This window comes from Paraburkholderia rhynchosiae (assembly GCF_002879865.1).
GTDB classification, from domain to species: Bacteria; Pseudomonadota; Gammaproteobacteria; order Burkholderiales; family Burkholderiaceae; genus Paraburkholderia; species Paraburkholderia rhynchosiae.
Window position 1 is genome coordinate 1 of the sequence record NZ_PNXY01000028.1, and the last position, 81619, is coordinate 81619.

An 81619-nucleotide genomic window follows, 5' to 3' on the forward strand; every position below is an offset into this window, starting at 1 on the left:
CCCCAGGCAGTACCGCAACAAGTCATGCCTGATGACCATAGCGAGTCGGTCCCACCCCTTCCCATCCCGAACAGGACCGTGAAACGACTCTACGCCGATGATAGTGCGGATTACCCGTGTGAAAGTACGTCATCGTCAGGCTCCCCTGCAGCACCAGAAACCCCACCCCGAAAAAGGTGGGGTTTCTGCGTTTACGGCGCGATAACACCGCGCAGACAACTAAGCCCTTTTCCGCGCCGGAAGTTGATACGGCAACCCTGCCGTAAAGCGGTCCAGTCGTTCGCTGGCTTCGGTGACAGCCCAAAGCGGAGCGCGGTGCAATTGCTGGTCGTAGTTGGTTGCAATTTGCGCGAACAGCGTGAATGCAGCACTGTCTAGCGCCCATCTTCCGGCATCCCGTCCGATGTCGAACACCTTGGCTATCTCGCGTTCCGCCGCACTGAGTTGCTCGCCGGTTGCAGCGCCGAAGCCCGATTCAGCCAAAAATCCGGTCAATAACATGACTTGTGTCAGTGTCTGAGCATCGCCCATTCCGCCGTTGCCCCGACGTAATGCATCTAGCGCCAGATGTGCGCGTAGCGCGAGGTCGTCAGCCGTCTGTCGGGCGATAGGCAGCAACATCACCTTGGCGTGCCGTGCCCGCGCAGCGCCAGTGTTACGGGAAAAGGGAATAGCTTGTGCCATGAAGGTCCAATGATTGTGCCTATGCAGATGCAATAACGGCGCGCGCGGCAAAAGGTTGAGCCGTTCCCGCCGATGCCCGCCTACGCCAGATGGCACAGCTGGCTCAATAGGCAGGGAACGTGAGCAAGATTCCGTCCGCAGGCAATAGCAGCTGCGCCCGGACCGCAGGTCAACCACAGCCAAGCATAGCCAAGCATATGCCGTCGACCGCATCATTCGCAGTCAGCCGCCACCACCCGTTGCCAACAGCATCATTCCCGTCGGCGCTCCGCCACCCCTCTTGGACGGCCTCATTTCCTCAGCGGCTTCCATCCACCCCCGATTGCATCTATTCCCCGCCAGCGGCAACCGCCGTCGCTGACCGCATCATTCCCGTCGCGGCTACCACCACGGCGACCGCAGCGTCCCGCCGTCAGCGCCCACCACTCCCCGGCCGACCGCATCCTTCGCCATCAGCGCCCACCTCCCGCTAACCGCATCATTCCCCCTCGACCACACGACCCGCATCCTCCACCGGAGCAACACTACGCGCCCGCACGCGACGCCGGATCTCCGAATCAAGAATCAATCGTCCGCGCAGCTTCCCTTTCATCCGCTTCACATACCGCGGCGCTTCAGTCATATGGACCGTCATCAGCTCGCGCACCTTTTCGACGTCGCGCTCGCGCGCCGCCTTCGTGATCGCCTTATGAATCTTGACGTTGGCCTGACCGAACCGCTCATGCTCGGCCTGCGGCGTATCGTTGCGAAACTCGATCAGTTGCCGGATCATCTCGTTGATCAACTCGCAGCTGAAACGCAGAAACGGATTGGGATTCGCGGCCGCAAGAATGTCGTGGAAGTTCACATCTTCCTGACGTTGCCGCACGATATCCTGGCCGCCGTGCGACGAAGCCGGCCGATCGCAACATGCAATGCTGGCCTCCAGCGCCTCGAAATCCTGTTCGGTCAGATGCGGCACCGCGCCGGCCGCAAGCTCCGGCTCGAGTAACTTGCGCACGGTATAAATGTCGTCGATGGACACGTCCTTGAAGAACAGATAGTTCTGCAAAAGCTGCAGCGTTCGATCCAGCGGCACCTCCACCACCATGCCGCCGCCGCTCGGGCCGGTCGTTACCTTGATAAGCCCTTGCACCTCGAGCGACTTCAGCGCCTCGCGGATCGTGCTCTTGCTCACGGAAAAGAGTTGCTGCAACTCGACCTCGCGTGGCAGGCGGTCGCCCGGCTTCAGGTCCTTCTCTGTGATCAGCCGCTTGATTTCCTCCGCGACCAGATCGCCGCGCTTTTGCTGCTTGATCTCAATCGCGGCGCCTGCCTTGGCTCGATCCGTGGCCATTTTCAATGCTCCTAATTTTGTGTGCTGCACCATCGGTGTTCGGCCGCGCAACGCCAAGCGCAAGCATATCCGCCTCGTTGCTCCAGGAATTTTGCCTTATTGACACTGGAATTTATTATACCTACGATCAAGTCAAACCTATTTATCATGATAAATAGGACAAAGCCAAGTGATCAAACTTCACGGGCGGCCAGCAAGTTTTCGCAGTCGTTCAGTGCGTGTCTCTTCCAAGGAGCGTCATTTTGAATCGCCGAGATATGTTGAAGCTGGCCGCGCTGTCGGCCGTTCCAGGTACGCTGGGCTCGCTCGTCGCGCGCAGCGCCTTCGCTCAGGCCGGGGGCGTGCAATTCGCCTGCCCCGTGCCGATGTCAGGCGCGTTCGCTGCCAACGGCAAGTACGCCGACCTCGGTATGAAGCTGGCCATCGAACAGTATGGCAAGGTGCTGGGCGAACCGCTCGCGTACTCGGTGCTCGACACCGAAGGCAAGCCTGCAACGGCGGTGCGCCGCGTGCAGGAAATCGCACAGCAAAAGAACGCGCGCTTCTTTGCGGGCGGTATTTTGTCATCCGAAGCATTGGCGATGGGCAAGGAAGTGCAGAAAGCCGGCGGCGTTTTCATCACCACGGCCGGCGCGGACGAAATCACCGGAAAGGACTGCAACGATGCAACTTTCCGCTGGTCGGTGCCTACGTATGGCGCGATCGAGCAGACGGTCCGTCCGTTGATCCAGATGATGCCGAAAGCCAGGCGCTGGTACACGATCACGCCGCAGTACGTATTCGGCGACGGCTTGCTGTCTGCTGCGAAAGCCGTCTTCAAGGACAAGGGCATCGAGCATGTGGGCAACAGTTATCACTCGCTCAATGAGAAGGAGTTCAGCGGCTATCTGACGAACGCGGTCGCTGCGAAGCCGGACGTCTTGCTGATCCTCAACTTCGGTTCACAATCTTCCGACACGCTTCGCCAGGCCGTGAGCTTCGGCATGAAAAACAACTGCACGATTCTGATCGCGTGGGCGTCCGGTCTCGAGCAATTCGAGTCGCTGGGTGCCGACTTGTGCGACGGCGTCTATTTCGGCGCGCAGTATTGGCACGCAATCGATTCGCCGCTCAATCGCGATCTCGTCAAACGCACGCAAGCGGCGTTCAAGACGAATCCCAACTACAGCCTGGCGGGCTCATATATCTGCACGAAGATTTTGCTGGACGGAATCGTGAAGGCCGGCAATGTCGATCCGAAGAAAGTGGTGGCCACGCTCGAGGGCATGAAATACGACGGACTGACAGGCCCCGAAGAAGTCCGCAAGGGCGATCATCAGGTGCTGAAGAACTACTACCTGTTAAAGGGTAAGGCGAAGAACAAGATGAAAAACGCCGATGATTACGCGGATATCGTCAGTTCGGGCCAATCGTTCCTGCCTCTCGACAAGACCGGTTGCAAGCTGGCCTGATGCGTGCCGTGCGTGGCAGTGCCGGGAACACCGCGGCTCGCACAAAAGCGGTGACGTTTCGCTAATCTTCACACAGACGCCATGAACGTTTATCTTCTTCAGATCGTCAACGGTATCGGAGTGGGGATGCTGTATTTCCTGCTCGCGGTCGGTTTGTCGATCGTGTTCGGCCTGCTGCGCTTCGTGAATTTCGCGCATGGCGCCTTCTATCTGCTCGGCGCTTACTTCTGCTATCAGGCGATGCAGTGGTCGATGAACTTCTGGACAGCACTGATCGTCGTGCCGATTGTTGTCGGCGCATTGGCGTGGGTCATCGAAAAGCTGATCTTGCGGCACGTCTACGCTCAGCAGCATGAGTTTCATATTCTTGTGACAGTAGGGCTCGCGCTCGTCGTGCAGGAATGCGCGATTCTCGTGTGGGGTCCGCTCGGCGACAACGTGCCTGTTCCCGACATGCTGAACGGCGTGGTGATCTGGGGCAGCTTTGTCTATCCGAAGTATCGCCTGTTCGTGATCGGCTTTACGGCCGTGCTCGCCGCGTTGCTCTGGTGGGTGCTGGAGGGTACGCGTCTTGGCAGTGCTGTGCGTGCGGGCAGTGAATCGACAGAGATGGTTTCGCTGCTAGGCATCAACGTGTTGCGCGTGTTCAGCCTCGTGTTCGCGCTCGGCGCCGCAACGGCCGCGCTCGCCGGCGTGCTCGCCGCGCCGATTCGCGGTGTCGATCCCTTCATGGGCATCGAGGCGCTCGGCGTCGCGTTCGTCGTCGTGGTGGTGGGCGGCATGGGCAACTTTCTCGGCGCGCTGGTGGGCGGCCTGTTAGTGGGTATCGTGCAAAGTGTGATGAGCACGCTGTGGCCCGAGGGCGCGCGATTGATGATCTATGTCGCGATGGCCGCTGTTCTTTTGCTGCGGCCGAATGGCTTACTCGGGAGAGCCGCGTGATCGATACTTCAAAGTCTGCCGTCACGAAAGCTGCTCCGCGCATGTCGGCACGCGCCTCGGGACGCGCATTGCATCGTTATCGTTTCCTGTTGCTGGCGCTGCTGGTCGTGTGCATTTTGCCGTTGACGCTGCGCTCGGGCTCGCTCGCCACGGAAGTACTCGTGTTCGCGCTTGCCGCATTGGGCTGCAATCTTCTGCTTGGCCACACAGGGCTGCTTTCGTTCGGGCAGGGTATCTTCTTCGGACTCGGCAGCTATAGCGCGGGCCTGGTGCTCACCAAAGCCGCTTTGCCCGTGCCCATTGCGCTCTTCGCGGCAATCGCCGTCGGTGCGATAGCCGCCGCGCTCGTCGGATGGTTTTCGATCAGACAGCGCGGCACATACTTCGTGATGCTGACGCTCGCGTTTGGACAACTGTTCTACTTCCTCGCTTACACCACGCCGGATCTGACCGGGGGCGACAATGGCCTGCTCGACATTCCGCGCCCCGCGCTCGGGTTCTTGGGCAAAACACTCGTTCCGCTCAGCTCGCCGTGGCAGTACTACGGGTTCGTCGCGGTGCTTTTCCTCGTCGTGTTCTGGTTGTTGATGCGCGTCTCGCACTCTGTGTTCGGCCGCACGCTGCTTGCGATCCGCGACAACGAAGCGCGTGCCGCCGCTGTCGGCTACGACGTCAAGCGCTTCAAGCTGATGGCGTTCGTCATCTCCGGCGGCGTAACAGGTCTTGCGGGCGCACTGCATGCGTTGATGACCGGTATTGCGCCGCTCTCCAACATCGACTACCACACGAGCGAGATGATTCTCGTGATGACGGTGATCGGCGGCACCGGCAATCTGTTTGCTTCCGTGCTGGGCGCCGCGTTCTATGTGCTGTTCGCCGACTGGCTCTCGACGTTGTGGCCGCGCTGGCTACTTCTACTTGGCATCGTGCTGATGGCGGTGAGCCTCTACATGCAACGCGGTCTATGGGGACTGGGCGAACGTATCTGGCAGGCACTACGGGGCCGTTCAGAAGCCGAAGCAGCCGATGCAGGCGACGACGCCGCAAGGGAGCGCATATGAGCGAGGCAATTCTTGAAGCAAGCGGCGTGGTGAAGCGCTATGGCAAATTCACGGCGCTCTCCGAGGTCACCTTGCGCATCATGCCGCGCACCGTGCATTCGGTAATCGGTCCGAATGGCGCGGGCAAGACTACGCTCTTTCATGTGCTGACCGGCACCGTGCCGATCACCGCGGGGACCATTGTTTTCGACGGACACAACGTCACGCATGAGCCAGATTACAAGCGTGTGCGTCGCGGCGTCGCGAGATCGTTTCAGGTGACGAGTCTGTTTGCCAATCTGAGCGTGCGCGAAAACCTGCGACTCGCCGCGCAAGGCGTCGACGCCATACGCGCGCTCAATGCATGGACGCCACCGCACGGTTCACTGGCGCATAAGGATACCGTCGACGGCGTACTCGAGCGCCTCGCGTTGCAGCGTTTCAGCAAGGTGCCGGCGGGCGCGCTCTCGCACGGCCAGCAGCGACGGCTGGAAGTCGGCATGGCGCTCGCCGCGCGGCCCAAGGCGATCTTTCTCGACGAGCCGACGTCGGGCATGGGTATCGACGATCTCGACGATATGAAGCGCCTGATTCGCGGCCTGCGCGACGACTACACCGTCGTGCTGATCGAGCACAACATGGGCATCGTGATGGACATCTCGGACACGATCACTGTGATGCAGCAAGGGCGCGTACTGGTGGAAGGGCGACCCGACGAAATTCGCGGCGACGAGCGCGTGCGCAGCGCCTATCTCGGCAACATGATCACCGGAGGCCGCGCATGATTCTCGACGTGCAGCAGATTCACGGCTTCTACGGGAAAAGTCACATCCTGCAAGGCGTTTCCTTGCAGATCGGCGAAGGCGAAACGGTCACGCTGCTGGGCCGCAACGGCACGGGAAAATCGACCACACTCAAGGCGATTGCCGGCGTCGTCGCGCCGAAGAACGGCAGCGTGATGTTCAACGGCGCAGCGATAAGCGGCTTGCCGGCGCACAAGATTGCGTCACGCGGCGTATGCTTCGTGCCCGAACATCGTGGCATTTTTCGTCTGCTCACTGTCGAAGAAAACTTGCGGCTTGGCGCGCGCAAAGACTCGCCGTGGCAACTCGACGACATCTACCGCATTTTTCCGCGGCTGAAAGAGCGGCGCACGAATGGCGGCGGACAGCTGTCCGGCGGCGAACAGCAGATGCTCGCGATCGGCCGCGCGCTGATGAATCATCCGCGCCTGCTGATGCTCGATGAACCGGTGGAGGGTCTCGCGCCGGTGATCGTCGAAGAGATCGTGGCGCAACTGAAGCTTATTCGCGAAGCGGGCGTGGCGATTCTGCTCGTCGAGCAGAACCTCGAAGTCTGTACGCAACTCGCGGACCGTCATTACATCATCGAACAGGGCGTGATCGTTTATTCGGGCGACAACTCGTCGTTCGCTGCCGACGACTCGATCAAGGACCGCTATCTGGGCGTCGGCGTCGTCTGAGCCCACGCCGACTTCACTATGAGGAAGCATTGATGCAAGTTCATGAATCACAGGGCACGCACACGCCTGATCGTTTGCGCGTCGATGGGGAACGGCTTTGGAACAGTCTCATGCAACTCGCGCAGATCGGCGCGACGGAAAAGGGCGGCGTTTGCCGGTTGGCGTTGACCGAACTGGACCGCATCGCGCGAGATCAGTTCGTTAGTTGGGCGAAGCAAATTGGCTGCACGGTGCGAGTCGATGCCATCGGCAATATCTTCGCGCGCCGCGCGGGATTGCGCGACGACCTCCCGCCTGTGATGACAGGCAGTCACATCGACACACAGCCGACCGGTGGCAAATTCGACGGCAACTATGGCGTGCTCGCCGGTCTCGAAGTGCTGCGCACGCTGGCCGATGCAAACGTCAGAACTCTTGCGCCGCTGGAAGTCGCGGTCTGGACGAACGAAGAGGGCTCGCGCTTCGTTCCGGTGATGATGGGCTCAGGCGTGTTCGCCGGCGCGTTCACGCTGGAACATGCGCTCGAGCAGCGCGATCGCGATGGCATCTCCGTGCGCGACGCGTTGGCGGCCATCGGCTATGTTGGCGAAAACACGAGACCGCATACCGTTGGTGCATATTTCGAAGCGCACATCGAACAGGGCCCGGTGCTGGAAGCGCACGACAAGACTGTCGGCATCGTGCAAGGCGCGCTAGGTCAACGCTGGTACGACGTGACAGTGCATGGCATGGAAGCGCACGCAGGCCCCACGCCGATGGAATTGCGCCGCGACGCGTTGCTCGTTGCCGCGGATCTGATCCACGCGGTCAACCGCATCGCGCTCGATCACGCGCCGCATGGCCGCGGCACGGTGGGCTGGGTCGACGTGCATCCGAACTCGCGCAACGTGATTCCAGGGCGCGTGAAGCTGACGGCCGATCTGCGCGCCGCCGACGACGCCACGCTCACCGCGATGGATAGCGCGCTGCGTGAAGCGTGCTCGGCCGCGAGCGCGAACGCGGGCATTACGGTGGACATCGAGCCGGTCGTCTACTTCGCGCCGCAACCGTTCGCCGCGGAGCTGGTGGCCGCCGTCAAGAAAGGCGCGGACATGCTGGGCTTTTCGTCGATGGACGTGATCAGCGGCGCCGGGCACGACGCGGTGTATCTCGCGCGCGTTGCTCCCGCCGCGATGATCTTCGTGCCATGCAAGGACGGCATCAGCCACAACGAGATCGAGGACGCGCGCGCAGATCACCTGGAAGCGGGCTGCAATGTGTTGTTGCACGCCATGTTGAAAGCGGCGCAAACTGTGCGGACAACGCCAGTGTCAGAGGCCTCCAGCATATGAAAATCCTCATCGCGCGGATGAATCACGAGACCAACACGTTCTCGCCGGTGGCTACGCCGTTGTCCGCCTTCGGCCAGAACGGTACGAGCAATGGCCCGAGTTTCGGCGAGGACGCGTTCAACGACAACAAGGGCATGCAGACCGCCATGGCCGCGTTCATCGACGCAGCCGAGCGCGAAGGCGCGCAGATCGTGACGCCTGTGTCGGCGGCGGCGAATCCGAGCGGCCCCGTCGAAGCCGCCGCATATGACGCGATCTGCGACGCGATTCTTGCAGCCGCTCCCGGCTGCGATGCCGTGATGCTCGATCTGCATGGCGCGATGGTCGCGGAGAATTCGAACGACGGGGAAGGCGATCTGCTCGAACGCGTGCGCGCCGCGTTGCCTCACGCACCGCTTGCCGTCGCATTGGATCTGCACGGCAACGTCACACAGAAAATGATCGACAACGCCGACGTGATCGTCAGCTTCAAGACTTACCCGCACGTCGATATGTATGAAACCGGCGCCCATGCCGCGCGTCTGATGTTCGCGCTCATGCATGGCGAAGCGAAGCCGGTGATCGCATGGCGTCAGCCGCCGCTGCTCACTCACACGCTGCGTAGTGCGACCGCCGAGGGCGCGATGAAGCGTGCCGTCGATGCCGCGCGCGCGGCCGAGGCAGACGGCATGCTCGCGGTCTCGGTGCTGTCCGGCTTTTCGCTCGCGGATATCGAGGCGCCGTGTATCAGCGTCGTAGTCGTCGGCAATGGCGAGCGCGAGCAAGCGGAAGCGGTGGCCGAGCGCATCGCGCAGCAAATCTGGAATGAACGTGAGGATTTCGTCTATCGCAGCGCGCCGCTCGCGGAGTCGGTTGCGCAAGCCGCGGCGCTCGCGAAAGACGCCGACAAGCCGGTGCTGCTGCTGGATCATGGCGACAACTGCATGTCGGGCGGCACGTGCGACACAATGGACCTGCTCGAAGAAGCGCTACGGCAGAATCTCGAAGGCATCGTCACCGGGCCGCTGTGCGATCCGCAAGCGGTGGCCGCGCTGATGGCCGCGGGCGTCGGTAGCAACGTGACCGTCACGATCGGCAACAAGGTCGCAAGCAGCGCGGTCACGCCGCGTCCGCCGGTCGCGCTGACCGGCGTCGTGCGTGCACTGACCGATGGCGAGTACGTGATCAGCGGCCCGACCTACACCGGGCAGCGCGCCCACATGGGACGCGCGGCGGTGCTCGACACCGGCACGGTCAAGCTCGTCGTGACCGAGCACACGCATGAACCGTGGGACCTTGGTGTGTTCGAAAGCGTCGGCATCGACCCGCGTCGCGCGCGCTTTCTGCTGCTTAAATCGCGCATGTACTGCCGTCCGGTTTTCGTGCCGATTTCTGCCGGCCTCGTGGAATGCGATAGCCGCGGCGTGACGAGCTCCGATTATCGACTGTTCGCTTTCAGGAACGTGAAGCGTCCGGTCTTTCCACTCGATGCACATGCCGACCGGAACGCGGCGCATTGAACGAGGCGAGCGGCGATAACATGAACGCCGTTTGGCTCTTGTGCAGTTTGGAGAGACTCTCTATAATTCGCGCCTCTACAGGCTCGTAGCTCAGTTGGTTAGAGCACCACCTTGACATGGTGGGGGTCGTTGGTTCGAATCCAATCGAGCCTACCAACGCATCAGTGATGTAGGCGAAAGCGGCTCCGCTTTCGTCTACTGTCCTGTCCAGGCAGTGACTTCACATCGTCGCTTTCCATCCGCATTCAACTCACATCGCGCGTTGCAAAACGCGCCGTTGCGGATGAATCGTGCGCGACTGGTTCGACGTCGAATCCATAGAACGACAGCGCCGTCGTACGCAGAATCGCGTCGAGTGCGGCCGCGTCAAGACCGGCGCCGAGCAGCGTCGACAACGATTCGCCATACCCCATCACCGCTTCGAATTGCGTATGCGGCCAGTCGCTGCCCCACATCAATCGTTCGGAGCCGAACTGCTCGATCAGTTGCGCCATCGCATCGAGGACGAATGTCGAGGCCGGCGTTGCGCAGCGATACGCGCCCGACACCTTCACCCACACGCGGCCCGTTTTGCCGTAACCGAGCAGCGCTTTGAAACCGCGGTCCTGGGTGCCCAATGCCGGATCGGGCCGGCCAAAATGATCGACGACGACTCGCACGCTGCGATCGAGAAGCCGGTCGATGATCGGCGCGAGATCGACTGCGTTTCTGTGTAGCTCGACATGCCAGCCCAGTCGCGCAACGTTGTCGAATAGCGACGTCCACGGCTGCGCGCCAAGCTCCGGCAGCGCCTGTTCCATCAGGTTCAGGCGAATCCCCGTCACGCCACGCCGTTGCAGGTCCGCGAGTTCATCTTCGGTAACGCTGGGCGCAACCACCGCGACGCCGCGCAGACGCTCGGCGTGGACGGACAACGCCTGCAACAGGTAGCGGTTGTCCGTGCCGAGAAAGCTCGGCTGCACGAGGACCGCATGCGTCATTCCGTGCGCGTTCAGGAGCGGTAGATAGTCGCTGAGCGTTGCGCCATAGGCGGGCGCGTAGCGCCGCTCGCCGCTCAAGGGCAAGCCGCGCTCGAAAACATGCGCGTGCGTGTCGACGCCACCTTGCGCAAACGGGAGTGATGATGCGGATGCGTTCATATTCAACTACGCGGAGGGTTCAGGGTGAGACGGGCTGCGTCGGCCGAGTCGGACGAGGCACCGGCGGACGGTTCCTGCGCCGCGCCACGCAGACGCTTGCCGCGCGTTTCGGGAAGCAGCAGCACGGCGATCATGGCGAGGCCGTATGCGACGGCCGCGTCAATGCCGATGGCCGCGCCGAGCGACATCGAATGGCTCATGTAGCCGACCAGCACCGGAAAACCCGCCGATGCAATGCGTCCGAAGTTGTAGCAGAAGCCGACGCCGGTGCCGCGCATGTCGGCGGGATACAGTTCGTTGAAGAGCGGGCCGAGGCTCGCCGGAATGCCAGCGGCAAACAGGCCCAGCGGAAAGCCGAGCACGAGCATCTGCATATTCGTCAACGGCAGCATGACGTACGCAAGCACAGTGACGATGCAGCAGAAAGCGAACAGCGCGATGTTGCGGCGCCGGCCGATGCGATCGAGCAGATAGGCGCTCAGCATGCAACCGCACCAGAACGCGACGATCACGACCGCGAGGTAGCCGCCGGTATTCAGCACCGACAGGTGCCGCTCCTTCGCGAGGAACGTGGGCAGCCACGTCATGATCGCGTAGTAGCCGCCGTGAGCGCCGGTGCCGAGCAGCGCACCGATGAGGGTCGTTCGCAGCACGCGCGGCTGGAACACCTGCAGGATCTGAGCGAGCGCGGACACTTTGGGGCCGGCGCTGACGCCGACCGGAGCGACGCGCACGGGCTCTTTCAGATTGCGCCGTACGAACAGCACGAGTCCGGCGGGCAACAGGCCGACTGCGAACATTGCGCGCCAGGCCGTGTCGGCGGGTAGCCATGAAAACGCGGCGGCGTAGACCAGAACCGCTGCGCCCCAGCCGACGGCCCACGCGCTCTGCACCGCGCCCATCGCCTTGCCGCGATGCTCGGTGCGGATCGTCTCGGCCATCAGCACTGCACCTGCGGCCCATTCGCCGCCGAATCCGAAACCCTGTAGCGCTTTGAGCAGCAACAGTTGCGGGAAATTTTGTGCGAACGCGCAGAGGAAGGTGAAACCGGCGAACCAGAGAATCGTCATCTGCAAGGTTCGCACGCGGCCGAAGCGGTCCGATAGCGCGCCGGCAATCCAGCCGCCGAGCGCCGATGAGATCAGCGTGACGCTGCTGATCGCGCCCGCCTGCGTGTGGTCGATGCCATACGCCGCGATAATCGCGGGAATGGCGAGCGTGAACATCTGGACGTCCAGCGCGTCCAGTCCCCAGCCGGCGAAACATCCCCAGAAGGTATTGCGCTCGACTGGCGTGCTCTGCTTGTACCACGTGAACATAGCCATCTCCGTCCGTTCTTCCTGCTGTCGATTCATGTATTCATATATATGACTGTATGAATTCTGCGCCCGATCCGGCGGCAAGTCATTGCGTAATAACCCTTGCTCGTCCGAAACCAGGCGGATGCGGTACAGTAGTTACTCCTCTGTATAACTGTATGAATCCATGAATACGGCGTCTTTCGCGTCAAAGCCGGACGACCGGCTGCCCCGTTACCAGCAATTGCGCGACGACCTCGTCAGCCGCATTGCCGCCGGCGAATGGGCGCCCGAAAAGGCCATCGCCACCGAGGCCGAACTGGGCCAGTTCTACAACGTATCGACCGGCACCGTGCGCAAGGCGATCGACTTGCTGGTGAGCGACGGTGTGCTCACGCGCACTCAGGGCAAGGGCACGTTCGTGCGGCGGCCGCGTTTCGACTCGTCGCTTTTCCGTTTTTTTCGCTTCGTGTCGCGCGACGGCCAGCCGGTGCGCCCCACGGCGCGCGTGCTCAAACGCGAGGTCGTCAAGCCCAGTGAAGAGATCCGCATTGCCTTGCAGATGAAGGCGTCGGAGAAGGCGATTCATCTGTCGCGCGTGCGGCTGATCGAAGGGCGCACGGTTTTGTCAGAGGAAATCTGGCTGCCGCGCGCGCGTTTCGACGTGCTCGCCACGTTGCCGCTCGATCAGTTCGAAGACCTGCTGTACCCGCTTTACGAGCGACTCTGCAAGCAGGTGGTGGCCTCGGCGACGGAAATACTCCGCGTTGAACAGGCTACCGCCGAAACGGCATCCCTGCTCGGCATCAAAACAGGCAGCCCGGTGATTGTGGTTCACCGGGTTGCGTCCGACTTCGCCGGCGCGCCGTTCGAATGGCGCAGCACGCGCGGCGCCGCCGATACATTCCAGTATCAGGTCGAAATCCGCTAGGCGATTTTGCCGGCATTTCCTCTAACGCTAAAAGCTCCGACCCGACGCGCGACGACCCGCGCTATGCGGGTATCACCCCATGGCGTCCGCGCGCAATTCATACAAACATATATATGACTGTATCAATTTAAGCCGATTCGACCGGTTCGCAAGGATACGCGGCGAGCGGAGCAACAGCGGAGAAACCATGTCCACACCCGTAGCATTCGAGCAGCAGGTCATGAAAAAGATGGCGTGGCGGTTAATGCCACTGCTCATCGCGACTTGCCGATCGAATGCTGGCTCGCGGCGACGAACGCGCGGTTGTAATACGGGAACCACTTCACATAGAAGAGTCCGACGACGGCGATCGCGAGAAACACGATCCAGCCAAGCGCGACGCGGGGCTGACGAAGGGTTGATTGCATATTGGTCTTAACGTTGGTGTTGAATCAGACGACAGCGAGCGAATGCTTATCCAGTTGTGCGAGCAGCGCTCTGGCCTGATCGACGACGTCGGCGTCGTTTGGCCGGAACTGGATTGGCAGCGCTTGTGGCAATTGCTCGAAATGCTGATGGCTGCTGCGCGCGTACGCGGGATCGTAGTGCTGCTCGATCAGCTCGTTCGCGAGTTCGGCGCGACGGTTTTCGTCGACGAGTTGTTGCCAGCCGGTAACGCGCTCGCGGCTATGCAAGCCGATCAAACGTTGCAGTTGCGCCTTCAGCGATTCGGGATCGTCGAACAGGTGCGCGTAGTCTTTAAGCAGGAACGTCGAGCGATCTTCGCGGCTCGTCGCCACTTCCACGCAGGCGCCGCGATGAAACGTTTCGAGCAGCGCGAGCGGCAACGCGACTGAGCCGATGCGGCGGCTCTCGGCTTCGACGAACACAGGGCGCGCGGGATCGAAGCCCCGCAGCGCGCTCACCAGCAAGGTGTCGAAGCCCTTCTGCGACGGCTGCGCGATGCCCGCCCACGCGCCGAGCAGCGAGCCGCGATGCGCGGCCAGCGCTTCGAGGTCCAGCGTCTGCGCGCCCGCTTCGTGGAGCGCGGCGAGCAGCCGCGTCTTGCCGCTGCCGGTCGGGCCGACCAGCGCGACATAGCGGAAATTTCTCGGCAAGGTGGTGAGCGCCTCGACAGTCGCCCGCCGATAGGTCTTGTAGCCGCCGTCGAGTTGACGCGCGGGCCAGCCGATCATGTTAAAGAGCGATGTGACCGAGCCCGAGCGTTTGCCGCCGCGCCAGCAATAGATCAGGGGGCGCCAGTTGCGCGGCCGGTCCGCAAACGTGGTTTCCAGATGAAGCGCGATGTTGCGCGCCACCAGCGCCGCGCCCACTTTGGTGGCTTCGAACGGCGACACCTGCTTGTACATGGTGCCGACCAGCACCCGTTCCTCGTTGCTCAGCACCGGCGCGTTCATCGCGCCCGGAATGTGGTCCTCGGCAAACTCGAGAGGCGTGCGTACATCGATGATTTCATCGAAATCACCTGCTTGATCGAGGCTGACGAGTAGGTTTTTCAAGGGGTTACAGACCGAAAGGCGCCGGGAAGAGCGAAATTATCGCATGTGCCGCGCGTGGCGGCAGCGCACCCCTTTCCGGCCCGTCCCGCTCGCCCGCTCGCGAAGCGCTCAGATCACTTCGACGCGCCCCGCGCCGCTGACCATTTCCCCGATCACGCGAGCGTCGCCAAAACCATCGGCGTGGAAGAGGGCGAGGACGTCGTTCACGGCGTCGGGCGAACACGAAACCAGCAGGCCGCCAGAGGTTTGCGGATCGGTCAGCAAGGTGCGCGCGGTTGCGGCAAGCGTTGCCGGCAACGTGATGTCCTTGCCGTAAGCGTCCCAGTTGCGCCCCGACGCACCCGTGAAAATGCCGGCTTGCGCCAGCTCGACGACGCCCGGCAGCCACGGCAGATCGGCGTAGCGCACGCGCGCGGTCAGGTTCGAGCCGCGCGCGAGTTCCAGCGTATGGCCGAGCAGGCCGAAGCCGGTGATGTCGGTGAGCGCATGCACGCCGTCGAGCGCGGCCAGGTCGGCGCCCGGCCGGTTGAGTTTGGTCGTCGCGCCGATCATCGCGGCATAGCCGTTGGCATCGAGCCGGTCTTTCTTGAGCGCCGCCGACAGCACGCCGACGCCGAGCGGCTTGCCGAGTATCAGCACGTCGCCGGCTTGCGCGCCCGCGTTGCGCTTCACGCGCCGCGGATTGACCACGCCGATGGCCACCAGACCGTAGATGGGTTCAACAGAGTCGATCGAATGGCCGCCCGCGAGCGGAATGCCGGCGTCGGCACAAACCGATTCGCCGCCCTTGAGCACCGCCGCGATCACGTCGTGCGGCAACACGTTGATCGGCATCCCGACGATGGCCAGCGCCATCAGCGGTTTGCCGCCCATTGCATAGACGTCGGAGAGCGCGTTGGTGGCGGCGATCCGGCCGAACTCGAACGGATCGTCGACAATCGGCATGAAGAAGTCGGTGGTCGCGACAATCGCCTGCTCGTCGTTGAGCTTGTAGACGGCGGCGTCGTCGGCGGTATCGTTGCCGACCAGCAGGTCGGGGAAGAACGGCAGCGGCGCACTGCGCTTAAGCAGGTCCGCGAGCAGGCCCGGCGCGATCTTGCAACCGCAGCCGCCGCCGTGCGACAGGCTGGTCAGGCGGGGCGATGAACTTGCGTTGGTGTGGGCGTCGATCATGATGGTGCGAATTTATGGCTTTGAATGCTCGCATTATGAGGGTTGTCGATGCGGCGCGCTGTGGCCTTGGCCTGACATGCGGTGCGTCGAGCCGTGCCGGATGGCGGATGCGATTGCGTTTCCCAATCTCGTCGCCACGCGCGCCTGGCGAAAACGCTATCCCGCCTCGCCGGTACGCCCTTTGCTGGAACACATTCGGGTCGATGCGGGCAACGCTGCACGCAACCAGGCAGACCCGCGACCGCTGGCGGCAACGGCATGGAGGCGTGGCATGGGATGTGGCGCGAAAGGTGTCATGACGCTCGGGCAGGAGAAAGATATTGCCGGCGAGGAAATGCTCAATATGCAGCATCTCGAAGCGAGTCCGGACGGCAACTTCGTTTTGCTTGTCGAAACCGAGCGCTCGGAATGGGGCGTGCAGCAGCAGACCAGTTATCGAATGCCGGCAAAGCGCCTCATCGAGTTGATCAAAAGGGAAGGCGAACGCGTTGACGGCTAACGTCTGCAACAGAGAATAGTGCATACAGTGACGCATATTCGCGTCAGTTGAGCGTATGCGCCGGCGCTCGCCGGCTATGACGCGCCAATGTGTCCCGATAGATGCCCGGCACCAGAGCCAGTTGCGCGGGCGTGCCTTCCTGCACGACACGGCCGCGATTCATCACGATGATGCGATCGAACGATTGCAACGTCGAAAGCCGATGCGCAATTGCAATCACGGTGCGATTTTTCATGAGACGTTCGAGCGCGGCCTGGATCGCAATTTCCGAGGCGGTGTCGAGCGCGGAGGTCGCTTCGTCGAGCAGCAGTATCGGCGAGTCCTTCAGGATCGCGCGGGCAATCGCTATGCGCTGACGTTGCCCGCCCGACAGCTTGGTGCCGCGGTCACCGGCAATCGCGTTCAAACCGTCCGGCAATGCCGCGATAAAGTCCATGCAGCTCGCGTCTTCGCATGCGCGCTTCACCTCGGCTTCGCTTGCCTCGGGACAGCCATAGCGGATGTTGTCGAGCAACGAGCGATGAAACAGCGCGACGTCTTGCGGCACCACCGACATCGCGGCCTGCAGGCTTTCCAACGTCACTTGCGAAATGTCCTGACCGGAAATGCGCACGCATCCGCTGCCCGCTTCGTAGAAATGCTGAAGCAGCGCAAGCACGGTCGATTTGCCGGCGCCGGACGGTCCGACCAGTCCGACGCGTTCGCCTGCCTGGATATGCAGCGTCAGGTCGTTCAGTACAGTTCTGCGTCCCGGATAAGCGAACGATACGTTGTGGAAATCGACAGTCGCTTCACGCACGATAAGCGGCATGGCCTTGGGCGCTTCCGGCATCGAATAAGACGTGAGCAAAGTTTGTGAGGCTTCCGCGAGACGCGCCACGTGCTGCGTCAAATCGACGAACGCGACAGCGACATCGCGCGAGCCATGCAGGATCGCAAAACCCAATGAACCGACGAGGACGACATCGCCGGTGGTCGCTCTGCCTTGCGTCCACAGCCAAACGGTCCACCCGAGCACGCCCGCCGACAGCAACGTCGTCACGAGCGCGTGCAGCAGGCGCAATTTTTCCAGGTAGAGCAGGCTGTTTTTGCGCGCTTCGGCCTCGGCATTCAGGTGGCCGTCGAAGCGCCGCAGCTCTGCGTTCACTGCACTGAACGCGCGCACCAGTCCCATATTGCCGATCACGTCGACGAGCTCGCCGTCCACCGAAGCCGCCTTGTTCGCGAACGCCTCATGCCGCGAAGTGCCTTTGCGCGCGAGCCAGAATAGACACGCGGTGAGCAGCGCGGAAATAGCGACGAGCGCAACGCTCATCGGAAGGCTCACGGTTGCGACCATGAAGATCGCGCCGATGACGGTCAGCGTCGGGGGCAAGGCGGTCCAGGCAACCGTGTTTTCGATCACGTACACCGCGTTGGCCGTGGCCGACACGCGGCTCGATAGCACGCCCGGTTGCTTGTCAGCGAAAAACGATGGCGCGTGTCCCAGCAAATAGTCGAACATGTCCTGGCGGATGTCGCCCGTGACTCTCACGAATGCGCGCGCCGAAACCCAGCCGGCCACGCGCCACAACAGGTTATCCGCCAGGATCAGGCCGACGAGCACGGCAAACGCATACGCGACCGTCTCCGGATGAGCGCGTCCGTGAGGCAGCGCGTCGATCAGATTGCGGATGCCATATTGCGAGGCAAGCGCAAAGCCGACTGCGCTGATCACGCTGATGAGCACAACGGCATGCGCCACCTTGTGACGCGCGACATAGCGCCAGATAAGACGAATGGGCCGGCCCGCGTAACGGGAGAGAACACGCGAACGCCGCCGCTCGCGCACGCGGCTCGCGCGGCTCCGATCGCTCTGCTCGACGAGTTCCATGGTGCCCTTCCCGAACTTGCGCGCCGGTGGGCGACAGGTTTGCCTTCCGAGAAGGGAGGTGTTCCATGTGACCGGCGAAACAACTGGATCGCAAGCACCATGCCTTGCGCCGCCGCCGCGCGCTGCCAGCAACTACGTTGGTATCCTGAGCGCATCGCGGCGACACTGCGTCGAACGGGAAACATCCTGTTCCGCGAAGTCAAACCGCAGTCGTAATGGTTACAAGAATGCGTTGAAAGAAGTGACGCGCGCCCCGCCCGCCGTGAACGGCTTTCGCTCACGACATGAATATCCACAGATAGGCGGCGCATAATGTTCAATTGTTGACCCTTGGCAGGAAGAGGGTTGTATGCGCTGCACAAACTGCGGGTTTGAGAATCTCACCGGGGCTCGATTCTGCGAAGCATGCTGGGCCACGCTGGCGCGCTCGTGTCCGCGTTGCGGACACGAGGCGGGGCCAGCCGCCCGATTCTGCAGCGAGTGCGGAGCGCCGCTGAGCGAGGCGTCGGCAACACCATCCCTGCATTCCCCGTCCGCTTCCGAGCCGCCGCCGGCGCCCATCCATTACACGCCGCATCACCTTGCCGAGCGCATCCGCGCCGAACGCGCGGCCATGGAAGCTCGGGGCGAAACTGCGGGCGAACGTAAGACCGTCACGGCGCTGTTCGCGGACATGGCCGGCTCCACGGCTTTGATCCATAACCTCGATCCGGAAGTGGCGCATCGCCTCATCAGACCCGTCGTCGCGCTGATGATGGAAGCCGTCCACTACTACGAAGGCTACGTGGCGAAGTCGCTCGGCGACGGCATCCTCGCGCTGTTCGGCGCGCCGATCGCCCATGAAGACCATCCGCAGCGCGCGCTCTTCGCGGCGTTGCGGATGCAGCAGGCGATGCGCCGGCATGGCGACCGGATTCGTCTGGAGGAAGGCATTCCTTTGCAGATCCGTGTGGGTGTTCACACCGGCGAAGTCGTCGTGCGCTCGATCCGGACCGACGATCTGCACACCGATTACGATCCGGTTGGGCACACGATCCACATCGCGTCGCGGATCGAGGGAATCGCCACGCCCACGTCGATCCTCGTCAGCGAGTCCACTCACAAGCTGGCCGAAGGCTATTTCGAGTTCAAGGCGCTTGGGGCGACCCAACTTAAAGGCATTCCCGCGCCGCTGTCCGTGTACGAGGTGCTGGGCCCCGGTGCATTGCGCACGCGCCTGCAACTGGCGGCGCATCGCGGCCTCGCCCGTTTCGTCGGGCGCACGGCCGAAATCGAGCACCTCAACCGGGCACTTGAAGCGATCAGGGCGGGGCATGGGCAGGTCGTCGGTGTGGTCGGCGAAGCGGGTGTCGGCAAGTCGAGACTCTTCCACGAATTCAAGGAGCGTTCGCGCCGCGGCTGTCTGGTGCTGGAGACGTTCTCGGTATCGCACGGCAAGGCGTTTGCCAATTTGCCGCTGATCGAGCTTCTGAAGAACTATTTCCGCATCACCGCGCAGGACGACGAGCGGCGCTGCCGGGAAAAGGTCATCGGCAAAGCGCTGGCACTCGAGCGCAGTTTCGAAGATCTCGTGCCCTACGTGCTCTATCTGCTTGGCATCGGCGAACCCGGTTCGGCGCTCGCCGAGATGGATCCGCGGATACGGCGCGAGCGGACCTTCGACGCAATCATGCAACTTCTCGCGCGCGAGAGCCGCAATCAGCCGATCGAGCTGTTGTTCGAGGACCTGCAATGGCTGGACCGCGAGACCGAAGCCTTCCTCGCGTACCTGATCGAACACGTGCCGGGCGCCCGGGTTCTGCTTCTTGTGAACTATCGGCCGGAGTATCAGCCTGCGTGGGAGCGCGCGAGCCATTGCAGCCAGCTTCGGCTCGAACCGCTTGGCCCGGCCGAAGCCCAGGGACTGCTCACGGCGCTGCTCGGCGACGATCCCACCCTCGCGCCTCTCAAGCAGCTCATCCTCGAGAAGACGGAGGGCAATCCATTCTTCATGGAGGAAGTGGTCCAGACGCTCGCCGAGGAGAAATCGCTGCTTGGCGATGTCGGCCGTTACCGGATCGAGCAGACTCCGGCGACACTGCATATTCCGACCACCGTGCAAGGCGTGCTGGCCGCCCGTATCGACCGGCTTCCCATTGAGGAGAAGGAGTTGCTGCAGACTCTCGCAGTGATCGGCCACGAGTTTCCGTTCAGCTTGATCCGGCGCATCTGCGGCGATCAGGCGGCGCACGACGACGATCTGCGCCGCCTGCTGGCTCACCTCGAAGCCGCGGAGTTCATCTACGAGCGACCCGCGTTCCCGGAAGTGGATTATTCGTTCAAGCACGCGCTGACCCAGGAAGTGGCCGGGCACTCGCTGCTCACGGAACGGCGCAGCGCGCTGCACGAGCGCACTGCGCAGGCGATCGAGGCGCTGTTCCCTACGCGCATTGCGGATTACTGCAGCGAACTGGCGCATCACTACAGCCTGAGCGGCAACCTTCCGAAAGCGGTGGAGTACCTGCATCGTGCGGCCCAACAGGCGCTGCGCCACGCTGCCCATCCGGATGCGATGCATCATCTCGGCGCAGCGCTGACGTTGCTCAAGCGTTTGCCCGACACCCCTGCACGCGCGCAACGGGAACTGGCGCTGCTGCTCACGCTGGGGCCGGCCTTGATGGATGTGCGCGGCTACGGTGCGCCGGAAGTCGCGGCGACCTATACGCGCGCGCTGGCATTGTGCGAGCGGACCGGCGAGACGTCGCAGCGCTTTGCGGCGCAACTGGGATTGCGGATCCATCATCTGGTGCGCGCGGAGTACGCGACCGCGTATGAACTGGGCAAGCAGATGCTCGTCACGGCGCGCCGCGCAAAGGATCCCAGCCTGCTCATGGAGGCGCATGGCGCGTTGGGCTCGTGCTCTTTCCTGCAAGGCAATCTCGACGCTGCTCGCACTCACGTGGAGCAAGCACTTGCCATCTACGACCCCGAGCAGCATCAGGCCCACGTCTTCGCGCACGGCGTGGACCCGGGCATCCGGGCTCTGAACTTCCTCGTTCTGACCTTATGGTTTCAGGGATACCCCGATCAGGCGCGCAAGCGCAGCCTGGAGGCACTTGCCCTCGCACAGAAGCTTGCCTATGGCCCGACTCTGGCGTTCAGCCTCACTTACGCGGCCCAGTTGCATCAACTGCGGCGCGAGTCGTCGCTTGCTCATGAGCATGCCGAAGCGATCATTACGCTCTCGACCGAGCAGGGACTGCCGTACTGGCTCGCATGGGGAATGCTTCTGCGCGGCTGGGCGATAAGCGAGCAGGGAAGCATTCCGGAGGGAATCGCCCAGATGCGCCGGGGACTCGATGCGCAGCGGGCCGCCGGTGGCGAAGACCAGCGTCCGTATTTTCTGGCTCTGCTTGCCGACAGCTATTGGCGCGCGGGGGACAGGGAGGCGGGTCTCGGAATGCTCGAAGAGGCCATGTCGATCGTGGAGAAATCCGGCGAGCATTGTTATGAGGCCGAGTTGTACCGGCTCAAGGGCAGCATGTTGCCGGTCGGGTTGAACAACGAAGCCGCGGGCTGTTTTCACCAGGCGATTGCGCTGGCTCGCCAGCAGGGTGCCAGATCGCTGGAATTGCGCGCGGTGTCGGGCCTCGCCCGGCTGTGGCAACGGCAAGGGAAGACGGCCGACGCACGTCAGGCGCTGTCGAATGTGTACGAGCGCTTCACAGAAGGCTTCGACACAGCCGATATGCGCGACGCGAAAGCATTGCTGGACGCGCTGGCCTTGAGCGATGGATAAACGAATCGCGGCATACGGCAGCCAACGGCGAGCCGGCGTGCTGCCTGGTGCTTGACACCGGTCCGCGGAGACCGAGGAGACGGGCATGACGACCACGCACACAAGACGTCGCGGCGATGAAGCGCCCAGGCAGATCGCGCTGGCTTTGCAGGGCGGCGGGATGCACGGCGCGTTCACGTGGGGCGTTCTCGACCGGCTGCTCGAGGACGGCAGACTCACGATCGAAGGCGTCAGCGCGACCAGCGCCGGCGCGATGAACGCCGCGGTGCTCGCATACGGGCTGATGAAGGGCGGCGAGGGCGGCGCGCAGCAGGCGTTGCATGACTTCTGGCAAGCGGTCGCGCAATCCGCCGAGCGCTACAACCCGTTGCGCTGGACGCCGTGGCTGAAAGGGACGCACAGCTTCGGGCTCGATCATTCGCCGCTCTATGCATTCGCCGACATGGTGCTGCGCGTCTTCTCGCCGTACCAGTTCAATCCGCACAACCTGAATCCGTTGCGCGAGGTGCTTGAGAGCCACGTCGACTTTGCCGCGCTGCGCAAGCAGTGTCCGATCCGGCTGTACCTGTGCGCGACCAACGTCGAAACGGGAAAAATACGTATCTTCACGGGCGACGATGTCTGCGCGGACGCGGTGCTCGCATCGGCATGCGTGCCGACGCTGTTCCAGGCGGTCATGATCGACGGCGAACACTACTGGGACGGCGGCTACATGGGCAATCCGGCCATCTATCCGCTGATCTACAACTGCAAGACCCGCGACGTCGTGATCGTGCACATCAATCCGCTCGTGCGCCGCGGCGTGCCGATCACGACGGCGGAGATCCTCAACCGCATCAACGAGATCAGCTTCAACTCGTCGCTGATGCGCGAGATGCGTGCGATCGCGTTCGTCACCGAACTGATCCAGCAAGGCAAGATCGATCGCGGCGAGATGAGGGAAATGCTGATTCATTCGATTCGTGCCGACGACGCGATGTGCGCGCTCAGCGTGTCCAGCAAGTACAACGCCGATTGGGGATTCCTGTGCGAGCTGCGGGACAACGGCAGGCGCGAAGCCGATGCGTGGCTCGCGCATCACCACGGCAACATCGGGCATCGATCGACTATCGACATTCGCAGGGAGTTTCTCTGAACACCACGATCACGGCGGTGTAGGCAGTCGTGCGAAAGGAGCCGGGATGAATCTGACGCAAGCGCGCTTCGTCTCGTTGTGGTCGCGCAGCGGCGGCGCGCGCGCCGAGGATGTCTATGTCGATCTTGCGCGATGCTATGCGGAGCCGGCCCGTCATTACCATACGCTGCGGCATGTGCGCTGCTGCCTGCGCGAGCTCGATCTGGCGGACGGCGCGATTCCCGATCCCGATGCCGTCGAACTCGCGCTGTGGTGCCACGACGTGATCTACGTGCCTGGCGCGGCGGACAACGAGCAGCGCAGCGCGGACTGGTTACGGCGCCGGACCGACGGCCGCGTCCCCGTGTGCGAGCGCGTCTGCGCAATGATTCTGGCGACAAGGCACGCGCGGGTGCCGGCCGGACTGGACGGCCGTTTCGCGTGCGACATCGATCTCGCGATGCTCGGTGCTCCCCGCAGCCGGTTTCGCGAGGACGGCGTGCGCCTCAGAGCGGAGCGCCCCGACCTCGACGACTGCGCGTACGACTTGCACGAACGGACGATTCTCGGCGGTCTGCTGGCGCGTCCGCGCATCTACTACACGGACTTTTTCCATGCGCGATGCGAGATGCGCGCGCGCAGTAATCTGACATGGCGACTCGGCCTGCCGATGCCCAAATAACACTGACACAGTGGCGCTGAATCACTCACACCTGATCATGAGCTTAGACCAGCGAATCGGGCTGAAGCTGACCGGATGACAAAGCGGCTGACGGGCGCCCGGGAAGCCTTTCTTGTACATCTTGCACGCACTTACTGCACCAACCTCGGCGGAGTGTAGGCACCATAATTCGGTCCCACTCCTCCCGAGTTGGGTGTCTTGCAATGACTCATGTCGTTGGACATCTGCACGAGAACGTACGGCTGAGAGCCCTTCTGAGCATCCAGAATGTGCAGACAAGCGAACGCCACGACGGGCTGAAACCCGCTGGTGTTCGGGTCGGCCACCACAGCAACAGTCGCCCACGCGCATTGCCCATTGCCCGCGGCACTACAGGCGGCCGCGCCATCAAAGAGTGTGTTCTCCGTACCGGTCTGGATCCACGTACCCGGTGAAGCTCCGATGGAGAAAGTGGTACTGTTGCCGCTCGCCAACAAGCCCCTCGCATAGCTGGCACTGTTGTTATTGACATCAAACGTCGTCCACTGCCCCGAATAACACGAGCCGTAATGGTAGCTCGATCCGATCTGGAAAAAGTAGGGTTGACCCTTTTGTTGTGAAACGGTTGTTCCGGGCAGCGTACTGCTATCCGGTGACAACTTCGGGGAACTGGTGCTCGAATTCCAGTAGTTGTCGTATAAGCACTTGGACATTGCCAACGGAAACAACCCGCCTGGACCCACATTACCTGGCGTGGAAAGCACCGCGGTGGCCACCGCACTGGCTTTCAGAATCTGGACGCCAAGCACACTGCCCAGAAACACTGGGACCGCCCCGTTCGCGTTCGACCCGTCTTTGTGGATAGTCACCTGAACCGCCGGCAAATCGGACGCTCCGGGTGTGAACGGCAGCGACTCCAGACCGTATGGCGTGCCTGTGGCGTTCCAGTACCCGGTCGCTACCGTACTGGCCTTCACATAGGCAGCTTGTACCTGGTTTGTCGCGGTGGACGTCGAGAAGGTCGACGCTTTTGCGGCTGCTGTCGTCCAATCCGGCTGGGTGGCGGTGGTGTTGCCGCATTCGGTGCGCCGCATCAGGCATCCGGCGCCCGCCATCGCCGCGGCGTCGGCCGCATTCTGAAGCTGGCTGCGTGCGACCAGCAGATTGCCGATGTCAATGGCAAGAGCTGCAATCCCCAACAGGAATATCATGCCAAGCGCGACAGTAACGGCCACTGCCCCTTCCTGTTTCCTTCTGCTTTCTCCCGTGCGCATGACAGTCTCCTTATTCGTTGTTCATGACCGTGGTGGCGGACAGCGTGATCGGCCCCGTCAAAGCGGACAGCATCGCGCCCAGTCCTAACCCGGCGTACTGATAGGAAACCGTCACCGAGAGTGGGGTACCGAACGTGCCGCCCTGACCTGTCTGGGTAACCGTCGGCGTGCTGGCCGTTCCGAACGTGACCAGATAGGAGGACGTGTAGCTCTGCACGACGTTTTTAATGTCCGTGCTGGTGGGCTTCGGGCTCTTGAGCACAATCCCCGCACGGGCTCCTTCCCGACTGGCATTGGTAATCACTGCCTTGTCGTAAAGGGCAATCCCAAGCTCCACGGTTCCAAATATGACTAGCAACAGCAGCGGCAGGATTAATGCGAATTCCACCGCGGCCACGCCTGCCTGACGGCGCGATCCACACCGGCGTGAGGCGAGCAACGCAGAAGCATGGTGTGATTCAGCCGGGCTCTTTTGCCGGCGCCCCGTATTTTTCGACCCGGCATGCCCGGTGAACTGTCTCGTTTTCTGGCTCATTTCTGTTCCCCTTTGAGCGCTATTCGTTCGGGTTGTCCGATTGGTGAGCGCCGCGTCCTGTCCTTGCCCAAACTGTCTTTTTGCTGCCCGGTGCATCCTTTGGCTCTGCTACTTCATCACGCTCCGGCCAGACCGAAGGCATACAGCAGGGAATCAGTTCCCCAGCGTCGGCAACAGCACGCGGTAAATGTGGATGAAGGCGGGCCCCATCAGCACTGTCATCAGTGCTGGGAAGATGCAGAAAATCAGCGGAAACAACAGCTTCAATGCGATCTTCGCGGCGCGTTCCTCGGCGCGCATTCTGCGGCGCGTGCGCAGCGTTTCCGACATGACCCGCAGCGAAGCGCCGATGCTCGTGCCGAAGCGTTCCGCCTGAACCAGCATCGACGCGAATGTATCGATGTCCTCGACGCCCGTGCGCAACGCGAAGTTGCGCAGCGCCTTTTCCCTGGTGAAGCCGGAGCGCAGTTCGAGCAGCATCAATTGCAGTTCGTTCGCGACTTCAGGACTGGCGAGCGTCATTTCGTTGGCCACTCGCATTAGCGCGGCGTCCATGCCGAGGCCCGCTTCGACGCAGACGGTGAGCAAATCGAGCGCATCCGGAAAGCCCTCGACGATCGCGCGCTGGCGTTGCGCGCGGCAACGCGTCAACACGGCGTTCGGCAGGTAGTAGCCGATGGCGGCGAGCAGCGCGAGAATCGTCGCGCACGCCGCGTACTGTTCGTTGATAAGCGGCGTACGCATCAATGCGACGAGACCTAGCAACGGCAGCAGCAGCGCGAGCGCGGTTTTGGCGGCGAAATAAAGCGAGGCCGCCGTCGATGAGCGCCAGCCCGCGTTCATCAGCCGCAGCCGCAGAGGCGAGTCTTCCCAGCCTTCCTTCGGAATGGAGAGTTGCGAGATCGGGCGCGAGATGTCCGCGATTTTTTCGGCCCATCCCGAACCGATCGAAGACGGTGCATCGGGCGACAAAGACACGCCGCCCGCCTGTTCGATGCGGCGCTGCATGTCTTTGGGCGTCATCCACCACATGAGCGCAACCACGCCGCCGAATGCGACCATGAACGCGCCACCGAGCAGCAGCACATTCCCTGAATCGAGCGTTTCCATCATGGTTCTCCAGTTTGGGTTCTCTTGATGCGCGCCGGCGGCGTCACACGCGAATTCGTACGATTCGCCGCATCCACAGCACGCCCATTACCATTGAGACAAGCATCATTTCAACGACCTGGAGCCCGGCCGGATCCTCCCACAGCACGGCAAAAAAGGTCGGGTTCACCACCTGCATTGCGCCGGCGGTGACGAATGGCAACAGTGCCAGGATCCACCCGGATAAACGCCCCTCGGCGGACAGCACCCGCACCTTGTCGAACAACTGCAGGCGTGCGCGAACCAGCGACGCGATGTTGTCGAGAATCTCGGCGAGATTGCCGCCGGTTTCGCGCTGGATCAGCACGGCGATCACGAAGTAGCGCAAGTCGCGCACCGGCACGCGGGTCGCAAGATTCATCAGCGCCTCGTTCAGCGTGACGCCGTAATTGATCTCATCGAAGACGATGCGGAATTCGCCGGCAGTCGGCTCCGCGAACTCATCGCCGAGCATGCCGAGCGCGCTCGAGAACGAATGTCCCGCCCGCAACGCGCGGCTGATCATGTCGGTGGCCTCGGGCAACTGTCGTTCCAGAATGCGCAGACGCTTGCTGCGACAGCGCAACATCCGCAGTGTCGGAAAGACGAAGGCCACGACGCCAGCGAGCGCCGTCACGAGGGTCGGCACATGCACCGGCGCAAGGCCGGCCGCCAGCAGGACGACCGTGACCGCCACCACGCTGTGGGTCACGAGGCGTCCCACAGTGAGATTCAATCCGGACTGCAGGATCGTCCGATCGATCGTCTGGATGCGTGGTATCCGCATCATCAGCGCATGGATCGGCGCCGAGCCGCTCAGCATGCGCTCCTTCAGAATGGACAGGCGTTCGGCCTGCACATTCGCGCCTGCCGACAGGGCCCGGATACGCTGGTCCAGGCGCCGCGCGGCGGGACCGTGGTGGCTGTTCCACCACTGATACAGCCCCTCTATCCCGAGGACCACGGCGATGAACAGCAGGAACGCGAAGGCGTAGAAGATCGGATTCATGGATGCCTCACAAAGATGAGCCGTGAGCGCCGCGTGCCGCCGGCGCTGTCCGTCATGCGGTATCGAAGTGCCGGTTCGGATCGTAAAGCTGGTCGGGCAGCACGATGCCGAACGCCTGCAGCCGCTCGGTGAACTTCGGCCTCACGCCGGTCGCACAGAAGTGGCCGCGCACCATACCGTTCTGATCGACGCCCGTTCGCTTGAACGTGAAGATCTCCTGCATGTTGACGATTTCGCCTTCCATGCCCGTCAATTCCTGAATGCTGACGACCTTGCGTCGGCCGTCGGTCAAACGGGCCACCTGCACCACCACCGAGATCGCCGACGAAATCTGCTGACGCAGGTTCTTCGGCGGCAACGCGAGGCCGGCCAGGCTGATCATGTTTTCGAGGCGCGTCAGGGCGTCGCGTGGCGTGTTCGCGTGGATCGTCGCGAGCGATCCTTCATGGCCGGTGTTCATCGCATTGAGCATGTCGAGCGCTTCCGCGCCACGTACTTCGCCGAGGATGATGCGATCGGGCCGCATCCGCAGCGCGTTGCGAACCAGTGTGCGTTGCGTGATTTCGCCGCGTCCTTCGACATTCGGCGGCCGCGTTTCTAGGCGCAGCACATGTTGCTGACGCAGTTGCAGTTCGGCCGCGTCTTCGATGGTCACCACGCGCTCGCCTTCGGGAATGAAGCCCGACAGGATGTTCAGGAGCGTGGTCTTGCCGCTGCCCGTGCCGCCTGACACCAGCACGTTGACCTTCGCGCGCGTGAGCGCGTCGAGCAGTTCGGCCATCGGCGGCGTGAGGCTTTGCGATGCGACCAGGTCGGACATTTGCAGCGGATTCACCGCGAAACGCCGGATCGACATCAGCGGCCCATCCACGGCCGAGGGCGGAATGATCGCGTTGACGCGCGAGCCGTCCGGCAGGCGCGCGTCGACCATTGGGCTCGACTCGTCGATGCGCCGCCCGACCCGCGAGACGATCTTCTCGATCACCTTCATCAGGTGCGCGTCGTCGTAGAAGGTGATGTCCGTCAGTTCCAGACGGCCCTTACGTTCCACATAGGTCGTGCGGTGCGTGTTGACGAGAATGTCCGACACGGTCGGATCGCGCAGCAGCGCCTCGAGCGGACCGAAGCCGAACATTTCATCGTGAATGTCGATCATCAACTGCTTGCGTTCGAGATCGTTGACCGGCGCTTTGTCTTCTTCGAGGATGCGCGAGATCAGTCCGCCGATTTCCTGGCGAACCTGTTCGGCCGGCAGTCGCGCGAGACGTTCCAGCTCGACGCGATCGAGCACGGCTTCGTGAACCTTGCGTTTGAGCGTCTGATAGGCGGCGCGCGCGAGGCCGAGCGGCGCGCGCATGCCCACCTGGCGTTCCGGCAGCGCATGGGGCGTCTGGGACGACATCTGGTCGCGTAGTGACATGAGATTCTCCTGGCTGACGTTATGACGCCGTTGACTGCCGCTGTGTGGCCGAGCGGCCGAACAACCGGGCCAGCAGCGGCTCATTGCGTTTCTTCTGCGGGACGACGCCTGTTGACTGATTGACGATGCTTTGCGCAAGCGCTTGCACGCCGCGCGCGAGCGCGCTATTGCGTGCCGTCTTCAAGACGGGCTCGCCGAGGTTGACGGCGTCGCTTGCCGCTTGCGGGTCGTCGGCGATCAGATGCGAAGGGCGCCGGCCGAGCACCTGTTCGAGCGCGCTCGCAGCGCGTTCGTCGTGACGGCGGTGCCGGTTCAGAAGCAGGCGCAGCCGGTCCGGCGAATAGGCGAGCGACACGAGGATTTCCTGCAGACGGCGAGCCGCCCGCACATACGGCATGCTTGCCTGAAGCACCATATGGATCTCGGCGCTGCGATCCAGGGCGACGATGGTGAGCGCATTGATGCTCTGGCCCAGATCGAACAGCACGACGTCGTAACGCGGCGCGGCAACACCCAGGATCCATTCGAGCTGCTCTTCGTGGATCTGCAGCGCCTTCAACGGATCACCCGCGCCGGCAAGCACATGAAAGCCGGGAGTCACATGGGTGAGCGACGCGTCGAGGAACGCGCCGTCCATGCGATCGATCTGCGCGCACATCTGCGGCAGCGACGAAGGCGGCTCCTGGTCGCTCACGAGGAAGGCGGCATCGGCGAACATCTGGTTCAGGTCGACCAGCAGCACGCGCTTGCCATGCAACGTCGCGATCGCGTGACCGACGTTCGCCGCGATCAGGCTCGTGCCCGCGCCGCCCTTGCAAGAAATGAACGACACCATATGCGTTTCGTGCCGCGCATCCCCGGCGTGCGGGGCGATGGCGCGCTGCACGGCGTCGCCGAGCGCGCGCGCATCGAGCGGCCAGCTCAGCACGTCGCGGATACCGGCGCGCATCGCGGCGATCAACGTGTCGGGCGAAGTCTGCGGCAACAGCAGCAGACACGTGAGGCGCGGATAGCGGTGCACCAGCACGTTGACCGAATCCAGTTCGGCGCGCTCGGGCGACGACGCGTCGATGATCAGCACGTCGAACGCATCGAGACTGTCGCCGCGTTCCAGCAACGTGGACGGCGCGCCTTGCATGCGTGTGGTCGTGCAATTGCCGCAGTCCGTGACGAGGCGAACGATCTCGGACATTCGGCCCGTATGCTCGGAGTTGATGAGGATATTGATCATGATGTTGTCATCCACGGAATCGTTGCCCGGTCGGCCTTGCGGCTCACATTGCTACTCGCCGTTCGCCGGCGCGGCCATGGGCGCGCCCGAACCGCCGGCTGCGCTGCCACCCACGCCGATCACGAATGCATTACCGGACGTCGACGGCGCCTTGAGCGACGCGTGGTAGTTCGACATCGCCGCGACCGCGGCCTTGCCGTCGACGCCGAGCGTAGAAGGATGCTTCGAGGCGGCGTCCGGATCGATGATCTGCGCCTCCGCGTAGCCCCTCACCGATTCGCCGAAGTGCCGGTCGACGCCGGGCGTCGTCGAAAGGCAGCCGTTCAGTGCGATGCACGCTGGCACGAGTAACGCAACCCAGCGCGAGATGGAAGTAGTGCGGTTGGTCATGATGTTCTCCTAGGCGATGCATTAGTTTTGAGCGCGGGCGGACGGCAAGCGCGGTTTGTCGCGTGACGGTGCGTCGCGCGCCGCGATCTGTGCGGCTCGTGCTTCGATCTGGGCGGCGCGCGCGGCGGAGTCGTCGGCGTGGCTGGCCGGACTGCTGTGATGCGCCGGCGTGTCGGCCTGCGGCCCGGGCAGCGGCGTCGCGACCGCGGCGGGGGTCGGCACCATGGCGGACACAGCCGGCTCCACTGCGGGCGGCATGGCGGGAGCCTGCTGTTGCGACGGTGCGGGAGCCATTGCGGGCGCCGGTGCCGGGGCCGGCATCGGCGGGGCGGGCTTCCTGTGGCCGGCCGGGTCGCGGCCTTCCATGTTGCCCAGCAGATAGACGTCGGCTTCGTTAGGCGTCTTCAAATGATCGGTGGGCAGCGGGAGGTTCGCCACCGTCTGCAGCGGCTTGACGAGGTGCGGCGTGATGATGAACACGAGTTCGGTCCGGTCCTGCTGGTACGACGTGCTTCTGAAGAGCGCGCCGAGCACCGGCACTTCGCCGACACCCGGTATCGCTTTCAGCGTGCCCGCTGCATTGCTCTTGATCAGGCCGCCAATCGCGAAGGTCTCGCCGTCGTTCATCTGCACCGTGGTGGACGCGCGGCGCGTGGTGATCAGCGGCAGAACCGTGAGGTTGTTCGTATTCGTCGCGCCGACGGTCACTCCGGTGGACGACAGCTCCGAGACCTCGGGCGCAACCTTCAGGTTGATACGGCCGCCCGCGAGCACGGTTGGCGTGAACTTGAGGCCGACACCGAATTCCTCTTCCTGCAGGATGATGGTCGTAACGCCGTTGTTGGTGCTCTGCGGAATCGGAATGAAGACCTTGCCGCCCGCGAGGAACGTTGCTTCCTGTCCGCTTAGCGTGACGAGATTCGGCTCGGCCAGGATTTTCACGAGATTGTCGCCGTGCTGCGCGTCGATCGCGACGTTGAACGGCCGGTTGTTGGCCTTGTTCACGTCGACGATGCTCGTCACGCCCGCGAGCAGACTGCTGAGCAGCGCGCCGCTCCACGAGCCGAAGCCGCCCTGGATGTTCATCGCGGCGCCCAGCTGATTAAGCACTGTCTTCGAGACTTCGGCGACCTTCACTTCGAGCATCACCTGTTGTGGCGAGTCGACGCTCATCATGTTCAGCACCGTCGCGACCTTGCTGCCGCCATTGCCGCCGCCGTTGCCGTTGCCTGCGCCGTTGCCGTTCGCGGGCAGCGAACTACGTGCATACGCCTTGGCGATTTCCTGCGCCTGGCTTGCGGCCTGCGCGCTCGATACGCGACCCGCGAGCACGAGGTCGCCCGCTACCGTCGAGACGCGGATGTTCGGTTCATCGGGCATCAGTTGGGATAACGAAGTTTGCAAGCCGCCTGAATCGGCGTTGACCACCACGTTGATCACTTCACACGCGCCGCTCTTGCCTTGCACGATCATGTTGGTGGTGCCCACGGCCATGCCGACCACATAGAGCGTTTGCGGCGACACCATCGTCGCCTGCGCGACCTGCGGATTGCCGAGCGTGCGATTGCGCACCGGTTCGGCAGTGTGCATCAGCGTGGACTTGCCGACTGGCACGATGATCGTGCTCTGTTCGTTCTGCGTGCGGGTGCAGGCCGGCCCGCGCGCGGCGGCGTTTTGCATCGCGTTCGAAGGCTGAGCGGGTGCGGGATTCATGCTGATGGTCATTTGCACCGGTCCGTGCGACATCGGCATGGCGGCAGCTCTACCGTTTTCGACCGCCTCCTGGGCATGCACGCCGTGCGCGCCGATCAGCGACGCGCATACCGTCGTGGTCAGCAAGGCGGTGCGCATCGCGCTGCCGTTCATGACTTTCCGTTGACTCGATTTCATTTCGTTATCTCCCCGTAGCCCGCTGCGAGCGATCCGTCGTGCGTGAGACGCCGCGGTATCGCGTGATCGCATCTGTGATTAAAAGCATTCCTGACTGCCTTGCGCTCCCGACAGCACGCCGACACAGTCGCGCCTGGGCATCGGGCGCGCCGTGTATTTGACGCGCGCCGGCGCGGCGACAACAACGGGCGCGGATGCGGCCACGGGCCGGCCCAGCAGCGTGACCTTGGTGGCACCGCCGGTGGGCAATGCGCGGTCGTCGATCTGATTGCGCAACACCAGCGACAGACTGCCGACGCTGCGCGCGAGATCGAGCTTCTCCGCCTGGTCCGGCGTGACTTCGAGCGTCACCGCATTGACGACCTTCGGCTGCGTGTCGTCGCGGCTAACCTGCTGGGCGACGGCGAGCACCAGAATCTTTTCGAGGACGATCTTGGAGATGCTCTGCTGAGTATCGGTGGCTTTCGCTTCGGGTTCCTGAGTGTTGACGATCACGTCGACGTAGTTGCCCGGCAGCGCAAAGCCCGCGACGCCGACGACATCATTTACGCGCACCGTGATAGCCCGCTTGCCTTCGCCGATCACCGCCGACAGTCCACCCTTCGTGCCTTGCGGTGCGAGCTTCGACTCGATGACCGGCTCGCCGGGTTCGAGGCTCGTGCGCACGACTCGTCCGTCGAGAGCTTTCGGATCCTTGAACGCGCCGGGCGGGACGCTCGCCGTAGGCCAGTTCACCGTGCGGATCATGCTCGAATTGAGCGGCTGGCCGAGGCCTACTTCGGCGGTGGCGACCGCAACCGGCGTCACGGCCGACGACGACGTCTGCAACAGCCATCGAGATGCGAATCCGACGGCGGCAATACCCGCCAGCAGGGCCATCCCTAACATCACAACTGCGCGACTGGTTTTCATGGTGATACTCCTTTCATGAATTGCTATGGCACGTCGGGATCAAGCGCCGGCATACCGTTTGTCGGACTGCCCGGTGTGGGAGGGAATCGTCTGTTCATGCTCCGGCGCGTCGCCGAAGTAGCTGTGCCATGCATGAGTCAGGCGGTATTCGGTGACGACCGGCACGTCGCCGTGATAGAGCGCGAATGAACGCAATACGGCGAGCAGATCGGCGGGATAGCAGGCGAGAAACGGTGTGCGGCTCCGCAGATGCAACTGGTGCAGCAGATACTCGAATGCGCCGGGCTCTACTTCGATGTTCAGCGCGGCGCATTGAGCGTCGAACAGGCGGCGATAGTCCTCGACGGGAAGCGCGCCGACATGGAGCTTTGAGCCGAGCCGGCGCAGGAAGGCGTTATCGTTCAGCTCCGCGGGCGTCAGGTTGGTCGAGAATACGGCCCAGACGTCGAACGGACTCACGAAGCGCGCGCCCGATTGCAGCGAGAACTGATCGACGCCGCGGTCGAGCGGCGTGATCCAGCGATTGAGCAATTCCGCAGGCGCGACACGTTGACGGCCGAGATCGTCGACGACATACACGCCCATGTTCGCCTTCATATGCGGCGGCGCCTGATAGATGCCGCTGCTGGCGTTGTACTGAAGATCGAGCATCGCGAGAGTCAGCTCGCCGCCTGACATCACCACTGGTCGTTCGCAAACGCGCCAGCGACGGTCGGTCAGGCCCGGCAGATCGTCGGCGCAAGCGTCGCGATGAATCAGCGGGTCATGCAACTGGATGACGTCGCCGGCTACATAAATCGCATACGGAATCGGCACCGCGCCTTGCAGCAACGTTCCGAGGCGTTCGGCGAGGTAGGTCTTGCCGCTGCCTGCCGGGCCATAGAACATCACCGGACGTCCGCCATTCAACGCGGCAACCGCTGAATCGAGCAACGGCATCTCGGCGACGAAGTCCGCGAAAGCCGCGCGCACATCGGACCTGGCAATGTGGATGCGCTTCACCGAATATGCGCTCACCGCGCTCACATAAGCTTCGAGCGAAACCGGTGCGGGGCCGCAATAGGTGGAGCGGCTTGCTTCGTGGGCGGCGAGATCGCGTCCGGCATCGGTGAGGCGCAGATGGACATCGACAGCGCTCGCGCCGCGATGCGCGATCTCCACGAGATGTTCGCGCACGAGGAAGCCGATGGTTTCCTCGAGTACAGCAGCCGTCAGACAGTGCCGCACAATCAGGTCGCCGAGCGACGATTTGCCGTTCTGCAAGATCGATTTCAGCACCAGGTGCGCGATGAACAGTGCAGGCAAGCCGGTGTCCGCTGCATTGCGCGGCGCGCGCAATGCAGCGGCGGCGCTGGCGCGTGCGTGGCCGGCGTCTATCGCAGGCGTTGCGCCGGAATGCGCGGCGCCGTCTGCGTGAATCGCGCCCGTACTGTGCTCGTTCATCTCTCACTCCCCGATGCCACACGCCGGTTGGCGCGCTGCGTTTGTCTGGTGTGCCTGGGCGGATCGCCGTCCGGCTTGCCGTTCATGATCTGGTTACGCCGCTGCCGTCAGCAGCACGCCTACTGTTCCCGCCGCGATCGCCACACCGTACGGCACCGATCCCACCGATTCGATGGAAGCCACGCCGCCGCCGCGCAACGCCGGATGAACGAGGCTGACAATGTTCCTCACCACCTTCTTGAACTGCCTGCGGCGCGCGGTCAGTGCCAGCATCCACACGCCGCCGATCACACATGTCGCCAATGCGGCGTGAAAAACCAGCAGCGGTCCAATCCATGCGCCTACCATCGCGAGCAGCTTGACGTCGCCGGCAGCCATCCCGCGCAGCAAATAGAACGGCAGAAACAGTGTGAGCCCGACGGCGGCGCCCGTGAGCCATGCCACGGCGCCGGCACCGATTCCGTTCAGCCAGCACTGCACGAGCAGCGCGCCTAGCAAACCAGCCGCGACCAGAACATTTGGAATGCGCCGGCATTGGATGTCCGTGCTTGCGGCAGCGATTACCAACGCAATGACGCAGGGCGCAATCGGTGCTGGCGGTGCATACGCGGGAATGAACATGACAAGGCCTCGTTGATATGCGCAGTGGTCGGTGAAAAGCGGTGATGCGACGGGCGAACCGGAATATGCGGTTCGTCCGCCGCCTCTTTCAGGTTCCCGACGTCACATGCCCCGCGATATCGGTGAACTTGGCGCTGACTGCATTGGCGAGGGGTCCGAACCCCGCGATGATTGCCGTTGCGATCAGAGCGGCCAGCAGGCCATACTCGATGGCGGTCACGCCGTTGTCGTCGCGAATGAATGCCCTGGTACTGTTGATAATCGATTGCATGATTGACTCTCCATTCAACACGCCACAGCCTGATCGGCGTACGCCGCAGGCTGCGAAAAGGGGAATACAACGGACGAATCGGCACACGCGGCTCGTCCGCTGTCTCTCGCAGGATTACTTCAGTTGCGTCGCGATCGCGCCGAACTTGGTCTGAACCGCCGTGGCGAGGGGGCCGAACCCCGCGATGATTGCCGTTGCGATCAGGGCGGCCATCAGGCCATACTCGATGGCGGTGACGCCGTCTTCGTCGCGAACAAATGCTTTAGCGCTGTTGATGAACGATTTCATGGTTTATCTCCCTTAGGATGGCTAACTTAAGTGTCATCGGATAACTACGGTTTGTGTACAACGTACTGCATTGCTACGGGTGCTACAGGAAAGAGCGTTCGGACGCTGCGTGAGAGAGCGGCCGAACGGGAGCCGCGAGCGGTTCGCTACTATTTATCTGCTGGGGATCGTGCTGGGTGACGCGCTGCGTGAGCGGCAGGCGAAAATCCAGACCCGGCGGCGGCGCATTGAAAATGACAGCCAGACGCGGTACCGAGAGGCGGCGTGCGATGCGCGCGGCGCACCGAACCCCCCTTCGAATCAGAGTGAATAACCGCATCTTCTACTACTCCTTGTATTCTTCTTTGGCAGCCGGTTCGTTCTTCTCGCCGCTCTTAGTCGAGCGCATCTGAGAGAGAACCCCCGTCGACATGGATAAGGTCGTTGGCCATGTCGCCGGCTGCGTGAAAACATAAAGGCAAGGAGTGGGCCAGCTTGATCCGATCCACGAACGCATGGGGCTTGCAGCCGTCCAGTCGCGTTCGGGCAAAGGCAGCCACGGGGAAAACTGACCGACTTGCTTCAAATCTGCATCATCGGGACAGCAGTGGGGGCACACCTTAATATCGCGCTCTTCGGCCATGGTCTTGCCGTACAGCCCAAGCTTAGGGATTTAACCGAGGCGCATCAGAAATCAGTTTTGCCGCTAGATTAGGGCCGCTTTTTGGCTCCGCGTCGGACCGATCCGTTTCAGCTTTGAAACGTGGGTAGTCCAGGCATGTATTTACGGCGGACGTGTGGCGCTTATTTGCGAGTACTGGAGCACTCACATACAAGCTGCAAGGCGAGCGGCGCGCCTAGTCGGCGGGATGCGTTCAATGAAGTCGTCGAAGAACGATGTCGATGAAGCTCAATATGCACTGCGGCTCTTCATGTGCAAGCACTTCCAAAGTGAGGCCGTCCATCGAGTTTCAATACGCGAAACCTGCCGAATGGATCAGCGGGTCACGGTCAGCAAGCGTCACCATTGCGTCATACAGCTCACTCAATATTGCGGGTGGCCATCCCTCGGCCACCGAGCTGCGCGCGGGCCGTTCGTCCGACGTTCCAGATATCCACGCGGCAAGCGCATGGGTGACGCCTCGCGCCAGACACGTCCACAAAAAGCGTTCCATACAAGGAAGACATCGTGTCTCGTTCAAGACTGTTTGCGCTGTCGGCGATCGCCTCGTCGCTTCTCTTTGCGACGGCCGCACATGCCGCGGTCGATCTCATCGCGGTCGGCCAGCTTGGCGGCCTCACCGGCGATCTGTCGAAGGAAACGGCCGCGCCGCTGGAGAACGGCGTAGCGGGCAATCTGCTCGGCGGCCTCGGTTCAGGCATTGCATACGCAGGATGTCATACGTTCGTCGCGGTGCCCGATCGCGGCCCGAATGCGGTGTCGTATAACGCGGCCATCGACGACACCTCGTCGTACATCAACCGCTTCCAGACCTTGCGTTTGCGCTTGCAGCCGAGCGCAGCGGGCGCCGCGCTGCCATATTCGCTGACGCCGAAACTGATCGCTACGACGCTGCTGCATACCTCGGACAAACTTGTCTACGGAACGGGCGCCGCCGCCGGCGTGCCCGATGGCGCTCCCGCGCTCAACGGCCGCAATCACACGTACTACTTCACAGGTCGCTCGGACAACTTCGACCCGGCGCATCTGTCGACCAATGATCGCAATGCGCGCTTCGATCCCGAAAGCGTTCGCGTGAGCAACGACGGCGAAAGCGTGTTCATCTCGGATGAGTATGGTCCGTACGTCTATCGTTTCGATCGACGCAGCGGCCGCCGCATCGACACGTACAGGCTCCCCGACACGTTTGCGGTGTCCACGCTCAGTTCCAGCGGCAACAATGAAATCGCGCAGAACACAGCGGGTCGCGTCGCCAACAAGGGAATGGAAGGTCTCGCGATTTCGCCTGACGGCAAGACGCTTTTCGGCGCGATGCAAAGCCCGCTGATCCAGGATGGCGGCACCGACGGCGCATACACACGTATCGTGAAGATCGACGTGCGCACCGGCAAGACCACGCAGTTCGCGTATCGGCTTACCAACATCGGCACGACAGCCAAGCCGAAGTACCCGACCATCAGCGACGTGCTTGCCGTGAACGATCACGAACTGCTGGTGGACGAGCGTGACGGCAAAGGCCTCGGCGACAATTCGACGGCTGTGTTCAAGAAGGTCTTCCATATCGATCTGACGGGCGCACAGGACGTGAGCAACGCCAGCAGTCAAGCGGGCCTCGCACCTTATGCCGTGCAGAAAGCGCTGTTCCTCGACACGGTCGCGCAACTCACCTCGCACGGCTACAGCGCAAACGACATTCCGGCGAAGCTTGAAGGCCTTGCATTTGGGCCGGACGTCGTGGTCGGCGGCGTGAAGAAGCACACGCTGTTCATCGCGAACGACAACGACTTCATTGGCACCGTCACCGATACGAATCATCCTGCGGGCATCGCCAATCCGAATCAGTTCTTCGTGTTCGCGTGGGACGCGAGCGAACTGCCGGCCTATGTCGCGCAAAAACTCGTGGGCGTGGGCAAGGGGCGTGGTCAGGACGAGCACGTCTGCGCACCGGATTACGACGACGATCATTGACGCGTCCGTTCATCGAGCCACGAGGGCGCGGTTCGTTCGCGCCTGTGATCTCGTAGCGTCCTCCAACGCGGCGTGCTGCGCGTCGACGCCACAGTGCGCTTATAGATAACCTTATGGGAATCGATTCATTCCCATGCCTCGCACTGCCCGGTACGCTGACGCATCAACCGAACGCGAGGATTTATGGCTGTTTCTGCTCCGACATCTTTTTCAACGCGACGGCGCACGCTGAAGCTGCTGAGCGCCGTGCCCGCGCTTGCCGCGACCGGCGCTTTTCATTCGCAGCGAGCGCACGCCGCTGAACTTGCATCGACCACGCTCGTACTCGGCGATCAGGCGGGCGGCACACGCGCGCTTGTGGAAGCGGCCAAGGTGCTTGAGGGTGCGCCTTACGCTTTTCGCTGGGCCAACTTCCAGGGCGCGGCGCCGCTCTTCGAGGCGCAACGCGCGGGCGCCGTCGATCTCGCGCCAGCAGGCGATTTGCCGGTGCTCGCGGCGGCAGTCGGCGATCCGACTTTGAAGATCGTTGCGACGCGGGTGGGCTCGGGCGCCCAACTCGGCATCCTGGTCGCGCCGAATTCGACGATACGCAATGTTGCCGAGCTAAAAGGGCGCACGGTGTTCGTCTCATCGGCGCGCGGCAGCATTTCGCAATTCCAGTTGTATGGCGCGCTTGCCGAAGCGGGACTTTCAAAAGAAGACGTGACGGTGCGCTTTATCTTGCCCGTCGATGCGTTCGCCGCCTTCGCTTCGGGATCGATTGAAGTGTGGGCGACGTTCGATCCTTACTACGGCATTGCTGTACAACGCGGCGCTCGCATTCTGCGCGACGGCACGGGCATCAATAGTGGCTTGGGTTTTATCACGGCGTCGGGTGCGTCGCTTGCGAACCCAGGCAAGCGCGCGGCAATCGCGGACGTTCTGCTAAGGCTGCAACGCGCCGGCGACTGGGCGCTCGCGAACCCGGATGCCTATGCACAGATCTACGCCACACTGACGCGTTCTCCACTCGACGCCGCAAAAACCATCACGCGGCGCGCGGCGCTGAAACAGCACTTTATCAACGAGGCCGACATTGCCGTGCTTCAGAAAGTGGCCGACAGTGCGAACCGCGACGCGATTTTGCCGCGTCGTATCGATGTTCGCGCGATCTGCGAGACGCATGTTGCTCAACACGTGAGCGGTTAGCATGCCTCACTGCGGCAAGTGCACGTCCTCGATTAATTCCGCTTTCACTGCACGAACCCTGCGATCGACCGGCGAGAATCACGAAGCATTGTAGAGCCCTAAGATTCATGGCGATTCTGTTTGTCGTCGGTACGCGCGGGTTAACCTACACTGTGCCTTTGATCCGCGAAAAACAGAGGAGAGTGCAATGCGATTGACTGACTTCGACACGCTGACGTTCGACTGCTACGGCACGCTGATCGACTGGGAAACGGGCATCTTCGAAGGCTTGCGGCCGCTTCTCGAACGCGTCGGGCAAACGCTCACGCGTGACGAGGTGCTCGAGGCGCATGCACGGCACGAGTCGTCGCAACAGAACTACACGCCTTATCGGCGATATCAGGAGTTATTGCCGATCGTCTATAAGCGTCTGGCAGAAGAGTGGCATGTGCCGTACACGCTCGCCGGCTGTGCGGCCTACGGCAAATCCATTCAGAACTGGCCTGCATTCGACGATTCAGCCGCGGCGTTGCAGTACCTGAAGCAGCACTACAAGCTGGTTATTCTTTCGAATGTGGACAATGAAAGTTTCAGCTATAGCAATGCAAAATTGCAGGTGGAATTCGACGCGATCTTCACTGCGGAAGATATCGGTTCCTATAAGCCGTCGCCGCGCAATTTCGAGTACATGCTTGAGAAGCTGGGCGAACGCGGCATTGGCAAGGAAAAGATTCTGCACACGGCAGAAAGTCTCTTTCACGATCACAAGCCCGCGAATGAGTTCGGGCTTGCGTCGTGCTGGATTTATCGCCGGCACGCCAGGCAGGGCTTCGGCGCGACGATGGACCCGGGCTCCCAGCCGAAGATCGACTTTCGCTTTAACAGCATGGCCGAACTGGTGGAAGCCCATCGCAACGCTTTGGCGTAACGCGAGCCTGACGGCTTATTGATCGAAGCCGCCCTGGCACAGGTATTTGATCGACAGATAATCGTCGAGCCCGTACTTCGAGCCTTCGCGGCCGTAGCCCGATTCCTTTACGCCGCCGAACGGCGCCGCTTCGCTCGACACCGCGCCCTCGTTGATACCGATCACACCTGCTTCGAGCTGGCTGGCGACCCGATCGATACGCCGCACGTCCTGCGTATAGAAGTATGCGGCGAGGCCAAACGGCGTGTCGTTCGCGAGACGCAGCGCTTCTGCTTCGTCGTTAAAGCGAAACAGCGGCGCGACCGGTCCAAACGTTTCTTCGCAACACACGAGCATGTTGTCTTGGGCGTCGGTCAGCACGGTCGGCGCGTAGTAGTTCGGGCCGAGTTCCGTTAGACGTTTTCCGCCAGTCAGCACTTTTGCCCCTTGTTTTACGGCGTCTTCTACGTGACGCGCGATTTTATCGATCGCGCGCTCGTTGATCATCGGGCCGATCTGCGCGTCGGGGTCCGTTGCAGGCGCCACCTTCAATGCCGCCACGCGTTTTGCGAGCAGATCGGCGAAACGCGCATAGACGCCGGCTTGCACATACACGCGATTCGGGCACACACAGGTCTGCCCGCCGTTGCGGAACTTCGCTGCGATCAGACCTGTGACGGCGGCGTCGAGATCGGCGTCGTCGAATACGATAAACGGCGCGTTGCCGCCCAGTTCCAGCGAGAGTTTTTTCAACGTGGCCGCAGATTCACGCGCGAGATGCTTGCCGACCGGCGTCGAACCGGTGAACGTGATCTTGCGCACGCGTGCATCGGCGAGCCAATCGGCCACCGCTTCAATGCCTTGTTCGCGCGAAGCCGACAGCATGTTCAGCACGCCATCGGGCAAGCCGGCTTCCTGCGCCAACGCGGCGAGTGCGAGCGCGGTCAGCGGCGTATCTTCCGCGGGCTTGGCGATCACCGTGCAACCGGCCGCGAGTGCTGGCGCGATCTTGCGCGCGATCATCGCGAGCGGGAAATTCCACGGCGTAATCGCGGCCACGATGCCGATGGGCTCCTTCACCGCGCTCATGCGCTTGCCGCGCTGCTGCTGCGGAATGATGTCGCCATAGATGCGGGTCGCTTCGTCAGCGAACCACGCAACGTACGACGCGCCATACGCAACTTCACCGCGGCTTTCCGCAAGCGGCTTGCCTTGTTCCGTCGACATCAGCTTCGCGAGGTCTTCGGTATTCGCGACGATCAGTGCGTGCCAGCGGCGCAGGATCTCAGCGCGCTCGCGCGGCAGCCTGGCGCGCCACGCAGGCAGCGCGCGGGACGCGGCGTCGGTGGCGGCGCGCGCGTCGGCTGCGCTGCTGTTCGCGACTTCGACGATCGTGTCGCCGGTCGCGGGATTGATGACGGCGAAGCGCGCGCCGTTCGCGGCGGCGATCCATTGGCCGTCGATGAAATTGAGCGGCCGGATCAGTTCATTGCGCGTCAATGCGAGAGACATTGCGTTGCTCCTTGGGTTGCCTTTTGACGAGGTCAGGCGTGCGGTGTCGTTCAGTAAACCGATGCTACGCGTGTCGCGCAGTCAATGAATCGCCTCAAAATGCGGCCCGCGATGTGCGTATGGTTTTTTTCGGCCCGCCACAGCATATTCTGCTAAATGCGCCGCGAAGTTAGCGTCAGCGTCTGCGGCACGGTCCCGTCGATGCGCGCACGACGAGCTGAGGCGGCGGGCCGATCACCATTGAGGGTTGCCGCTCGGGCGCCTGAATCAGGCGAATGAGACTCTCGATCGACAACTCGGCAATCTCCGCGGTTTGAATCGCGACGGTGGTCAGCGCGGGGTGCACCTGGTGCGCGAGTTGAATGTCGGTGATGCCGATAACGGATACGTCATCGGGCACCGCGCGGCCCAGCGTGATCAAGGCCTGGGCCGCGCCGATTGCGAGCAGATCGTTGGTCGCGAAGATCGCGGTGACGAATGGCCGTACCGCCATGAGCTGCATGCACGCGGCGTAGCCGGCGTCGATCGAGTCGCGAATCTGCAGCACCGCAGCAGTATCCGCTTCCACGCCGGCGGCGCGCATCGTCGCACGGAAACCATTGGAGCGCGCGTCCTGCAAACCGCCGCAGCCATCGCCGATCAGAAGACCCACCTCGCGATGGCCGAGCTCGAGCAGATGCTGCGCGGCAAGCTCGCCGGCGCGTGCGAAGTCCACGGCGATGCATGGCAGTTCAGGCGGCGTCTCAGGGTGTTCCCACATGGCCAGCAGAATCGGCGCGCTATGCGTGGCCGACGCGCACAGGTCGTTGATCGCGATGTCCGTATTCATCACGAGCACGCCGTCGGCCAACGTGCCCGCGATCTGGTTCAGATACGCGCGGCCGATCTCGGCGTCGTCGTCGGTATTGCAGACCATCAGGAAGTAGCCGGCTTTACGCGCCGCGCGTTCGGCGGCCAGCACGAACTCGGGATAGAACGGGTTCGATATGTTCGACAGCATCAACGCCAGTGTCGACGAGCGGCCCTCGGCCAACGCGCGCGCGTTCAGATTCGGCCGGTAGCCGAGATCGGCAATCGCCTTCAACACACGTTCCGCTGTTTCTGGGCGGACTTTCTCGCGATTGCGCAGCACGTTCGAGACAGTGGCGGCGGTAACGTGCGCGCGTTTCGCCACTTCGGACAATGTGACCATTCTTCTTTATCCCAAATTCAGGGAGCGCGCTTCAAATGTTGCAAGACGCGGGCGACGTTGATAACTTGCTGAAAACACATCCGGAGACACTCATCATGACTTTTGTCACCGACCTCGAATTTAAGCGATTAAATGCCTGCTGCACAAGAGCCGGGCGTTTATTTTTCTGCGCAATTTAAGCGGTTAAATCGCTAGGGAGGCGAGGATGGCGACGATTCGTCTAACAAACGTGCAGAAGTCATACGGCGATCACCCGCCAGTGGTCCGGCGCGTGAATCTCGAAGTCGCGCAGCACGAGTTCTGCGTGTTTCTCGGACCTTCGGGCTGCGGCAAATCCACATTGCTGCGCATGATCGCCGGCCTGGAGGATTTGACCGAAGGCGAATTGCACATCGGCGGGCGGCTCATGAACGATGTGCCCGCGGCCGGGCGCGGTGTGGCGATGGTGTTCCAGAGCTATGCGCTGTTTCCGCACATGACGGTGTTCGACAACATGGCGTTCGGTCTGAAGCTCGCGAAGCAGCCGAAGGGCGTGATCGAGAGCAAGGTGCGCGAAGCCGCGCGCATTCTGCAACTGGACGGCTTTCTCGATCGCTATCCGAAAGCGCTGTCGGGCGGCCAGCGTCAGCGTGTCGCGATTGGGCGGGCGATTGTGCGCGAGCCGGGCGTGTTCCTGTTCGACGAACCGCTGTCGAACCTCGACGCCGCGTTGCGCGGCCAGACACGGGTTGAAATTGCGCGCCTGCATCAGCGGTTTGCCAATGCGAGCGTGGTGTACGTCACGCACGATCAGGTCGAAGCAATGACGCTCGCGGACAGAATCGTGCTGCTGCACGCGGGCGCCGACGCCGAGCGCTTCGGCAGCATCGCGCAAACCGGTGCGCCACTCGAGTTGTATCACCATCCGAAGTCACGCTTCGTGGCAGGCTTCATCGGCTCACCGCGCATGAACTTTATGGATGCCATGATCGATGCAATCGAGCCGGGCAAAGTGTCGGTCACGCTCGCAAAAGGCGGCGAACGGCTGACCGCTTACGTGGATGGCCAACGCTTGCAACGTGGGCAGTCCGTCACGCTAGGCGTGCGTCCCGAGCATTTGCGTCTGGATGGCGACGAGCAGTCCATTCAGTGCGCGACCGTGCTGTCGGAACGGCTCGGCGAGCATAGCTACATTCACGCCGATCATGCGGCGGGCTCGCTCGTCGCCAAGGCGCCGGGCGATACGTCGATCGAATCAGGCGAGCGTATTCGCATTCACGTACCGCCTCACGCATGTCATCTGTTCGACGCGGAAGGTATTGCGCTGCGCCGTAGCACGTTCGATCCCGAGCGCGTTGCGGCGTGACTGCGCGTTGTTTCAGGCATTAATTGATGCATTAGTCGATTCATCCAGCCGGATTCCGCCACAGAGCGGTTCACAAAGTTGGCAGCGATTCGCTGCCAGCCAACAAGGTAGTCAAGGAGACAAAAGATGATTGCTCTTCGCTTTCGCCGTCTTGCGCGCGTGTCGATTGCAGCCGCCCTGGTTGCCGGCTCGCTCGGCTATGTCGCAGCCGACGCCGCCACGCTCACCGTCAACGTGTCCGCGCGCGGCAACCAGCGCTCGACATGGCAGGACGCTTTCGACAAGTTCAAGAAAGCCAATCCCGATGTCGATCTCAAGGTGACCTACATCACCGAAGAAGCCTATAAGGTGCAGATGGGCGGCTGGCTCGCGACCGATCCGCCCGACGTCGTGTCGTGGCATGACGGCGAACGCATGGCGTATTACGCGCAACGCGGCCTGCTTGAAGACCTCACGCCGGACTGGAACAAGAATGGCTGGTCGCAGCAATATGCGTCGGTCAAGGAAGCATCGACGTATAAGGGCAAGCAGTACGCAGCGCCGCTCGGCTACGACGCATACGGTTTTTTCTATCGCAAGGATCTGTTCGAGAAAGCGGGCATCAAGAGCGAGCCGAAGACATGGGATGAATTCCTCGACGCCTGCAAGAAACTCAAGGCAAGCGGCGTTGCGCCGATCGCGGTTGCCGCTCGCGATAGCTGGACACTGGCCGCATGGTTCGACTATCTGGACCTGCGTATCAACGGCAACGAGTTCCATCAGAAGTTGATGGCGGGGGAGGTTCCGTACACGGACGCGCGCGTGAAAAAGGTCTACACCGCGTGGAAAACGCTGCTCGACGATCACTACTACATCGACAACGCGCTTTCCTACGATCTCGATTCCATTGCACCGTTTCTCGTGAACGGCAAGGCCTCGATGATGTTGATGGGCACGTTTTTCTCGGCCAGCATCCCCGCATCGATCAGACCGCAAACAGGCTTTTTCCGCTTCCCTGTGATCGACACCAATGTGCCGATGGCCGAGGACGGTCCGGTCAACGTGCTGCTCATTCCGGCGAAAGCGAAGAACAAGGCCGACGCTCATAAGCTGCTCGCTTTCATGGAGCAGCCACAGATCAACGCGGATCTGGCACGCGGCTGGGGACAGTTGCCCTCGAACAGTCAGGCGGCCGAACCTGATGATCCCATTTCGAAGGTCGGTTTCCAGACTCTTGCAAACACCAAGGGCGGCATTGCGCAGTTCTACGATCGCGATATGCAGAAAGAAATGGCTGACGAAGGCATGAAAGCGATGCAGCAGTTCTACAGCGATCCGTCGCAACTCGACGCGGTCCTCACGCGCCTGGAGTCGACGCGCAAGCGCATCTACAAGAAGTAACGTCCGCCGCGCCGGCGCGCAGCAACGCCGGCGCACGCCTTCGATTTTCGACGAGGCCTGATCCAATGTCTCATTCCGCAGCGCGCCGCTTAACCGCGGCACAGCACCGTCACGTCTCGACGACGCGTCGTCATCAGCATCGTGCCGCGTTACTGTTCCTGTTGCCGGGCTGCGCGTTGTTCTGCTTGTGCGTGATCTATCCGATCATCAGCAGCATTTCGCTCAGCTTTTATCACTGGGACGGCATGACGCCGAAGACGTTCGCGGGCTTCGATAACTACGTCGAGCTGTTCCACGCCGACACGTTCTACACGGCGCTGAAGAACAATCTGCTCTGGCTTGCGCTGTTCCTCCTCGCGCCGCCGCTTGGTCTCTTGTTCGCGCTCTATCTGAATCAGCACATTCGCGGCATGCGCGTCGTGAAGTCGCTTTTTTTCGCGCCGTTTGTGTTGTCGGGTGTTGTGGTGGGCCTCGTGTTCAGCTGGTTTTACGACCCTGGATTCGGTCTCTTGCGATTGATTGTCGGCCACGGCATTCCCGTTCTCGGCGATCCGAAGACGGTGACGTTCGGCATTATCTTCGCCGCGCTGTGGCCTCAAACGCCGTTCTGCATGGTGCTGTATCTCACCGGCCTTACGGGCATCAACCCGGAAGTGGTGGAGGCGGCGCGCATGGAAGGCGCGAAAGGACTGCGTCTTTTGTGGCATGTGATCCTGCCGCAATTGCGTCCCGCCACCTTCATGGCCGTCGTGCTGACGGTGATTGGCGCGCTGCGCAGTTTCGATCTGATCGCGGTGATGAGCGGCGGTGGTCCGTTCGACAGTTCCACCGTGCTCGCCTATTACATGTATGACCAGGCGATCAAGTACTACCGCGAAGGCTATTCCGCGGCAATTGCCGTTGTGCTGTTCGCCATCATGCTCGTCTACATCGTGTTCCATCTGCGCCGCATGCTGCGCGAAGAACACTGATTTCAGGAGTCGTGTGTCATGTATCCGCTTCCCGTCGAACGCTGGAAACCGCTCAATCGCACGCTTTATAAAGCGTCGCTGCCGATCGCGCTATTGATCTGGCTATTGCCGATGCTCGCTGTGCTCGTCACGTCGATTCGTTCTTCCGACGAGCTTTCGCAAGGCGATTACTGGACCTGGCCCAAACATTTCGCGCTGATCGAAAACTACGGCACGGCGCTCACGCAAACACCGATGCTGCATTACTTCGCCAATAGCGTGCTGATTACGGTGCCCTCGGTACTGGGCGCAATCGTGCTTGCGTCGATGGCCGGCTTTGCATTGGCCACATATCGCTTTCCGGGCAACACGGTGATTCTGTTCGGCTTCGTCGCGGGCAATTTCGTGCCGATCCAGATCCTGATGATTCCGGTGCGCGACATGGCGTTGAAGTTTGGTCTTTTCAATAGCGTGTGGGCGCTGGTCATTTTTCATGTGTCGTTTCAGACCGGCTTTTGCACGCTGTTTCTGCGCAATTTCATCAAACAGTTGCCATTCGAAATGATCGAGGCCGCGCGCGTGGAAGGCGCGAGCGAGTGGACGATCTACTGGCGCATCGTGCTGCCGCTAATCCGTCCCGCGCTCGCCGCGCTCGGCATTCTGGTGTTCACGTTCGTCTGGAACGACTACTTCTGGGCGCTATGTCTCACGCAAGGCGACGAGGCCGCGCCTATCACTGTCGGCGTTGCAGCGCTCAAGGGTCAATGGACGACCGCGTGGAACCTCGTGGCCGCTGGTTCAGTACTCGCCGCGCTGCCTTCCGTGTTGATGTTCTTCGCGATGCAAAAGCATTTCGTCGCCGGCCTGACCTTCGGTGCAAGCAAGGGCTGACCGCCCGTTCGACGTCACTCACAACGAGATTCTCTCATGCAACTTGGTGTTTGCTACTACCCGGAACAATGGCCGCGCGCCATGTGGGCCGACGACGCAATGCGTATGGTCGAACTTGGCATTACGCATGTGCGGATCGCTGAATTTGCGTGGAGCCGGATGGAACCGCGCGCGGGCGAATTCGTGTGGGAATGGCTCGATGAAGCGGTCGAGACGCTCGCGAGCGCCGGGCTCAAACTCATACTCGGCACGCCGACTGCTTCGCCGCCGAAGTGGTTGATCGACGCTCATCCGGATGTATTGCCGGTGCGCGCCGACGGCACGCGCTGGAATTTCGGTTCGCGCCGTCACTACGATGTTTGCAGCGAAACGTATCGCGTTGAATGCTTGCGCATTGTCACTGCAATGGTGGAGCGTTACGGACAGCATCAGTCGATTGTCGCCTGGCAGACGGATAATGAACTCGGTTGTCACGAGACCGTGCCGAGTTATTCGCCCGCTGCGTTAAAGCGTTTTCGCGCGTGGCTGCGCAAGCGCTATGAAACTGTCGACGCTCTCAACGACGCTTGGGGCAATGTGTTCTGGAGCATGGAGTACGCGTCGTTCGAAGCCATCGAATTGCCGAACCTCACGCCGACCGACGCGAATCCGATTCATCTGCTCGACTTCCGCCGCTTCATGTCGGACGAAGTGGCGAGCTTTCATCGCGAGCAGGTCGATGTGTTGCGGCGTCACGCGCCCACGGCCGATGTGCTGCACAACTTCATGGGTTTCTTTACCACCTTCGATCATTACCGCTTTGCCGAAGATAAAGCACTCGACGTCGCTGCGTGGGACAGCTATCCGATTGCGCGCACCGAATCGATTGCATTGCCCGAAGAACAGAAGGCGCGTTATGCACGCACCGCGCATCCCGATGTCTCCGCTTTCGATCACGACCGTTATCGCGCGATTGGCCGCGGGCGTTTCTGGGTGATGGAGCAGCAGGCGGGCCCGGTGAACTGGGCGCCGTGGAATCCGGTGCCGGCCAAAGGCATGGTCAGGTTATGGGCCTACGAGGCCTTCGCGCACGGTGCCGAACTGGTGTCGTATTTCCGCTGGCGTCAGTGCGCGTTTGCGCAGGAACAGATGCATTCGGGCCTGAACCTGCCGAACAACGAGTTGTCGCCTGGCGGCCTTGAAGTGCAACAGGCGGCGCGCGAGATCGCATCAGTACCGGCGTTTTCACGACTCGACGCGCCGGCGCGTGCGGCTACAGCGGTCGTGTTCGACTACGAGACGCAATGGATGTTCGAGATCCAGCGTCATGGCAAGGGCTTCGATTATCAGACGCTCGTGTTCGACTACTACGAGTCGCTGCGAGAGCTGGGGCTCGACGTCGATATTGTTTCTACCAAGGCCAATCTTTCGCCGTATCGACTCGTAGTCGTGCCGAGCCTTGCCGTGATCGATGACGAGTTGGTGGCGCAGATCGAGCGCAGTTCCGCGCAATGGGTGTTCGGCCCGCGCAGCGGCTCCAAAACCGACGCGTTTGCGATTCCGCCGAACCTGCCACCGGGCACGCTGCAACGCGTGCTGCCGATGCAGGTGCTCGAAGTGGAAAGCTTGCGCTCGTCGCTTGCGCCAGCGGTTTCGATCGGCGGCACGAACGGTGTCGCGATGCATTGGCGCGAACACGTGCGCGCCAATGGCGAGACACACGTCGACGCGCGATTCGACGATACGTGGCCCGCGATTCTCACGCATGGGCGAGTCCGTTATGTGGCCGGCTGGTTATCCCACACGCTGCATCGCACGGTGTTGGAGCAGGCGGCGCAAGAGGCCGGCATGACGACGCAATTGCTGCCGGAGGGCTTGCGCATTCGTCGTCGCGGGGATCTGACGTTTGCATTGAACTTCGGCGCGAAGCGGGTTGAGGTTCCCGCGCCGGCCAACGCAACGTTTGTACTCGGACAGTCGCAACTCGACATGGGCGATGTCTGCGTGTGGAGAGACTGACGAAGCAGTGAATCGCGATACGCGACCAGGCAGCAAGAGGGCGGCAAAACCAGTGGTATTCGAAAGCATCGACGCAAACCAGGCGAGCCTATCAAAGAGCCGCCATTCGATACACGGAGGATGACAGATGAACAGAAGAGACATGCTGGGATGGCTCGCGTCCGCGGCGGCAGCGGCTGGCGCGGGTTCGATGATCGGCGCGCCGGCCATAGCGGCTGAATTGACATCGTCGGGACACGGGGCGCGTTTCGCAAAGGGCGCGGATGTCTCGACGCTGCTCGAACTCGAAGCGAACGGCGCGAAGTTCTTCGAACACGGCGTGCCGCACGACTGTCTGCAGATTCTTAAGGGCCATGGTGTCGACTCTATTCGTATCAAGGTCTGGAATGATCCTGGGAATCCGAACTTTTTTCCTGCCGATCAAAGTCCTGTGGCGGGCTATAACAACGCGGAGCATGTGCGCGTGCTGGCGCGTCGCGCCGCTGCGCTCGGCATGCGTATCCTGATCGACTTCCACTACAGCGACTGGTGGGCCGATCCGGGCAAGCAGTATCCGCCGCACGCGTGGGCGGGCAAGGACATCACCGAAACTTGCGCGCTGTTGTCGGAGTACACGTCGAATGTGCTGAACATGCTCAAGCGCGACGGCGTTCGTCCCGAGTGGGTCCAAGTGGGCAACGAGATCACCGGCGGCATGCTGTGGCCGCTCGGCAAGTACGATCAGTGGGACAACCTCGCACAATTGCTGAAGGCGGGGCATGACGCGGTGAAGTCCGTCGATGAGCGCATCAAGGTCATGCTGCATATCGACAGCGGCGGTAACAACGCGACGAGCCGCTGGTGGTTCGACAGCGCGACGCAGCGAGGCGTGACGTTCGATCTGATCGGGCTGTCGTATTACCCGCAATGGCAGGGCGCGCTCAGCGACCTGCAAACCAATGCGAACGATCTCGCGACGCGCTACGGCAAGGACGTGATGGTGGTCGAAACCGCGTACCCGTGGACGACCAGCGACGGCGATTCCGAACCCAACGCAATGACCAACACCGGCTCAACCACTTTTCCGCAAACGCCCGCGGGCCAGGCGCAGTTCCTGGCGGCGGTGGCGGATGTCGTGAAGGCGATTCCCGACGGCCACGGCAAAGGCGTGTTCTGGTGGGAGCCCGAATGGATTCCGACGCCGAATGTCGGATGGAAGATCGGCGCGGGCGATCAGTGGGACAACAACACGTTGTTCGATTTTCACGGCAACGCGTTGAGTTCGCTGGATGCGTTTCGCCAGCTGTAAATAGCCCTTCGCAAAGCTGGGGTCAGCGCGCTGACCCCAGCTCCTTGCGCGCTTTCGCGCAGTCGGACGTGAACGCCATGCTGGCCTGATCGGGCGTCATGCGCGGCGCGTTCGGCGCGTAGATTTTCTCGATGATGGCGGCGAACGTTTGACGGTCCGCATCGTCGTGATAGTACTTTGTGGCCTGATCCAGCGCCTGTGCCCTGGTCTTTTTGTGCGCGCGCCATGAAGCGACCTGACCGGCGATATCGCCGATAGCAAAGCATTGATCGCTGACTGTTTGTGCCACGGCCTGAACGGTTGCTTGCGCAAGGCATGCCGCAAGCAATGCCGATATCACTACGCGTTTCATGACGAATCCTGTTGGCGCAAAGGCCGGAGTTTAACGCGGCAGCGAGGGATCGCTGGCCGCGTCGATTCGTCGCTACCACGCAATCACTTCTTATCCGGCTCCGCTTCGGTATTCGTGCCGGTTTTGCCGTTGCTTCTGTTGGTGACTGCGCCGGTTTCGTCGAGTTCGTCGTCGAGGTCGTCGTCGTTTTCATCGGCCGGCGGATCCGAGTCGGCCATGCTTATAAAGAGAATGTGGCCAACGGGCCGGGCATAAGCGATTGAATTCAGGTTCATCTCGTGCGCTCCGGTAGAGGGTGCGCATTGGTCGCAGCAATCCGCGAACCCGATTGCGCACGTTCGACGCGCAAAGAAAAAAGCCGCCTCGAAAGGCGGCTTCAGCAGATCAGCAAACTCTCCGGCGCTGCGTGCTCAATGCCCGAACGACTCGGCTTTCGACACTGACGCATCTGCCACATGCGGCCGCGCGGCCTGCTTGATCAGCAGCGCAATGCACGCAATCACACCCGCGACCGCGATCGTCGCGAAGATGCCGGCAAATGTGAAGTGGCGGCGCGCCAGCTCGGCCACGAGGAACGAGCCCGCAATGCCGCCAAAGCGGCCAATACCGAGCATCCACGCGACGCCGGTGCCGCGGCCTTGCGTCGGGTAGAACGCAGCGGCGAGCGCAGGCATCGACGATTGCGCGGTGTTCATCAACACGCCCGCGACGAACACGATGAACACCAGCGCGCCGACATTGCCCACCGCCTGGCCGATAAAGTACACGCTCACGGCGGTCAACGCATAGCAGGCCGCAATGATCCGGTTCGCGTTGAAGCGGTCCATCAGCACGCCACATACCACGGCGCCCACGCCGCCGAGCGGGAACAGCGCGGAAATCAGCGTCGCGCGTTGCGGCGTGAGGCCGGCGTCCTTCAGCAGAATCGGCATCCAGTTGATCGACGCGTAGAAGATCACGAGGCCCATGAAGTAGGTGATCCACAGCATCACCGAACCGACGATGTACGCGCGCGACAGCACCACGCCCGCGCCCTTGCTGCCGGTTTGCGGCGCGGTCTCGGTCATCATGAACGCGTCCGCCTGCGCGGCTTCGCCCGAAATGCGCGACAGCGCCGCGCGAATCCGTGCGACCGGCTGATTGTTGGCGACCATGTAGCGCACCGATTCCGGCATCTTGATCACCAGCAGGACCAGCAGCAGAAGCGGCGCGATGCCGCCGAGCAGCAGCACGCTGCGCCAGCCGAAATGCGGAATCATCCACGCGGCGAGGAAACCGCCGAATGCAGCGCCGAGCGGAAAGCCGCAAAACATCAGATTGATCACGGTTGCGCGGCGGCGGTCCGGGCAGTACTCGCCCATCATCGTGACAGCGTTCGGCATGGCCGCGCCGAGGCCGACGCCGGTGACGAAACGCAGCACCGTCAGATACTCGATGCTCGTCGAGAAGGCGGAGCCGAGGCACGCGACGCCGAACAGCAGCACCGCGCCGAGCAGCAGCGAGCGGCGTCCGAGCCGGTCGGACAGCGGGCCAGAAGCCAGTGCGCCGCACGCGAGGCCGAACAGCGCCGCGCTCAACACGGGCGCGAGCGCCGGTTTGGCGATGCCCCATTCGGCGAGCAGCGAAGGTGCAATGAAGCCGATTGCGGCCGTGTCGAAACCGTCCAGCAGGACGATGACGAAACACATGAAGAACACGAGCCATTGAAACGGCGAAAACGGATGCTCGTTGAGGAAGGTCTGAACGTTCACAGCGTCGCTGCGATTCATGATGCGTCTCCTGACTGCAAAAAGGCTCGTCGGAGCGAGCCTCGTCTTACTTTACGATCGACCGCCGTTGGGGGCGGCGCGCGATGCCTACGCCTGCGATTCTGTCCGCTTCGACAATCCATAGTATTCGGACAGGTTAGCCGTCGCCATCAATTTTATTTGTTCGTATATAGAACGCGGATTCTTTAAGCGAACAGGCGCCACTGTAAGTAGTTTGATGGCGACGGGTCAACGCGGGAATACCCGACACTGTTGCGGGCTGGCGTCGAAAGGAGAGAAGGCGGGAAGGAAATGCAGACATGCCGCGGCGCGCCTGCGCGCGCCGGGAAAGACACAAACAGTTGAATCAGAGAATCACATAGACCTTGCGCATGGTCTCGTCGACTTCCCATAGACCTTCGGTGTTCGCTTCGAAAAACAGTGTGTCGCCGCTCGCAAAGTGGACCGTCTCTTCATTGTCGGGCGTGAAGCGTCCGCGCCCCGCGATGATGTGCATCACCTCGGCCTGCTTGACCGAGCGGCGGTAAGTACCGGCGGTGCATTCGAAGATGCCAGTGTCGATGGCCTCGGTGCCCTTGATCACGCGTTGCACGCCCGAGACGCGGATCGGCGTGGTGCCAGGCAAACCGGCCGTGCCCCAGTCTTCGAGATTTTGCAGATTGACGCTTTGTTTGATGTGCTGAACCTTCATTCTTTCGATGCCTTTATCGATGCGCGCCGCTCACTGGCCGCTGGTTGAAGTGTTGGCAATGGTTTGCTCGATTTTGCCGAGGCGCACGACCGTCACACCCGGGCGCAGTTGCCGCAATGAAGGCATCACGAGCATGCAGTTGTCGTAGGGCGTAGTGACCGCTTCGCCGTTTGACCAGCCGATCACGGCGCCTGCCTCGGGGAAAATTTCGAGGCCCGTGTACGGCGCCGCGAAACGAAAGTCCATGCTCGTTGCGACGACCGGTTGCGTCACGCGCACGATGTGCTGCACAGGCGGCAACGGCGCGAGCCAGTCAGGCGGCAGATCGCTTTTGTCAATCACGCCGGTAAGCAGCAGAAAACGCGCGGTAGTGTCGCGCGCCACCGCGACGGCGCTCTTTTCCCAGTGCTGCCCGCATTCGATCAGCAACGCGTTCTTCGCGCTGGCGGCGTCGCCGAAGCCTTCGTAATCGCGCATGCGGCGGCCTTCCGGATGGCCTTCGTCGCAGATCACGGTAGCGGGCGTGCCGACCCGCACGGCGAGGTCGATACCTTTTTGCAGCGGGCCCGCGACGATCAACGGCTTGCTCTTCTCATGCATCGAGTGCAGGTCGAGCAACGCGTCGACGCTGTCGATCACCGGCCGCATTGCTCGTGCGCGCGCCAGTTCGCTCGAGGTGCGCGACCGATCGTCGAGCACGGCGGCGGTCCACACGCGGTTGAAGTCCTGATCGACGAAACGGGCGGCGTCAGGCTCCGCGGGATCGAAGCTCCGATACGCGGCGACGTTGGCGAACGCGAGCGTGAGACGCCCGCGCCGCGGCCGCAACACGCGGCGCAGCAGTTCATCCACGACAATCGCGCCGCACACTTCATTGCCGTGCGTGAGCGCGTTGATCATCACATGCGGACCCGGCGCGCCGGAATCGAACGTATGAACGTACGCAATGCCCGACGACGATTGTTCGTGCACCGAAATATCGGGGAACTCGACTTCGATGGGATAGCTTTCCATGCTCATGCGGAAGTGTCCTGGCAAAAGATTGAGCGAGTTTCAGCCGAGTTTCGCGGCGATGGCCTGGCCGACTTCCGTCGTGTTCGCCTTGCCGCCGAGATCGCCGGTATGCGGGCCTTCAACCAGTGTCGTTTCGATTGCGGCCAGAATCGCGTCGTGCGCCTCGCGCTCTTTGCCCTCGTGATTGCCGAGGAAGTCGAGCATCATCGCCGCGGACCAGATCATCGCAATCGGATTGGCGATATTCTTGCCGGCGATGTCCGGCGCCGAGCCATGCACCGGCTCGAACAGCGAGGGGAACTTGCGGTCGGGATTCAGATTGCCCGACGGCGCGAGACCGATCGTGCCGGTGCACGCGGGGCCGAGATCGGACAGGATGTCGCCGAACAGATTGGTGGCCACCACCACGTCGAAGCGATCCGGGTTCAACACGAAGCGCGCGCAGAGAATGTCGATGTGCTGCTTGTCCCACGTGACATCCGGGTACTGCGCCGCGATGCCGGCTGCGCATTTGTCCCACCACGGCATGCTGATCGCGATGCCGTTGCTTTTCGTGGCAACGGTGATCTTCTTGCGCTTGCGGCGTTGCGCGAGATCGAACGCGAACTTGAGCACGCGTTCGCTGCCGTGCCGCGTAAATACCGATTCCTGCAACACGAATTCCCGCTCCGTGCCTTCGAACATCACGCCGCCCACCGACGAATACTCGCCCTCGGTGTTCTCGCGCACGATCCAGAAGTCGATGTCGCCTGCCTTGCGGCCCGCGAGCGGCGAAGGCACGCCGGCGAAAAGACGCGCCGGGCGCAGGTTGATGTACTGGTCGAATTCGCGCCGGAACTTGAGCAGCGAGCCCCACAGCGAGATATGGTCGGGCACCGTGTCGGGCCAGCCCACCGCACCGAACAGAATGGCGTCGGCCGATTGCAGTTGCGCTTTCCAGTCGTCAGGCATCATCTGGCCGTGCTTCGCGTAGTACTCGCAGCTTGCCCATTCGATGTGCTGATACTCCAGCTCGATGCCAAAGCGCGTCTTCACCGTGTCGAGCACCCGAAGCGCTTCGGGCATGACTTCGACGCCGATGCCGTCGCCGGGAATGACTGCGATCCGATATTTCTTCGACATGTTGTGCTCCTCCGTTAGGGCTAATACTGATTCGATGACGGTTATTTTATTCCTGCTGTTTGGCTCTAAAATGATCGCTTTAGTTAAGCCACTGTGCACGATTCGTGTACAAACGCGGTGTACAACCCCAACGCCACCGAGCGACCCATGAATGCCGTCCCGTCACCCGATCTCGGCGATTTGCGCGTGTTTTGCGAAGTCGCTCGCAAAGCCAGTTTCAGCGCGGCGGCGGAGGCGTTGTCCGTGTCCGCGGCTTATGTCAGCAAGCGGATCAATGTACTGGAGACGACGCTCGGTACACGTTTGTTGCACCGGTCCACGCGGCGCGTTGCGATCACGGAAGCTGGCGAGCGCGTCTATACGTGGGCCGAAAAAATTCTAGATGATGTGGATCAACTGGTGGAGGACGTATCCACCACGCGGCGCATTCCAGGCGGCAAGCTGCGCATTTCGAGCAGCTTTGGTTTCGGCCGACGCTTCGTGGCTCCCGCACTCGCGCGTTTTTCCGAGCGTTATCCGCAGTTGAGCGTGCGGCTCGATCTGTTCGACCGGCTGGTCGATGTGGCCGGCGAAGGTTTCGATCTCGACATCCGCATTGGCGACGACATCGCGCCGCATCTGATCGCGCGGCGGCTCGCGTCGAATCATCGCGTGCTATGCGCGTCGCCCGACTATCTCGCGCGGCATGGCGCGCCGCGTCAGCTTGCCGATCTGTCGTCGCATGCGTGTCTCGCGATCAAGGAGCGCGATCATCCGTTCGGTTTGTGGCGCTTGACGGTGCGTGGCGAAGCGGCGTCGATCAAGGTCACGGGACCGTTGTCGACCAATCACGGCGAGGTCGCGGTGCAATGGGCGTTGGCCGGGCGCGGCATCGTGCTGCGCTCAATGTGGGATGTGCGGCCGCTGCTGGAAAGCGGCCAATTGCAGCAGGTGTTGGCGGACGTGACCCAACCGGCGAACTTGTGGGCGGTGTATCCGGCGCGGCTCGCGCAGTCCGCGAAAGTGCGGGTCTGCGTGGACTTCCTGAGCGAAGAGTTCGCCCAATGGAGCCCGCCGAACGACAGCGCCTAGTTAGTGATGATTCTGCGAGAACAGCGTTTCAAGCGGATAGTGGCTCTTCACGAACGGCGACTTGATGATCACGTAGCTAAAGTACTTTTCAATGCCGATGTCGCGTTCCAGTAAGCCTTCGATAATGCTCTGATAATGGCTCACGCTGCGCGTGACGAACTTCAGCAGGTAATCGTAGCCGCCGCTCGCAAGATGACATTCGACGATTTCATCGACGTCGCGAATCGCATTCACGAACTTGGTGAAGTCTTCCCGCCGATGATCGGCGAGCGTGACTTCGGTGAAAACAATCTGCACGTCGCCCAGCTTTTCGAGCTGGATTTGCGCACCATAGCCGACGATGTAGCCGGCTTTCTCCAGACGCTTGACGCGAATCAGGCAAGGGCTGGGCGAAAGGCCGACCGCATCGGCAAGCTCGACGTTGGTTATGCGGCCTTTCTTCTGCAACTGCGAAAGTATGCGCAGGTCAATACGGTCCAGCTTGCAGTCGCTGCTCATCGTAACGTTGTGGCTCCGGCGGTTGAGGTAAGGGGCTCTGGGGTGCCCTCTACTCTAGCATGCAGCGGCAGTACTTTTGACCTGGCTCCTGGCCGAGGTTTTGCCGCTTAGCGCTGCCCGAACGTCGGCTTGCGCGAGAACGTCGTTCAGGGTTTTTTCGAGCCGCTCGAACATCATGTCGAAGTCGGATTCGGTGTACGAGAGCGCCGGCGCGAAGCCGAGAATGTTGTCGCCGAAGGCACGGAAAATCAGGCGGTTTTCATACGCGGCGGCGGCGATGCGCTCGGACAGTTTGAGCGCCGGGTCGAATTGCGCCTTGCTGTCTTTATCCGCCACCAGTTCCAGCGCGCCGAGCAATCCGCGGTGACGCGAGTCGCCCACCAGCGGATGTGCGAGCAACGCGTCGAGCCCGCGCGCAAAACGCGGTGCGCGCGCCACGCCGTTCGCGAGCAGCCCGCCTTCGTGATAAAGCCGCAGCACTTCAAGACCGATTGCCGCGCTCACCGGATGCGCCGAATACGTGTGACCGTGGCCGACAATCGCCTCGGCGTCGCCATCGGCGATGCCTTGATAGATTTCGTCAGACATCAGCACGGCGCCCATCGGCGCATAACCGGCGGTCAGACCTTTGGCGACTGTCATCAGATCCGGCTCGACGTTCTCGCCCTGGCATGCGAACAGCGGACCCGTGCGGCCAAAGCCGGTAATGACTTCGTCGGCGACGAACAGAATGCCGAGCTTGCGGCAGCTTTCGCGCATTGCCTTCAGCCAGCCGACCGGCGGCACGATCACGCCGCCCGAACCTTGAATCGGTTCGCAGAAGAACGCGGCCACGTTATCCGCGCCGAGCTCCGCGACCTTCGCTTCGAGTGCGGCGACCGAGGCGGCAATCAGCGCGGCGTCGTCGGCGAAATTGCTGCGGTATGCATACGGCGACGGCAAATGATGCTGGTTTGGCAGCGGCAGATCGAAGTTGCGGTGGAACGCCGGCAATGCGGTCAACCCCGCGCCCATGCTCGACGAGCCGTGATAGCCGCGTTGCAGCGCGATGATGTGCTTCTTCGACGGGCGGCCCGTCGCATTGAAGTAATGCGTGATGAAGCGAATGGCCGAGTCGACCGCGTCCGATCCGCCGAGCGTGAAGTACACGTGTTGCAGGGAAGCGGGCGCCACGCTCGCCAGTTTCTGCGCGAGTTCGATGGCCGGCTCCGAGCCGAAATGGAAATAGCTGGTCGCGTAGGGCAGCTTTTTCATCTGCGCGGTGGCGGCCTCGACAATGCTCTGCTGGCCGTAGCCCACGTTCACGCACCACAAGCCGGAAAATGCGTCGAGCAGTTCATTGCCCGCCGCGTCGCGCAGAAACGCGCCGCTGGCGGATTCAAGAACGGTGACGCCGCGCGCCTCGTGCGCCCGGTAGTTGATGACAGGGTGAATCAGATGCTGGCGGTCGGCTTCGATGAGCGATTGAATCGGCATGGTGGGTTCTCGTCGCGGAAAAGGGCTGTTGACCGTTCCATACTACTGATCCGAGGCGATCGCCCGCTTGCCTAAACAATTGCCTGAAAAGCGCGCACGACGCGTTTTGATGCATGCCCTTAGCATTTTGTGCTGCGGACGTTGAAAAGTGCCGGCGCGCGCCTATTACGTGGGACGCGGGGCGCTCAATAGCCTCGCGTACGGTCGATCTGACCGAGCATTGGCAGACCGTCGCGATGACGGCGCAAGTTGTCGAGCACCACGTCGACGGCGGTATCGGGCCGCGTCGCGCTGGCGATATGCGGCGTGATGCGCACGCGCGGATGCGTCCACAACGGATGACCGGCGGGCAAAGGCTCGGGATCGGTCACGTCGAGAATCGCGTTTTGCAGTTGACCGCTGTCGAGCGCCGCCAGCAAATCCTGCTGATTCAGATGCGGACCGCGCCCGGTTTGAATCAGCGACGCGCCGCGCGGCAGCTTCGCGAACAGACTCGCGTCGAGCAGGCCGCGCGTGGCGGGCGTGAGCGGCAACAGGCAAACGAGTATGTCGGTGCGCGAGAGAAAGGCGTCGAGCGAGCCTTCACCCGCATAACATTCGACGCCCTCGATCTCGCGAGGCGAGCGGCTCCAGCCAGCGCACGCAAAGCCGAAGAGGCGCAGCCGATCCAGAACCGCGGTGCCGAGCACGCCGAGTCCGAGTACGCCGATACGCCGCTGCGCGGCCGGCTTCAGCGGCAGTTCGCGCCACACCTGTTGCTGTTGCTGAAGACCATAATCGAACAGATCGCGATGAATCGTCAGCGCGGCCTGCGTGACGTATTCGACCATGCCGTCGACAATCCCCGGTTCGATCATCCGCACGACCGGCACATGCGCGGGCACGCCCGACAGGTCGAATTGATCGATACCTGCACCCACGGAGAACACGACTTCCAGATTGGGAAACATGTGCGTGGGATTTTCGGGCGGCTGCCACGCGGCCAGATACCGAATCGCGGCCGGATCGCCGTGATCGGGCCAGATATGAAACGGCACATCGGGCGCCTTCTGGGCAAAGAGTTTCGCCCACTGCGCGCCGCGCGCCGGGTCGGCTTTATAGAGGAAGGCCATGACGGGTCAAAAAATCGCCTGATTGATGATGCCGTACTGCAAACAACGCGTCGCCTTCGTCGCCACGCTTTCGGGCGCGGCATTGCGCACCATCCTGACCACCGTGTCCACGCGCGGCAGGCCGAGTTGTTCCAGCCACTCGGTCAGGCCGCTATCGCCCGGCGTGTCGACACGCACGAACACGCCTTCATTGAGCGCAAGCCAGTGGCTGATGAGCGCCTTCGCGCGGCTCGAATCCTCGGATTCAGGCGCAACCACCGGGCCAATCGCAAAGCCGCGGCCGAAGCGGCGAAAGAGCGCAAAGCCGACCAGTTCGCCGTCGCGGTCGAGCGCAATGCCGTCGGCGTTTTCAAGCAGCGCGGGCAGCACTTCGCCGCGATCGAGGCCGCTTGCCTGCGAAGCCAGTTCCACGAGGCGCGCCGTATCGCTCGAACCCAGGGGACGCAAACGCTCGCCGGGCGGCAACGACACGAGCGGCGGCTGGAACGCCGCGCCCTGGTGTTGATCGAGCGTGCCGGCCGCGCGAAAGCCGAGCTTTTCGTAGAGCGGCTGGCCGGCCGTGGTCGCGTGCAGGAACGTGATGCGGCCGCCGAGTTCTTCGAGCAGAAGCTCCATCAGTTTTCTGCCGATGCCGCGTCCTTGCCGCTCCGGCGACACGATCACCATGCCGAGCGACGCGCGGTCCGCGCCGTACTTCCAGCAAAGCGCGGTACCGATTACGCCGCTCGCGTCTTCGGCGACGAAACCCACGCCGAGTTGCGCGACGAATTTCCAGTCGTCCGCGCGATGCGGCCATTTGAGTTCGACCGTCAACGCATGCGCGGCGGCGACGTCGTCGAGGGTAAAGCGTCTATAGGTAATCGAATCGGGCACGCCGTACTCCCTGAATGGCAAAAGGCTTACGCGTCACTGTGTCATCCGGGGCGCGGTGTGACTAGGACGATCTTTTTATCCGGCGGGCTTCACAGGGCCGTATCGCAATTCGATACAAAACACCAGGTCTGGACCTGCATTACAAGCGGATTGTGCTGCCCGGCGCTTTTTGTCGGCGACATATGCCAGGCGCGCGGCTCTACGATTTTGTTATCGCGATGACGCTACAGGCGCATCGCTCGCGGTCTCCATCCAGTCATCACTCAGGACACTTTCTCATGGACAGCTTCAATCCGGACGATGTCGCGATTCGCAGCGGCCATTTCATCGGCGGCGAGTACGTGGAAGGCAGTCAGCACGGCGCACGCCGCATGGAGGTCGCGCGGCCATCGGACGGCGTGGTCTACGCGAGTGTGCCGGTGGCCGACGCGGACATGGTCGACCGTGCAGTCGAAAACGCATGGCAGGCTTTTCGCACGGGCGGTTGGGCGCGGATGGCGCCGCGCGAGCGCGCGAAAATCATGCGCCGTTTTGCCGATCTGGTCGAAGCCGACGCGCCCGCGCTCGGCCGCCTCGAAGCGCTCGGCTCGACGCGTCCAGTCGCCCAGGCTATTTCCTGGGACGTGCCCTTCACCGCGGAAGGCATCCGCTTCTACGCGGAGTTCGCCGATAAGCTCGGCGGCGACGTCGCAGCCACGGATCACGACCATCTCGGCATGACGATCGCCGAGCCGTATGGCGTGATCGGCGCCATTGCGCCATGGAATTTCCCGCTGGTGATGGCGTCGTGGAAGATCGCGCCGGCGCTCGCCGCCGGTAATGCCGTCGTGCTGAAGCCTTCGGAGATGACGCCGTTCTCGGTGCTGCGCCTCGCCGAGCTCGCGGTGCAGGCAGGCGTACCCGCGGGCATCTTCAATGTGATCCAGGGCGATGGACGCACGACCGGCGACGAACTGGTGCGTCATCCGAAGATCAGCAAGGTCACATTCACCGGATCGACGCGCACCGGCGCGGCCATCATGGCGGCATGCGCGAACAGCGGCACCAAGCCGGTCACGCTCGAACTGGGCGGCAAGAGCCCGCAAATCGTATTCGCCGACGCCCCGCGTCTTGACGATGTGGCGCGCCGCATCGCCGGCGCAATTACCGGCAACGCCGGGCAAGTGTGCGTCGCGGGTTCGCGTCTGCTGGTCGAACGTAGCCTCGCGGAGCCGCTTGCCGAGCGCATCGGCAGAATCTTCGCGGAATTGAAACCGGGCGCGACGTGGGCCGCGGGCACGACGCTCTCGCCGATCATTTCCGAGCCGCAAGCGGCGCGCATCGAAAGCATAGTGGGCCGCACGCTCGGCTCGGGCGCGACACTGCGCTACGGCGGCGTGCGTGCCGATGCTGACGGTGCCTCGTCGGGCGCCTTTTATACGCCGACGTTACTCACCGATGTCACGGCCGATTCAGAAGCCGTCCGCGAAGAAGTGTTCGGCCCGGTGCTCACACTGCAAACCTTCGACACGGAAGAAGAAGCGCTCGCGCTGGCGCAACATCCCGAGTACGGGCTCGCCGCCGGCGTGCATACCGCCGACCTCGGCCGGGCTCTGCGCTTCGTACGCGGTCTCGAAGCGGGCACGGTGTGGGTTAACCGCTATGGCCGCACTTCCGACTTCATGATCCCGACGGGCGGCTACAAGCGCTCGGGCATCGGCAAGGACCTGGGGCGCCAGGCCTACGAGGCCAACCTGCGTTTCAAGAGCGTGCTGATCGACCTGCGCGCGTGACGTTCGCTGGGAAGGCCGCGTTCAATACGCCGCAAAGCCAACCCCAGCAAGGCCTCCAGCCGGTCACGGCACACTCTGCTGCGCAACGGCCTCAAAACGCATGGTTTGTGTCACAGGCAGTGCGCGAATCAGGAACATCTATGTTTTTGCGCTGATTAAATCTTTAACAGGAATGAGCTTTCACTGTTTTCGCCAATGAGCTCGATGCGAGTTCACCACCACGATAGGACTGCACCATGATCGAATTCGAACCAAAATACATCACCTTCGACTGCTACGGCACGCTGACGAAATTCCGCATGGCCGACATGACGCGCGAACTGTATGGCCACATCCTGAAGGCCGACGACCTCGAAAAGCTGGTCGCGTTCTACGCTGGCTATCGCCGCGATGAAGTGCTGGGCGCATGGAAGCCATATCGCGATGTGGTGGTCAATGCACTGCGCCGTGCGTGCGCGCGCATGAACGTCGAATTCAATGAAGCCGGCGCGCAGAAGATCTATGAGGCCGTGCCGACCTGGGGTCCGCATCCGGACGTGCCGGAAGGCCTGTCGCGTCTTGCCAGGAAGTACAAGCTGGTGATTCTGTCGAACGCGTCGAACGACCAGATCCTGAGCAACGTCGACAAGCTCGGTGCACCGTTCCATGCAGTGTTCACGGCCGAACAGGCGCAATCGTACAAGCCGCGCATGCAAGGCTTCGAGTACATGTTCGACAAGCTCAATTGCAATCCGGAAGACGTGCTGCATGTGTCGTCGAGCCTGCGCTACGACCTGATGACCGTGCACGACATGGGCGTCAAGCACAAGGCGTTCATCAACCGCGGCCATGAACCGTCGACGCCGTATTACCAGTACTACGAAGTCGACGGCATTCCGAAGCTGGCTGCCGAACTCGGCCTGTAAGCATTTGCCGGACAAAGGACACACCGGATGAAGCTCGATTCCTATTGGCTCGACACCGCGCCGGCGTTCGTTTCGGCGTGCGAAGGCCCGGTCGACGGCCACGCCGATGTGGTGGTGATCGGCGCGGGTTTCACCGGCTTGTCGGCGGCACAGGCGTTGGGCAAGCGCGGCGCATCGGTGACGGTGGTGGACGCGGGGCGTGTGGGCGGCGGCGCATCGGGCCGCAATGGCGGCCAGGTGAACACCGGTGTCGCGCAAGACTTCGTTGCGCTCGCCGCGCAACTCGGCCTGGACCGCGCGAGCGCCTGCTACCGTGCGTATTCGGATGCGGTCGAGACGGTCGAGCGGCTGATCCGCGAAGAGAACATCGACTGCAATTACATCGCGACCGGCAAGCTCAAGCTGGCGTCGAAGCCGCATCATCTTGCGCATCTGGAGAAGACGGCGGAGCTGATTCGTCGCGCGGTGGATGCCGACATCGAACTGATCGACGGTGACCGCATTCGCAGTGAGGTTCAGTCCGGCAGTTTTCATGGCGGACTGCTGCAACGTCACGGCGGTCAGATGCATATGGGCAAGTTCACGGTGGGGCTCGCCGAAGCCGCGGTTCGACGCGGCGCAAAGCTGTATGAAAACGCAGCGGTCACGTCGATCGTGAAAGACGGCGGCGCACATCGCGTCGTCACCGCGCGCGGCGAAGTGCGCGCGAAGCAGGTGTTGATCGCGACCGGTCCCTCGCGGCATGGACCGTTCGGCTGGTATCGGCGGCGGCTTGCTCCGGTCGGCTCGTTCATCGTCGTGACGGAGCCTTTGTCGCCGGATTTGTTGACGCGGGTGTTGCCGAACCGCCGCGCGTACACGACCACGCGCCTGATGCACAACTACTTCCGCGTGACGCCCGATTCGCGTGTGCTGTTTGGCGGCCGCGCGCGCTTCACGGCCTCCGAGCAGCCGTCCGATGCGAAGAGCGGGCGCATCCTGCAACAAGGTCTCGCGGCGATGTTTCCGATGCTGGCGGGCGCGCGCATCGACTATTGCTGGGGCGGTCTGGTCGACATGAGCGCCGATCGCCTGCCGCACGCCGGGCAACACGACGGCATCTATTTTTCGATGGGTTACAGCGGCCACGGCACGCAGATGTCCACCCACATGGGTCAGGTGATGGCGGACGTGATGGACGGCCACGCGGACTGCAACCCCTGGGGCGAGTCCGAATGGGCCGCGATTCCCGGCCATACCGGCAAGCCCTGGTTCCTGCCGCTCGTGGGGACGTACTACCGTATCAAAGATATCTTCTATTGAAGTCCTGTTGTTGTGCTTGTTAGTCAACCCCACGCAGCCATCACAACTGCCCACCCTCGCGGAGAAGTTCGATGAATAAGGAAAACTCACAACATGGCGCTCTTGACCTCGGCAACGGGTTGGAGCAATTGACGGCCAAGGGCGCCTCGCGGCGCGACGTGCTGCGTGCGATGGCCGCAGCCGGAATGATGTCGATGACGGGCGCCGGGCTGCTGAGCGCGAGCGGCGCCGCATTTGCCCAGGCGAAGCCGAAGCAGGGCGGCAAGATTCGCGTGGCGACGCAGTCGGCATCCGCGGCTGACACGCTCGATCCGGCAAAGGGAGCGCTCGGCACCGACTATGTTCGTTGCAACATGTTCTACAACGGCCTGACCGAACTCGATTCGCATCTCGGCGCGAAGATGGCGCTAGCGACCTCGCTCGATACGAAGGACGCGACCGTGTGGGTCGTGAAGCTGCGCAGCGGCGTGCAGTTTCATGACGGCAAATCGCTCACGCCCGCCGACGTGGTCTATTCGATCATGCGTCACAAGGACCCGGCCACGGCATCGAAGGCGAAGACGCTTGCCGATCAGATCAAGGAAGTCAAGGCCACGGGCCCCGACGAAGTGACGATCACGCTCGAAGGCGCGAACGCCGACTTGCCGGTGATTCTGGCCACGTCGCACTTCCTGATCATCAAGGACGGCACGAAGGATTTCAAAACGGCTGTCGGCACGGGTCCGTTCAAGGTCAAGGAATTCTCGCCGGGCGTTCGCACGATCGGCGTGAAGAACGAGAAGTACTGGAAGCCGGGCATGCCGCATCTGGACGAGGTCGAGCTGATCGGCATCGGCGACGAATCGGCGCGCGTGAACGCGCTGCTTTCCGGCGACGTGCAGTTGATCAACGCGGTCAGCCCACGTTCGAGCGCGCGGATCAAGAGCGCGGGCGGCTATTCGGTGCTGGAAACGAAAACCGGCCAGTACACGGACCTGATTATTCGCGACGAAGGCGGCATTACGGGCACCGACGATTTTCGGCGAGGCATGATGTATCTGCAGGACCGCGAGCAGATTCGTCGGGCGATCTTCCAGGGCTATGGCGCGGTCGGCAACGATCAGCCGATCGATCCGACCAACAAGTATTACCTCGCCGGTTTGCCGCAGCGCAAGTTCGATCTGGACAAGGCGAAGTATCACTTCCAGAAGGCCAAGGTGGGCAGCGCGCCGATCCAGATTTTTGCATCGCCAGCGGCCGAAGGTTCGGTCGAAATGGCAATGCTGCTTCAGCAGGTCGCGCCGCAAGCGGGCTTGAACCTGCAGGTGACGCGCGTGCCGGCGGACGGCTACTGGTCGAACCACTGGATGAAGCATCCGCTCGGTTACGGTTCGGTCAACGCGCGCCCGAGCGCCGACGTGTTGCTGACGCAGTTCTTCAAGTCGGACGCGCCGTGGAACGAAGCGAACTGGAAGAGCCCGAAGTTCGATCAATTGCTGGTCGCGGCACGTGGCGAACCGGACGACGCGAAGCGCAAGCAGATCTACGGCGACATTCAGGTGCTCGTGCATGAAAACGGCGGCATCGGCATTCCGTTGTTCCAGAGTTCGCTCGACGCCTATACGAACAAGCTCAAGGGACTCGGTTCGATTCCGCTTGCCGGTCTGATGGGCTTTGCATTCGCGGAAAACGTCTGGCTAGAGGCGTAATCTAAGGCGTTCCGGTTCGACGAACCGGAACGCCGAACCCCGCAATACGCGTAATACGCGTAATACGCGTAATAAGCGCAATACAGCACAGGCGCGCCGCTTCGGCGCGGCGTGCAAGCTTCAAAAAAGGAGGCGACTTTCGATGAAAGCACACGCGCAACGACTTATCGCCGCGCGCCTCGGCCTCGCGCTGCTCACGTTGCTGCTGGTCTCGGCGGTCGTGTTCGGCATTACCGGGCTGCTTCCCGGCGACGCCGCGCAACAGGCGCTCGGCCAGGCGGCCACTCCGGAGGCCGTCGCCGCATTGCGGCATCAGTTCGGTCTTGATCAGCCCGCGCTGCAACGCTACGTGGAGTGGCTCTTCCATATTGTCACCGGCAACTTCGGCACGTCGATGTCGAACAATCTGCCCGTCAGCGAATTGATCGCGACGCGCCTGCCGAACTCGCTCGTGCTCGCCGGCTTGACCGCGGTGGTGTCGGTGCCGGTTGCATTGGTGATCGGCGTGACATCGGCAATGTTCCGCGGCTCGCTGCTCGACCGCACGCTCAATGTGCTGACGCTCTCGACGGTTGCCGTGCCGGAATTTCTCGTGGCGACGGTTGCCGTGCTGATTTTTGCCGTGAAACTGCGCTGGCTGCCCGCGCTGTCGTATCTGTCCGAGGTGAATTCGTTCAGCGCGCTGCTGCGCATCTACGCGATGCCGGTCATGACGCTGTGCTGCGTGATCGTTGCGCAAATGGCTCGCATGACGCGCGCCGCGGTGCTCGATCAGCTCAACTCGTCGTATGTGGAAATGGCGTTGCTCAAGGGCGCGTCGCCGGTGCGCGTGGTGTTGCGGCATGTGCTGCCGAACACCATCGGGCCGATTGCCAATGCGGTCGCGTTGAGCCTCTCGTATCTGTTCGGCGGCGTGGTGATCGTGGAGTCCATCTTCAACTATCCGGGACTCGCTAGCCTGATGGTGGACGCCGTGACCAACCGCGACATGCCGCTCGTGCAAGGCTGCGTGATGGTGTTCTGCGCGGCGTATCTGGCGCTCGTGCTGATCGCCGACCTGTGTCAAATCGTATCTAACCCGAGGTTGCGTCGATGATGAGCCGACCTGACAATCCCCCTGTTCCTCACCCCGGCACCGAGCTGTACGACGTTAGCCGTGACGAGGTCGTCGTCGAGACGCCGGCCGCTGAAGTGGCGCCCGCGAAATACAACACGCTGCAACGCCTCGTGCACCGCTTTTCGGTGCTCGGCCTGCTTGGCCTGTTCATGGTTCTGTTCTGGCTGCTGGTCGCCTTCGTCGGCCCGCTGGTCGCGCCGTACAAAGGCGGCGCGTTGACATCGACAGAGATTTTTGGCCGTTACAGCGCGGCGTATCCGCTCGGCACCGACTATCTGGGCCGCGACATGTTGAGCCGCATTCTCTACGGCGCGCGCTACACCGTCGGCCTCGCGCTCGCGGCCGCATTGCTCGCGAGTGTGATCGGCACGTTCTTCGGGCTGGTTGCGGCCGTGTCGGGCAAATGGGTCGATGAAGTGTTGAGCCGCCTGTTCGACGCGCTCATTTCGATTCCGAGCAAGGTGCTTGCACTCGTGGTGATCGCCGCATTCGGTTCGTCGATCACGATGCTCACGACGGTCGCGGCGCTCGCCTACATTCCCGGCGCGTTCCGCATTTCGCGCTCGCTCGCGTTGAACGTGATGGGCCTCGAATACGTGCAGGTTGCCCGCGCGCGCGGCGAAGGTCTGCTGTACATCGCGCGGGTCGAGATCTTGCCGAACATGATTCATCCGATGCTCGCCGATTTCGGCCTGCGCTTCGTGTTCATCGTGCTGCTGTTGAGCGGCCTGAGCTTCCTCGGCCTCGGCGTGCAGCCGCCGAACGCCGACTGGGGTTCGCTCGTGCGCGAGAACATCGGCGGCCTGTCGGAAGGCGCGCCAGCCGTGCTGATGCCGGCGGTTGCGATTGCCACGCTGACCATCGGCATGAATCTGCTGATCGACAACTTGCGGCGTCGCAGCCGTAGCCACGGAGACGCATGATGGCTGATCGGGACATGATTGAAGTGAAGGGCCTCAGGGTTGTCGCTGGCGCCGCGCATGGGCCGGTGACGGAGATCGTCAAGGGCGTCGACTTTTCGGTGAAGAAAGGCGAGGTGCTCGCGCTGATCGGCGAGTCGGGCTCGGGCAAGACGACCATTGCATTGTCGCTGCTCGGCTACGCTCGCGCGGGCTGTTCGATCAGCGGCGGCTCGGTGCGGATCGGCGATGTCGAGGTGTTGTCGCTCGACGCCAAAGGGCGCCGCGCGTTGCGCGCGCGCACCGTCGCGTATGTCGCGCAGAGCGCGGCGGCCGGTTTCAATCCGGCGCGCACGATCATGGATCAGGTGACCGAGCCGGCGCTGCTGCATCAGTTGATGACGAAAGAGGCCGCGCGGACCAAGGCGATCGGTTTGTTCCGCGCGCTAGCGCTGCCCGCGCCGGAGACGATCGGCGACCGTTATCCGCACCAGGTGTCCGGTGGGCAGTTGCAGCGCTTGATGGCCGCTATGGCATTGATCACCGATCCGGCTGTCGTCGTGTTCGACGAACCGACTACCGCGCTCGACGTGACCACGCAGATCGAAGTGCTCGCGGCCTTCAAGAAGGTGGTGCGCGAACTCGGCACGACCGCCGTGTACGTGTCGCACGATCTCGCCGTGGTCGCACAGATGGCTGACCGCATCGTCGTGTTGAACGGCGGCGCGGTGAAGGAAAACGGCGCGGTTGCGCAAGTGCTCGACGCACCTGTCGATGCCTACACGCGCCAGTTGCTTGCCGCGACGCGCCGGCCGGAGGCGTCAGGCGTGCCGCAGCAGGACGGCAAGGCTGTGGCGCCGCTGCTCGAAATACGCGGACTGTCGGCAGGCTATGGCCGCATCGACCGCTCCGGCGTGCCCGCCGTGCGCGTGCTCGACGACGTGAGCCTCGCCATTCCTCGCGGCAGCGCGCTCGGCGTGATCGGCGAATCGGGCTCGGGCAAGACGACGCTCGCGCGCGTGGTCGCCGGTCTCGTCGACCGTGCGCGCGGCGAAGTGCTGTTCAACGGCGAGCCGTTGCCCGCGCAACTGTCGCGCCGCACGCCCGAGCAGTACCGGCAGATCCAGATCGTTTTCCAGAACGCCGACACGGCGCTCAACCCGAGCCATTCGATCGCGGATATTCTCGGCCGGCCGCTCGCGTTCTATCACCATCTGCGTGGCGCTGCTGCAAAGAAGCGCATGCTTGCGTTGCTCGATCTGGTGAAGCTGCCGGCCTCGATCGCCACGCGCACGCCTGCCGGTCTCTCCGGTGGCCAGAAGCAGCGCGTGAACCTGGCGCGCGCACTCGCCGCCGATCCCGCGCTGATTCTCTGCGACGAAGTGACGTCCGCGCTCGACACGGTGGTCGGTGCTGCGATCCTCGATCTGCTCGCCGAATTGCGGCGCGAGCTGGGCGTGTCGTACATGTTCATCAGCCACGACATCTCGACCGTGCGCGCGATCTGCGACGAAGTGATCGTGTTGTATGCGGGCCAGCGTGTCGAAGCTGGACAACGCGACGTGCTCGCGGCCCCGCCGTATCACCCCTACACGGGCCTGCTGGTCGATTCGGTGCCCGAACTGAAACCGGGCTGGCTCGACGCGCGCCGCCACGTCGCCGCTTGCGCATTGCCGGCGATGGGCGAGAGCGCCGCGGTGTCCGAGCTGTGTTCGTTTCGCGCGCGCTGTCCGGTGCGCATCGACGGCATTTGCAACATGACGCCGCCATCGCTCAAGAAACTCCCTTCCGGCGCCGAGATTCTTTGCCACCATTCGGCGGCCGAGCTCAGCCGTTTGCAGAACCTGGAGACGATCCCGGCATGAACCAGCGATTTGTGCGGCTCGCGGAAACCGGTCGCAAGACCTTCCCGATTACCGTCGACGGTGTTGTGCACGAGGCCGCCGAGGGCGACACGCTAATGGTCGCGCTGCTCACGAGCGTGAATACGTTGCGCGATTCTGAATTCGGCGATGGCCGCCGCGCCGGTTTCTGTCTGATGGGCGCGTGCCAGGACTGCTGGGTCTGGACGGCGCAAGGCGAGCGCGTGCGCGCGTGCAGCACGCCCGCCGCGCCCGGCATGTCGATCATCACAAAACTGGCTGAAGCCGTGGAGGGCGTATGGCCCCGCGTGTAGTGATTATCGGCGGAGGGCCGGCGGGTGTGCGCGCCGCTCAGGCGCTCGTGCAAGCCGGGCTGCGGCCTACAGTGATCGACGAAGGACGGCGAGACGGCGGACAGATCTACCGGCGTCAACCGGAAGGTTTTTCGCGCAGCTATGAGACGCTCTATGGCACCGAGGCCGAGCGTGCCGCTTCGTTGCATCAGAGCTTCGATGCGCTGAAAAGCAAGCTCGATTATCTGCCGGAAACGCTCGTGTGGAATATCTCGGCGAACGCGGTGCATATGGTGAGCGGCACGCGTTATCGCACGCTCGCGTTTGACGCGCTGATCATTTGCAGCGGCGCGACAGACCGGCTCATGCCCGTCAAAGGCTGGCATCAGGCCGGCACTTACAGTCTTGGCGGCGCACAAGTCGCGCTGAAATCGCAAGGCTGCGGGATCGGCTCGCGCATCGTGATGATGGGTAGCGGGCCGCTGTTGTACCTCGTGTCCGCGCAATACGTGAAGGCCGGCGCGCAGATCGCCGCCGTGCTCGATACGTCGACGTTCATGCAGCGCATGGCCGCGTTGCCGCATTTGCTCGCGATTCCCGCCGCGCTGAAGAAAGGCGTTGCGTTGACGCGTGTGTTGTCGAAAGCGCGCGTGCCGGTTTATCGCGGCGTGCAGCCCGTGGAAATCAAAGGTTCGCCGCAAACGGGCGTGAGCGGCGTGCAAGTGGCGCTGCCGGGCGGCAAGCGGATCGAGTTTGCTTGCGACGCAGTGGCGCTCGGCTACCACTTGCGCCCAGAGACACAGCTCGCGGACCTCGCCGGTTGTCACTTCACTTTCGACGACGACGCGCAGCAGTGGCTTCCGCAAATCGACAACGACGGCCGTAGCAGCATCAAGGGCGTCTATCTCGCGGGCGATGGCGCGCGGGTGCGTGGCGCTGACGCAGCGGAACGTTCGGGCCGCCTCGCGGCGCTCGCCGTGATGCACGATCACGGCATGCAGGCCGCAGGCACGAAGGATATGGAAGGCTTGCGCGCCGAGCTCGCGCGCTTTTCACGCTTTGCCGCTGGCTTGCGTGAGGCGTTTCCGTGGCCGGCGAAGTTCGCCGCGTCGCTGCCCGACGAGACCATTGTTTGCCGCTGTGAAGCGATCACGGCCGGCGAACTGCGCCGCGTCGTGCGCGAGACCGGCGCCCAGGAAGCCAATCGCGCGAAGGCGTTTTCGCGCGTCGGCATGGGACGTTGCCAGGGACGCTATTGCGGCCACGCCGGTGCCGAAGTCATCGCGGCGGCGGCGTGCGTGCCGCTTTCGTCGGTGGGACGGCTGCGCGGCCAGGCGCCGGTCAAACCGCTGCCCGTCGCACTCACCGAGGAGGTGGCGCAATGAGCGCGACTCGCAACGAAGCCGATGTCATCGTGATTGGCGGCGGCATTATGGGCACGACCACGGCGTTCTTTCTGCGCCAGCGCAACCGTTCGGTCATCCTGCTCGAACGTGGGCTGACCGGACAACAGGCGAGCGGCGTGAACTTCGGCGGCATCCGGCGGCAAGGCCGCGCGCTGCTGCAACTCGCGATGGCCAATCGCGCGCTGCGCACGTGGCAGCGTTCGGTGGAACTGCTTGGCGAAGACGTCGAGTTTCTGCCCGTCGGCCATACGCGCGTGTGCTATCACCAGAAGGACGTCGAGAATTTCGATCAGTACGCAATCGACGCGCGCGCTCACGGCCTCGAACTCGAAGTGCTGCACGGCGAAGCGATGTTCCGGCGCTTTCCGTTTCTTGGACGCGAAGTGCTGGCCGCCTCCATCTCGCCGCTCGACGGCCACGCGAATCCGCGACTGGCCGCGCCGGCATTCGGACGCGCGGCCGCGCGGCTCGGCGCACAAGTGATCGAGAATACGGAGATCGTTCGCGTCGAAAAAGACGGCGACCGCTTTCGCGTGGAAAGCGCGCGCGGCGACGTGTACCACGCGGCGCAACTCATGATTTGCGCGGGCGCGTGGGCGAGCCGTCTCTCCGAACAATTCGGCGAGGGCGCGCCGCTCACCATCAGTGGGCCGCAAATGTGCGTGACGGAGCCGGTGCCGTACGTGTTCAAGTCGTCGATGGGCGTGTTTACGTCGATCAAGCAGGAGGGCATCTACTTCCGGCAGATTCCGCGCGGCAACATCATCGTGGGCGGCGGTCCTGCGGGGCCGGCCGATGCCGTCACCTGCCGGGCGTCGGTCCTGCCGCGCAACACGGTGGGCCAGCTTGCGCAGATGCGGCGGCTCGTGCCCGCGCTCGCGCCGCTGCATGTGATTCGCGTGTGGAGCGGTGTCGAAAGTTATCTGCCTGACGGCGAACCGGTGATCGGACCGAGCAGTAAGGTCGACGGTCTCTTCTACGCGTTCGGCTTCAACGGTGCCGGTTTTCAGATCGGTCCGGGTGTCGGTGAAACGATGGCGGAATTGATCGATACGGGTAGCACGCCGATTGGGCTCGACAAGTTTTCCATCCAGCGTTTTGCAAAGCAGCCGGCGCCTCGCCCGACCATCGTGACGTCATGAAACAGTCCATCGGCCTCAATGCCGCGCGCGCATTTATCGACGCTCATTTCAATGAGCCCGTGACGCTCGCGCAGCTCGCGGCGCTGTCCGCGCTCAGCGTGTCACGTTTCGCGACGGTGTTCCGGCAGCAATACGGGTCGTCGCCGTATCGCTATCTTTGCGGGGTGCGGATTCAGCGCGCGCAGACGATGTTGCTCGAAGGCGTGCCCGGCTCGGTGGTCGCGACCGAGGTCGGCTTTTTCGACCAAAGCCATTTCGGCCGGCATTTCAAACGATGCTGCGGCATGACGCCCAGCATGTTCATCCAACGGGCGGCGGCCAATGCGGGCAAGCATGGCGGTGGCGGTGGCCTGAAGGCTAGCGCGGCGCGCTCAGCTTCCGCCATAGGGTCGTCTTGCTGATGCCGAGCGCCTCGCAAGCCGCATCGCGATCGCCGTCGTGCGCGGCGAGTGCGGCGCGGATTTCGTCGGCTTCCACATGACGGCTGCGTTCGCGCAGCGTGAGCGCGGTCTTCTTCGAGCGTGCGTGATGTGGCTCCATGATTTCCGGCGCGATGGTGCGCAGCATGTCGCGCGTGATGAGCGGTTGCGTGGTTGCGCCGTTCGGGCTCGCGTTGGTTTCTGCGTCTGCCTCTGCGTGTGTCTGTGCTTGTGCCTGTGCCTGAACGTTTAGGCCCGCGGTCGTTTCAGTCTCCATCTCGGCAAGCTCCACTGCAATCCGTTCGATCACGTTCTGCAACTCACGCACGTTGCCTGGCCACGCATAACGACGCAACGGCTCGGCGAGCGCGGCTAGAACGCGTTCAGCGGCGGCCGCGTCGGGCAGGCGCGCGGCGAGCCTCGGTTCGCGCGCCGCGGCTTGCAATAGCAATTCGACGGCAAGCGGCAGCAGGTCCGTTGGACGCTCGCGCAGCGGCGGCAGGGCGATGCTGAGAATGTTGAGCCGGTAGTAGAGATCGGCGCGGAAGCTGCCGGCTTCAATGCCTTCGGTCAGCGCGCGATGCGTGGCCGCGACCACCCGAATGTCGACGCGCGTGGGCTCCGTCGAACCGAGCCGCACGACTTCGCGTTCCTGCAACACACGCAGCAACCGGCTTTGCAACGATAACGGCATTTCGCCGATTTCATCGAGAAACAGCGTGCCGCGGTGTGCCACTTCAATGAGTCCGGCCTTGCCGCCTTTGCGCGCGCCGGTGAACGCGCCTTCCTCGTAGCCGAACAACTCGCTTTCCAGCAACGCCTCGGGGAACGCGCCGCAATTCATCGCAACGAACGCGAAGTCGCGCCGCGCGCTCAAGTGATGCATGCTCTGCGCGACCATCTCCTTGCCGGTGCCGCTCTCGCCGAGAATCAGCACGGTGGCGTCCGACCTTGCGTAACGCTGCACGAGCGCGCGCACCCGTTGCATGGAGTCCGACGCGCCGACCATATCGTCGAGCCGATAACGCGCGGTGAACTGTTGCACGCGCTGACGCGAGCGCAACGTACGGTCGAGCCGTTCTACCGCGCGCGATTCCTGAAACGTCAGCACGGTGCCCGCCGCCGCGCCGCTGCTCGCAAGCGGCCCGCGATGCACGACGTAGCTCGCGCCGCGCACTGTGCAGAACGCGTCGCCGTCCGAGTCGGGCAGGCTGCCGGCGAGATCCGGCGCGAGGTCGAGCAGCGCGCGGCCCACTGCGTTCGCCGCGTCGATGCCGAGCACGGTGGCAAGACGCTGGTTCATTGCTTCGACGCGGCCCTGCGCGTCGAGCGCGACGACGCCATCGCGCAAGTGTTGCAGCAGATTGTCGAGCCGTTGACGGCGAATCGTTTCGCGCCGCGTGGCCTGCGCGACTTCGAGCGCGGTATCGAAACCGGCGCGCACCGAGGCGCGCGAATACAGAAACACCGCGCCCATGCCGACGCTCGCGGCCAGATCGGTCACGAGTCCTGGGCCCACTACTACGTCGATGCCGCGATCGCGCAGATCGAGCACGACGCTTTCCGCATCCTGCGCCGATTGATACGAGGCGAGCGTCACATCGAGCGCGTAGGCGGCGATGAAGCGGCGCACTTCTTCCGGCGTATCGCCATGCGTGACAAGCGCGACCTTCGAGCCGTCGCGGCGCGCGCGGGCGAGCGCATGCATGAGGTCGAAGCCGGTCGGTCCAATCATCACGACGGGCACCGAGACGCGCGTTTTCAGATACGCGCCGTTCGAGCCGCCGGCGATCACGACATCCGGACGACCCGCGCCGGCGGCGTCGATTTCATGCACGGCGTCTTCGAAACCTCGTGCGACGATGCGCAGATCCGCGCGCTCCACATATTCGCCGGAGATATCGAAAAACAGATCGCGCAGGCGGCTGATGCTGAGGGCCCAGATGCGTGGGCGAGGGGCGGCGGTATCGAAAGGTGGTGTGCTCATGGTGGCGGCTTGCGGCGGCTTGGGTTGGAGTGGCCAGGTCCCGCTATTATGCGCGCATGAATTTCAGAAATGAAATTTCGTAGTTTCATTGATGAAATTCAAGACGCTCCGCAAACTGCGGCGTCCGTGAGAAATCAGGCACTTAGCCCGGGTCGCGCCGGGTGGCCCATTCTTTGCATTTCAGGTTGCATTTAAAAGACCCCCACGCATCTGGAGACACACTGATGAGCGAAGCAGACAACAGCACGCCGAACGCCGGCGCATTCAAGCCCAAGAAATCCGTCGCCCTGTCCGGCGTGACGGCTGGCAACACCGCGCTCTGCACGGTCGGCAAGACCGGCAACGATCTGCACTATCGTGGCTATGACATTCTCGACATCGCGGGTAACTGTGAATTCGAGGAGATCGCGTATCTGCTGGTGCACGAAAAGCTGCCGACGCAGGCCGAACTAACTGCCTACAAGACCAAGCTGAAAGCACTGCGCGGCCTGCCCGCGAACGTGAAGGCCGCGCTCGAATGGATTCCCGCCGCCGCGCATCCGATGGACGTGATGCGCACCGGCGTCTCGGTGCTCGGCACCGTGCTGCCGGAGAAGGACGACCACAATCTGCCGGGCGCGCGCGACATTGCCGACAAGCTGATGGCCTCGCTCGGCTCGATCCTGCTCTACTGGTACCACTATTCGCACAACGGCAAGCGCATTGAAGTCGAAACCGACGACGACTCGATCGGCGGTCACTTCCTGCATCTGCTGCATGGTGTCGAGCCGCCGAAGTCGTGGGTCGAGGCGATGCATGTGTCGCTGAACCTTTATGCGGAGCATGAATTCAACGCGTCGACATTCACCGGCCGCGTGATTGCGGGCACGGGTTCCGACATCTATTCGGCGATCACCGGCGCCATTGGCGCGCTGCGCGGACCGAAGCACGGCGGCGCGAATGAAGTCGCGTTCGAAATCCAGTCGCGCTACCAGACGCCGGATGAAGCCGAAGCCGACATCCGCAAGCGCGTCGAGAACAAGGAAGTGGTGATCGGCTTCGGTCACCCGGTTTATACGATTTCGGACCCGCGCAACAAGGTCATCAAGGAAGTGGCGAAGAAGCTCTCGAAGGAAGCGGGCAACAACAAACTCTTCAGCATTGCGGAACGGCTCGAATCGGTGATGTGGGAAGCGAAGAAGATGTTCCCGAATCTCGACTGGTTCAGCGCGGTCTCCTATCACATGATGGGCGTGCCGACGGCGATGTTCACGCCGCTCTTCGTGATTGCACGCACCGCCGGCTGGAGCGCGCACATCATCGAGCAGCGTGTCGACAACAAGATCATCCGTCCGAGCGCGAATTACACCGGTCCCGACGATCTGTCGTTTGTGCCGCTCGCGAAACGCGTCTAACGTCGATTGAGCGGCAGAGCAAAGCTGCAAGCGTTTTTCCATTGCGTCCTGAGAGCGCGACGCGATGAATTTAGGCCTTGGCTCGCAAATACCCCGAGCCAAGGCTGCTTTTTGCAGCCACGAGCTACACTAGACTGATCGCTCATCGAAAAAAAGCTGGAACGCGCCGTTAAGAAGGCCCGCGCAATGCGATTGGCCGCCGCCCTTGTTCCCGCATCATTATTGTTGTCCCCAAGCCAATGAATACTGCCAACCGCAAACGCCTTCCCGGCACCCAGCTCGATTTCTTCGATGCGCGCGCCGCCGTCGACGCGATCCAGCCCGGCGCCTACGACAAGCTGCCGTACACGTCACGCGTGCTCGCTGAAAATCTCGTGCGACGCTGCGATCCGGTGACGCTCGTCGCTTCGCTGAAACAGATCGTCGAGCGCAAGCGCGAGCTGGATTTTCCGTGGTTTCCGGCGCGCGTGGTGTGTCATGACATTCTCGGCCAGACCGCGCTCGTCGATCTCGCCGGTTTGCGCGACGCGATTGCTGCGCAAGGCGGCGATCCCGCAATGGTCAATCCGGTGGTGCCGACGCAACTCGTCGTGGATCACTCGCTCGCTGTGGAATGCGGCGGCTTCGACCCGGACGCGTTCGCGAAGAATCGCGCAATCGAAGACCGCCGCAATGAAGACCGCTTCGACTTCATCAACTGGACGAAGCGCGCTTTCAGGAACGTCGACGTGATTCCGCCGGGCAACGGCATCCTGCATCAGATCAACCTCGAACGCATGAGCCCGGTCGTGCAGGTCAAAGACGGCGTGGCGTTTCCCGATACATTGGTCGGCACGGACTCGCATACGCCGATGGTCGACGCGCTTGGCGTGATAGCAATCGGCGTGGGCGGACTCGAAGCGGAAAGCGTGATGCTGGGCCGTGCGTCGTATATGCGGCTGCCGGACATTGTCGGTGTGGAACTGACGGGCAAGCCCGCTGAAGGCATTACGGCAACCGACGTGGTGCTGTCGCTGACAGAGTTCCTGCGCAAGGAAAAAGTGGTCGGCGCGTACCTCGAATTCTTCGGCGAAGGCACGGCGAAGCTTACGCTCGGCGACCGCGCGACGATTGCCAACATGGCGCCGGAATTCGGCGCGACCGCCGCGATGTTCTATATCGACGAGCAGACCATCAAGTACCTGAAGCTCACCGGCCGCGACGACGAACTCGTGAAGCTCGTCGAAACGTACGCGAAAGAAACCGGCTTGTGGGCCGACAGCCTTGAGCATGCCGAGTACGAACGCGTGCTGAAGTTCGATCTGTCCACGGTCGTCCGTACGCTGGCGGGGCCGTCAAATCCCCATCGACGTTTGCCGGTTTCGGAACTCGCGGCTCGCGGCATCAGCGGCAAGGTCGAAAACGAGCCGGGCTTGATGCCGGACGGCGCGGTGATCATCGCGGCGATCACGAGCTGCACGAACACCAACAATCCGCGCAACATGATCGCCGCCGGCCTGCTCGCGCGTAACGCGAACCGGCGCGGACTGACGCGCAAGCCGTGGGCGAAGACATCGCTCGCGCCGGGCTCGAAAGCCGTCACGTTGTATCTGGAAGAAGCCGGCTTGCTGCCCGAGCTCGAACAGCTTGGCTTCGGCGTGGTTGCTTATGCGTGCACGTCGTGCAACGGCATGTCCGGCGCGCTCGATCCGGCGATCCAGAAGGAAATCGTGGAGCGCGATCTGTATGCAACTGCCGTGCTGTCGGGCAACCGCAATTTCGACGGCCGCATTCATCCGTTTGCGAAGCAGGCGTTTCTTGCATCGCCGCCGCTAGTGGTGGCTTATGCGATTGCGGGCACGATTCGCTTCGACATTGAAAAAGACGTGCTCGGTGTCGATGCCGAGGGTCACGCGGTGACGCTGAAGGATATCTGGCCGTCGGACGAAGAGATCGACGCGATCGTGGCTTCCAGCGTAAAGCCCGAGCAATTCCGCAAAGTGTATGAGCCGATGTTCGCGGTGTCCGTGGATACGGGAGAGAAAGCGGACCCGCTCTACGACTGGCGTCCAATGAGCACGTACATTCGCCGTCCGCCGTATTGGGAAGGCGCGCTTGCAGGCGAACGCACGTTGAAGGGCATGCGTGCGCTCGCCGTGCTCGGCGACAACATCACGACCGATCACCTGTCGCCATCGAATGCGATTTTGCCGGATAGCGCAGCGGGCGAATACCTCACGAAAATGGGCTTGCCCGAAGAAGATTTCAATTCGTACGCGACGCATCGCGGCGATCACCTGACCGCGCAGCGCGCCACGTTCGCGAACCCGACGCTGAAGAACGAGATGGTGATCGAAGACGGCCAGGTGAAGGCCGGTTCGTTTGCGCGCATCGAGCCCGAGGGCAAGATCGCGCGCATGTGGGAAGCGATCGAAACGTATATGGAGCGCAAGCAGCCGCTGATCGTGATTGCCGGGGCGGACTACGGCCAGGGTTCGTCGCGTGACTGGGCGGCCAAGGGCGTGCGACTTGCCGGCGCGGAAGCGATTGTCGCCGAAGGCTTCGAGCGTATTCACCGCACGAACCTGGTCGGCATGGGCGTGCTGCCGCTTGAATTCAAACCCGGCGTGAACCGCATCACGTTGGCGATTGACGGCACGGAGACGTTCGACGTGATCGGCGAACGCAAGCCGCGCGCGGATCTGACGCTTGTGATCCATCGCCGAAGTGGAGAGCGTGTCGAGGTACCGGTGACGTGCCGGCTCGACACGGCAGAAGAACTTTCCATCTATGAAGCCGGCGGCGTATTGCAACGTTTTGCGCAGGACTTTCTGGAGTCGTCGAAGGCGGCGGCTTGAGATTTATTAGCGGCCCGAACGTGGTTCGATGGGTTCGGCTGCGAACATAACGAAGGGGCGGGCGGCACGATGTTTCGTGCGGTTCGCCCCTGATCACGACATTGTTTCGGGACACTGTTTTCATGGCGCACAAACCGCAGATCAAGATTCCGGCCACCTATATGCGTGGCGGCACTAGCAAAGGCGTGTTCTTCCGTTTGCAGGATTTGCCCGACGCGGCGCAAACGCCGGGCGCCGCGCGCGACGCGCTGCTGCTGCGTGTGATCGGGAGCCCCGATCCCTATGGCAAGCAGATAGATGGGATGGGCGGCGCGACGTCGAGCACGAGCAAGACGGTGATCATCGATAAAAGCAGCAAGCCCGATCACGATGTGGATTATCTGTTTGGGCAAGTGTCGATCGATAAGCCGTTTGTCGACTGGAGCGGCAATTGCGGCAATCTGTCAGCCGCAGTGGGGCCGTTCGCGATCAGCGCGGGTTTGGTGGACGGGAGCCGCATTCCGCGCGATGGCGTGGCCACCGTGCGCATCTGGCAGGCGAACATCGGCAAGACGATCATTGCGCACGTGCCGATGACCGACGGCGCGGTGCAGGAAACCGGCGACTTCGAACTCGACGGCGTGACCTTTCCGGCGGCGGAAGTGCGGCTCGAATTCATGGACCCGGCTGCAGAAGAAGACGGCGCAGGCGGCTCGATGTTCCCGACGGGCAATCTCGTCGATGACCTGGAGGTGCCGGGCGTCGGCACGCTGAAAGCGACAATGATCAACGCGGGCATTCCGACGATCTTCGTGAATGCGGATGCGATCGGCTACACGGGCACGGAGTTGCAGGACGCCATCAATAGCGATGAAAAGGCGCTCTCGATGTTTGAGACGATTCGCGCACACGGCGCATTGCGCATGGGACTGATCAAGCATCTGGATGAGATTGCGACGCGGCAGCACACGCCGAAGATCGCGTTCGTCGCGAAGCCGGCTGATTATGTTGCGTCGAGCGGCAAGCGGATTGGCGCGGGGGATGTCGATTTGCTGGTGCGCGCGCTGTCGATGGGCAAGCTGCATCACGCGATGATGGGTACGGCCGCGGTGGCGATCGGCACAGCGGCTGCAATTCCGGGGACGTTGGTGAATCTGGCGGCTGGAGGCGGTGAGCGTGAGGCGGTACGGTTCGGGCATCCGTCAGGCACGCTGCGGGTGGGGGCGGAGGCTGCTGT

General features: G+C 62.6%; 69 protein-coding genes, 1 tRNA gene, 1 rRNA gene and 1 pseudogene. 38 read left to right on the plus strand and 34 right to left on the minus strand.

The window, feature by feature from the left end; translation table 11 throughout:
• Positions 1-27: 27 nt before the first annotated feature.
• Positions 28-141: ribosomal RNA gene (gene rrf / locus C0Z16_RS28780) — 5S ribosomal RNA — on the plus strand.
• A gap of 78 nt (positions 142-219) precedes the next feature.
• Here rrf and C0Z16_RS28785 read toward each other — a convergent pair.
• Positions 220-684 (minus strand): hypothetical protein, encoded by a 465-nt coding sequence (locus C0Z16_RS28785; protein ID WP_102635458.1) that lies wholly within the window; start codon positions 682-684, stop codon positions 220-222.
• Between the two features lie 478 nt (positions 685-1162).
• Entirely contained in the window at positions 1163-2020 is an 858-nt protein-coding gene (locus tag C0Z16_RS28790; protein WP_102635459.1) for a FadR/GntR family transcriptional regulator, read from the minus strand.
• 242 nt (positions 2021-2262) lie between these two features.
• On the opposite strand from C0Z16_RS28790, the gene C0Z16_RS28795 reads away from it, so the two are divergent.
• The 8 genes from C0Z16_RS28795 to C0Z16_RS28830 all read left to right on the plus strand — a co-directional run bounded on the left by C0Z16_RS28795 (position 2263) and on the right by C0Z16_RS28830 (position 9922).
• Positions 2263-3471, plus strand: coding sequence for an ABC transporter substrate-binding protein (locus C0Z16_RS28795; protein WP_102635460.1), 1209 nt, complete (start codon positions 2263-2265; stop codon positions 3469-3471).
• An 81-nt stretch (positions 3472-3552) separates the two neighbouring features.
• A complete protein-coding gene (locus C0Z16_RS28800; protein WP_102635461.1) occupies positions 3553-4413 on the plus strand; it encodes a branched-chain amino acid ABC transporter permease in 861 nt (286 codons plus the stop codon).
• The gene (locus C0Z16_RS28805) at positions 4410-5474 is read left to right on the plus strand and encodes a branched-chain amino acid ABC transporter permease (RefSeq protein WP_102635462.1); all 1065 of its coding nucleotides are present in this window, start codon (positions 4410-4412) and stop codon (positions 5472-5474) included. The genes C0Z16_RS28800 and C0Z16_RS28805 overlap by 4 nt, the downstream gene beginning before the upstream one ends.
• Positions 5471-6238 carry an ABC transporter ATP-binding protein gene (locus tag C0Z16_RS28810; RefSeq protein ID WP_102635463.1) on the plus strand — a complete coding sequence of 256 codons (768 nt, stop codon included), beginning with the start codon at positions 5471-5473 and terminating at the stop codon, positions 6236-6238. Before C0Z16_RS28805 ends, C0Z16_RS28810 begins: the two co-directional genes overlap by 4 nt.
• Positions 6235-6936 (plus strand): ABC transporter ATP-binding protein, encoded by a 702-nt coding sequence (locus C0Z16_RS28815; protein WP_102635464.1) that lies wholly within the window; start codon positions 6235-6237, stop codon positions 6934-6936. The genes C0Z16_RS28810 and C0Z16_RS28815 overlap by 4 nt, the downstream gene beginning before the upstream one ends.
• Positions 6937-6968: 32 nt before the next feature.
• Positions 6969-8267, plus strand: coding sequence for a Zn-dependent hydrolase (locus tag C0Z16_RS28820; protein ID WP_102635465.1), 1299 nt, complete (start codon positions 6969-6971; stop codon positions 8265-8267).
• The gene (locus C0Z16_RS28825) at positions 8264-9766 is read left to right on the plus strand and encodes a M81 family metallopeptidase (protein WP_102635466.1); all 1503 of its coding nucleotides are present in this window, start codon (positions 8264-8266) and stop codon (positions 9764-9766) included. The genes C0Z16_RS28820 and C0Z16_RS28825 overlap by 4 nt, the downstream gene beginning before the upstream one ends.
• 79 nt (positions 9767-9845) lie before the next feature.
• Positions 9846-9922, plus strand: a tRNA-Val gene (locus C0Z16_RS28830).
• Between the two features lie 89 nt (positions 9923-10011).
• Here the strand turns inward: C0Z16_RS28830 and C0Z16_RS28835 are convergent.
• Together C0Z16_RS28835 and C0Z16_RS28840 are read right to left on the minus strand one after the other, a co-directional pair.
• The gene (locus C0Z16_RS28835) at positions 10012-10905 is read right to left on the minus strand and encodes an amidohydrolase family protein (protein ID WP_102635467.1); all 894 of its coding nucleotides are present in this window, start codon (positions 10903-10905) and stop codon (positions 10012-10014) included.
• A 2-nt stretch (positions 10906-10907) separates the two neighbouring features.
• Positions 10908-12224, minus strand: a complete 1317-nt coding sequence (locus tag C0Z16_RS28840) for an MFS transporter (RefSeq protein ID WP_102635468.1) — start codon at positions 12222-12224, stop codon at positions 10908-10910.
• A gap of 166 nt (positions 12225-12390) precedes the next feature.
• Between C0Z16_RS28840 and C0Z16_RS28845 the strand changes: the two genes are divergently transcribed.
• On the plus strand, positions 12391-13134 hold the full coding sequence (locus tag C0Z16_RS28845) for a GntR family transcriptional regulator (RefSeq protein WP_102635469.1): 744 nt from the start codon (positions 12391-12393) through the stop codon (positions 13132-13134).
• Between the two features lie 260 nt (positions 13135-13394).
• On the opposite strand, the pseudogene C0Z16_RS37530 reads toward C0Z16_RS28845, so the two are convergent.
• From C0Z16_RS37530 to selD, 3 genes and pseudogenes are all read right to left on the minus strand, one after another.
• Positions 13395-13541: pseudogene (locus C0Z16_RS37530) on the minus strand (permease); the annotation flags it as partial.
• 24 nt (positions 13542-13565) lie between these two features.
• Positions 13566-14633: a tRNA 2-selenouridine(34) synthase MnmH gene (mnmH, locus tag C0Z16_RS28850; RefSeq protein ID WP_102635470.1), complete on the minus strand. Its 1068-nt coding sequence runs from the start codon at positions 14631-14633 to the stop codon at positions 13566-13568.
• A 108-nt stretch (positions 14634-14741) separates the two neighbouring features.
• Entirely contained in the window at positions 14742-15806 is a 1065-nt protein-coding gene (gene selD, locus C0Z16_RS28855; RefSeq protein WP_102635471.1) for a selenide, water dikinase SelD, read from the minus strand.
• A gap of 100 nt (positions 15807-15906) precedes the next feature.
• Here selD and C0Z16_RS39000 point away from each other — a divergent pair, with 100 nt between their 5' ends.
• The gene (locus tag C0Z16_RS39000) at positions 15907-16305 is read left to right on the plus strand and encodes a hypothetical protein (RefSeq protein WP_244201394.1); all 399 of its coding nucleotides are present in this window, start codon (positions 15907-15909) and stop codon (positions 16303-16305) included.
• Positions 16306-16348: 43 nt separating this feature from the next.
• Here the strand turns inward: C0Z16_RS39000 and C0Z16_RS28865 are convergent, their stop codons facing one another.
• Complete coding sequence (locus C0Z16_RS28865; protein ID WP_102635472.1) at positions 16349-18178, minus strand: ABC transporter ATP-binding protein; 1830 nt, start codon at positions 18176-18178, stop codon at positions 16349-16351.
• A gap of 349 nt (positions 18179-18527) precedes the next feature.
• Here C0Z16_RS28865 and C0Z16_RS28870 point away from each other — a divergent pair, with 349 nt between their 5' ends.
• From C0Z16_RS28870 to C0Z16_RS28880, 3 genes are all read left to right on the plus strand, one after another.
• Positions 18528-21956 (plus strand): adenylate/guanylate cyclase domain-containing protein, encoded by a 3429-nt coding sequence (locus C0Z16_RS28870; protein ID WP_102635473.1) that lies wholly within the window; start codon positions 18528-18530, stop codon positions 21954-21956.
• An 85-nt stretch (positions 21957-22041) separates the two neighbouring features.
• A complete protein-coding gene (locus C0Z16_RS28875) occupies positions 22042-23091 on the plus strand; it encodes a patatin-like phospholipase family protein (protein ID WP_102635474.1) in 1050 nt (349 codons plus the stop codon).
• A gap of 46 nt (positions 23092-23137) precedes the next feature.
• Positions 23138-23752, plus strand: coding sequence for an HD domain-containing protein (locus C0Z16_RS28880; RefSeq protein WP_102635475.1), 615 nt, complete (start codon positions 23138-23140; stop codon positions 23750-23752).
• Between the two features lie 131 nt (positions 23753-23883).
• Here the strand turns inward: C0Z16_RS28880 and C0Z16_RS28885 are convergent, their stop codons facing one another.
• The 13 genes from C0Z16_RS28885 to C0Z16_RS28945 form a co-directional block, all read right to left on the minus strand.
• The gene (locus tag C0Z16_RS28885; protein ID WP_102635476.1) at positions 23884-25005 is read right to left on the minus strand and encodes a TadG family pilus assembly protein; all 1122 of its coding nucleotides are present in this window, start codon (positions 25003-25005) and stop codon (positions 23884-23886) included.
• A gap of 10 nt (positions 25006-25015) precedes the next feature.
• Positions 25016-25540, minus strand: a complete 525-nt coding sequence (locus C0Z16_RS28890; protein WP_102635477.1) for a TadE/TadG family type IV pilus assembly protein — start codon at positions 25538-25540, stop codon at positions 25016-25018.
• Between the two features lie 153 nt (positions 25541-25693).
• On the minus strand, positions 25694-26650 hold the full coding sequence (locus C0Z16_RS28895) for a type II secretion system F family protein (RefSeq protein ID WP_167403568.1): 957 nt from the start codon (positions 26648-26650) through the stop codon (positions 25694-25696).
• Between the two features lie 43 nt (positions 26651-26693).
• Entirely contained in the window at positions 26694-27677 is a 984-nt protein-coding gene (locus C0Z16_RS28900) for a type II secretion system F family protein (RefSeq protein WP_102635479.1), read from the minus strand.
• A 52-nt stretch (positions 27678-27729) separates the two neighbouring features.
• Positions 27730-29097, minus strand: a complete 1368-nt coding sequence (locus tag C0Z16_RS28905; RefSeq protein WP_102635480.1) for a CpaF family protein — start codon at positions 29095-29097, stop codon at positions 27730-27732.
• Positions 29098-29116: 19 nt separating this feature from the next.
• Positions 29117-30328 (minus strand): AAA family ATPase, encoded by a 1212-nt coding sequence (locus tag C0Z16_RS28910; protein ID WP_102635528.1) that lies wholly within the window; start codon positions 30326-30328, stop codon positions 29117-29119.
• A 51-nt stretch (positions 30329-30379) separates the two neighbouring features.
• Positions 30380-30718, minus strand: a complete 339-nt coding sequence (locus tag C0Z16_RS28915; protein WP_102635481.1) for a hypothetical protein — start codon at positions 30716-30718, stop codon at positions 30380-30382.
• A 21-nt stretch (positions 30719-30739) separates the two neighbouring features.
• Positions 30740-32608, minus strand: a complete 1869-nt coding sequence (locus C0Z16_RS28920) for a type II and III secretion system protein family protein (protein ID WP_102635482.1) — start codon at positions 32606-32608, stop codon at positions 30740-30742.
• Between the two features lie 78 nt (positions 32609-32686).
• A complete protein-coding gene (gene cpaB / locus C0Z16_RS28925) occupies positions 32687-33520 on the minus strand; it encodes a Flp pilus assembly protein CpaB (RefSeq protein ID WP_102635483.1) in 834 nt (277 codons plus the stop codon).
• Between the two features lie 39 nt (positions 33521-33559).
• Positions 33560-34963, minus strand: a complete 1404-nt coding sequence (locus C0Z16_RS28930; RefSeq protein ID WP_102635484.1) for an ATPase — start codon at positions 34961-34963, stop codon at positions 33560-33562.
• 93 nt (positions 34964-35056) lie between these two features.
• Positions 35057-35584: an A24 family peptidase gene (locus C0Z16_RS28935; RefSeq protein WP_102635485.1), complete on the minus strand. Its 528-nt coding sequence runs from the start codon at positions 35582-35584 to the stop codon at positions 35057-35059.
• A gap of 88 nt (positions 35585-35672) precedes the next feature.
• The gene (locus C0Z16_RS28940) at positions 35673-35855 is read right to left on the minus strand and encodes a Flp family type IVb pilin (protein ID WP_102635486.1); all 183 of its coding nucleotides are present in this window, start codon (positions 35853-35855) and stop codon (positions 35673-35675) included.
• A 114-nt stretch (positions 35856-35969) separates the two neighbouring features.
• Entirely contained in the window at positions 35970-36143 is a 174-nt protein-coding gene (locus tag C0Z16_RS28945) for a Flp family type IVb pilin (protein ID WP_102635487.1), read from the minus strand.
• 1168 nt (positions 36144-37311) lie between these two features.
• Between C0Z16_RS28945 and C0Z16_RS28960 the strand changes: the two genes are divergently transcribed.
• The 3 genes from C0Z16_RS28960 to C0Z16_RS28970 all read left to right on the plus strand — a co-directional run bounded on the left by C0Z16_RS28960 (position 37312) and on the right by C0Z16_RS28970 (position 40867).
• Positions 37312-38772 (plus strand): esterase-like activity of phytase family protein, encoded by a 1461-nt coding sequence (locus C0Z16_RS28960; protein WP_102635490.1) that lies wholly within the window; start codon positions 37312-37314, stop codon positions 38770-38772.
• Between the two features lie 183 nt (positions 38773-38955).
• Positions 38956-39960: an ABC transporter substrate-binding protein gene (locus C0Z16_RS28965; protein ID WP_102635491.1), complete on the plus strand. Its 1005-nt coding sequence runs from the start codon at positions 38956-38958 to the stop codon at positions 39958-39960.
• 187 nt (positions 39961-40147) lie between these two features.
• Positions 40148-40867 carry a haloacid dehalogenase type II gene (locus tag C0Z16_RS28970; RefSeq protein ID WP_102635492.1) on the plus strand — a complete coding sequence of 240 codons (720 nt, stop codon included), beginning with the start codon at positions 40148-40150 and terminating at the stop codon, positions 40865-40867.
• Between the two features lie 15 nt (positions 40868-40882).
• Here the strand turns inward: C0Z16_RS28970 and C0Z16_RS28975 are convergent, their stop codons facing one another.
• Positions 40883-42358, minus strand: a complete 1476-nt coding sequence (locus C0Z16_RS28975; RefSeq protein ID WP_102635493.1) for an NAD-dependent succinate-semialdehyde dehydrogenase — start codon at positions 42356-42358, stop codon at positions 40883-40885.
• A gap of 175 nt (positions 42359-42533) precedes the next feature.
• Positions 42534-43550 (minus strand): LacI family DNA-binding transcriptional regulator, encoded by a 1017-nt coding sequence (locus C0Z16_RS28980; protein WP_102635494.1) that lies wholly within the window; start codon positions 43548-43550, stop codon positions 42534-42536.
• Between the two features lie 205 nt (positions 43551-43755).
• Between C0Z16_RS28980 and C0Z16_RS28985 the strand changes: the two genes are divergently transcribed.
• From C0Z16_RS28985 to C0Z16_RS29010, 6 genes are all read left to right on the plus strand, one after another.
• Positions 43756-44895 carry an ABC transporter ATP-binding protein gene (locus tag C0Z16_RS28985; RefSeq protein WP_102635495.1) on the plus strand — a complete coding sequence of 380 codons (1140 nt, stop codon included), beginning with the start codon at positions 43756-43758 and terminating at the stop codon, positions 44893-44895.
• 126 nt (positions 44896-45021) lie between these two features.
• Positions 45022-46275: an ABC transporter substrate-binding protein gene (locus tag C0Z16_RS28990; protein ID WP_102635496.1), complete on the plus strand. Its 1254-nt coding sequence runs from the start codon at positions 45022-45024 to the stop codon at positions 46273-46275.
• A gap of 65 nt (positions 46276-46340) precedes the next feature.
• Positions 46341-47246, plus strand: a complete 906-nt coding sequence (locus tag C0Z16_RS28995) for a carbohydrate ABC transporter permease (RefSeq protein ID WP_102635497.1) — start codon at positions 46341-46343, stop codon at positions 47244-47246.
• Positions 47247-47264: 18 nt separating this feature from the next.
• On the plus strand, positions 47265-48116 hold the full coding sequence (locus tag C0Z16_RS29000) for a carbohydrate ABC transporter permease (protein WP_102635498.1): 852 nt from the start codon (positions 47265-47267) through the stop codon (positions 48114-48116).
• A 36-nt stretch (positions 48117-48152) separates the two neighbouring features.
• Positions 48153-50114, plus strand: a complete 1962-nt coding sequence (locus C0Z16_RS29005; RefSeq protein ID WP_102635499.1) for a beta-galactosidase — start codon at positions 48153-48155, stop codon at positions 50112-50114.
• A gap of 127 nt (positions 50115-50241) precedes the next feature.
• Positions 50242-51402, plus strand: coding sequence for a glycoside hydrolase family 53 protein (locus C0Z16_RS29010; protein ID WP_102635500.1), 1161 nt, complete (start codon positions 50242-50244; stop codon positions 51400-51402).
• A gap of 22 nt (positions 51403-51424) precedes the next feature.
• Here C0Z16_RS29010 and C0Z16_RS29015 read toward each other — a convergent pair whose 3' ends face one another.
• From C0Z16_RS29015 to C0Z16_RS29040, 6 genes are all read right to left on the minus strand, one after another.
• Positions 51425-51754 (minus strand): hypothetical protein, encoded by a 330-nt coding sequence (locus C0Z16_RS29015; protein WP_102635501.1) that lies wholly within the window; start codon positions 51752-51754, stop codon positions 51425-51427.
• A gap of 83 nt (positions 51755-51837) precedes the next feature.
• The gene (locus tag C0Z16_RS29020; protein ID WP_102635502.1) at positions 51838-52029 is read right to left on the minus strand and encodes a hypothetical protein; all 192 of its coding nucleotides are present in this window, start codon (positions 52027-52029) and stop codon (positions 51838-51840) included.
• 135 nt (positions 52030-52164) lie between these two features.
• Positions 52165-53523, minus strand: a complete 1359-nt coding sequence (locus C0Z16_RS29025) for an MFS transporter (protein WP_102635503.1) — start codon at positions 53521-53523, stop codon at positions 52165-52167.
• 346 nt (positions 53524-53869) lie between these two features.
• Complete coding sequence (locus C0Z16_RS29030) at positions 53870-54214, minus strand: cupin domain-containing protein (protein ID WP_102635504.1); 345 nt, start codon at positions 54212-54214, stop codon at positions 53870-53872.
• A 30-nt stretch (positions 54215-54244) separates the two neighbouring features.
• Positions 54245-55234 carry a M14 family metallopeptidase gene (locus tag C0Z16_RS29035; RefSeq protein ID WP_102635505.1) on the minus strand — a complete coding sequence of 330 codons (990 nt, stop codon included), beginning with the start codon at positions 55232-55234 and terminating at the stop codon, positions 54245-54247.
• A 33-nt stretch (positions 55235-55267) separates the two neighbouring features.
• Positions 55268-56350 carry a tartrate dehydrogenase gene (locus C0Z16_RS29040; RefSeq protein WP_102635506.1) on the minus strand — a complete coding sequence of 361 codons (1083 nt, stop codon included), beginning with the start codon at positions 56348-56350 and terminating at the stop codon, positions 55268-55270.
• Between the two features lie 147 nt (positions 56351-56497).
• On the opposite strand from C0Z16_RS29040, the gene C0Z16_RS29045 reads away from it, so the two are divergent.
• Complete coding sequence (locus C0Z16_RS29045) at positions 56498-57421, plus strand: LysR substrate-binding domain-containing protein (RefSeq protein WP_102635507.1); 924 nt, start codon at positions 56498-56500, stop codon at positions 57419-57421.
• Here the strand turns inward: C0Z16_RS29045 and C0Z16_RS29050 are convergent, their stop codons facing one another.
• From C0Z16_RS29050 to C0Z16_RS29065, 4 genes are all read right to left on the minus strand, one after another.
• Entirely contained in the window at positions 57422-57919 is a 498-nt protein-coding gene (locus C0Z16_RS29050; RefSeq protein ID WP_102635508.1) for an Lrp/AsnC family transcriptional regulator, read from the minus strand.
• A 54-nt stretch (positions 57920-57973) separates the two neighbouring features.
• Complete coding sequence (locus tag C0Z16_RS29055; RefSeq protein ID WP_102635509.1) at positions 57974-59395, minus strand: aspartate aminotransferase family protein; 1422 nt, start codon at positions 59393-59395, stop codon at positions 57974-57976.
• A gap of 185 nt (positions 59396-59580) precedes the next feature.
• Positions 59581-60507: a 2-hydroxyacid dehydrogenase gene (locus tag C0Z16_RS29060; RefSeq protein ID WP_102635510.1), complete on the minus strand. Its 927-nt coding sequence runs from the start codon at positions 60505-60507 to the stop codon at positions 59581-59583.
• A 6-nt stretch (positions 60508-60513) separates the two neighbouring features.
• Positions 60514-61380 (minus strand): GNAT family N-acetyltransferase, encoded by an 867-nt coding sequence (locus C0Z16_RS29065; protein WP_102635511.1) that lies wholly within the window; start codon positions 61378-61380, stop codon positions 60514-60516.
• A gap of 278 nt (positions 61381-61658) precedes the next feature.
• Between C0Z16_RS29065 and C0Z16_RS29070 the strand changes: the two genes are divergently transcribed.
• The 11 genes from C0Z16_RS29070 (at position 61659) to C0Z16_RS29120 (ending at position 74167) form a co-directional block, all read left to right on the plus strand.
• Entirely contained in the window at positions 61659-63152 is a 1494-nt protein-coding gene (locus C0Z16_RS29070; RefSeq protein ID WP_102635512.1) for an aldehyde dehydrogenase family protein, read from the plus strand.
• A 236-nt stretch (positions 63153-63388) separates the two neighbouring features.
• On the plus strand, positions 63389-64057 hold the full coding sequence (locus tag C0Z16_RS29075) for a haloacid dehalogenase type II (protein ID WP_102635513.1): 669 nt from the start codon (positions 63389-63391) through the stop codon (positions 64055-64057).
• A 27-nt stretch (positions 64058-64084) separates the two neighbouring features.
• Positions 64085-65359 carry an NAD(P)/FAD-dependent oxidoreductase gene (locus tag C0Z16_RS29080; protein WP_102635514.1) on the plus strand — a complete coding sequence of 425 codons (1275 nt, stop codon included), beginning with the start codon at positions 64085-64087 and terminating at the stop codon, positions 65357-65359.
• Between the two features lie 71 nt (positions 65360-65430).
• Complete coding sequence (locus C0Z16_RS29085) at positions 65431-67047, plus strand: ABC transporter substrate-binding protein (RefSeq protein ID WP_102635515.1); 1617 nt, start codon at positions 65431-65433, stop codon at positions 67045-67047.
• Between the two features lie 142 nt (positions 67048-67189).
• On the plus strand, positions 67190-68143 hold the full coding sequence (locus tag C0Z16_RS29090) for an ABC transporter permease (protein WP_102635516.1): 954 nt from the start codon (positions 67190-67192) through the stop codon (positions 68141-68143).
• A complete protein-coding gene (locus C0Z16_RS29095) occupies positions 68140-69087 on the plus strand; it encodes an ABC transporter permease (protein ID WP_102635517.1) in 948 nt (315 codons plus the stop codon). The genes C0Z16_RS29090 and C0Z16_RS29095 overlap by 4 nt, the downstream gene beginning before the upstream one ends.
• Complete coding sequence (locus C0Z16_RS29100; protein ID WP_102635518.1) at positions 69087-70928, plus strand: ABC transporter ATP-binding protein; 1842 nt, start codon at positions 69087-69089, stop codon at positions 70926-70928. Before C0Z16_RS29095 ends, C0Z16_RS29100 begins: the two co-directional genes overlap by 1 nt.
• On the plus strand, positions 70925-71239 hold the full coding sequence (locus tag C0Z16_RS29105) for a (2Fe-2S)-binding protein (protein ID WP_102635519.1): 315 nt from the start codon (positions 70925-70927) through the stop codon (positions 71237-71239). Before C0Z16_RS29100 ends, C0Z16_RS29105 begins: the two co-directional genes overlap by 4 nt.
• On the plus strand, positions 71224-72603 hold the full coding sequence (locus tag C0Z16_RS29110) for an FAD/NAD(P)-dependent oxidoreductase (protein ID WP_102635520.1): 1380 nt from the start codon (positions 71224-71226) through the stop codon (positions 72601-72603). Before C0Z16_RS29105 ends, C0Z16_RS29110 begins: the two co-directional genes overlap by 16 nt.
• Positions 72600-73766, plus strand: a complete 1167-nt coding sequence (locus tag C0Z16_RS29115) for an NAD(P)/FAD-dependent oxidoreductase (protein ID WP_102635521.1) — start codon at positions 72600-72602, stop codon at positions 73764-73766. The genes C0Z16_RS29110 and C0Z16_RS29115 overlap by 4 nt, the downstream gene beginning before the upstream one ends.
• Positions 73763-74167: a helix-turn-helix domain-containing protein gene (locus tag C0Z16_RS29120; RefSeq protein WP_102635522.1), complete on the plus strand. Its 405-nt coding sequence runs from the start codon at positions 73763-73765 to the stop codon at positions 74165-74167. The genes C0Z16_RS29115 and C0Z16_RS29120 overlap by 4 nt, the downstream gene beginning before the upstream one ends.
• On the opposite strand, the gene prpR is transcribed toward C0Z16_RS29120, so the two are convergent.
• Positions 74124-76172 carry a propionate catabolism operon regulatory protein PrpR gene (gene prpR / locus C0Z16_RS29125; RefSeq protein ID WP_102635523.1) on the minus strand — a complete coding sequence of 683 codons (2049 nt, stop codon included), beginning with the start codon at positions 76170-76172 and terminating at the stop codon, positions 74124-74126. The genes C0Z16_RS29120 and prpR overlap by 44 nt on opposite strands.
• Before the next feature lie 224 nt (positions 76173-76396).
• On the opposite strand from prpR, the gene prpC reads away from it, so the two are divergent.
• The 3 genes from prpC to prpF all read left to right on the plus strand — a co-directional run.
• Entirely contained in the window at positions 76397-77566 is a 1170-nt protein-coding gene (gene prpC, locus C0Z16_RS29130) for a bifunctional 2-methylcitrate synthase/citrate synthase (protein WP_102635524.1), read from the plus strand.
• A gap of 239 nt (positions 77567-77805) precedes the next feature.
• Positions 77806-80403, plus strand: a complete 2598-nt coding sequence (gene acnD, locus C0Z16_RS29135) for a Fe/S-dependent 2-methylisocitrate dehydratase AcnD (RefSeq protein WP_102635525.1) — start codon at positions 77806-77808, stop codon at positions 80401-80403.
• 122 nt (positions 80404-80525) lie between these two features.
• Positions 80526-81619, plus strand: a 1094-nt coding sequence (prpF, locus tag C0Z16_RS29140; RefSeq protein WP_102635526.1) for a 2-methylaconitate cis-trans isomerase PrpF, incomplete at its 3' end; no start/stop codon positions are given.

Excerpts from the sequence above, each read along its gene's own strand:
- C0Z16_RS28865 (WP_102635472.1), bottom strand. The coding sequence starts at position 18,178 with ATGGAACTCGTCGAGCAGAGCGATCGGAGCCGCGCGAGCCGCGTGCGC.
- cpaB (WP_102635483.1), bottom strand. The coding sequence starts at position 33,520 with ATGAAAACCAGTCGCGCAGTTGTGATGTTAGGGATGGCCCTGCTGGCG.
- C0Z16_RS29025 (WP_102635503.1), bottom strand. The coding sequence starts at position 53,523 with ATGAATCGCAGCGACGCTGTGAACGTTCAGACCTTCCTCAACGAGCAT.
- C0Z16_RS28785 (WP_102635458.1), bottom strand. The coding sequence starts at position 684 with ATGGCACAAGCTATTCCCTTTTCCCGTAACACTGGCGCTGCGCGGGCA.
- C0Z16_RS29075 (WP_102635513.1), top strand. The coding sequence starts at position 63,389 with ATGATCGAATTCGAACCAAAATACATCACCTTCGACTGCTACGGCACG.
- C0Z16_RS28810 (WP_102635463.1), top strand. The coding sequence starts at position 5,471 with ATGAGCGAGGCAATTCTTGAAGCAAGCGGCGTGGTGAAGCGCTATGGC.
- C0Z16_RS28945 (WP_102635487.1), bottom strand. The coding sequence starts at position 36,143 with ATGAAATCGTTCATCAACAGCGCTAAAGCATTTGTTCGCGACGAAGAC.
- C0Z16_RS29040 (WP_102635506.1), bottom strand. The coding sequence starts at position 56,350 with ATGTCGAAGAAATATCGGATCGCAGTCATTCCCGGCGACGGCATCGGC.
- C0Z16_RS28820 (WP_102635465.1), top strand. The coding sequence starts at position 6,969 with ATGCAAGTTCATGAATCACAGGGCACGCACACGCCTGATCGTTTGCGC.
- C0Z16_RS28995 (WP_102635497.1), top strand. The coding sequence starts at position 46,341 with ATGTCTCATTCCGCAGCGCGCCGCTTAACCGCGGCACAGCACCGTCAC.
- C0Z16_RS28975 (WP_102635493.1), bottom strand. The coding sequence starts at position 42,358 with ATGTCTCTCGCATTGACGCGCAATGAACTGATCCGGCCGCTCAATTTC.
- prpR (WP_102635523.1), bottom strand. The coding sequence starts at position 76,172 with ATGAGCACACCACCTTTCGATACCGCCGCCCCTCGCCCACGCATCTGG.
- C0Z16_RS29005 (WP_102635499.1), top strand. The coding sequence starts at position 48,153 with ATGCAACTTGGTGTTTGCTACTACCCGGAACAATGGCCGCGCGCCATG.
- C0Z16_RS29115 (WP_102635521.1), top strand. The coding sequence starts at position 72,600 with ATGAGCGCGACTCGCAACGAAGCCGATGTCATCGTGATTGGCGGCGGC.
- C0Z16_RS39000 (WP_244201394.1), top strand. The coding sequence starts at position 15,907 with ATGGCGGATGCGATTGCGTTTCCCAATCTCGTCGCCACGCGCGCCTGG.
- C0Z16_RS28910 (WP_102635528.1), bottom strand. The coding sequence starts at position 30,328 with ATGATCAATATCCTCATCAACTCCGAGCATACGGGCCGAATGTCCGAG.
- C0Z16_RS28835 (WP_102635467.1), bottom strand. The coding sequence starts at position 10,905 with ATGAACGCATCCGCATCATCACTCCCGTTTGCGCAAGGTGGCGTCGAC.
- C0Z16_RS29045 (WP_102635507.1), top strand. The coding sequence starts at position 56,498 with ATGAATGCCGTCCCGTCACCCGATCTCGGCGATTTGCGCGTGTTTTGC.
- C0Z16_RS28885 (WP_102635476.1), bottom strand. The coding sequence starts at position 25,005 with ATGCGCACGGGAGAAAGCAGAAGGAAACAGGAAGGGGCAGTGGCCGTT.
- C0Z16_RS28970 (WP_102635492.1), top strand. The coding sequence starts at position 40,148 with ATGCGATTGACTGACTTCGACACGCTGACGTTCGACTGCTACGGCACG.
- C0Z16_RS29090 (WP_102635516.1), top strand. The coding sequence starts at position 67,190 with ATGAAAGCACACGCGCAACGACTTATCGCCGCGCGCCTCGGCCTCGCG.
- C0Z16_RS28930 (WP_102635484.1), bottom strand. The coding sequence starts at position 34,963 with ATGAACGAGCACAGTACGGGCGCGATTCACGCAGACGGCGCCGCGCAT.
- C0Z16_RS29100 (WP_102635518.1), top strand. The coding sequence starts at position 69,087 with ATGGCTGATCGGGACATGATTGAAGTGAAGGGCCTCAGGGTTGTCGCT.
- C0Z16_RS28985 (WP_102635495.1), top strand. The coding sequence starts at position 43,756 with ATGGCGACGATTCGTCTAACAAACGTGCAGAAGTCATACGGCGATCAC.
- C0Z16_RS28880 (WP_102635475.1), top strand. The coding sequence starts at position 23,138 with ATGAATCTGACGCAAGCGCGCTTCGTCTCGTTGTGGTCGCGCAGCGGC.
- C0Z16_RS29095 (WP_102635517.1), top strand. The coding sequence starts at position 68,140 with ATGATGAGCCGACCTGACAATCCCCCTGTTCCTCACCCCGGCACCGAG.
- C0Z16_RS28870 (WP_102635473.1), top strand. The coding sequence starts at position 18,528 with ATGCGCTGCACAAACTGCGGGTTTGAGAATCTCACCGGGGCTCGATTC.
- C0Z16_RS29070 (WP_102635512.1), top strand. The coding sequence starts at position 61,659 with ATGGACAGCTTCAATCCGGACGATGTCGCGATTCGCAGCGGCCATTTC.
- C0Z16_RS29050 (WP_102635508.1), bottom strand. The coding sequence starts at position 57,919 with ATGAGCAGCGACTGCAAGCTGGACCGTATTGACCTGCGCATACTTTCG.
- C0Z16_RS28895 (WP_167403568.1), bottom strand. The coding sequence starts at position 26,650 with ATGGAAACGCTCGATTCAGGGAATGTGCTGCTGCTCGGTGGCGCGTTC.
- C0Z16_RS29035 (WP_102635505.1), bottom strand. The coding sequence starts at position 55,234 with ATGAGCATGGAAAGCTATCCCATCGAAGTCGAGTTCCCCGATATTTCG.
- C0Z16_RS28935 (WP_102635485.1), bottom strand. The coding sequence starts at position 35,584 with ATGTTCATTCCCGCGTATGCACCGCCAGCACCGATTGCGCCCTGCGTC.
- C0Z16_RS29000 (WP_102635498.1), top strand. The coding sequence starts at position 47,265 with ATGTATCCGCTTCCCGTCGAACGCTGGAAACCGCTCAATCGCACGCTT.
- C0Z16_RS29060 (WP_102635510.1), bottom strand. The coding sequence starts at position 60,507 with ATGGCCTTCCTCTATAAAGCCGACCCGGCGCGCGGCGCGCAGTGGGCG.
- C0Z16_RS29010 (WP_102635500.1), top strand. The coding sequence starts at position 50,242 with ATGAACAGAAGAGACATGCTGGGATGGCTCGCGTCCGCGGCGGCAGCG.
- C0Z16_RS28825 (WP_102635466.1), top strand. The coding sequence starts at position 8,264 with ATGAAAATCCTCATCGCGCGGATGAATCACGAGACCAACACGTTCTCG.
- C0Z16_RS29020 (WP_102635502.1), bottom strand. The coding sequence starts at position 52,029 with ATGAACCTGAATTCAATCGCTTATGCCCGGCCCGTTGGCCACATTCTC.
- C0Z16_RS28815 (WP_102635464.1), top strand. The coding sequence starts at position 6,235 with ATGATTCTCGACGTGCAGCAGATTCACGGCTTCTACGGGAAAAGTCAC.
- C0Z16_RS29105 (WP_102635519.1), top strand. The coding sequence starts at position 70,925 with ATGAACCAGCGATTTGTGCGGCTCGCGGAAACCGGTCGCAAGACCTTC.
- C0Z16_RS29085 (WP_102635515.1), top strand. The coding sequence starts at position 65,431 with ATGAATAAGGAAAACTCACAACATGGCGCTCTTGACCTCGGCAACGGG.
- prpC (WP_102635524.1), top strand. The coding sequence starts at position 76,397 with ATGAGCGAAGCAGACAACAGCACGCCGAACGCCGGCGCATTCAAGCCC.
- C0Z16_RS28915 (WP_102635481.1), bottom strand. The coding sequence starts at position 30,718 with ATGACCAACCGCACTACTTCCATCTCGCGCTGGGTTGCGTTACTCGTG.
- C0Z16_RS29080 (WP_102635514.1), top strand. The coding sequence starts at position 64,085 with ATGAAGCTCGATTCCTATTGGCTCGACACCGCGCCGGCGTTCGTTTCG.
- C0Z16_RS28890 (WP_102635477.1), bottom strand. The coding sequence starts at position 25,540 with ATGAGCCAGAAAACGAGACAGTTCACCGGGCATGCCGGGTCGAAAAAT.
- C0Z16_RS28845 (WP_102635469.1), top strand. The coding sequence starts at position 12,391 with ATGAATACGGCGTCTTTCGCGTCAAAGCCGGACGACCGGCTGCCCCGT.
- C0Z16_RS29030 (WP_102635504.1), bottom strand. The coding sequence starts at position 54,214 with ATGAAGGTTCAGCACATCAAACAAAGCGTCAATCTGCAAAATCTCGAA.
- C0Z16_RS28980 (WP_102635494.1), bottom strand. The coding sequence starts at position 43,550 with ATGGTCACATTGTCCGAAGTGGCGAAACGCGCGCACGTTACCGCCGCC.
- C0Z16_RS29055 (WP_102635509.1), bottom strand. The coding sequence starts at position 59,395 with ATGCCGATTCAATCGCTCATCGAAGCCGACCGCCAGCATCTGATTCAC.
- acnD (WP_102635525.1), top strand. The coding sequence starts at position 77,806 with ATGAATACTGCCAACCGCAAACGCCTTCCCGGCACCCAGCTCGATTTC.
- C0Z16_RS28920 (WP_102635482.1), bottom strand. The coding sequence starts at position 32,608 with ATGAAATCGAGTCAACGGAAAGTCATGAACGGCAGCGCGATGCGCACC.
- selD (WP_102635471.1), bottom strand. The coding sequence starts at position 15,806 with ATGATCGACGCCCACACCAACGCAAGTTCATCGCCCCGCCTGACCAGC.
- C0Z16_RS28790 (WP_102635459.1), bottom strand. The coding sequence starts at position 2,020 with ATGGCCACGGATCGAGCCAAGGCAGGCGCCGCGATTGAGATCAAGCAG.
- C0Z16_RS28875 (WP_102635474.1), top strand. The coding sequence starts at position 22,042 with ATGACGACCACGCACACAAGACGTCGCGGCGATGAAGCGCCCAGGCAG.
- C0Z16_RS28800 (WP_102635461.1), top strand. The coding sequence starts at position 3,553 with ATGAACGTTTATCTTCTTCAGATCGTCAACGGTATCGGAGTGGGGATG.
- C0Z16_RS28905 (WP_102635480.1), bottom strand. The coding sequence starts at position 29,097 with ATGTCACTACGCGACCAGATGTCGTCCCAGACGCCCCATGCGCTGCCG.
- C0Z16_RS29120 (WP_102635522.1), top strand. The coding sequence starts at position 73,763 with ATGAAACAGTCCATCGGCCTCAATGCCGCGCGCGCATTTATCGACGCT.
- C0Z16_RS29015 (WP_102635501.1), bottom strand. The coding sequence starts at position 51,754 with ATGAAACGCGTAGTGATATCGGCATTGCTTGCGGCATGCCTTGCGCAA.
- C0Z16_RS28840 (WP_102635468.1), bottom strand. The coding sequence starts at position 12,224 with ATGTTCACGTGGTACAAGCAGAGCACGCCAGTCGAGCGCAATACCTTC.
- C0Z16_RS28900 (WP_102635479.1), bottom strand. The coding sequence starts at position 27,677 with ATGAATCCGATCTTCTACGCCTTCGCGTTCCTGCTGTTCATCGCCGTG.
- C0Z16_RS28965 (WP_102635491.1), top strand. The coding sequence starts at position 38,956 with ATGGCTGTTTCTGCTCCGACATCTTTTTCAACGCGACGGCGCACGCTG.
- C0Z16_RS28990 (WP_102635496.1), top strand. The coding sequence starts at position 45,022 with ATGATTGCTCTTCGCTTTCGCCGTCTTGCGCGCGTGTCGATTGCAGCC.
- C0Z16_RS29110 (WP_102635520.1), top strand. The coding sequence starts at position 71,224 with ATGGCCCCGCGTGTAGTGATTATCGGCGGAGGGCCGGCGGGTGTGCGC.
- C0Z16_RS28940 (WP_102635486.1), bottom strand. The coding sequence starts at position 35,855 with ATGCAATCGATTATCAACAGTACCAGGGCATTCATTCGCGACGACAAC.